The sequence below is a fragment of the Actinomadura sp. K4S16 genome (assembly GCF_008327685.1).
GTDB lineage: Bacteria > Actinomycetota > Actinomycetes > Streptosporangiales > Streptosporangiaceae > Spirillospora.
Genome location: NZ_BDDE01000015.1, coordinates 453,853 through 568,168 on the forward strand (window position 1 = coordinate 453,853; position 114,316 = coordinate 568,168).

Here is a 114,316-nt window from a genome sequence, read left to right on the forward strand (position 1 = left end):
TCGATGCCGTCGGTCTTGTAGATGCGCACCAGGTTGTCGCAGACGATGTGGGCGCCCTCGCCGTAGACGGGCCCGCGCTCGGCGGCGCGGCGCTCCAGTTCGGCGAGATCGGTCGTTTCGGTCATCACTCCACCGTTCTCAGGGCGTTGCCAGGGTCGGTGTCGAAGGCGCGGTCGACGGCGATGGCGGCGGCCGCGGCCAGCAGGAGCGCGCCGAGCAGCCCGAGCAGCGCCGGGATCCCCGGGACGTGCGCGGTGACGGCGAAGCCGCCGGTGTAGGGGCGCAGGTCCACGACCGGCCCGGTGATCTCCGGGAGCATCAGGCCGAGCACCCAGCCGGCGCCGACCGCGCACAGCAGGACGGGCGCGAGCTCCACGAGGGCGAGGCCCCGGCTCTGCCGGCGGCTCAGCCCGAGCGCGCGCAGGTGGGCGACCATCCGGCCGCGGGCCCGGGCGCCCACGATGAGCACGAGCAGGACGGCGAGCAGCCCGTACACGCCGCCCGCCAGGGCGCCTTCCAGGAAGGTGTCGTGGACGACCGACACCAGCGGCAGGCCCGTCATCTCCCGCAGCACCTGATGCCGCAGCACGATGTCGTCCCCCGGGGCCGCGGCCCGCAGCGCCTTGACGTCGATGTGGTCGCCTGTGACGAAGACGTGGGACGGGAAGCCCGTCGCATTGGCGACCGTCTTGTAAGGGACGATGACGAAGGCGCTGTTCTTCTCCTGCCCGGGGAAGCGCTCGATCTGGCGGGACGGCTTGACGGTCACCGGGTCCATGCCCGCGCGGCTGAGCGTCACGGTGCCCGAGCCGAGGGTGCGGGCGGCCAGGGGCGACACCAGCGCGCCCGTGCCGGTGTCCGGGATGCCGGGCACCTCTGGGGCGAGCCTCCGGTAGGCGTCGAGGTCCACGCCGACCACGGTCACCGGCGCCGGGTCGGTGGCGGACGAGGCCCGGGTGATGACCCGGACCCGGACGGCGCCGGTGACGCCGCGCACCGCGCGGATGCGGCGGAGCCCGGCCTCGTCCAGGGACGCCGCCTCGACCCGCGCCTCGGCGCCGACCTCGGCCCAGGAGGCGCGCTCCTGCCCGATCCGCAGTGCGGTGTCCACGGTGGAGGTGAAGCCGGCGATGGTCGCGGCCAGCAGCAGGACGGCCAGCGGCAGCGCCCCGACGAGCTTCTGCCGGGAGGCGCGGGCGACGCCGATGAACGCGACGGCCCCGGTCCGCCGCCGCAGCAGCGGCCCGGCCGCCCGCAGCAGGTACGGGTAGGCGCGCAGCACGAGCACGCCGAGCGCCGCGCCGAGCAGGGCGGGGACGGCGGCGACCAGCGGGTCGGTGCCGGCGGACGCGCCGCGCTCGCGCAGCAGCACGACGCCGATCACCGCGAGCACCACCAGCAGGCCGTCCATGACGAGCCGCCGCCGGGACAGCCGCGCCGCGACGAGGTCGTCGCGGCGTTCGGCGACCGAGCCGAGCCCGCCGCCGCGTTCCCGCAGGACCATGACCGCCGAGACGCCGAGCACGGCCAGGACGAGCAGTCCGATCGCGACCAGCGAGGACGGCTGCGGCGGACCGGCGTCCAGCAGCCGTCCCGCCGCGTACCCGAGCAGGGCGGCCGGGACGGCGGCGAGCGCGGTCAGCCCGCAGGCGGGCGCGGCGAGCTGGCGCAGCGACGCGCCGCGGGCCCGCATCACGCCGAGGATCGGGCGGAGCCGCTCGCCGAGCAGCCCGGCGGCGAGCAGCAGCAGCCCGGCGGCCACGGCGACGAGACCGCCGAAGGCGAGTCCGACGACGGACTGGGCGGTGTGGAGCCGGGCGATGAACTCCTTCAGCCGGTTGTCCAGGGCGGTGGAGACCTCGCAGGGGAAGAGGTCGGCGCGCCCTTCGACGGCGGAGCGGAAGGCGTCGAGGTCGCGGACCATGACCCGGGTCTGCTCCGCGCTGACCGCGCCGGTGCGGACCGGGAAGCGCCAGTCGTAGGTCAGCTTCAGGCGCGGGTCGCGCGTGAGGCGCGAGTACGCGAAGGCGTCGATCAGCGCCGTGCCCGCGTCGGCCTCGATGGTGCTGTTGGGCAGGTACTCGATGGTCGGGTGCAGGATCCGGGCGCGCGGCCGCCAGAACTGGTCGGTGGCGTCCGCCGGCTCGTACAGACCGACGATGCGGACGCTCATGCCGCCGAGATCGATCCGGTCGCCGAGCTTGTAGCCGAGCTGGTCGGCGTACTTCTTGGCGACCGCCACGCTCATGTCGCCGCCGGTCTGCCCGGGCTTGTTGAAGGGGTAGCGGCCGGAGACGAAGCGGATGCGCCGCCAGGCGCCCGGCTCGAAGCCGAGGTAGAGGATCCTCGGGCGGCGGAAGTCGCCTTCGACGCGGTCGCCCGGGGAGGTGACCGACGACTCGGGCTCGCCGGTGACCTCGGCGAGGGAGCGGGGCAGCCGGTCCCGCCAGGCGAGGGCGTTGGAGCTCAGGGCCGCCTCGCCGGGGACGGCGGCGAAGGCGCCGGCGCCGCCCGCCTCCCCCTTCACGTGGACGTCGGCGCCGGTGTCGGCGCCGACGGCGGCGGCCGCGGCGCGGTCGTACCCGGCGGTCGTCCGGGACGGGACGGCGACGGCGAGCAGCGCCGACACCAGCATCAGCACGGCCAGCGCGGTGATCGGCGCCCACTGCGCGCGGACGAGCCGCATCCCGGCACTCCTCATCGGTCCTCCCCCACGCGCAGCCCGGCACCGAGGTTCCGGCGCCGCAGCGTCCGGATGACCGGCGCGAGCACGAGCCCGAGCGCCACCGCCACCCCGCCGGCCACGGCCAGCACGACGGGCCACTGGACGACCAGCGCGGCGGGCGGGTACGGCTCGGCGGCCTGCACGCTGAGCACGACGTGCGGGACGACGAGCCGCGCCACGACCAGGCCGAGGACCGTCCCGCCGAGCAGGCCGAGCCCGACCAGGTACGCCTGCTCGATCGCGAGCATCCCGGCGACCTGCCTGGGCGGCACCCCGAGCGCCCGCAGCACCGCGAACTCCCGGTAGCGCTCGCCGGCGGTCACCGCCGCGTTCACCACGAACGCGATGACGGCGAACGCCAGCGCCGCGGCGAAGCCGAGGACGAGCGCGCCCTGGAGCGCCGCGCCCAGCGGGGCGTCGCGGAGCCGGGAGCGCGTCTCGACGCGGTCGGCCGCGACCTCGCCCCAGGCGGGATGGCGGGCCAGTTCCCGGACGGCCGGGGCGGTGCGGCCGCCGCGCGCCGACGCCCACCACTCCCGCGGTGTGATGGTCTCGCCGCCCGAACCGTCCACGGCGAGCCGCGCCTGGGTGAGGGTCGGCAGGTCGACCAGGACGCCCGGCCTGCCGGGCGGCACGCTCGGCAGCGCGGGCGCGATGCCCGCGACCTTGACGGGCTGGTCGCCGTCGATGGTGTTCACGGTGACGGTGCCGCCGACGCCGACCTTGGCGCGGCTCGCCATCTCCTTGGTGACGACGCCCGGCACGACCGGCAGCAGGTCGGTGTTCTTGATGTCGTGCGAGGGCGGGGCGCCCGTGCCGAGCATCGCGTGGACGGCCGTTCCGGTCGCGTAGCCGTAGAAGCCCTGGCGGTCGAGGGTGGGCGACGAGGGGATCGTGAGGGTCGCCAGCGCGTCCTCGGTCTCCTTGGCGGTCGTCCTGATCGGATGCTCCAGGTCCTGCGGTCCGGCGAACGCGTCCCAGCGGGCCCCTGCGGGGAGGGTCGCCCGGCCGGTGCCCTCGCCGGCGATGCTCCGCAGCTCCAGGTCGAGCCTGCCCGAGATCTTGTTGTCGTCGTAGTTGAAGTGGACGCCGCGGACCGACAGGGGGAAGGACGGCACCCCGTCCTGCCCCGCGAGCTGGGCGGTGTCCAGGGCGACGGTGTGCTCGTCGCCGTCCGCGTCGATGCCGGGCAGGGTCACCTGCCGGGTGAGCCCGTTGGCGTCGACGATGCTCACCACGAACTTGTAGCCCTTCCAGAGCGGCGGCACGTAGTCGGGGGGCACTTCGGGCTCCGGGCCGGAGCGGCTGAGGCGCAGGTCGAACAGCAGCCGCTTCGGCGTGCCGGGGACGGTCAGCGCCGGGACGGCGGGACGCGCCCGCGCCAGCTCGTCCAGCCGCAGGTCGTCCCGCAGCCCGGGGCCGACGCGCAGCAGCGGGCCGAGCTTCCTCGCGTCGACGCCGAGCAGCGTGGCGGGTTCGGTGCCGAGGTCGGCGTCCATGCGCAGGACCCCGCTCGCGGCCGAGACGCCCGGCAGCGCCGCGAACCGCCCGGCCTGCCCGAGCGGTTCCGGGGCCGCCTCCCGGGGCGAGACGGCCAGCCGCAGGTCGGCGCCGCTCTGGAAGTCGGCCTGGTCGGTCTGCGACCGCCGCCAGGTCGCCATCGTCGTGACCGACAGCACACCGACGGCCATCGCCATCACCAGCAGGAGGACCGGGCCGGTGTAGCGGAGCTGGCGCCGCCCGACCTGCCGGGTGCCGAGGACGGCCACGAGCCCGCGGCTGCGGGTCGTGGCCCGTTCGGCCACCCGGGTGACCGCGGGCACGAGGCGCAGCAGCAGCACCCCTCCGGCGAGCAGGGCCAGGGCGGGGCCGGAGACGATGAACGGGTCGATGCCGCCCGTGCCGTCCCCTCCGCCGGCGCCGTCCGCGCCGTACCGGGTGAGCTGCCAGATCGCGAGCCCGGCGACGAGCAGCAGGGCGATGTCGGTGCCCGAGCCGCGCAGGCCGCCGCGGCCCTGCCGCCCGATGCCGGCCTGGGCCTCCACGAACGTCCGGTTCGCGCCCCGCAGCGTCGGGACGGTCAGCACGACGGCGCAGGCCAGCGCCGTGAGCACCGAGACGGTCCACAGCGGCACGAGCGGCCCGGCGTCCAGCCGCAGCCCCGAGTCCCGCACCGCCGGGGCGTGCCCGGCCAGGCGCAGCAGCGGCCCGGCCAGCAGCGGGCCGAACAGCGCGGCGGGCAGCACGATCAGCAGGCCCTCGACGAGGCCGAGCCGGGCGAGCTGGCGCATGCCGAGGCCGCGGGTGCGCAGCAGCGCGACCTCGCCGCGCCGGTGGTCGGCGAGCAGCCGCGCCACCAGCAGCCATGCGCAGCCCGCCAGCAGGACGAGCTGGATCACCGGGATGAGCATCGTGGACCGCGCCACCTGGAGCGCGGTGCGCAGCTGCGCGGTCAGGTCGGGCAGGTCGGTCGCGACGCTGAACTGCGCGCCCTCGCCCGCCTTCTTGAACGCGTCGCCGCTCGCGGCCACCCGGTCGCCGAGGGGCCCGAGCTCGCCGGCCTCGACGCCGCGCAGGTCGGGCATGACGGTGAAGCGGGCCTCGGAGCCGGTGCCGGTGAAGCGGGCGGCGAACACCTGCGGCGGTACCACGAACGGCCCGTAGGTCGTGTAGTCGAGCCGTTCGACGCCGGTCGTGACGAGCTTGTCCTCCTGCCAGAAGTAGTCCTGCGGGTCGGGGACCTCGAACACCCCGACGACGCGCACCTTCACGACCGACTTCTTGTCGACGCGCCCGTGCAGCGTGAGGACGTCGTCCACGCCGGCGTGCATCGCGCGGGCGGCCGCGCCGGGCAGGGCCGCCTCGACCTCCCCCGAGCCGGAGCCCGAGGCCGCGCCGGGCCAGCGCCCCTCGGTGAGCCGCGCGTGCTTCTCGATCCCGGTGTAAGTCTCGAACGCGGTCAGGTCGGGATGGTCGCTCTTCTCCTGGCCCGGGAGCGTGTAGGAGTCGCTGCGGAGGCTCATCGAGACCGTCAGCGGGACGTCCCGGTAGATCTGCTTGAGCGCCCGGTCGACCTGGCCCTGGACCTTGGGGAGGCCGTTCGCCGGGACGTGCGTGCCGAGCGTCGTCCCGACGGACTCGAACGTCGCGTCGGCCAGCGTGCGGCGCAGGCCCTCGCGGGTCACCGACCCGGTGTAGCCGACCAGGGCGGCGAGCACGGTCGTGGCGAACAGCGCGGTCGCGCAGGCGGCCAGCACCAGCGTCCGATCGCCGATGATCCGGCTGAGCACCAACCCCCGTCGTCCCACGAAGGGTCATGATCATTGGGTGTGAGGGGCGCCACAAGGGGCCGTGACACTTCCGCGACCTTTCGCAACCCTCTTGCAATAAGTGGCGGTCGCTTGCGCCTCCCCTTCCCCTGGAGGCACTGCCGCGCCTCCCCCGGCCTACCGCTCCGCCCACACGGAGGGGCCCTCGGGCGGGACGGCCTCCGCGCGGCGCATGATCTCCACCGGGTCGAGGTCCGCGCCGGCGGCGAACGCGTCCGGCCCGGCCGCGTCCCCGATCCGCGCGGCGGCCCGGTCGACGTCGTCCTGCTCGACGGGTCCGGGCGGCAGGCCGGCCGCCTCCCGGACGGCCGCCGCCTTCCCGAGGGCCCGCGCCGCGTCCGCGTGCCGTCCGGCGAGGGTCAGCGCCCCGGCCAGCCCCTCCAGGGCGCCCGCCAGGTCGCGCGGCGCCGCCAGCCTGATCGCGACGGCCAGCGCGTCCCGCTGGTACCGCATGGCCGAGACCGCGTCGCCGCGCGCCTCCGCCACCCGCCCCAGCCCCGTCTGGACCAGCGTCAGGTACAGCGGCGGGACCTCCTCCGGCGGGGCCGCCGCCAACAGGCGCCGCAGCCGGTCCTCGGCGTCGTCGAGCCGCCCCTCGCGCTGCGCCACCAGCCCGAGGCCGATGTCGGCGAACGTGACCGCGGGCGCGAACCCCTGCTCCACGGCGACCCGGTGCGCCCGCCCGAACAGCCTCCGCGCGGCATCGTGGTCGCGGCGCAGGTAGGCGATCCAGCCGCGCCACGCCATCCGGACGGCGACGTCCGGCCACATCCGCAGCTCCTCGGCCATCCGCTGCCCGTCGAGCTGGAGGCGCTCGGCACGGTCGTAGTCCCCGGTCAGCTCCGCCAGACCGGCGAGCCACTGCATCGCCTGGAGGCGGCCCCAGCGGTCGCCGGCCTCGCCGAACAGCACGGCGGCCCGTTCGGCGTCGCGTTCCAGCGCGGCGGGGTCGCCGCGGGCGTGGTCGTGCATGGCGCGCTGGACCAGCGCCGCCGCCTCGCCCCACCGGTCGCCGGTCGCGCGGAACCCCGCCAGCGCCTCCTCCAGCATCGCGGCGCCCGCGCCGGCGTCGTCCAGCTCGGCCCACACGAACGTCAGGAACCAGCGCGCCCACGCCTTCAGGCCGTCGTCGTCCGTGTCGTCCACGAGTTCAAGGGCCTCGTCGCGGCGGGCCTTCCAGTCGCCGGGGACGCCCTTGAGCACGGCCATCCCCGCCCGCCACGTCAGCGCCCGGGCCCGGACGGCGGGCGAGCCGCCGTCCCGCGCGAGGGCCGCCTCCAGCGACCGCAGCGCCTCGGTCAGCCTGCCGCGCAGGAACCAGTACCAGGCGAGCGCGTTGACCAGCCGCAGCGCCTCGTCGGCCGTCCCGGCGGCGTCCAGCGCGGCGCGCAGGTTCGCCGACTCGGTGTCGAGCGCCGCCAGCCAGCGCGACTGCTCCGGCCCGGTCAGCCGGGCCGCGGCGCGTTCGGCGAAGTCGAGGTAGTGACGGCCGTGCGCGTCCCGGGTGGGCCGCGCCTCCCCCGCCTCCGCGAGCCGCTCGGCCGCGTACGCGGCGACGGACTCCAGCAGCCGGTACCGGAGGCCCTCGCCCGGACGCTCCGTCATCACGACCAGCGAGCGGTCGACCAGACGGACCAGCAGGTCGAGGACCTCCGCCTCCGGGACGTCCCCGCCCGCGCACACCGCCTCGGCCGAGTCGGCGGTGCAGCCGTCGGCGTGCACCGACAGGCGGCGCAGCACGGCCCGCTCGGGGCCGGTCAGCAGGTCCCAGCTCCAGTCGATCACGGCGGTGAGCGTGCGCTGCCGGGCCGGGGCGCCGCGGTGCCCCGACGACAGCAGCCGGAACCGGTCGTCGATCCGTTCGACGAGGCCCTCGACCCCGAGCGCCCGCACCCTGGTCGCGGCCAGTTCGAGGGCGAGCGGGATGCCGTCCAGCCTGCGGCACAGCTCCCCGACCCGCCCGGCCGTGTCCGCGTCCAGCTTGAACCCCCGCGAGGCCGCCCCGGCCCGCGCCGCGAACAGCCGGACCGCGCTGGAGGCGGCCGGGTCGTCACCGCGGCCTGGGACGTCCAGCGGCGGGACGGCCCACACGACCTCGCCGGGCAGGCCGAGCGGCTCCCGGCTCGTCGCCAGCACGCGCACCCCGGGAACCCTGCGCAGCAGCCGGTCGGCCAGCTCGGCCGCCTGCTCGACCACGTGCTCGCAGTTGTCCAGGACGAGCAGCAGCCGGCGGGCGCCGAGCGCCGCCGCCAGCCGGTCGAGCGCCGCGGCCGGCGCGCCCGGCGCGTCCCGGATGTCGAGGATCGCCGTCACGACCTCCGCGAGGTCGGGCACGGTCGAGCGCTCCAGGCCCGCCAGCTCCGCCATCCACACGCCGTCGCCGAACTCGTCCGCGAGCCCGGCCGCCGTCTCGATCGCCAGGCGCGTCTTGCCAACCCCGCCCGGGCCGGTCAGCGTGACCAGCCGGTCGGTGCCGATCCTCGTCCGGATCTCCCGGACGGCGCCGTCGCGCCCGATCAGCTCGGTGGGCGGGACGGGCAGGTTCGAGCGCGGACCGGCCGGCGGCGGGGCGACGGGCGCGTCGAGCCCGGGATCCTGCCGCAGGATCGCGCGCTGGAGGTCGGCCAGCTCGGAGCCGGGGTCGAGGCCCAGCTCGTCGGCGAGCAGGACCCGGTACCGCTCGTAGGCCTCCAGCGCCTCGTTCTGCCGTCCGGCCCGGTAGAGGGCCCGCATGTGCGCGGCCCGCAGCCGCTCGCGCAGCGGATGCTCCTCGACCGCGCCGCCGAGCTCGCCCGCCAGCGCCCCGTGCTCCCCGAGCGCCAGCCGCACCTCGGCGTGCTCCTCCAGCGCGGTCAGCCGGAGCTCCTCGAGCCTGGCCGCCGCCGCCCGGGTGAACTCCTCGTCGCGGAAGTCGGCGAGCGCGGGGCCCCGCCACCGCCCGAGCGCGTCGGCCAGCAGCGCCGCCTTCTCCTTCGGCTCCGCCGCCGCGCGCGCCCGCTCGACCAGCGCCTGGAAGCACCGGGCGTCCACCCGCTCGCCGGCCGCGCCCAGCAGGTATCCGGCCGGCCGCGACTCCACCAGCGCCCGCGCGCCGGGCTCGGCGTCCTCCAGGACCCGGCGCAGCTGCGACACCTTCGCCGACAGCGCGCCCATCGGGTTCCCGGGCGGCGCGTCGCCCCACAGATCGTCGATCAGCCGGTCGGCGGGCACCGGACGGCCCTCGTGCACGAGCAGGTCCGCCAGCAGCGCCCGCACCTTCAGACCCGGCACGGGGACGAGCCCGCCGTCGTCGGTCCAGACCGCGAGCGGTCCGAGCACCCCGAAACGCATCTTCCGACCCTAATGTGAATCCGTGAGCGGAGGGCACGCCCATGACGTCGTCGAGAACGGCCGACGACCCCGCCCTGCTCGAACGCGTCCGGAAGTCCGCCGGAAAGGCGTCGTAAGGATCCGGTAAACGGTCTGCCGCATCGTGGTCCCACCGCGCCGGAAGGCGAACGATCGGACCGACGGAGGAGACCATGCGAAAGATCATCAACTCGACGTACGTGTCGCTCGACGGCGTCATCGAGAACCCGCAGAACTGGACCTCGGCCTACTTCCAGGACGAGGCCGCCGCCTACGCCAGGGAGCTGCTGTTCTCCTGCGGCGCCTTGCTGATGGGCCGCAAGACGTTCGACGGCTTCTCGCAGGCCTGGCCGGCCATGGAGGAGGCCACCGGCGACTTCGGCGTCCGGATGAACACGCTGCCCCACTACGTCGTGTCCGACTCCCTGCGCAAACCGGGCTGGGGCGACACGACGGCGATCCCGCGGGCGGCGGCGGTCTCCGAGATCACCAAGCTGAAGGAGCAGGACGGCCAGGACATCCTGCAGTACGGCTTCGGCCCGGTCGCTCGGACGCTCGTCGAGAACGGCCTGCTGGACGAGCTGCGCCTGTGGATCCACCCGGTGCTCGTCGGGCCGGGGAGCACCGACGAGCTGCTCAACGCCGCCGACTTCTCGGCCACGTTCGAGCTGTCCGACACCAAGGTCTTCAAGACCGGCGTCATCGTCGCCACCTACGTCCCCACCGCGCAGTAGGGCGGTAGTGCCGCAGGGCGGGGCAGGTCGCCGGAGGGCCCGGCGAGGCCGGTGCTAGCCGAGCCGGGCCAGGGCGGCCCGGAGGAGCGCGGGGGTGCAGGACGGGGGCTCGGCCTGGACGCTGACGCGGTTCAGGACGTCGCGGTACCGGGCGATGTCGGACGCACGGTCCGGGTAGAGGGCGCAGGTGAGGTGCTCCAGGTACACCACGTCGGGCAGCTCGGGCTCGGCGAACCGCAGGAGCGTCATCGGGCCGCCCTCGGCAGCGTGCCCGCCCGAGGCGAACGGGAGGATCTGCACGGTGATGTTCGGCAGGTCAGCCATCTCGATCAGGTGCCTCAGCTGGGCGCGCATCGTGGCGGGGCCGCCGGCCGTGCGGAGCAGCACCGCCTCGTCCAGCACCGCCCACAGCCGCAGCGGGTCCGGGCGCTCGAACACGCGGCGGCGGCGCATCCGCAGCTCGACCCGCCGTTCGATCTCCTCGGGCCCCGCCTCCGGGTGGCGGGCCGCGAGGACGGCGCGGGCGTAGTCGCCGGTCTGCAGGAGCTCCGGGACGTCCTGGGCCTCGTACACACGCAGGAGCACGGCGCCCTGCTCCAGGCCCAGGTAGGGCTCGAACCAGGACGGGACCACGTCGCCGAACCCCTGCCACCAGCCCGGCACCCCGGCCTGCTCGGCCAGTTCCAGCAGCGGCTCGCGCAGCGACGGGTCGGTCACGCCGTAGAGGGTCAGCAGGTCGGCGACGTCGCGCTCCTTGAAGCCGACCCGGCCGTGCTCCATCCGGCTGATCTTGGAGTGCGAGCCGCGGATCTCGTACCCGGCGGCCTCGGTGGAGATGCCGGCGGCCTCCCGGTAGCGGCGCAGCTGCGCGCCGACCAGTATCCGCAGCACCGTCGGGCCCACCGCCCGGTGCTCCTGGGCGACGCGGGCCCGGTCGGCGGGCGGCTCAGTGGCGCTCATGACGCCTCGCACCTCGCCCCCGGTCGGACGGCCCGCCGGTCACCGGCGACGGAACTCCCGTGGGACGCCCTCCTCGACGCGCAAGAAGCTTTCCACCGGATGAAGCTACTCGTTGGAGACTCACTTGCCCACTGGTCCGGAATGTCCTACTTGATGGACATCTCGGGCAAGTCGCGAGATCTTCCCGACCGTAGCGCTGTGACCTGGCACGATACGGGGCAGAAAAAAAACTGAAGATTCCTGGCCCGGGATGTCGATCCGGTCACACCTTCTTCGACGCGTTCGTGACAGGCCGGGAGGGACCGGCCGGTGAGCAGAGGAGACGAAGATGCGGTTCCTGATGATGACGACGGACGACGGCTCCGCGAACGCCGCGCCGCCGGACGAGAAGATGCAGACGGAGATGGGCAAGTTCATCGAGGAGATGGCCCGGGCCGGAGTGCTGCTCGCGACGGGCGGCCTGGAGCCCGGCGGCACCCGCATCAAGTCGTCCGGCGGCAAGGTCACCGTCCTCGACGGCCCGTTCGCCGAGGCGAAGGAGACGGTCGTCGGTTTCGCGCTCATCGAGGCGAGCAGCCGCGAGGAGGCGATCGAGCTGTCCAAGCGGTTCTGGCAGATCGTCGGCGACGGCGAGGGCGTCATCCAGCAGGTGTTCGGACCGGAGGACCTCCCCAGCGCGTGAGCCCGTCGCGTCCGGCGGGCGTCCGGTCAGGCCGGTCAGCGCCCGCCGAGCTTGCGCGGCGGCCCGAGCGGGTGCTCTCATCGGCAGCGTGACGGCATCGGACGAGCCCGGGGCGCGGGAGGCGCCCGCGCGCGGCACCGGCGTGCACGCGACCATCGACGCGGTGTGGCGGCTGGAGGCCGCGCGGATCATCGCCGGTCTCGCCCGCATGGTGCACGACATCGGGCTCGCCGAGGAACTCGCGCAGGACGCGCTGGTCGCCGCGCTCGAACAGTGGCCGGAGTCAGGCGTCCCGGACAACCCGGGCGCCTGGCTCATGGCCGTGGGCAAGCGCCGCGCCATCGACCGGATCCGGCGGCTGCGGCGCCTCGAGGACAAGATCGAGGAGCTGGGCCGCGACCTGGGGTCCCACGGGCCGGCCGAGGAGTTCGACGTCCCGGACGACGACCGCATCGAGGACGACGTCCTCCGGCTGGTCTTCACCGCCTGCCACCCGGTGCTGTCCGCGCAGGCGCGGGTCGCGCTGACGCTGCGCATGCTCGGCGGCCTCACCACCGAGGAGATCGCGCACGCCTTCCTCGTCCCCGAGGCGACCATGGCGCAGCGGATCGTCCGGGCGAAGCGGACGCTGTCGGAGGCGGGCGTCCCGTTCGAGGTCCCCGAGGGGCCCGACCGCGCCGCCCGGCTGGCGTCCGTGCTGGAGGTCGTCTACCTCGTCTTCAACGAGGGGTACGCCGCCAGCGCCGGCGACGCGTGGGTGCGGACGGACCTGTGCCGCGAGGCGCTGCGCCTCGGCCGGATCCTCGCGGAGCTGGCCCCCGGCGAGCCCGAGGTGCACGGGCTCGCCGCGCTCATGGAGATCCAGGCGTCCCGGACCCGGGCGCGCACCGGACCGTCCGGGGAGCCCGTCCCGCTGCTGGAGCAGGACCGCGCCCGGTGGGACCGGCTCCTCATCCACCGCGGGTTCGCGGCGCTGCTGCGCGCGAAGAAGATCTGCGAACCGCCCGGCCCCTACGTCCTGCAGGCCGCGATCGCCGCCTGCCACGCGCAGGCCCTCACCGCCGAGGAGACGGACTGGGCGCAGATCGCTTCCCTCTACGAGATCCTCTCCCGCGTCGCCCCGTCCCCCGTCGTGGAGCTGAACCGGGCCGTGGCGGTCGGCATGGCGCACGGCCCCGAGAAGGGCCTGGAGCTCGCCGACGCGCTCGTGGACGAGCCCGCCCTGCGCGGCTACCACCTGCTGCCGAGCGTCCGCGGCGACCTGCTCGCCCGCCTCGGCCGGCTGGAGGAGGCGCGGGTCCAGTTCGAGCGCGCCGCGGAGCTGACCCGCAACGCGCCCGAACGCAGGGTCCTGCTGGACCGCGCCGCCTCGCTCAGTAGTCCCGCACGGTGAACGAGCCGACGATCTCGCCGAAGTCCTGGAAGTCGATCGCCTCGGTTCCGGCACCCGCCCCGGCGCCGGTCTCGGCGTTCCGCTGCGCCTCCACCCGCGCCTTGTTGGTCAGCGCCAGCTCCTGGTTGGCGGCGACGTAGCCGCGCAGCTCCTTCTCGTAGCCCGCGAACGCGGCGCGGTGGTCGCCGCCCGCCGCCTTCAGCTCCCCGGCCAGGACGTACGCGCCGACCATGGCCATGCTGGTGCCCTGCCCCGACAGCGGCGACCCGCAGTAGCCCGCGTCCCCGAGCAGGACGACCCGCCCCTTCGACCAGGAGTCCATGCGGATCTGCGCCATCGAGTCGAAGTGGAAGTCCGGGGCGTCCCACATCGCCTCCAGCAGCTCGGGCAGCACCCAGCCGCCGCCGGCCAGCGCGTCCGCCATGATCTTCTTCTGCGCGGCGCTGTCGCGGTGGTCGTACTCGATCGGCCGTTCGGACTCGAACCCCAGGTAGACGCGGACCTCCTCGTTGCCGCGGACGCTCATCACGCCGCCGCCCCAGCTGCTGCCCGGCATCTGGTGGAACACCTGCCAGCGGTCGAGGCCGAGGAAGTTCGGGGCGGTCCACACCGCCAGGTAGGTGCCGAGGTGGGTGAGGTAGTCCCGCTCCGGGCCGAAGACGAGCCGCCGCGTGGTGGAGTGCGCGCCGTCCGCGCCGACGACCAGGTCGAACGTGCGGATCGTCCCGCTCTGGAAGATCACCCGGACGCCGCCGTCCTCCTGCTCCAGCCCGGCGATCGAGTCGCCGTACAGGTACTCGACGCCGTCGCCGGCCGCGTCCACCAGGATCCGGGACAGGTCGTCGCGCAGGATCTCCACGTCGGGGCTGCCCAGGTCGCCGCCGGTGATCGTGTGCTCCTCGCTGCGGTACAGCTCCTCGCCGTCCCCGTCCACCATGGACATGCCGCGCATCTCGACGCGCCGCTCGCGGATCCGGTCGAGGACGCCCATGCGCTCGGCGACCTCCAGGGCCGGTCCGCGCACGTCGACCGCCTGCCCGCCAGGACGCGGTCCGGGCGCCACCTCCACGACCGTCACGCCGAACCCGTACCGCCTCAGCCAGTACGCCAGCGCAGGGCCGGCGATGCTCGCACCCGAGATGAGGACGTTCTTCATGGGGACCTCCCTGTCCGGCGGGACGTGTTTCCCGCGCCGGTGAAGAGGCTCGCCGCGAGCGCTGACCAACCCCGCACCGGAGGCTGACCGGCGTGCGGCACGCCCGTCAGGGGCCCTCGCCGGGATGATGGTCGGAGGCCCGGCTGGTCTGATCGCTTGTCATGTCCCAAACTTGTGTTGGCTGCTGATGCCTCGGAGAGGAAACCCGGTGATCGATCACTCAGACGTCCAGGCCGCGGCGAGGCGTGTCGCGGGCCGCGTCCGCCGCACGCCGATGATCGAGGTCGAGCCGGACCCGCTCGCGCCCGCCGGGCGGATGTGGCTGAAGCTCGAACTGACCCAGCACACCGGGTCGTTCAAGGCGCGCGGCGCGTTCAACCACATCCTGGCCGCGCGCGAGGAGGGGCGGCTGCCGGAGACCGGCGTCGTCGCGGCCTCCGGCGGCAACGCGGGGCTCGCCTTCGCGTACGCGGCGGCGCGGGCGGGCGTCCCGGCCGAGGTGTACGTGCCGGAGACGGCGCCCGCGGTGAAGGTCGCGCGGCTGCGGGCCCTCGGCGCCGCGGTCGTCCAGGTCGGCACCCGGTACGCCGAGGCGCAGGAGGCCGCGACCAAGCGCGCCGCCGACACCGGCGCGCTGTTCTGCCACGCCTACGACCTGCCGGAGGTGTGCGCGGGCCAGGGCACGCTCGGCGCGGAGGTGCTGGAGCAGACCGGCGGCGAGGTCGACACCGTCCTGCTCGCGATCGGCGGCGGAGGGCTCATGGCGGGCGTCGCCACCGCCCTCGAGGGCAGGGCGCGCGTCGTCGGCGTCGAGCCCGTGACGATCCCGACCCTGGAGCGCGCCCTGCACGCGGGACGCCCCGTCGACGTGGAGGTGTCGGGGATCGCAGCCGACTCCCTCGGCGCGACCCGGCTCGGTGAGATCGCGTTCGCGGTCGCGTCCCGCACCGGGGTGCGTCCCGTCCTCGTGACCGACGAGGCGATCATCGAGGCGCGCCGGTTCGTCTGGGAGGAGTACCGGCTGGTCGTCGAGCACGGCACGGCGACCGCCGTGGCCGCGCTCCGGAGCGGCGCCTACCGCCCGGCGCCCGGGGAGCGCGTCGTCGTCGTCCTGTGCGGCGCGAACACCGACCCGTCCGACCTCGCCTGACCTCCCCCGGGGGCCGCCCTCACCCGGCGGCGCGGAGGGCCTGGAGCGGCAGCAGCCGCACCTCCGCCGCGGGCCCGGCCGCGGCGGTCGCGGGGCGGCTGCCGCACAGGGCCTCCACCACGTGCGCGGCCAGCGCGTTGTCGATCGGGTGCGGGACAGGCGCGCCGCCGGCGCTGAGCTGCTGGTACTTCATGAGGTTGATGGCGACCGAGATCTGCCGCTCGCCGCCGGCGGACGTCAGCGACTGGGTCCCGGCGCCGAAGACCGCGCCGTCGTGGCCCCAGAACGTCCCGCACGGGAGGTCGAGCGAGTAGAGCCCGAGGCCGTAGTTCATCAGGACGTTGCCGTCCGCGTCCTTCACCGGGACGGTCCGCCGCATCTGCGCCAGGGCGCCGGGCCCGATGAGGCCGCCGGTGAGGAGCCGGCGGTAGAAGCGGTTGAGGTCGTCCATGGTGGAGACCAGCGCCCCCGCCGTCCCGGCCCAGCTCATGTCGTAGGTGCTGTAGTCGCGCGGCGGCGTCACATGCTGGTACAGCGACTCGTACATCCGCGAGTGCGGCCCCGCGATCCAGGGCGTGGACGGGAAGTAGGTGTGCTTCAGCCCAGCCTTCCGGATGACGTTGCGGGTGATGTACTCCTCCGCCTTGGCGCCGGTCACCTTCTCCAGGAGCTCCCCGGCGATGACGTAGTTGGTGTTGGAGTACGACCAGCGCTCGCCGGGCTCGCCCGTGCGCGGCGCCTTCAGCCCCCATGCGATGAGCTGCGCGGGCCTGACGCGGCGGAACCTTCCGTCGTCCAGGCTGTCGGGCGACAGGTCACGCAGGGAGGGGAACGCCGCGGGGACGTGGTCGCCGATCCCGCTGGTGTGGCCGAGCAGCATCCGCACCGTGGTCTGGTCGCCGAGGCGCCCCGGGACGACGCCGGGCAGGTAGCGGGCGATCGGGGCGTCGAGGTCGACGCGGCCCCGCTCGACCTGCTGGAGGATCGCGGTGGCGACGAACGACTTGGTGACGCTGCCGACCCGGTGCCGCATGTCCGGAGTGACCGGGCGCTCCGTGCGGACGTCCGCGACGCCGGCCGCGCCCTTCCACTCCGTGCGGCCGTCGCGGGCCTCGGAGAACAGCCCGTACATGCCGGCGTCGCGCGTGGCGTCCAGGGTGGCCCGCAACTTGGCGGGATCGAACGGCACGGTGGACGGCGGCGCCGCGACGACCGCCGCCGGGCCCGCGTCCGGTCCGGCCGCCGTCGCCGCGACCTGGGCCGTCGTCAACATCAGGACGAGTGCCGCGCCCGCGGCCGCGCCCCGTGCGACGCCGCGTCCCGCCAGCCGTCCCAGCCCTCTGGCCATCGTCCCCGTCTCTCCGCGCCGCCGCGCCCCCGCAGGGGCCCCTTCTAGATCATCCACTCTCTCATCCCGACGGTGGAAACCAGGGCCAGAGCCACCAAAACGGGTCGGTCCCGCCACCTCCTCCTGCCCCCCGTCCGACCGCCCGCGCAAGGAGGCGCGCGGCGGTCGCCGGACCACCGTCTTGACACCGGCTTCCAAGTTACCTATATCTGGAGTTGCAGATTTCCTCTTGTACGAGGAACAGGTAATCGGCGCGCAGCCAGGCGCCGAGGGTCTTCGGAGGTGATGGTCAATGTTGCTGACGTCGATCGACCCGTTCGTGCAGGAGTTCGAGCGCCAGTTCGACCGGGCGGTCCGCCAGGCCGCCGGCCAGGGCGGCGCCGGCATGCCGATGGACGGCATCCGCCGCGCCGACGACGTCGTTCTGCGCTTCGACCTGCCGGGGGTCGACCCCGGCTCCATCGAGGTCACGGTCGACCGCGGCGTGCTCTCGGTGACCGCGCGCCGCGAGGAGGAGTTCGGCGAGGACGAGCGCGTCTTCGTCCGCGAGCGCACCATGGGCTCCTTCACGCGCCGGGTCTACCTGTCGGAGCACCTGGACGCGGAGGCGATCGAGGCCGCGTACGACAACGGCGTCCTCGCCGTCCGCATCCCGGTTCTGGAGCGGGCGCGGCCGCGCAAGGTCGCCGTCCAGCAGTCCGGCGACGGCCAGAAGGCGATCAGGAGCTGACCCGCGGCATCCGGACGGCCCCGGTCCGCGCGGCCATCGAGGCGCCGCGCGGGCCGGGGCCGTCCGTCCTGCCCGGCCGTCCGCCGGGACGGCATCGGCGACAAGGAGGCCCCCCATGAACCTGCCGATCGACGACGAGCACGCCGCGCTGTTCACGGTGGGACAGGTCGCGCAGATGCTGGACGTGCAGCAGGCGTTCCTGCGCCGCATCGACGACCACAGGGTCGTCTCCCCCCGGCGCTCCGCCGGCGGCCAGCGCCGCTACAGCCGCCACGAGATCGGCCGCATCCAGGAGGTCGTGTCGATGATGGGCGAGGGCATGACGCTGCCCGCAATCCGGCGCATCTTCGAACTCCAGCACGAGGTGGCCGAGCTGACCCGGGAGCGCGACGAACTCGCCCGGCGGCTGGCCGGAGGCTCGGGACCCGCGACCTGACGCCCGCGGGCGGGCACGCCGGAGGAGGGCCGCGGCCCTCCTCCGGCGGAGCCGGCGCCTCCGTGAGAGCGCCGGCGGTCAGCTCAGCAGGTCGGCGAGGGTCTCGCGGCGGGACGGGTGGCGCAGCTTGTGCATGCCCTTGGACTCGATCTGCCGGATGCGCTCGCGCGTCACCCCGTAGACCTTGCCGACCTCCTCCAGGGTCTTGGGCTCGCCGCCCGACAGTCCGAACCGCAGCGAGATGACCCCGGCCTCGCGCTCGGTGAGCGTCTCCAGGACGGCGTCGAGCCGCCCGCGCAGCATCGAGGACGCGACGACGTCGGCGGGGTCGCCGCCCTCGGGGTCCTCGATGACGTCGGCGAGCTCGCCGTCGCCGTCCTCGCCGAGCGGGGTGTGCAGGGACAGCGGCTCGCGGGCCTGGCGCCGCAGCCACTCGACCTTCTCGGGGGTCACGTCCAGCTCGACGGCCAGCTCGCGCGAGGTCGGCTCGCGGCCGAGGTCCTGCATCATCCGCCGCCGGACCCGCGTCATCCGGTTGAGCACCTCGACGACGTGCACGGGGATGCGGATGGTGCGGCTCTGGTCGGCCAGCGCGCGGCTGATCGCCTGCTTGATCCACCAGACGGCGTAGGTGGAGAACTTCAGGCCACGGCGGTACTCGAACTTCTCCACGGCGCGGATCAGCCCGAGGTTGCCCTCCTGCACGAGGTCGTTCAGCGGGAGGCCGTGGCCCATGTAGCGCTTGGCGAGCGACACGACGAGGCGCAGGTTCGCCTCGACCATGTGCTCCTTGGCGCGGGCCCCGTCGGCGGCGATCCACTCCAGGTCCTGCTTGTCCTGGAGGCTCAGCTCGTCGCCCAGGGTCCTGAGGCGCTCTCGTGCGAACAGGCCGGCCTCGATGCGCTTGGCCAGGTCGACCTCCTGCTCGGCGGTGAGCAGCGCGGTGCGCCCGATGCGGGACAGGTAGTCCTTCATCGGGTCGACGAGGTTCACGGTGGAGCGGGGGGATGCGCTCGGCGCGTGGCTGGCGTTCAGGGCTGTGTCCTTTACGTCCGGCGGCCGGGAGGGAACGGTCACCCGGTCTCGGTACCCGTCCGGCCCGTCGGCCAAACTTAGAGACGACCTAAATATATATCTAGCACGAACTTAGGTCGGACTATGAAAGGATGGCCGCATGGGACTGCGGGAGATGAAGAAGCAGCAGACGCGCCAGAACATCTCGAACCAGGCGACCCGGCTGTTCCTGCGGCACGGCTTCGACCGGGTGACGATCGCCGACGTGGCGGCGGCGGCGCAGGTGGCGAAGATGACGGTCACCAACTACTTCCCCCGCAAGGAGGACCTGGCCCTCGACCTGCACGAGGTGTTCGTGGGCCTGCCCGCGCGCACGGTCGCCGAGCGGGCCCCCGGCGAGTCGGCGCTGGCCGCGCTGCGCCGCGCCTTCCTGGCGGCCGTCGAGCGGCACGACGCCGTGATCGGCTTCTCCGGCCCCGACTTCGCCCGCATGATCACCGAGAGCCCGGCGCTGGTGGCGCGGCTCCGCGAGTTCCACGAGGAGCGCGAGGACGCCCTCGCCGCCGTCCTCGCCGAGGAGACCGGCGCGGCCCCGGACGACGTCCTCCCGCGCCTCGCCGCCGCGCAGTTCATCGGCGTCCACCGCGTGCTGTTCCAGGAGGTCCTGCGCCGCAGCGTCGCGGGCGAGACCCACGAAGAGATCGAGGCGGCCCTCGCGGAGTCCGCGAGGACCGCCTTCGACCTGCTGGAACCGTCCCTGGGCGCCTACGCGACCCGCCCGGGGCGAGCGGAGCCTTAGGCGCCGTCCTGGATGACCAGGAGGAGGTCGCCGGCCTGGACGGGCGTCGCCTCCGGGACGGCCAGGCGGGCGACCGTGCCCGCGACCGGGGCGGTGATCGCGGCCTCCATCTTCATGGCCTCGATCGTGGCGACCACGTCTCCCGCGGCGACCTCGTCCCCCTTGGCCACCCGCAGCGTCACCGAGCCGTCGAACGGGGCGGCGACGTGGCCGGGCTCGCCGGGGTCGGCGCGCTCGACCGGCGGCGCGTCCGACTTGACGGACTTGTCGCGGACGGAGAGCGTCCGGAGCTGGCCGTTCACCGTGCAGATGACCTGCCGGACGCCCGCCTCGTCGACGTCGCCGACGGCCTCCAGGCCGGCCAGGACGCGGACGCCGGGTTCGAGGTCGAACGCCACCTCGTGCCCCGCGCGGAGCCCGTAGAGGAACGGGCCGGTCGGCAGGACCGAGAGGTCGCCGTAGGCGGCGCGGGCTTCGCGGTAGTCCTTCGCCGGGCCGGGGAAGAGCAGGCGGTCGAGCGTGTCGCGGACCTCTGGGCCCGCCAGTGCCTTCTCTTCGGCGCCGTCCAGCTCGGCCCGTGCGGGCGTGTACTGGCGTCCTGCGAGGGCCTTGGTGCGGAAGGGCTCGGGCCAGCCGCCGGGCGGGTCGCCCAGTTCGCCGTTCAGGAACCCGATGACGCTGTCGGGGATGTCGTAGCGGTCCGGGTTCTCGGCGAAGTCGTCCGGGTCGGCGCCCGCCGCGACGAGGTGCAGGGCCAGGTCGCCCACGACCTTGCTGGACGGGGTGACCTTCACGAGCCGTCCGAGGATGGCGTCCGCGGCCGCGTAGAGGCGCTCGATCTCCTCGAAGCGGTCGCCGAGGCCGAGGGCGACGGCCTGCTGCCGCAGGTTGGACAGCTGCCCGCCCGGGATCTCGTGCCGGTAGACGCGCCCGGTCGGCGACGGCAGCCCCATCTCGAACGGCGCGTAGAGCTTCCGGACGGCCTCCCAGTACGGCTCCATGACGGTCAGCGCGTCCAGGTCGATCCCGGTGGCGTGCTCGGTGAAGTCGGTCGCGGCCACGATCGCCTGGAGCGGCGGCTGGCTCGTGGTGCCCGACAGCGGCGCGGCGGCGCCGTCCACGGCGTCGACGCCCGCTTCGATGGCGGCGATGTAGGTGCCGATCTGCCCGCCGGCGGTGTCGTGGGTGTGCAGGTGGACCGGCAGGTCGAACCGCTCGCGGAGCGCCTTGACGAGCGTGCGCGCGGCGGGCGCCCGGAGCAGGCCGGCCATGTCCTTGATGCAGAGGATGTGGACCCCCGCCTGGACGAGTTCCTCCGCCAGGCGCAGGTAGTAGTCGAGTGTGTAGAGCCGCTCGTCCGGGGAGGACAGGTCGCCGGTGTAGCAGAGGGTGCCCTCCACAAGCGCGTGGGTCTGGAGGGCGGCGTCGATGGCCGGGCGCATACGCTCGACGTCGTTCAGGGCGTCGAACACGCGGAAGATGTCGACTCCCGTACTGGCCGCCTCCTTGACGAAGGCCCGAGCCACCGAGTCGGGGTACGGCGTGTAGCCGACCGTGTTGCGGCCGCGCAGGAGCATCTGGATGCACAGGTTGGGCGCGGCCTCGCGGATCGCGGCCAGCCTGTCCCAGGGCGACTCGCCCAAGAACCGGAGCGCGACGTCGTACGTGGCCCCGCCCCATGCCTCGATGGAGAGGAGCTGCGGCGTCATCCGGGCCAGGTAGGGCGCGGCCGCCAGCAGGTCATAGGTGCGTACTCGCGTGGCGAGCAGCGACTGGTGCGCGTCGCGGAACGTCGTGTCGGTGACGGCCAGGGCGTTCTGGTTGCGGAGTTGCTCGGCGAACGCGCGCGCGCCGAGCGCCAGCAGCCGGTCGCGCGAACCCTCCGGGAACGGGCCGTCGAGGTCCGGCGGCGGCAGCTTCGTCGCCGGGTCGAGGTCGGTGGGCGCGTCGCCGTGCGGCCTGTTGACCGTGACGTCCGCCAGGTACCGGACGAGCCGCGTCGCGCGGTCGCCGCTGGAGCGGGCCGTGAGCAGCTCGGGGTGGTCGGCGATGTAGGACGTGGTGACGCCGCCCGCGCGGAAGTCGGGCTCGTCCAGCAGCGCCTGGAGGAACGGGATGTTGGACGCGACGCCCCGGATGCGGAACTCGGCGACGGCCCGGCGCGCCCGGCGCACCGCGTCCTCGAACGTCCGGCCGCGGCACGTCAGCTTCACCAGCAGCGAGTCGAAGTGCGGGGACACGATCGCGCCGCCGTAGGCCGTCCCGGTGTCGAGCCGCACCCCGGCGCCGCCCGGCGACCGGTACGCCGAGATCTTGCCGGTGTCGGGGCGGAAGCCGTTCGCCGGGTCCTCGGTGGTGATGCGGCACTGCACGGCGAACCCGCTCACGCTGACCTCGTCCTGCGCGATGCCGAGGTCGGCGAGCGTCTCGCCGCCCGCGATGCGCAGCTGGCTCTGCACCAGGTCGACGCCCGTGACCTCCTCGGTGACGGTGTGCTCCACCTGGATGCGGGGGTTCATCTCGATGAAGACGTGCTCGCCGCGGGCGTCCACGAGGAACTCGACCGTTCCCGCGTTCTCGTAGCCGATCTCTTGGGCGAACTTCACGGCGTCCTCGCAGAGCCGCTGCGTCACCTCTGGGTCCAGCCTGGGCGCGGGCGCGATCTCGACGACCTTCTGGTGGCGGCGCTGCACCGAGCAGTCGCGCTCGCGCAGGTGGACGATGTGCCCGGCGCCGTCCGCGAGGACCTGCACCTCGATGTGGCGGGGCCGGTCCACCGCCTGCTCCAGGAACACCGTGGGGTCGCCGAACGCGCTCTCGGCCTCGCGGCGCGCCGTGTCCACGGCGGCCTCCAGCTCCTCGCGGTGGTCGACGCGGCGCAGCCCGCGCCCGCCGCCGCCCGCCGCGGCCTTCACGAACAGGGGGAACCCGACCTCGTCGGCCGCCTCCAGCTCCCGGCCCGGCTCGGGCGTCGCCGAGCGCAGCACCGGCAGGCCCGCGCGCCGCGCCGCCGCGACCGCCTCGATCTTGTTGCCCGCCAGGCTCAGCACCCGGGACGGCGGGCCGACGAACTTGATCCCGTTGCGCTCGCAGGCCGCCGCGAGCTCGGGGCTCTCCGACAGGAACCCGTAGCCGGGGTAGACGGCGTCGGCGCCCACCCGCAGCGCCGTCTCCACGATCCCGTCCACGTCCAGGTAGGCGCGGACGGGGTGCCCGTGCTCCCCGATCTCGTACGCCTCGTCCGCCTTCTGCCGGTGCAGGGACAGGCGGTCCTCGTGCGCGTACACGGCGACGCTGGCGATGCCGAGTTCGTAGGCCGCGCGGAAGGCGCGGACGGCGATCTCGCCACGATTGGCGACGAGCAGCTTTCTGATCACGTGTGTCTCCCAGGAGAGGCTCGGGGCGCGTCCGGCCGCGCCCGGCGGTCTCCTGGACTCCACGCTGAGCCGCTCATGGCGGGGGCGACCCGCGGGCGAGCCGAATCCTGGGATACCTACCCAGTTGAGCGGTTCGGATGGCCGCCTCGGGAGAACAAAGTGACGGATGATGCGCTTCGTGAAAAGGGAGGAAAGTTTCGCCCACCGGGGCGCGTGCACCCCGTCGCGGGCCTTCCTCAGGAGGCGCGACGGCGGCGGTCGAGCCAGACGCGGGCCGCGACCAGGGCCATGACGATCAGTGCGCCGACGAGGAAGCCGGTGAGGAAGCCGGTGTGCGAGTCGTCCGGGGCGAGGACGATCCAGGCGACGCAGACGGCGGCCAGGAAGGCGCCGTAGCAGGCGATGAAGACATAGAAGCGCCTGCTCCAGAAGTTGCGGCCGGACGGCGTCACCGGGACCTCGCGGAGTTCCGCCTCCGGGCCGAGAATGGCCGCCTTGGGCCGCTTGAAGTACTCGAAGCAGATCCAGGTGCCGCAGGGCTCCCAGCCGTCAGGCGCGAGACGGTCGACGACGGCCTTGCGGCGCCCCGGCAGAACGGTCTCGCGGTGGTACTCCCAGCGCTGCGGGTCGTCCGGGGCGCGGTGGCTCACGAAGCGGCCCGTGCTGTCGACCCTTTCCACCTCCCAGCCCTCGTCGCCGTAGCGGTTGAGGACCTCACGCTCATGGAAGGCGTCGGCCCTCCACTTCCACGTTTCGCCCTCGTCCGGCGGGACGGGGCCGCCGCGGACGTCGACCGGCGCCTCGTCCGGGGCGACCTGGGGGGCGAACTCTTCGGGCGTGCCGAACTCCTGCACCGGGTCGGTGCCGGCCTCGGCCACGAACGCGGCGAGGTCGTCGACGGTGCGGGAGACCTCATCCTCGGGGAGGCCGCGGGCGCGCAGCCGTTCCGCCAGTTCGTCGAAGTAGGGGTTGTTCATCGGCCGGCTCCCTGGGTGAGCATCTTCCGCACGGACTCGTCGAACTCGAGCCACAGGCCGCTCTGCTCGGCGAGCGTCGCGCGGCCTTCGTCTGTGAGGTGGTAGTAGCGGCGGCCGGGGCCGCGGTCGGCGGCGCGGAACTCCGCGGACACCAGCCCGGCCTCTTCCAGGCGGTTGAGGACCGGGTACAGAGTGCCGCCCTTGATCTGCCCGAGGCCCGCGCCGGCGAGCGTCTTGGCGATCTCGTAGCCGTAGCTCTCGCCGCCGGTGAGGCTCGCGAGGACCAGCAGGTCGAGGACGCCCTTGAGCCAGCTCGCGCGGCGATCGGCGGGCACGCCGGTCACCCTCCGGAGCGGGCGGGCGGGCGGCCGTGCCGAGCCGCGGCGGACGGGATCTCCAAGGTCGTCTCCCCTGACTGGTTTGTACTGTGAGCTAAACCGTATGGCAATCTAGTTAGTAATACAACCTAGGTAGGTGACACGAGTCCGGTGTGCCGGGGCCGCATCCGGACACCGCTAAACGGAACGATCACTCGGAATAGCCGGAAGGATCTTGCGGTTGCAACTACCGTGCGAGATCCCGCCAGCCGGGTAGCACCCATGTCCACGACCCATGGAGGTGAACCGTGCCGAGCAGCATTCCCCGCACCCGTTCCACCGGTGAACGCAAACACGTGAAGACGACGTCTCTGCGCGCCCTCGCGGTCGCAGCGCAACTCGAACGCAACCACGCCCCGGAGGGCCCACCGGGCAAGGCGGAAGGCCGGGTGGACTCCCGCCGCCGGCGGACGCCCGACCCGGCCTGACACACCCGAACGCCCGGCCGCACCTCCGGTCCGGCATGAGAAGGCCCCCGCACCCGCGGGGGCCTTCGCGTTCTCCGGGCCGGCTTTCTCCGGCCCGACCGCTAGGTGCGGGCCATGTCGAAGAACTTGTGGACGGTGGCGCGGGTGCGCTCCGTCCCCACGCTCTCCACCATCGCGGTCAGGTGCTCCGCGCCGAGGACGGCCAGCAGCGCGTGCGCGGCGGCCTCGCCGTCCGGGACGGCGTCACCGCACTGGTCGAGCAGGATCGTCAGGTGGCGGTGCCAGAAGCCGTAGGCGCCGATCCGGTACCTGGCCCCCGGCGAAGCGGTCTCGGACATGCGCACCAGCGCCAGATGGTCGAGCGCGTAGTCCAGGTAGGCGTCGGCGAAGGCGTGCAGACGCTCGGACGGCGCTACGGCCGTGCCGCCCTCACCCGGCCCCAGAGGAGCGGGACCGGACAGGATCGCGTCCTGGAGCTCGCGCTCGCGTTCGTTCAGGAGCGCCACGGCGAGGCCCGCCTTGTCGCCGAATCTGCGGAAGAGCGTGCCCTTGCCGACGCCCGCCTCGGCGGCGACGGCGTCCATCGAGACCGCCTCGACACCGTGCCGGGCGAAGAGCGCCGCGGCGGCGTCCAGCACCTTCGCGCGGTTGCGCGCGGCGTCGGCGCGCTCCTTGGGCGGCGGCGTCCGCATCAGTTCCAGGTCGACGCGCCTCGCACCGGCCGGGCGACGGTCCATCATCGCCTCCTCCCCCGTGGATACAACCGGACTATAGTCCAATTATACGGTCGCGGCCACCGGCGCTAGATCATCCGCTTTGCCGACCGCATACCATCGTTGGGCCCTAGTCTTGCGGAACGGTCCTGGGGCGCGGTGTGACAACGGGGAGCGAGTGGTGTGACGGACAGGACGATGCCGGATGCCCATCCACTGCGGTCGGGAGACCCGGTCGAGCTGGGCGGATACGAGATCGTGGGCCGCCTCGGCGAGGGCGGGCAGGGCGCGGTCTTCCTGGGGCGTCCGCGGGGCGGGGAGGGCGCGCCCCGCGCCGCCGACCACGTCGCGATCAAGCTGCTGCACGGCGGGCTCGCCGGGGACGAGTCCGCCCGCGCGCGCTTCGTCCGCGAGCTGGAGGTCGCCAAGCGCGTCGCGCGCTTCTGCACCGCGCAGGTCCTGGACGCCGACGTCGCGGGCGACCAGCCCTACATCGTCAGCGAGTACGTGCCCGGCCTGTCGCTGCACCACGTCGTGCGGACGGAGGGCCCGCGGACGGGCGGCGCCCTGGAGCGGCTCGCGGTGAGCACCCTGACCGCGCTCACGGCGATCCACCAGGCCGGCATCGTGCACCGCGACTTCAAGCCGCACAACGTCATGATGGGCCCGGACGGGCCCCGCGTCATCGACTTCGGCGTGGCGCGCGCGCTGGGCGCCGCGGGCGAGACGCAGAACGTCGGCACTCCCGCCTACATGGCCCCTGAGCACTTCACCGGCGGCGAGGTGGGCCCCGCGGCCGACATGTTCGCCTGGGGAACGACGATGGCGTTCGCCGCCACGGGACGTCCCGCGTTCGGCAACGACGAGATGGCCACGGTCATGCACCGGATCCTCACCGGCGAGCCGGATCTGGGCGACCTGCCGAGCCCGATGCGCGAACTCGTCCTCGCGTGCCTGGCCAAGGAGCCCGCGCAGCGGCCGACCGCCCGCGAGGCCCAGGAGCGGCTGGTCGGCGCGGCCAGCGGCACGTCCTCGGCCGGGTCCGCCGTGCCGCCGCTGCCGGCCTTCCCCGGGCTTCCCGCCGAGATCCCCAGCCCGCAGTACGCGTCCGCGCCGCCCAACTCGACGGACCCGCACGCCGCCCCGTCCGTCATGGCCGGTGCGCTGCTGCCGCCCGACCACGTCACGGACCCCTCCGGTGTCCGGCACAGGACGGCTCCGCAGCCGCATCCCTTCGGCGAGGCGACACCGCCGCCGAACGGCCACGGCGCTCCCGGAACGCCGCCGCCGGTTCCGCCCGGCCCGCCCGGCGGCCCCGGGTCGAACGGCAGGGGGCGCGGACGGCTCCTCGTGCCGATCGCCGCGGCGGTGGCGGTCGCGGCGGTCATCGCGGGCGGCGCCGCATGGGCCACGACAAGGCCCGACGGCGACAAGGGGCAGTCCGTATCGGCGTCCGACCGGAACCAGGGCGCACAGGGCGACTCCGGGTCCGCGAACGGTGCCGGTGGTGACGCCCAGAGACCGACGAAGACGAAACCCGGGCAGCCGAAGCCCGGCCAGAGCGGCGACCCTGCGAACCCGAACGCGTCCACGAAACCGGGTTCGCCGAGGCAGCCCGGTGGCGCGACCCCCACGAGGGGCACCGGCGGTGGCGGCTCGACGCCCACCAAGGAGCCGCCGAACAAGTACACCCCGCAGGCCGCGTGCAACAGCGGCGGCAAGGGAAGCGGGTACTACGTGCTGCGCTCCATGAGCGTGTCCGGCGGCGTCGCCTACCTGCTGTACAGCAACTCGTCCACCTACAACTGCGCCGTCACCATCAAGTCGACGCACGTCGGCACCAAGTCGCCGGTGTCCGCCTGGATCCAGAAGAAGGGCGGCGGCGTCATCGCCGACAGCGGCTCCTTCGCCTGGTACGCGGGACCGGTGTACGTGAAGGCGCCCGGGACCTGCGTCCGCTTCGGTGGGAACGGCCGTACCGCTCCCTACGGCAACTGCGGCTGACGTTCAGGCCCGCAGGGTCCCCTCGCCTCGGAGATGAACAAGGCCACCCTCGCGCCTGGGTGGCCTCTGTAGCGTGCGGGCGGTCGGGTCGACGGTCGGCTGCGCCGGTGCCGACCCGGCCACTCTCGGTTCAGTTGTGGGAGGCGATGAGATGGTCGAAGTCGCCGTCCTTGGCACCAAGGATCAACGCTTCTATCTCGGGGCGGGTGTAGATGAGGGCCGGGCCCTCGGGATGGCGGGAGTTGCGCATCGCGACCTGCCCACCGGGCAGTTCGGCGATTTCCACACAGTTCCCCTGGGAGTTGCTTCGCCGGGACTTGAGCCATCGCGCTCCGAGGAGCTCGGCGGCCGGCATCCCGTTGTCGTAATCGGTCTGGAGCATCATGTCTCTCTGAGAAGATCACCGAGAAGCTCGACGGTGCGCTCCGGGGTCGCACTGTCGACACACAGGCGTTCCATCGCCTGGAGATAGGTGTCGACATCGTCGCGCTTGTCCAGGTACATCGCGCCGGTGAGGTTCTCGACGTAAACCACGTCCGGCAGATCCTGCTCGGGAAAGCGCAGGATCGTGAAGGCGCCCCCCTCGGCCGCGTGGCCTCCGAACCTGAACGGCATGATCTGGATGGTGACGTTGGGCAGTTTCGACATCTCGATGAGGTGCTCGAACTGGCCCCGCATCACCTCAGGTCCGCCGATGGGGCGCCGCAGCGCCCCCTCGTCCACCACGGCCCACAGGCGCGGCGCGTCCGGGCCCGTGAGGCGCTCCTGACGTTGCAGGCGCAGTTCCACTCGCTGGTCGATCTCGTGTTCGGCGGCCCCGGCGTTGCCCAGGCGGATCACCGCACGCGCGTACCCCTCCGACTGCAGCAGTCCCGGGACGAACTGCAGTTCATACGTGCGGATCAGCGCCGCCGACTCCTCCAGGCCCACATAGGTCTGGAACCAGCCGGGCAACACGTCGTTGTACCGGTGCCACCAACCGGGGGTGTTGGCCTCCCGCGCAAGCTGTAGCAGCGCCTCGCGTTCCGTCTTGTCGCTGACGCCGTACAACGTGAGCAGGTCGTCCACGTCTCGCTCTTTGAAGCTGACCCTGCCGAGCTCGAGGCGGCTGATCTTCGACTCCGACGCACGGATGACGTAGCCGGCGTCCTGACGGGTCACGCCCCTTCTGCTCGCGCAGACGGCGAAGCTGCGACCCGAGCAGGATCCGACGGACCGTCGACCCGCTTCCCGGCGTCTCTGGAGTCACGCCCAACCTCCCGGCTATTCGGCGGACAGCGAACCTAGTGTGCCACTGGCCTCAGCGTCCTGCGGTTACCTCCGATCTTCCGCGCGCATCCGCGTCGCCCCGCACCCTCACAACGCGGATGCACGTGCATTGGGCCTTGCATTCGCACGCTACGATGCGCAGGATAACGCACGAGACTTCCGAGCCACGGCTGCACAACGAGATCACTCTGCGGGGTCCGGTGGAATGACGTCACGCCACGCGCACGACGACACGCGGTGGGAGCTCGGCCCTCTCGCGGGGCCGGACGACCCACAGGCCCACGCTGGGCGCTCGACGGAGGTCCCGGAGTCCTTCGACCTGCCGCCCCGCCTGGACAAGGCCGTCACGGCGCTGACGGAACTGCGGGGGTCCACGGTCTCGTTCACCGTGCAGCCTGATCCGGAATCGGTCACCGAGGCCCGGCACTTCGCCATCTCCAGGCTGGCCGAGTGGAGCCTGTCCGAGCTCTCCGACGACGTCGGCCTCGTCGTCTCCGAACTCGTCACGAACGCGCTGCGGCACAGCGGCGGGACGGCCGGCGGGTGGCCGGGCGACGACGTGCACCGCGAGGGCGTGTACGACGACCCGGCCGACCCGCTCGGCTCCGCGCCGTCCGCCATCCGGCTGCGGCTCGGGCACGAGGCGCCGTGGCTGCTCTGCGGGATCATGGACGCGAGCCGGTCGGCCCCCCGCCGCAAGGAACCCGACTACATCGCCGAGACCGGCCGCGGCCTGCATCTCGTCGAGTCGTTCAGCGTCCGGTGGGGGTGGCGGGCCCTCCCCCATGGGAAGGTCGTTTGGGCCCTCTTCCGGTCCCCTTGACGAGCGCGACCGGATCGGCGGGCGTAACGGCGCGCGACCGGGGTAACAATTGAGTTCCCCCTGCGAGGGCCTAGAACTTCTCTAGGGCTTGACAAGACGCGGGACAGAGAGGAGCACCGGTGGACTTCGCCGTCGAGCATCGCGTCGAGAAGGGCCTCACGGTCGTGAAGATCAGCGGTGAGATCGACGTCTTCACCAGCCCCCGGCTGCGCGAGGCCCTGCTCGACATCATCGACAACGGCGGCGCGCACCTGGTCATCGACCTCGGCGAGGTGACCTTCCTGGACTCCACGGGGCTCGGTGTGCTCGTCGGCATCTACCACCGGCTCCGCGCGCGGGACGGCTCGATGTCGTTCATGGGCGTCAACGACCGGGTGCGGCGGGTCTTCCACGTCACCCAGCTCACCAAGATCTTCGTCCTGCACCGCTCCCTGGAGGACGCCATCGCGGCCCACGAGGCCGCCGCGTCCTCCTGAAGCTCCGCACGGTTGTCCACAGTTTCCGTCGGCGCGCCCCGCGTCGGGCGCACCCGGTACGGTGAGACCGAGATCAAGCCCGCCGCCTGGGGTCCCCCCGACGCGCGGTGCTGTCCGGCCCATCGAACGGACGGGAGCCCTCCGTGGCAGAACAGCCGCTGCATGAGCACACGCTCGGCAATGGCCTGCGCGTGGTGGTCTGCGAAGACCACGTCGTACCTCTGGCCGCCGTGAACATCTGGTACGGGGTGGGCTCGCGGCACGAGCGGGCCGGCCGCACCGGGCTCGCCCACCTCTTCGAGCACCTGATGTTCCAGGGCTCGGCGAACGTGGCCGAGGGCGAGCACGCCGCACTGCTGGAGAGCGCCGGCGCCGCGTTCAACGCCAGCACGTCCTTCGAGCGCACGAACTACTACGAGACGGTGCCGGTCAGCCACCTGGAGCTCGCGCTCTGGCTGGAGGCCGACCGCATGGGCACGCTCCCCGCCGCGCTGACCCAGGCCAACCTCGACAACCAGCGCGACGTGGTGAAGAACGAGCGGCGCCAGCGCTACGACAACCAGCCCTACGGAACGGCCTTCGAGCGGCTGTGCGCGCTGACGTTCCCGGAGAGCCACCCCTACGCGCACACCCCGATCGGCTCCATGGAGGACCTGGACGCCACCACCCTCGACGACTGCACCGACTTCTTCGCCACCTGGTACGCGCCGGGCAACGCCGTCCTGTCCGTCGTGGGCGACGTCGACCCCGCGAAGACCCTGGAGGCCGTCGAGCGCTACTTCGGCGGCATCCCGGCCGGTCCGGCCAGGCCCGCCGCGCGCCCCGGCGAGCTCGGGCCGCTGAGCGGCGTCCGCGGCGAGTCGCTCGACGAGGAGGTCCCCTCCCCCGCCTACTTCGCGATGTTCACGCTGCCCACCGACGGCGGCGACGACATCGAGGCCGCCGAGCTCGCGGTCGAGATCCTCGGCGGCGGCTCCGGCTCCCGCCTCTACGACCGGATGGTGCGGCGCGACCAGATCGCCACCGAGGTGTGGGCCGGGGTCACGCGGCTCGCGTCCGGCCCGTCCCTGGCGATCGTGGACGCCGTCGGCCCCGAGCCCGAGAAGATCGCCGCCGTGCTGGACGAGGAGCTCGAACGCTTCGCCGCGCAGGGCCCCGACGACGACGAGACCGCCCGCGCCACCGCCCAGGCCGAGCGCGGCTTCCTGGAGCAGACCGAGACGGTGACGGGCCTCGCCAACGCGCTGTCGCAGAACGCGACGCAGTTCGGCGACCCGGCCCGGGTCTTCACCGCCCCCGGCCGCGCCGCCGCGGTCACCGGAGACGCGATCAAGGAGATGGCCGGCCGCTGGCTGGCCCCGGGCGCCCGCACCGCCCTGACCTACGGAGGCACCTCGTGAGCAGCGGCCTTGCACTGCAGCCCCGTCCCGTCCCCGGGCCCGTCCCGGCCTGGACGTTCCCGGCCGGCACGGCGGGCCGCGTCCCGGCCGGCCCGGCCACGCTCCGCTGCGACCTGCCCGGCCGCCGGCTCGCCGCGGTCCGCCTCGTCCTGCACGCGGGAGCGGGCCGCGAGCCGGCCGGCCTGGACGGCGTCGCCACGCTGGCCTCCCGCGCCCTGCTGGAGGGCACCGAGCCCGGCGGCGGCACCGCGCTGACCGCCGCGTTCGAGCGGCTCGGCGCCAGCCTCTACGCGCACGCCGACCTGACCGCGCTCCGCGTCGCCCTCGACGTCCCGACCTCCCGCCTCGGCGATGCCCTGGAGCTGTTCTCCTCGGTGGTGCGGCGCCCGGCGCTCGACGACGCCGACGTGCGCCGCCTCGTCCGCGAGCGCCTGGAAGAGATCGCCCAGGACGACGCCGACCCCGGCACCCGCGCCATGCGCGAACTGCGCTCGGTCATCTTCCCGGCGCAGGCCAGGGCCTCCCGCCCGACGGGCGGCGGCCGCGAGTCGGTAGGCGCGCTGCAGGGCTCGCACGTCCGCGACTTCTACGGTTCCGTGGTCCCCGCGGAGGCGACCGCGGTCGTCGCCGGCGACCTGTCCGGCACCGACGCCGAAGGCGCCCTCACCGCCGCCCTGGAGGGCTGGGCGGGGACGGGCGGGCCGCTCCCGACCGCCGACCGGATCATGCCCGAGTCCGCGGCCCGGATCGTCGTCGTCGACCGGCCCGGCTCCGTGCAGACCTACCTCAGCTTCGGGCACGGCGTCCCCGACCGCTCCCACCACGACTGGCCGTCCCTGATGGTCGCCTCGCACGTCCTCGGCGGCGGGCTCACGTCCCGCCTCAACGCGGTCCTGCGCGAGGAGAAGGGCTACACCTACGGCATGCGCGCCGGCCTGCTCCGGATGCGGCACTGCGGCCTGTTCATCGCCCAGGGCGCCGTCCACACCGAGGTCACCGCCGACGCCGTCGCCGACGCGCTGACGGAGCTGCGCGGCGTCGTGTCCCGCGGCATCGACGCCGAGGAGCACGGCTCGTCCGTCCGCGCCCTCGCCGACCGCGCCCCGGCCGAGTACGAGACGGCCCGCGCCGTGGCCGCCGAGCTGGCCGACGTGTCCGCCAACGGCCTGGGCGCCGACTACCCGAGCGCCTACCTGGCCGCGGTGCGCGCCTCCACCCCCGACGGGGTGGCCCGCGCCTACCGCAAGCACATCGACCCCGAGGCCCTCACAGTCATCGCCGTAGGCGACGCCGCCCAGATCCGCGAACCCCTGGAGAAGCTCGGCTACGCCACTGTGACCGTCACCCCCAAGGAGGACTGACCCCACGCGCGCGCCGATGGGGTGTCGGCGCGGGCGGTGAGGTAGCGGTCGAGGACGACTTTGCCGAGATGGCCGGTGGAGCCGGTGATGGAGGTTCCTGGCGGCGTAGTCGTCCAGGAGGAACCGGACGTCGGCGACGGAGAGGTACTGGAGGTCGTAGGCACCCCAGGCTTTCTGCTCGCCCGGCACGTGGTGAGGGCGGCCACGACGGCCGCGCTGGGTGCCTGCCCCTGCGCGCCCGGGCCGGGGCCGCGAAGGGCGAGGACGTGCGCGGCGACCTCACCGGAGACGCCGGGCGCACCGCTCGGGGCCGATGGGCGGTTGGGACGGGAAAATCCGGGTTGGCGCCGGAGCGGGTGAACCGGTGGCATGGTTGAGGGTGTCTAAGGTGCTGTGCGCGCGGTCCGGGCCGCGCGTGCGGTGTGCGCGGGGCATGTCGCCTCGCGGGCGGGAGAGGGGAACGGCCGGTGTCCTACGGGCAGATGGCGGGCGGCGGGCCGTCCGTCGACACGATCCTGGCTGAGCCGAACTGCAAGCCCGGCGGGGTCGTGGCGGGCAAGGTGCATCTGCGCGGCGGGGCCGGACCCGCGGAGATCCGGCAGGTGACGCTGGCGCTGATGCCGCGCATGCAGCACCACGGGGGCGAGACGGCGGGGCCCGAGGTCTACCGGGGCGCCCTCACCAGGGGGTTCCGGCTGGACGCGGGCGGGCAGCGCGACCTGGCGTTCTCCATCCCGCTGCCGTACGAGCTGCCGTTCACGACCGTCCTCGGCCACGAGCTTCCCGGCTTCACCATCGGGATGTGCACCGAGATCGACGTCGCGGGGCAGCCCGACCCCGGCGACATCGACCCGATCTCGGTGGAGCCGCTGGAGTCCCAGCAGTGGGTGCTCGCCTCGATCGCCCGGCTCGGCTTCCAGATCACGAACGTGACGTTCGAGTCGTCCAAGCTGCGGGGCGTCTCCCAGCAGCTGCCGTTCCACCAGGAGATCCACCTCAACCCGCCGCAGTCCTTCCAGGGACGGATCGACAAGGTCGGGCTGAGCTTCGTCGCCAGCCCGCGCGCCATGGCCTTCGTGCTGCGCGCCGAGGACCGCGACACCCCGCAGGACGAGTCGTTCGGGGTCTTCCAGGTGGCGCACGGCGAGGCGGCCGAGACCGACTGGAACGCCAAGATCAGCCAGTGGCTGGAGGCCGCGGCCGCGCTGCCGCGGTCGTCCCGGCCAGGCTCGTCGGCCCAGGGCGGCGCCATGCAGCAGGCGCCGCTGCCGCCGCCCGGCGGCCCCTCGACGTTCCCGCCGCCCCCGCCGTCCCCGGCACAGCCCGCGGCGTCCTACGGCGGGCCAGGCGAATACGGATCGCACGGCAACGCCCAGTTCCCGCCTCCGGCACCGGCGCCCGGGCAGCAACCGGCACCGATGGCCGGTTCCGGTTACGCACCGAGCCCGTCTGCCATGCCCCCGGCACCCGGACACGGCTTCCCCCCGCCCGCGCATTCCCCAATGCCCGGCCACGGAATGCCATCCCACGCCGCACCTCCGGTCCCCCATGGCGCACCGCCCCCCGGAGCTCCGCCGCACGGCGCACCGGCACACGGGGCACCGCCGCACGGGGCGCCGCCGCCTCCCGCGCCACCACACGGAATGCCGTCACAGGGGGCGCCGCCGCACGGAATGCCTTCCCACGGGACGCCGTCCCATGGGGCGCCGCCTCCGGCACCGCCGGGGCCCGCGCCGTACCCGCCGCCGGCGCACGGCGGGCCGCCGCCGCCCGCGCCGCCCGGGCCCGCGCCGTACCCGGCCCACGGGCAGCCGCCGCCGGTGCACGTCCATCACGCTCCGCCCGGCTACCACGGGCATCGCCACCTCGGTCACGGCGCCGCCGCGGCCGGCCTGGTCGGCGGCGCCGCCGCGGCCGGGATCGCCGGCGGCATGGCCTTCGGCGCCGTGGACGCGGCCGGCTACGCGCAGAACGTCGCGGGCTACGTCGCCGGCGCCCCCGTGGACGCCTTCGGCAACGCCCTCGCCGGGTACGCGGGCAACGTCGCCGGCAACATGATCGCGGACGCGGCCGGCGGCGTGGCCGGAGACATCGCGGGCGACGTGGCAGGCGAACTGGCCGGCGGCGCCGCCGAGATCCTAGGCGGCCTCCTAGGCGGCCTCTTCGGCTGACCGCGAGCAATTCCGACGCGGCGGTGTGGGCTGGTCCCGCGTGATGGGGGCCAGGGGCGGGTCTCCAAAACTCGCCATGGTCCGGGTGTCGAGAATGTGGTGTCGGCTCCGTCCCAGGTACACCAGCGGCCAGGATTGGCCGCGCGACGGTGAAGGAGAACCACTATGGCGATTCAGCGGATGGACAACGTCGGCATCGTCGTCGATGACCTGGAGGCCGCCATCGCGTTCTTCGTGGAACTCGGCATGGAAGTGGAGGTCAAGGCGCCGATCGAAGGCCTTTGGGCGGACCGCACCGTCGGGCTCGACGGGCTCCGCAGCGAGATCGCGATGATGCGGATCCCGGACGGCCACGGCAAGCTGGAACTGACGAAGTACCACGCCCCCGCGCCGGTCGGCGGCGGGGCGCAGAACCCGCCGCCCAACACGCTGGGCCTGCACCGTGTCATGTTCGCCGTCGACGACATCGACGACACCATCGCCCGGCTGCGCACCCACGGCGCCGAACTCCTCGGCGAAGTGGCACGGTTCGAGGACAGTTACCGGCTCTGCTACCTCCGCGGCCCCGAAGGAATCATCGTCGCCTTGGCCGAGCAACTCGGCTGACCCCCGCCCAACCCGGCGGACCCGATGGACCCAGCGGACCCGGCGGACCCGGCGGCATGACCCGGCCGCCGCTCGCCATACCGGGCCCCGCGTGCGGCGACCGCCGGCCTGCTTGAGCGTGAGGCAGCGCCAGGTCGTGCGCGGCGGACCCCGGCAGACCAGGCGGGCGCAGCGAACTCGGCCGACCCCGGTCGGCTCGGCGGACCCGGCGGAGCAGGCCCGGCCGACGCGGTGGACGCGGCTGCATCACCCGGCCGTCGCTCGCCGTGCCGGGTCCCGCGTTCGGGGACGGTCGGGCGGGTTGGGGGTGAGGGGGTGTCGGGGCGTGGGCGGGGGTGGCCTCCGGCGGGGGCGCGACCGGGCTTCTTGGATGGCTTCCCGCCGCTGGCGGCCCGTGGGTACGCGTGAGGAAAGGTGGGGTGGCGGCTTTTGCTAGGGGGCGGCCGGGATTTTGGTTCTGGGCGTTGTTCGGGTGATCTTGGGGGGTAGCCGGGGGGACGGTGGGGTAAAGGAAAAAGGGGCGTTTCGGACGGGATCCGCTGCGCACTCGGCCAATCCGGCCGGGGGTGGTTATCGTCGTGAGCGCGCAGCCTGCTTCCCGAGGAGTCACATGACCACCGTGATCCTGGTTCTGCTCTGCCTCGCGATCGCCGGGCGCGAGCTCTACCTGGCGTCCGACAAGCGGTTGCCGCAAGCCCAGGCGGAATTGCGGAACCTGCGGAAACAGCTGACCGAGCTCGCGCGGGACCACGACGTGCTCAAACGGGTGGTCGACGAGGCGACCGAGCCGGTCGGCATTCCGATCCCGCCGCCGCAGGCCGAGGCGCCCTCCGACATCGAGGAACGGCTGGAGTCCGTCAACGGGCGGGTGGAGCGGCTGGAGAAGCAGTTCGGCGACCTGTCCGACGAGCTGGCGGGCGTCGACCTCGACCGCGACTCGCACCGCGCGCTGGCGCGGACGCTCGACGCGGTGGAGCAGGACGTCCAGGAGCTGCACCGCGAGATGCTCGACCGGCTCGACCGGGAAGAGGGCGTGGTCACCGGGGTGCTGCTGAGCGAGGAGGGCGAGAGCGAGGCGCTGCTCGCGGAGGCCTACGAGCAGTGCGCCGCCGAGTGCGGGCTGCGCATCCGGGTGCGCGACCAGCGGTCGGCGCAGGCCACCGGCACCTACTGGGGCACCGTCTACCGGATGTCCGGGCGGCGTCCCGACGTCCTGGCCGAGGACCTGTTCTCCTACGTGCGCGGCCTGTTCGACCCGAAGGACGGCGCCGCGGTGACGGTGCTGCTCACCGAGCTGGCCTCGCTGCGCGGCGGCGGCGTCGCGCGGTTCGGGTCGTTCGCCGTGGTCAGCACGCAGAGCGCGGTGCTCTGCGGCGTGCTGCCGGACGAGGGCGAGCCGCCGACCGAGCCGTGGCGGCTCGTCGAGCACATCCGCGAGCTGCCCGCCGACCGGCAGCGCGACCTCACCTGGCTGCGTTCGGACGAGTGATCAGGGGCGGACGAACCGGGGCGCCCCGTCCGTCCGGTCCACCCTGAACGCCAGCAGGCACCGCGGGACCCGCGCCGCGTCGATCTGGAGGCACAGCCCCAGCCCGAGGTCCGGGTCGACGACGACCACGCGCCGCAGGGCCCGCAGCGCGCGCCGCGCCCGGATCCGCGTCTCGGGGCGGCCCGCCTCGCGCACCGTGCCCGTGACGACCCGCCCCGCGTAGCGCCAGAGCGCCACCGAGTCGAGCACGCGCACGCCCGCCGACGTCAGGTTCGCGACGATCACAACGCCGCTGTCGTCGTCCTCGGACGGGGACGGGGACGGCAGCGCGCCCTCCCCCGGCAGGTCGCGCGGCGCCCGCGGGCCGCCGACCGCGCGGTGGTAGCGCAGCGGGTCCAGCGTGTCGATCACGAACGCCCCCGCGTACGGCCTGGAGGCGCGCGGCGGGCGCGTCAGCCCGGGCGCCGGGGGCCACACCGCCCGCACGCCCAGGCGGGCGCTGAGGTCGAGCACGATGCCGGCGTCGTCCAACCACGCCGGAACACCGAGCTTGGCCGCGGCCGTCCGGTCGAGGGCGTCCATGGTCTGCCACAGCTCGTCGGTGCGGCGGGAGAGCGTCGACGCCATCCCGAGGCCGGGGAACGCGCTCTCCAGCACGGCCAGCGTCGCCCGCCACGTGGGGCTGCCCGCGAACTCCGCCACGAACGCGTCCGCCAGGGCCCTGCGCCGCTCGGGGTCGGCCATGGGCCCGGGCCGCTGCGGCGGTTCCCACTGCTGGACGGGGATGTCCGGCGCGGTCACCGAGGGCGGCTCGGCGGAGAGCCCCTTCCCCGGCAGGAACGGCTCGTCGTCACTTCGCGCGTGCCGCCCCGTGGGGGCGGGCCCGGGCTCCTGGGGCGTCCAGGACTCGCCCGGCGAGGTCTCACCCAGGCCGAAACCGGGAGGCGTGTCGCGCGGTGTCCACAGCGGGTCGTCATGGGGCGCCGGTGTCTCGGCGGGCGGCGGGGCCGGGGGCGGCACCGCCGGCGCGTGGGGGGTCCAGGGCTCGTTCGCGGGTTCCGGCGGCGGCTGGACGGGGACCCAGTCGGACGGCGGCTCCGCCGGCTCCTCCGGGGCCGGGTCCGGGGCGGGCTCCGGGGCGATCCGCTTGCCCGCCACGTGGACGTCTTCGGGGTAGGGGCCTGGACGGGGTGCGGGCTCGGGGCCGGCCTCCTCGGGTCCGGGGTCTTCGGGCTGAGGGGTGCGACGGTCGCGCGGGCCGAATCTCACGATGTCGATCCTGCGCCGAGATCAAGATCATCGGCAAGCTCATCCGGGACCGAACAGCGCGGTGCACAGGGATCGGAGGCGGTCCGGGCCGTCCTCGGCGGGCAGCACGGTGAGGACGGGGTCCGGGGACGGGTCGTGGCGCAGCCGCACCTCCACCTCGCGCCGCGCGGGCTCGTCGGCGCCCTGAGCGGCGGCGATGTCCCGCAGGCCCACGGAGACGACCTCGGGGACCTCGACGACGAGGGGCTGCTCGCCGGCGGGGAGCTCGTCCAGCCAGAGGTCGAGCACGTGGTGGGCGAGACCGTTCAGCAGGCGGCCCCAGGGTTCGAGGAGGCTCGGCGGGACGTCCTCGGTCTGGAGCTCGGGGAGGCCGAACCTGGCGAGCCCCTTGGTGGTGATGTACGCGCCGTCACGGCCGGTGGTGTGCGGGAGGAGCATCCAGTCGGTGAGCCGGACGGCGCCGTCCGGCCCCGGAAGGGAGCGGAACAGCCGGTCCCGCGTGAGGACCTGCGGCGTGAAGACGTCGACCACCGGGGCGGACGCGGCGGCGCCGACCGCGCCCGCGACGGCGCGGGCGGCCCACTCGTGCGCGGGCGGGTGCCCCGGCCGGTACGCGGCGCGGACGGCGAGGACGTGCGCCGCAGCGGCGACGGTATCCACCTCGGACGGCGCGCCGCCGTACGCGGCGAGCAAGTCGGCGGGCAGCGGCGGGAAGTCTTCCGCCGGGCGCTGGTCGAGGGTGAGCATGGGGCTGCCGAGCATGCCGAGGACGAGGTCGCGCAGGGGCGGCGAGGTGCGCCGCGCCACCTCCTCCAGGGCGAGCGCCGCCGGGTCGCGGATCGGCTCGGCGAGCGCCACGGCATAGGTGCCGTAGAGCGTCTCGGGTACCGGCAGCGTCAGCTTCTCACCCAAATCGTCCCCCGGTGGGCCTCGACGAACGGCGACACCTTCGATCAGAACGAAGCGGACGTTGGAAAGTATCTGGCGCGAACGGGACACTTACCTCCCAAACCCGCGACCCGCTCCCTTGGGGTGGCGGCTTCAGCGGGGTGGGACTCGTTGTTCGAACCAGACGACCTTGCCGCCCTCGGTGCGGTGGGTGCCCCAGCGGGTGGAGAGGTGGCCGACGAGTTGGAGGCCGCGGCCGGACTCGTCGGTGGCGTCGGTGTGGCGCAGGTGGGGCATGTCGGCGCCGTCGTCGTGGACCTCGCAGAGCAGCGTGCGTCCCTTGATCAGCCGGAGGCCGACCGACCCGGCGCCGTGGACGAGGGCGTTGGTGACGAGTTCGCTGACGAGCAGGCGGGCGGTGTCGGCGAGGTCGTCCAGGCCCCAGCCGGCGAGCCGGACGCCGACCTGCGCGCGGATCCACGGGACGCTGCCGGGCACGGGTTCGAGCTCCCAGGTGACGACGTCGTCGAGGGGGATGCCGTCGAACCCGACCGCGACGATGGCGATGTCGTCGGCGGGGGTGGGGGCGGCGAGGCCGTCGAGCAGGTCGTCGCAGGTGCGGTCGAGGTCGCCGGACGCCTCGGCCAGCCGGGCGCGCAGCTCCTCCAGGCCCGCGTCGATGTCGCGGTCGCGGCGTTCCAGGAGGCCGTCGGTGCACAGCACGAGCTGGGACCCGTCCTCGACCTTGAACTCCGTCGTCTCGAACGGCTCGCCGCCGACGCCGACGGGCACGCCGGGCGGGACGGGCAGCACGCGGCTCTCCCCGTCCGCCGCGACGAGGACGGGCGGGACGTGCCCGGCGTTGGCGACCGTGCACCGCCGCTCGACCGGGTCGTAGACGGCGAACAGGCAGGTGGCGAGGTAGTCCTCGCCGAGGCGGCGGGCGAGGCCGTCGAGCTGGCGCAGCACCCGGTCGGGCCGCATGTCCTCGGCGGCGAGGGTGCGGACGGCGGTGCGCAGCTGGCCCATGATCGCGGCGGAGGTGAGGCCGTGCCCCATCACGTCGCCGACGACGAGGCCGAGCCGGCAGCCGGGCAGCGGGATGGCGTCGAACCAGTCGCCGCCGACCTGCGCGGCCTGCCCGGCGGGCCGGTAGCGGTAGCGGACGCGCGCCCCGGCGACGTCGGGCGGGTCGTCGGGGAGCATGCTGCGCTGCAGCTCCTCGGCGACCTGGACCTCGCGCCGGTACAGCCGCCCGTTGTCGACGCAGAGCGCGGCGCGCCGGGCGAGCTCGTCGACCATGGCGAGGTCGAGCTGGTCGAACGCGTGCCGGTCCTTCTTGCGGAGCAGCATGAACGTGCCGAGCACCCGGCCCCGCGCGATCAGCGGGACGACCAGCAGCGCGCGCCCGGCGAACAGTGGCCGCGGGTCGCCGGCGCCGAACGCTGCGGCGAGCCGGGCGGCCTGCCCCTCGTCGACGCGCGGGATGTGCACGGGCCGCCCGGTGCGCATGGCCTGGACGAACGGGGTGCAGGACGGCAGGGAGAGCGGCTCGTCCTCGGGGACGGCGTCGTCCCAGCGGCCGGGCTCGTCGTTGTGCGCGACGGCGACGCGGCGCATGGGCGTGGTCTCGTCGACCTCGTCCGCGGGCGGCGCGGAGTCGGCGACGACGCTTTCGAGCAGTTCGACGGCGGCGAAGTCGGCGAGCCGCGGCACGAGGACCTCGGCGAGCGTCCGGGCTGCCTGCAGGTGGTCGAGCGAGCTGCCGATCTGCTCGCCGGCCGCGCCGAGGAAGGCGAGCGGCTCCATCGCGTGGGGGAAGCCCCGCCGGGCGCGCGGCGGGAGGGCCGCCGGCGTGCGCGGCGCCGGCCGGGGCAGCGGGACGGTCGGCGCGGCGGCCGGGGCGGTCCTGGTCTGCGGGACGAGGGGCAGCCGGAGGGTCAGGCCCAGCGACACCGCCGGGCAGCCGAGGGCGAGCACCTGCGAGGCAATCGTCCCGAACTCGGCCGGGTCGAGCGCGGGCAGCAGTTCGGCGAGGCGGTCGGCGAACGGGGCCGCGAACGGGTCGGGCCCGTCAGGGGACGGGCCGGCGAGCGTCGGCTCGACCCGCAGCAGCCGGACGGTGGCCGGGCGGCGGGCGGCGCCGTCGGACGGGCCGGGCCCGGCGGGCGGGGCGAGCAGCAGGTCGCCGACGGTGATGCCGATCCCGTCGCGGCGCAGGCTGCGCAGGTCGGCGGCGAGCGCGAGGACCCTGACGCCGTGGTCGCCCGGGGCCCCGTCGATGGGGTAGACCCACCAGCCGATCTCGGCCGGCTCCCCGTTGTCGGCGCGGGGCAGGGTGCAGGCGCCGCACCAGACGTGCCCGAAGGCCTCCGGCTCGAAGGCGCCGCGGTGCTCGCGGGGCAGCCGGAGGAGATCGCCGGGCGGGCGGCCGAGGGCCTGCGGCCGCGCGGCGCCGAACAGGTCGGCGGCGATATCGTCCCAGTGGCTGATGCGGCCGCGGTCGTTCACCATCACGGCCGTCATCCTCGTGACGCCCAGCAGATCCGCGATCACCATGCGGCCCCCCTCCCCCGAGCGGACGCCGCTCGAAGCTGCCCGGCAACACGCGGTAAGGGCGAAGCTACATGGTGTGAGGGCGGTTCGCTCGGGAACGGCGGAAAACCTCCGGGTGAGCACTCACTCATTCGGTGCCGGCGTGCTAACGTCCACCGGGAAGGCGAGGTGGGACGCGGTTGGCGGCACGGACGGAGCCGATGCGGGAGCGGATCCTGGCGGCGGCGGTCACGGTGATCCAGGCGCGCGGCATCACGGCCGCGACGACCAAGGAGATCGCGCGGACCGCGGGCGTGTCCGAGGGCAGCCTCTACAACCACTTCGCGAACAAGACGGCGCTGTTCGCGGCGGCCCTGGCCGAGGTGACCGGGACGGCGCGCGCCGCGATGGCGGGGCTGCTCGGGTCCGTCGGGCAGGACACGGTGGAGGAGAACCTCACCCGCCTGGCGACCGAGATGGTCCGCTTCTACGGCGAGCTGCTGCCGATGACCGGGCCCGTCCTGGCCGATCCGGAGCTGATCGCCTGGCTGCGGGACAACGGCCCCGTGAAGGCGCAGCAGGAGGCCGCCGCCAAGGCGCGGGCCCGGACCAGGGCCCCCCGGAACGGCGAGCCGCCGCCTCCCGGAGCGCCCGGCGGTCCTCCGGCGGGGCCGCCCGGCGGGCCGACGGCGGGTCCGGTGATGGGCCACGCCGCCCTCATCGGGTACCTGGAGGCCGAGCGGAAGGCCGGGCGGCTGGCGGATGGCGCGCCTCTCCCGTTCATCGCCGCGGCGCTGCTGGGAGGCTGCCAGCAGCACGCCTTCCTGACCCGGCTGGCGGGCCCGGAGACGGTCGCGGCGGGCGCCGGGCTCCCGGCCGCTCCGGAGGAGTTCGCCGCCGCGCTGGTCGAGGCCGTCCTGGCGGGCCACCTCGCCGCCTCCTGACCGGAAGCAGGCATGACGAACCATCGCCCTAGAGGCCGCTTTTACCCAGCGGACGGCTGCGCGCCCCGCGCGGTGCGCCCAGGACCGACGGGTCCGGCTCTATACCGGGTGATCAGACCGCTTCGTCCAACTCGCCGCCCGGTGTGATGGACGCCACGTCAGACATGGCAACCTTTTGGCCCGTTCCATGCGTCTTACATGGCAGGAAGACCCACCGGCGGATGGGAAGCGCCCGAAGGGCACGCCCGCGACGTCCCGGGAACGGGGTCGCTCTGGCATCGCCGAAGCGCGCCGAACCCTCGGTCCACCCTCCATGCGAGGCCGAGGCATCACCGAACCCGCCGGGAACGGTGGCACGTACCACTTGACGGGGGGCGGTCAGTCCGCCCGGTCCGCGCGTGCCCCCGACCACGCGCCATGCAACCGGCCCTTCACCGGGGCACTACCACGGGGAGCGACGATGACCGCTGTCACCACGCCCGTCCACCGCAACGCCAAGGGCGACAACGGCCGCGACGCCGACGGCACCGCCACTGAGCGCCGCTACGAGCGCGACGTCCTGCCGCTTGCCGACCCGCTCTACATGAGCGCCGTCCGCATGACCCGCAACAGCGCCGACGCCGAGGACCTCGTCCAGGAGACCCTGGCCAAGGCCTACGTGAACTTCCACCAGTTCCAGGAAGGCACGAACCTCAAGGCGTGGCTGCACCGCATCCTCACCAACAACTTCATCAACACCTACCGCAAGAAGCAGCGCGAGCCCCAGCGCGCCGGCTCCGAGGAGCTGGAGGAGTGGCAGCTCGCGCAGGCCGAGGCGCACGCGTCCGGCTTCCGGTCCGCCGAGTCCGAGGCCCTCGACCGCATCCCCGACTCCGAGGTGGTCGCCGCCCTGCGCGCCCTCCCCAAGGACTTCCGGGACGCCGTCTACCTCGCTGACGTCGAGGGCTACCCCTACAAGGAGATCGCCGACATGATGGGCACCCCCATCGGCACCGTCATGTCCCGCCTCCACCGCGGCCGCAAGCAGCTCCGCGCCTCCCTCTCAGAGCACGTCCTCGCCGCGTAGTAGGCGCCTTTCTCCTCCTTCGGGCCTGGCGGCCCTTGCTGTGCTTATTGCAGTGCTCTCCTCCTTCGGGCCTGGCGGCCCTCCATCGTCGGGCACTGCGGGCGATCGCTGGCATCGCTCCGGCTCGCCTTGGCGGCTCGCTGCGCGATCAGGTTCTCGCACGCTCGAACCTGCCTTCGGACGCGATCGCAGCCCTTGAGGTAGTTGCGGGGTTGGGCGTGACTGAGGTCCGTGCCCTTGAAGGCGGTGCAGGTGGCGCCACAGACACAGGTTGTTCGCTTTTCATGCACGTTCTGTCGTTGGACAGATACCGTGTGCGACGTCCCTTGGAATGTCGGGAGTCGCGTATGTCGAACCTTGTCACCGGGGTCGTCCTCGGGGCGGTGATCGCCTTGATGCCCGCCGCGCATTCCGAGCCCGCCGCGTTCGCCGAGCCCGGGACGTCGCTGCGGCTTTCCGTCACGCATCCGGGTGAGGCCACGTCGGGAACGAGGGCCGTCACGCTCCGTTGCGACCCGCCCGGGGGCGGGCATCCCGAGGCGGCGCGGGCCTGCCTGGAGCTGGACGGGTCCGGCGGGAAGTTCGAGCACCGGCCGGACGGCCGGATGTGCACCGCCGTCCACTCGCCCGTCGTCGTCCGCGCCGAGGGGCGGTGGAAGGGCAGACCCGCACGCTTCCGGGCCGAGTACGGCAACGACTGCGTCATGTGGTCGCGCACGGGTACCGTCTTCGCGTTCTGATCGGCGCAGGTGGGCGGCCGTTTCGCGAACCGCCCGAATAGGGTTGCCGACCTTGGGTAAGGCGCGCACACACGGCCACGCGAGCCGTTGGCGAATCGGGAGGATGTGCGTGCCATGCCATCAAGGGTCAGCGACGTGATGACTGCGGCTCCGCAGTCGTTGCCGCTCGACGCGACGCTCTATGAGGCGGCTCGCATCATGCGCGACGAGGGGATCGGCGACGTGCTGGTCACGTACGCGGGACGGCTCTGCGGCCTGGTGACCGACCGTGACATCGTGATCCGCGCGGTGGCGGAGAGCCGCGACACCTCGCTCACCCCGCTCGGCGACGTGTGCACGGCGGAGCTGACCACCGTCCATCCCGAGGACGACACCGACACGGTCGCGCGGCTGATGAGCGAGCACGCCGTCCGGCGCCTCCCTGTCGTGGACGCCGAGCAGCACCCCGTCGGCATCGTGTGCATGGGAGACCTCGCCCTGGCGAACGGAGACGGCGGTCCGCTCCCCGAGATCAGCAAGGCGCCGCCGAACAACTAGGACTCCCCCCGTGAAACACCAGGGTCATGCGGCCGTGCAGGCCCCGCCTGCGCATCCCTCTGGGCAGGCTAATCTCGGAGGGGTGACGGCCACCGAACCGGTCCTGACCGACCAGCTCGCGCTGGAGATCGCTCGCCTGGGCATGGTCGGGGAGTCCTCCGACGTGGGCACCCTGCACCGGGTGACCGAGCTCGCGTCGCGCGCCGTGCCCGGGTGCGCGGGCGCCGCGAGCGTGCGCTGGGCGCTCCCGAGCACCCGCGGCGACGCGGGCTCCGCCACGCCCGGCCCGCCCGACGCGCCGGAGGAGAGCCGGCCCGAGCCGCTGGCCGCCGCGGCCAGCCATCCCGACCTCGCCGAGGTGACCGACCGGCAGCTGACCCGCGGCCGCGGGCCGCTCTTCGACGTGGTGGCCGGCCGGCGGCCGCTCAGCTCCGACGACATCCTCGCCGAGACCCGCTGGCCCGACGCCATGTCGGACATGCTGCGCCGCGGGGTGCGCTGCTTCGCCACGACCCCGCACCTGAGCCCGCGGGTCCTGGTCACGCTCACGCTTTACGGGGTGACGCCGAAGGCCCTCGGGCACGGGCGGCACGCGATCGCGTCGCTGCTGGTCGCCCAGGGCACCGCGGCGGTCTCGAACAGCCAGCAGTACGACGACGTGCACCGCACCGCCGTCCAGCTCCAGGCCGCCGTCGAGGCCCGCGCCGTGGTCGACCAGGCGAAGGGGATCCTCATGCACGCGCTCGGCTGCGACGCCGACGAGGCGTTCGCCGAGATGCGCCGGATCTCGCAGACCCGCCACGTTAAGCTCACCGCTCTCGCGCAGCGTATCGTCGGTCACCAGGGCCTGCCCTAGGTGCGCGGGCGGAGCATAGGCTGCGCAGAGCGGCCCCGTAGATCGGCGTCCGGCCCGGCAAGGGCGGGAGCCGCCCTGGTTCCACCGTGGTGACGCGGACGAAAGGAGACCAGATGCACGATCAGCCCGACCAGCTCGAGCCCGAGTCCCTGCTGCGGGAGATCTCGGACCTCGAAGGGCGCATCGGCGAGCTGCGCCAGGCCGCCGGCGTGCCCGAGCCCGACCTGCGCGCCACGCTGGACGCCGCGCTGGTCGAGCTGGAGCTGGCGCTGACCGTGCTGCGCACGATGGGCGGCGAGCAGACCGGCGAGCAGGGCGGGTCGGCCGCCGCCGAGAACGAGCGCAGGGTGCTGCGCACGGTCTTCCAGGACGCCCCCGTCCCGCTGTTCCTGCTCGACCGGACGACGAACGTCCGCCGCGTCAACCGGCAGGCGGCCGCGCTGCTCGGCACCTCGTCGGGATACGTGTCGGGCAAGCAGTTCACGGCGTTCTGCGACATGGCGACCCGGGCGGCCGTCCGGTCGCAGCTCGCGGCGGCGATCCGGACGGGACGGCGCCGACGGGTCGGCGTCCGGTTCCTCGGCCGCGACCACCCGATCGACGCCGTGCTGACCTTCGCGCGGGTGTGGATCCGCGGCGAGCCCGACCCGATGATCGTGGTGGCCGCCGGGCCGACGACCACGCCCGCCGACGACGGCGCGACCGAGCCGTCCAAGGGCCAGGCCGCGGGCGCCCCGCGGGCGCGGGCCGCCGAGGGTGGGCCGGGCGACGACGAGGCCGTGGCCACGATCGTGCACCGGATGGACGTCCTCGCCACCGCCAGCGAGCTGCTGCTCGACGAGCCGGTCTTCAACGAGACGGTGGCCGTGCGGAGGTGCGCCCGGCTGCTGGCCGCCGAACTGGCGGACTGGGCGTTCATCGACCTGACCGCCCCGGCCAACGGCAACCCGTCCGCGGCCGCGCAGGGCGGCGCGGCGCCGGCGCTGCGCCGGCAGGTCGTCATGGGGCCGGAGGACGAGCGGTCCGTCGAGGCCGCGCGGATGCTCGAAGAGGTCGACCCCACCGAGGACACCCTCCCCCACAACGTGTTCGTCACCCGGCAGAGCGCGCTCCGCCCGCACGTCGAGAACCTCGACGTGCTCGGCATGTGCCCCGACGGGCTGCCCGTCTGCGGCAAGATCGGGGTCACCTCGGTCCTCAGCGTCCCCATCGAGGACGGCGACCGCGCCATCGGCGCGATCACGCTGGCGGCCAGCGGCGAGTACGGCCCGTTCGACCTCATGGACCTCGGCGTCGTGCAGCGGCTCGGCCGCTACCTGGCCCTGGTGATCCGGGCCGCGCGGCTCTACCGGCGCCGCGCGGAGGTGGCGGACACGCTGCAGGCGGGGCTGCTGCCGAAGTCGCTCCCGTCCATCCCCGGGGTGAGCGTCGCCGCGCGGTACCTGACGTCCACGCACGGCTCGGAGGTAGGCGGCGACTTCTACGACGTCTTCCGCACCGAGAACGGGTGGGGGCTGGTCCTCGGCGACGTGTGCGGCAAGGGCGAGGACGCGGCGGCAGTGACGGCGACGGCCCGGCACTGCGTCCGGCTCGCGTCGCGGTGGAAGGCGCGGCCTGCCGACGTCCTCGGGATCGTCAACGAGGCCCTGCTGGACGAGGACCGGTTCGTCACCGCCGTGATGGCGAGCCTGACGCTGGAGACCGAGCGGATCATCGTGTCGCTCGGCACCGCGGGCCATCCGCCGGCGATCGTGGTCCGCGCCGACGGGGTGATCAGGTCGGCGTCGCGCGGCGGCGTCCCGCTCGGCCTGTTCGAGGACTTCGAGGCCGGGCTCGACACGATCGACCTGTCCGTCGGAGACACGCTGATCCTGCATTCGGACGGGGTCCTCGAGGCGTGCGACATGGCGCGGCAGGAGTTCGGGCAGGAGCGCCTGCTCGAGGCGCTCGCCGGGCACGCGGGCAAGCCCCCGGAGGAGATGCTCGCGGGTGTGGAGCGGGCTCTGCTCGACTACTGCGACAGCGACCTGCGCGACGACGTGTCCATGCTCGCCCTGCGCGTCGAACCGCCCACGCTCGACTAGAACGTTTCAAGGCGCGCGACTGATGGGCGTTTTGCCGGGGTAAACGGCCTCCATGAGCGTGGACCCCTCAGACAAGCCCCGCAACGAGACCGAGCACGAGCGGCTGGACCGGCAGCTGATGGAGCTCCTCCAGGGCTTCCGGGTGGCGACCACCGGCGTGCAGGTGCTGTTCGCGTTCCTGCTGACCGTCCCGTTCTCCGCGACCTTCGACACGAAGGTCGGCGACCTGGGGAAGGCGCTGTTCTACGTCGCGCTGTTCGGGGCGGGGGTCGCGTCGGTCTGCTTCATCGCCCCTGTCTTCCAGCATCGGATCCTGTTCCAACTGGGGCAGAAGGCGCTGCTGATCCGGCGCGCCAACCGGTTCGGGATCGCCGGCGCCTTCGCGCTCGGCGTCTCGATGACCGCGGCGACCACGCTCGTCGTCCAGGCCCTGTCGGACAAGGCGGCCGCCACCGCCGCCACGGTCGCGGTCGCCGTGATCTTGTGCGGGTGGGCGTGGTTCGTCCAGCCGTACCTGACCCGGCGGCGCGCGGAGCGCCGCGCATCGCAGGACGCCTGACCCACCGCGGGCGGGCCCGTCCACGACGGACCCGCCCGGGTGCGGCCGCGGTGGGCGCGGCCGGATGCGTCCTCAGTAGGCGCGGCCGAAGATGACGCGCTTGCCGTAGGCGGACGGGCGGCCGCACTTCACGCAGACGCCGGCCTCCTCGGGCGCGTCGGCCGGGATCACGCGCGGCGTCGCGGCGGTCTCGGCCTTGATGTCGTCCTCGCAGGCGGTCTCGCCGCAGTGGAAGGCGCGGGCCCAGCCGGTGGCGACCTGCGCGGCGAACGCGTCCCAGTCGTCCACCACGGCGGTGTTGTCCTCGCGGAACGCCTCGGCCCTGGCGAGCAGGAACGCCTGGAAGTCGGCGAGCATCCCGGGCAGCACCTCGGGCACCTTTTCCAGCGGGATCTGCTCCTTGCCCTGCCCCTCGACGGTCGGGAGCCGCCGGACGACGGTGGCGACGCCGCCCTCGATGTCGCGCTTGCCCAGCTCGATGCGGATCGGGACGCCGCGCATCTCCCACTCGTTGAACTTGAAGCCGGGCGACAGCTGCGGCCGGTTGTCGTCGACGTGCACCCGGATGCCCATCGACTTGATCGCCGTACCCAGCCGGCGGGCCTCGGCGGCGGCCTGCTCGCCCTGCTCCTTGCGCCCGATCGGCACGATGACGACCTGGTAGGGCGCGAGCCGCGGCGGCAGCACGAGGCCCTTGTCGTCGCCGTGCGTCATGATCACGCCGCCGATCATGCGGGTGCTCATCCCCCAGGACGTGGTGTGGGCGAGGGTGAGCTTGCCCTCCTCGTCCTGGTACTGGATCTCGAACGCCTTGGCGAAGTTGGTGCCGAGGTAGTGGGACGTGCCGGCCTGCAGGGCCCGGCCGTCGCGCATCATGGCCTCGATCGTGTAGGTGCGGACGGCGCCGGCGAACCGCTCGCCGGGCGTCTTCTCCCCCGCCACGACCGGGATCGCCGCGAGTTCGCGCGCCACGCTCGCGTAGGCGTCGAGCGCCCACATCGTCTCGCGCATCGCGTCGTCCTCGTCGATGTGCGCGGTGTGGCCCTCCTGCCAGAGGAACTCGGTGGTCCGCAGGAACATCCGGGGGCGCATCTCCCAGCGGACGACGTTCGCCCACTGGTTGAGCAGCAGCGGCAGGTCGCGGTGCGAGTCGATCCACTTGGCCATGTACTCGCCGATGACCGTCTCGGAGGTCGGCCGCATGATCAGCGGCTCCTCCAGCTCCTTGCCGCCGGCGTGCGTGACGACGGCCAGCTCCGGGGAGAAGCCCTCGACGTGCTCGGCCTCGCGCTTGAGGTAGGACTCCGGGATGAGCATCGGGAAGCAGGCGTTGTCGTGCCCGGCCTCCTTGATGCGCCGGTCCAGGTCGGCCTGGAGCAGCTCCCACACCCGGTAACCGTACGGGCGGATGACCATCGTGCCGCGAACCGGTCCGCGGTCGACGAGCTGGGCCTGCACCACCAGCTCGTTGTACCAGGCGGAGAAATCCTCGCTCTGCGGCGTCACACCTTCTCGACTCACGGCCCCAAGGGTACTGACCATCCGCGTTGGTCAGGGCACCTTAACCACGCTCGCGCGATCCGCCCGTCCCAGATCGCCTTTCTTACCGCTCGGCTATCGCCTTGGAGGCCGCCAGCACGAATGTTATTCTAGACCTACACAGGTAGTACAGTCGCTACATGCCAGGTAAGCACACACGGGCCGCTATCAAGGAGTTAAAGGAAGCCGGGTGGCAGGTCACCTACACCAGCGGACGGGCTCACGCGTATGCGAGGGCATCCTGCCCTGGCGGCCCCGGCTGCTGCACTCCTCCCTTCTCGATCAACGGAACTCCCGACGTCGACGAACACGAGGCACAGAAGATCCGGAGGCGGATGCGGCAGCACGACGCCAAGGCGGCCGCACGGCAGGAAGAGAAGGACTGATGAGCACCTACTGGTTCGAGCTCGAGGTCGGGCCGATCAGCGACCTTGAAGAGGCCGCGGAGCGGCTGTACTCGCGCTGCGGCGACGGCCAGCTCTCCGGCGACGAGCAGAGCGGCGCCGTCCTGTTCTCGCGCGAGGCGCGCAACGCCATCGAGGCGGTCCTCTCCGCCATCGACGACAGCGAGCGCAGTGGACTGTCGGTGACCGGCGTCACGGAGGACCTGGTCACCATCGACGACATAGCCGAAAAGACCGGCAGGTCGGCCCCGGCCGTCGGGCACTGGACGACCGGTGAACGCGGCCCAGGAGGCTTCCCCGCTCCGGTCGTCCATCGCGGCAGCCGCGTCAAGCTGTACTCCTGGGCCCAGGTGTCGCGCTGGCTTGCCGATGCCGGACTCGGGAGGATCGACTACGTCGCCGCGGAGGTCGCCGCCGCCACCGCCGACGTGGACGCGCTCCTACGTGCTCGACGGGTGCTGCGCGAAGCCCCGTCAGGCAAGCGGGAAGCCCTTGTGAAGCTGGTAGAGGCGTGACCGACGCCGAAGCGGCGCAGGCTCCGGGCCCGAGGGCCTGCCACGGCCGTTGACAGGGGGCTTGTTAATCGTGTCGGCCTGGCCAGGCCTTTTCGTTACGCTCGCGGGATGCGCTGGTCCCAGATGTTCGCGCCGACCCTTCGCGAGGACCCCGCCGAGGCCGAGGCGGCGAGCCACCGGCTGCTGCTGCGCGCGGGGTTCGTCCGGCAGCTGACGGCGGGCCACTACTGCCTGCTGCCGCTGGCCGTCCGCGTGCGAGCGAAGATCATCCAGATCGTCCGCGAGGAGATGGCGGCGGTCGGCGCGCAGGAGATGCTGCTGCCGGCGATGCACCCGGCCGAGCCGTGGAAGCGGTCGGGCCGCTGGGATCTCATAGGCCAGGAGCTGTTCCGGCTGCGCGACCGGCGCGGCGCCGAGCACGCCCTCGGCCTCACGCACGAGGAGATCTTCGCGACGGTGGCTCGCGAGCTGAGCTCCTACCGGCAGCTGCCGCAGCAGTGGTACCAGTTCCAGACGAAGTTCCGGGACGAGCCGCGCCCCAAGGGCGGCCTGCTGCGGACCCGCGAGTTCACGATGAAGGACGCCTACAGCTTCGACGCCGACCAGGCCGGGCTGGACGCCTCGTTCGAGGCCTACCTCGGCGCCTACACGCGGATCTTCGAGCGGCTCGGCCTGCCGGCGCTGGCGTGCGAGGCGTCCAACGGCACCATGGGCGGCTCGGACTCCACCGAGTTCATGTGCCCGGCCGACGTCGGCGAGGACCTCGTCGTCCGCTGCCCGGCCTGCGGCTACGCGGCGAACATCGAGCGGGCGACGTCGGCGCTGCCCACCGCGCAGGACGGGCCGGGACCGGACGCGCCGGAGCGCTTCGACACCCCCGGCGTCCGCACGATCGAGGACCTCCTGACCTACGGCGCGCCCGCCGACCGGCAGATCAAGACGCTCGTATACGTCCTGGACGGCGCGCTGACGCTCGTCCTGCTGCGCGGCGACCACCCGCTCAACGAGCAGAAGCTCGTGGATGCGACGGGCGCCACGGAGATCCGCGCCGCCGAGCCCGGCGAGATCCAGGAGGCCCTCGGCGCGCTGCCCGGCAGCCTCGGCGCGGTCGGCGCGACGCTCCCGGTGATCGCGGACGAGGCGCTGCGGGGCCGCCGCGACATGTTCACCGGCGCCAACACCGACGACGTCCACCTGCGCGGCGTCGACGTCGGCCGCGACATCGAGGTCGGCGCCTGGGCGGACCTGCGCGAGGTCGCGGAGGGCGAGGCCTGCGTCCGCTGCGGCGGGGCGCTGGAGGTCCTGCGGGCGATCGAGGTCGGGCACATCTTCAAGCTGGGCGACCGCTACTCCCGCGCGCTCGGCGTCGAGGTGCTGGACGCCGGGGGCCGGTCCGTCCCGGTGGTCATGGGCAGCTACGGCATCGGGATCGAGCGCGCGATGGCCGCGATCGTCGAGACGCACAACGACGAGCGCGGCATCGTCTGGCCGGCGGCGGTGGCGCCGTTCCAGGCCGCCGTCGTGATCGCGCAGTCCGACGACGCCGACGTGGCCGCGGCGGCGGAGGAGGTCTACGCGGGCCTGTCCGCGGCGGGCGTCGAGGCGGTGATCGACGACCGTGCCGAGCGGGCAGGCGTGAAGTTCCGCGACGCCGAGCTGACCGGCATCCCCTTCCGCGTGACCGTGGGCCGCCGCGGCCTCGCCGAGGGCGTCGCCGAGGTCACCACCCGCGCCACCGGCGACACGTCCAAGATCGCCCTGGCCTCCGTCGTGGAGCACGTCCGTTCGCTGCTCACCGGTTGAACCGACAGCTGCGGAGCCGGGCGAGATGGCGGATCGGCCTTGCGCCACGCGGAAGCCCAGGCAGACTTGAGGTGTGATCAAAACGCTGCGCCCCAAGGACTACAACGAGGTTCTCCACGTCGGGCACTTCTTCCGCAAGGGTGACCCTGTGCTCATGGATCTCACCCAGCTGACCGACGACATGGCCAGGCAGCTGGTGGACTTCTGCGCTGGGCTCATCTGCGGGCGAGGAGGGGAGATGGAGCGACTGGACAAGAAGCTCTTCCTCCTCCAGCCGCCCGCCCGCCCCCGGATCGCCCCCGCGCACATCCCCGACCTCGCCCACGTCGCCGACTAGCGGTGTCCACGAACGTCGGCAGGGTCGGCGGCGAAGTCTGACGCCGCAACGGGGAGCCCCTGCGCCATGTTGCGATCAGCGATCGTGGCTTATGCGCTGAGCACGAGCGGTCCGCCTGGTGGGCGGTCTCAGATGTCCAGCTCGCCGCACTTCGCGCGCTGGACGAGTTGAGCGAAGCTTTCGGCGGAGAGCGTTAGATACCCTGCGTCTGGGGCCTTGCTGTCACGAAAGGCGACGTACGTCGCGTCTCGGGACACCTCAACACAGTTGCCGTTCTGGCCACTTCGTGAACTCCTGCGCCATGCGGCACGAGGACTGTCGTATAGGCCCGCTCTGACCGCGCGGGCGAATGCAGCCCACTCTGCAGGGCGAAAGGACAGCACGGGGCCTTCCGCATCCTTGGAGTCTCGGACGGCGGTACCGCTACCGTGCTGGGCGGCAAGCTCCACGCAGTTTCCAGTCCCGCCACTGTGGCTGCTCTTCCGCCAGTCCAGCGGCGGAGGGTTTGCTCGCATATGTGCTCCTTTCCGCGGGCTAGATCGTATCTGCCGCGATGGAGCGGATGAGGTCTCGGGAATCCCTGGGTGACAGGGCCATCGCGCGGATGCGGTCGAAGGCATCGCCGTAAGTCTCCAAGTCGTGCGCCTGCTCCAAGATCAGAGCACCGTTCATCGTCTCGATGTAGGCCACTCCGGTCTCTCCCTCGGCAGGGAAGCTGTAGAGGGAGAAGGATCCGACCATGGCCGGGTGCTCCCCGGCGGCGAAAGGGAGGACCTGCACGACTACGTTCAGCCTGTCGCGCTCCTCCGTGAGGCTTTCCAGTTGCGCCTTCATGATCCCTGGGCTTCCGACGATCTGGCGGACCACTCCCTCGTTGATCACAGCCCAGAGTTGCGGTCCATGCTGCTCGTTGAGCAGCGCCTGACGGGCGATGCGGACCTCGACCCGCTGCTGGATGATCTCCTGCGAGTCCCCAGGCCGAGCAGCGCGGATCACTGCGCGGGCGTAGTCCGGCGTCTGCAGGAGGCCCGGCACGAGCGCCTGTTCGTAGGTGGAGATGAGTGAGGCCTCGGTCTCGATACCGATCATGGTCCGCGTCTCGGTGGGGAGCGTCGCGCCGTAGGACTCCCACCAACCCCGCTCTTTCGCCTTGCGTGCGATGTCGAGAAGTCCGGCTACCTGCTGCGGGTCGTCAACGCCGTACAGATCCAACAGCTTGCGAACGTCGGTCGTGCTCACGCCGATCTGCCGGGTTTCGATCCGGGACAGCTTGGACTGTTGCCAACCGAGCCGCGCCGCAGCGTCGGTGATCGACATCTTTCCAACCTCGGTTCGCAAGCGTCGCAGCTCAGATGCAAGGCGGCGCCGTCGCATGGTCGGAGATCCCGGCATGATCCGCTCCCAGAAAGCAAATTGTTTGTCGCGAGCATATTGCACGAGACGCGGAAGAGGTGCATCCTGACGGACACAGGCTGTCACCTCTCAAGTACGTAGTGCAGCCGAAACGCGAACGGCCCCGGGCCGGTGGTCGCGCACCGGCTCCGGGGCCTTGATCCGACGTAGGAGGTCGGACCCGATGGACGATCGTAGGGTCAATCAGACAGCTCGGCCGGGGCCGGCGGCCCTTCCACTGGACACGCGGGTGTTGGCGGCTCCGGTCTCGGCAGGCGTGGTGCGGACGCTGTTGCGGTCACGGCTGGCGGACTGGGGTCTGTCGCATCGGGCCGATGACGTGGACCTGATCGCCGGTGAGTTGCTCGCCAACGCCGCGCAGTACGCGGCCTACCGGGAGATGCGGGTGCGGTTCACGTTGCAGCCGTACGGGATGTGGCTCGGAGTGTGGGACTGCTCGGACGAACTGCCCACGGTGCGGCCGCTGGAGCCGGTGGACGTCTCGCCGGACGCCGAGGCGCTGAACCCTGGTCACGACGACGGCACAGGAGGGTGGGGCCTGCCGATAGTCCAAGCGTTATCGCTGCGATGCGGGGTCGACCGGACGCCTCCGAAGGGCAAGTGGGTGTGGTCGGTGATCGCGTGCTGAAAGCGCGCGGGAAGTCGGAGGGCTGGGACGGAGTCGCACGGATGACGATGAAGAGCGCGGGTCTGGCGCGGGTCTGGGCGTGGGGGCGGACCCTACGGGGATGCGACACGGCGGTGTGGCATCTGGACCGGCTGGCGGTGGCGGCGGAGTGCCGGGGGTATCGGGGCCTGAAGCTGTACCAGGACCAGTCTTCGGCCCTGTCGGTGCCCATGCTGCTGTTCTTCGTCCGTGGTCGGCGGGAGAACGTGTGGATGCCGGCGACGGCGCGAGCCGTACCCGGCGGCGAGTGGGCGTACTTCGACGTCTCCCGCGACCCATGGCTCTGGTTCGCCTGGTGCCGCGACGCGGTGACGGCGGCCGATCAGGTGGCCGCGCTGATGGACCACCTGATGTTTCCGGACACCTTCCCGGACGTGCGCGAGGAACGGCGCGCTCAGGTGTAGGCATAGGGCGCGTCCAGTAAGGGGCACGGCGGTGAGGATGGCGAAGTTCGGGGGTGTGGGGGCGGTGAGGGATCTGGTCCCGGCCGGGTCGGCTGCGGCATCGCGGACGTTCTCCTGGAGCGGTGGGGGCGGCGGGGTGCTTCGGCTGGGCACGCGGACGTCTCCGCTGGCGATGATGCAGGCGCGCGGCGTCGCGGCCCGGTTGGAAGGGCTGGTCGATGTGCGGGTAGAAGTGGTGGGCATCCAGACGGCCGGGGACCGGCATCGGGGGAACCTGGGTGAGCTGGGCGGCAAGGGCGCGTTCATGCGCGAGATCGACCGGGCGCTGCTGACGGGGGCGGTCGATGTCGCGGTGCACTGCCTCAAGGACGTTCCGGGGGACGTGCCGCGCCCTGAGGGGCTGGTCTTCGCCGCCTACGTCGAGCGTGACGACACCGCCGATGTGATGCTGTTCCCGATGGCGGGCGAGGTTCAGTGCCTGGCGGACCTGGGACCGGGGGCTCGGGTGGGAACCTCCGCCGTACGACGGCGTGCGCAGCTCGGCAAGATCCGTCCTGATCTGCGGGTGGAGTACCTGCGCGGCAACGTCAACTCCCGGCTCGGACGGTTGGACGCCGGGGAGGACTTCGACGCCATCGTGCTGGCTCGGGCGGGCCTGGCACGGCTGGGGATCGAGCGGCCTGGTGAGGAACTGGACATCCTTCCGGCGATCGGCGCGGGGGTGCTGGCGGTCGACTGCCGCCGCGCTGACTCCGACGTGGTGGAACTGGTGCGGCTGCTGGACGACAAGGTGACGCGGCAGTGTGTGAGCGCGGAACGCGCGATGCTTCACGGGTTGCAGGGGCACTGCAACAGCCCGATCGCGGGGCACGCGAGGTTGGAGCGAGACGGGCAACTGAGTCTGCGCGGGATGGTCTTCACCCGGGACGGGTCGAAGTTCGTCCACGCGCAGGAGTGGTCGGCACCGGGCAAAGGTGAAGATCTGGGCGCGTACGTGGCGGGCGACCTACTCCGTAAGGGCGCCCGTGACCTGATCTCCGGTATCCCGCACTGATAATCGATTGACGGTGCGGCGGGGGATTCTCGACACTCGGCGGCATGGGACACGTCGAGGTGGGCCACGTCGGCCATGTGCTGCCGGACGGGCGGATGCTGCTCGACGACGTCTCCTTCCGGGTCGGCGACGGCGTCACGGCCGCCCTCGTGGGCCCGAACGGCGCGGGGAAGACGACGCTTGTGCGGCTGATCGCGGGCGATCTGGCGCCGCAGTCCGGAACGGTCGCGCACAGCGGCGGAGTCGGCGTCATGCGCCAGTTCATCGGCAGCGTGCGGGACGACTCGAACGTGCACGACCTCCTGCTGTCGCTGGCCCCGCCCCGGGTGCGGGAGGCGGCGGCCGCGGTGGAGGCGGCCGAGCTGGCGATGATGGAGCGCGACGACGAGCCCACCCAGCTCCGCTACGCCACGGCCCTCGCGGGCTGGGGCGACGCCGGCGGCTACGAGGCCGAGGTGCTCTGGGACGCGTGCTGCGTCGCGGCGCTCGGCGTCCCCTACGACTCGTGCCGGTGGCGCGAGGTGCGCACCCTGTCGGGCGGTGAGCAGAAGCGGCTCGCGCTGGAGGCCCTGCTCCGCGGCCCCGACGAGGTCCTCCTGCTGGACGAGCCCGACAACTACCTGGACGTCCCGGGCAAGCGGTGGCTGGAGGAGCGGCTTCGGGAGACGCCGAAGACCGTCCTGCTGGTGTCGCACGACCGCGAGCTGCTCGACCGCTCGGCCGACCGGATCGTCACCGTGGAGGCGTCCCGCGTGTGGATCCACGGCGGCCGCTTCGCCACCTACGCCGCCGCCCGCCGCGACCGCAACGAGCGCCTGGAGGAGCTGCGCCGCCGCTGGGACGAGGAGCACGCCAAGCTCAAGGAGCTGGTCAACAACCTGCGGGTGAAGGCCACGGTGAACGACGGCTTCGCCTCCCGCTACCGCGCGGCGCAGACCCGGCTGCGCAAGTTCGAGGAGGCCGGGCCGCCCGAGATCCCGCCCCGCGACCAGAACCTGAAGATGCGGCTGCGCGGCGGCAGGACCGGCAAGCGCGCGGTGGTCTGCGAGAACCTCGAACTGACCGGCCTGATGAAGCCGTTCGACACCGAGGTCTGGTACGGCGAGCGCGTCGCCGTCCTGGGCTCGAACGGCTCCGGGAAGTCGCACTTCCTGCGCCTCCTGGCGGCCGTCGCCGAGACGCTGCCGCGCGGCGCGACGCCGGTGCGGCCCGTCGCGCACACCGGCGTGGCCCGGCTGGGCGCGCGCGTGGTCCCGGGGCTGTTCGCGCAGACCCACGCCCGTCCGGATCTGGCCGGGCGCACCCCGTGCGAGATCGTCATGACCGAGCACGCGCGGCTGCGCAACGACGCGATGAGCGCGCTCACCCGCTACGAGCTCAACGTGTGCGCCGAGCAGCCCTTCGAGACGCTCTCCGGGGGCCAGCAGGCCCGGCTCCAGATCCTGCTCCTGGAGCTCGGCGGCGCCACGCTGCTCCTGCTGGACGAGCCGACCGACAACCTCGACCTGGCCAGCGCCGAGGCCCTCCAGGAGGGCCTGGAGTCCTACGAGGGGACGGTCGTCTCGGTGACCCACGACCGCTGGTTCGCCCGCGCCTTCGACCGCCACCTGGTCTTCGGGGCCGACGGCACGGTCTACGAGTCCGCGGAACCGGTCTGGGACGAGTCGCGGGTGGCCCGGCCCCGCTGAGCGGGCCGGGAGGTGTTTCGAAGTCCCGGCCCACTTCGCTCGCCTGGCGGGTCGCTACGTGACCGGGCCTGGGCGAACGCGGCATCGCTTCGCGATCTGCCCGGCGCCGCTCGCCTCCGGCTTCGCCGAACCGGGCAGGTCGCGCGTTCGCGCGCGTGGCCGAGGCCACTTCGAGACCAGGCCCTACCAGGCTCCTCCGGCCGGGCCGGGCCGGGCCGGAGGGTGAGGGGGCTGGGGGCCGCGCGCGGTCCCCAGCCCCCGCCCGACTAGCAGTGGCGGACGCGGCCCTTGATGACCCTCACGTAGGCGCCGGAGACGTAGTTCTTGGGGCTGCTGTAGCCCAGCCGGTACCAGACCCGGGTGTGCCGGACCCGCTGGCCGCGCGTCCAGCACTTGATCTTGAACCGCTGCCCCGGCCTCAGGAAGCCGACCCGCTTGGAGCGCATGGTCGGCCTCGTCCGGATCGCCAGCCGGTGGCGGCTGATCACCACGCCGGTGGCGTACTGGTAGATGGCGACCTGCTGGGCGGCGGGCGCGGCGGGCGCCGACGCGACCGTCGGCTCCGGCGGAACCGCCGCCATCGCGGCGCCTTCGCCGGCGAGGCCCGTGCCGACAACGGCCGCGAGCGCCACGGTTGCGAACCTGTGGGACTGTTTCACGAAGTCTCCCCCCAAAGCCTTCCGAACTGAACAACACCCTCATGCCCCTCTGCAATCAATTGATAACTCTAAGTAGTGACAAGAGAGGCTCGGGGTTGTTCCATCGGCCATGCCGTTCGGTCGCGCCCCGCGGCTCCGCCCGAACCCGGGATGTCCCGGCGGTAAGTCCCGTGTGAGCAGGGACGAGAGCCCTGTCCCGGTTCGGGGCCTGCCGGATAGGGTGCCCGGGTGCGAGTGGTGGTCACTGGTGCGGCGGGGTTCATCGGGAGCCATGCCGTCGACGCGTTCTCGGGGGCGGGGCACGAGGTGCTGGCCGTCGACGCGCCCGAGCGTTCCCTGAGCCCGGCGGTCGCGCGGCGGACGTGGGCGAAGGTCGCGGCCGGGCCGGGGGTGGTCGCCGCCGAACTCGACCTGGCGGTGGACGATCTCGACGGCGTCGCGGCCGCGGACGTCGTCGTGCATCTGGCGGGACGTCCCGGGGTGCGCGACTCGTGGGGGCCTGGCAAGGCGGTCGTCGATCGGGACAACGTCACGGCGACGCGCCGGCTTCTCGCGGCCTGCGCGCGGCGGCCCCCGCGGCTGCGGCCGAAGGTGGTCGTCGCGTCCAGTTCGTCGGTGTACGGGTCGGCGGGCCGGCGGCCGAACCGGGAGGACGATCCGCTGCGGCCGGCCAGCCCGTACGCGGTCAGCAAGGCGGAGGTCGAGCGGCTCGCCCGGCTGGCCGCCCGGAGCGGGCTGCGGACGGTCCTGCTCAGGTACTTCTCGGTCTACGGGCCCCGGCAGCGGCCCGACATGGCGTTCCACCGGTTCGTCGAGGCCGCGCTCGACGGGCGCCCGCTGCCGGTGTTCGGGGACGGGCGCAGCTCCCGGAGCTTCACGCACGTGCGGGACGTGGTCGCGGCCACGCTGGCGGCGGCGGCCGAGGACCTGCCGCCCGGGATCGCCGTCAACGTGGGGCACACCGAGCACGTGGCGGTCCACGACGCGATCGCGATGCTCACCGGCGCGCTGGGCGTCCCGGCGGAGATCCGGCGCGAGACGCCCGTGGCCGGGGACGCCGCGCGCACCTGGGCCGACACGTCCCGCGCCCGGGAGCTGCTCGGCTGGACGGCCGCGACCGGCCTGGCCGACGGGCTCGCCGACCAGATCGCCTGGCACCGCGGGCTGCGGGCCGTGCCGGAGGAGGCCGCGGTCGGATGAGCGACGGCCCGACGAGGCACGCTCCTGCAGAGCACGCACCAGTTGAGCACGCACCAGTTGAGCACGCACCTGTTGAGCACGCACCTGTTGAGCACGCACCTGTTGAGCACGGGCCGATGAGGCACCGCGCGGCGTATGTCGCGTTCGACCGCTTCCCGTCCAGCAAAGGATCGGCGGTGCACATCGCGCAGATGGCCGACGAGCTGTTCGCGCGGTTCGGAGGCGGGCTGCTCGCCGCGATCGGCGGCGGCGACCTGCCGCGCTACCAGCGGGAGGGGACGCGGGAGGTCGCGCGGTTCGACGCGGCGGTCCCGAACCTGATCGACCGGGCCGAGGCGTTCTCCGGCTGGGTCGCGGCGCACCTGCGGCCGCACTGGGAGACGCTGGAGGTCTGCCACGTGCGCGATCCGTGGAGCGCGCTGCCCGCGGTCGCGGACGGTCGGCGCCACAAGGTCGTGTACGAGGTCAACGGGCTGCCGTCGATCGAGATGAGCCACACCTGGCCCTGGGCCGCACCCGCCACGCTCGGCAAGATCCGCGAGCTGGAGCGGTACTGCCTGGAGCGCAGCGACGCGGTCGTGGTGCCGTCGCGGGTGATCGGCGACGCCGTCCGGGGCCTGGGGGTGCCGGAGGAGCGGATCCACCTCGTCCCAAACGGCGCCGACGTCGTGGACAGGCCGGAACGTCCCGCCGACGCGCCCGAGCGGTATCTCGTCTACGTCGGCGCGCTCCAGCCCTGGCAGGGCCTGGACGTGCTGATGCGCGCCTTCGCGCGGCTCGCCGACCTGCCGGGCCTGCGGCTGGTGGTCTGCGCGTCCGTCCCGGAGCGGCGGGCGAAGCCGGTGCGGCGGCTGGCCGAGCGCCTGGGCGTCGCCGAGCGGGTCGACTGGCGGTTCGCGCTGCCGCACCACGAGGTCGCCGCGTGGCTGGCGCACGCCGAGGTGTCGGTGGCGCCGCTGACCGGCTGCGCCCGCAACCTCGACCAGGGCTGCGCGCCGCTGAAGGTGATCGAGTCGATGGCGGCGGGCGTCCCGGTGGTCGCCTCGGACCTGCCCGCCGTCCGCGAGCTGATGGCGGACGGGCGGCACGGGCGGCTGGTGCCGGCGGACCGCCCGGCCGAACTGGCCCGGGCCGTCCGGATCCTGCTGGAGTACCCGGAGGAGGCCGCCGCGATGGGGCGGAGGGGCCGGACGCACATCGAGGAGGGCCTGACCTGGACGCGCTCGCGCGCCCGGCTGGCCGAGGTCTACCGCACGCTCACACCGGGCCGATAGGTGGTTCGTCATGTTCTACCGTAAGCAGAAGGCCGCCATCAGGCGGTTCCATCCGCTTCACCAGACGCTGACCTTGGAGCAGGTCTGCACCGTCTCGCTGCGGCGGGACGACTGGGAGCCGGTGATCCAGAGCCTCGCGCAGCACGGCGCGCACGTGCGGCGGAACAAGTGGCGGCTGCACGAGCGGGTCGCCGGCGTGCTCGTGCCGCTGCTGCGGGTGCTGGCGGCCGACATGCCGCCCGACGGGGTGCTGTCGGTGGCCGCGGACATGCGCGGGTCGCGGGTCCCGGAGAAGAACGGCCCCAAGCAGGACCTGCCCTCGCGGCCCCCGATCTCGATGCTCAAGCAGTGGTACGCGCTCGACCCGTGGCTGCGGATGCGGGCCGAGCTGCGCGACGGCAGCGTCGTCGAGGTGACGGTCACCGACCGGGTGCGCAACCGCAGCTACAACAAGCGGAACGTGCGTGGGAAGATCAAGATGAAGCACAAGACGAAGACGGTGCAGTTCGTGCGCGTCACCCGGCGGCTGGCGAAGGACGCGGTCGTCCAGCAGCCGCCCTCCCCGCCGCCCGGCTGGGTGAAGGTGCAGGTCAAGCAGGGCAAGCGGCCGGTGATCCGCGCGAGCGCGAAGTTCCCCGGGCAGACGAACACGGGCCTCGTGGACCGGATCCTGCAGGTGTCGACCGAGCCGTTCCGGTGGACGCCCCCCGGCACGGCCGCGAGGAGGACCAAGTGAACCGCTGCACCGTGACCACCGGCTTCTTCGTGCTCGGGCGCTGCGGCCAGGCGGCGGTGGCGGCCTGCCCGCGGTGCGGCAGGCCCGTCTGCGGCGCGCACGCCGGGCCGAACGCGCTGTGCCCCGAGTGCGCGGCGGCGCAGGGGTACGGGACGCAGGACCCGCACGACCCGGCCTGGGCGGGCGGGTACCGGCGCCAGTACTACCGGAGCAGCTCGCAGGCCTACAACGACGGCTACTGGTACTCCTCGTTCGACGAGTACGACCGGGGCGCGTTCAACCCCGGCGACGACTACTCCTACGGCGGCGACTGGGGGCCGGACGAGGACACCGGGTTCGTGGACAGCTGATGCCGCGCGTCCTGTGGATCACCGAGCACTACCCGCCGAGCCAGGGCGGCATGGCGCAGTCGTGCGACCGGATCGTGCGGGGACTGCGCGGCGCCGGGGCCGAGGTCGACGTCGCCCACCTGACCCGGCGGTCGCGGCCGTGGGGCGTGGCGCGCGAGAACGGCGGGCGGCTCATCACCGCGCCGCTCGGGGACGACTCCGAGCACGCGCTGCGCCGCCTGTGGACGACCGTCACCGCCGAGAACCTCACCGGCTACACCCATGTGGTGGCGTTCGGCGGCGTGCACGCGATGCTCGCCGCGCCCGTGCTGTCCGCGCTGCTCGGCGCGCCGCTCGTGACGCTGCTGCGCGGCAACGACATCGACGTCGGCGTCTTCTCGATGCGGCGGCGCGGCGTGCTGGCCGACGCGCTGCGCGCCTCGGCCCGCGTGTGCGTCGTCGCCCGCTCGCACGCGCCGCTGGTGCGGGCGCTCGTCCCGGACGCGGCGGTCGCGTTCGTCGCCAACAGCGTCGACACCGCGCAGTGGCGGGTGCTGCCGTCCGAACGCGAGCGCGGCAGGGCGTGGCGGGAGGAGAACGTCGCCCCCGGCCGCCGGACGATCGGTCTCATCGGCCAGCTCAAGGTGAAGAAGGGCGTCGGCTTCTTCCTGGAGGCGCTGGCGGCGTCGCGCCGCGCCGACGACTTCCATCTGCTGCTCGTCGGCGAGGTCGAGGAGTCCGTGCGGGAGCGGCTCGCGGACGGCGACGTCCCGCACTCGTTCCTGCCTTTCCTGGAGCGCTACGACCTTCCGGCCGTCTACGCGAGCTGCGACCTGGTCGCGCTCCCCTCGTTCTACGACGGGATGCCGAACGTGGCGCTGGAGGCGGCGGCGCTCGGCGTGCCGCTGCTCGCGTCGGACGCGGGCGGGCTGGCGGACGTGGCCGACGACGAGATCGGGTTCGCCTTCCCCGCGGGCGACCCGCACGCGTGCCGGGCGGCGATCGACCGGGCCGCGCGGGCGGGCGCCGAGGAGCTGGCCAAGCTCGGCGCGGCGGGCGCGGAGCGGATCCGCCGCGACTTCACCCCGGCCGCCGAGACCGCCGGCTACCTGGCCGTCCTCGACGAGACCCGGTGATCGTCTGCTACGCGGCCGGTGACGGGCTGGGGCATCTGACGCGGCTCCGGGCCGTCCTGCACACCCTGCGCCGGGAAGGGCCGGTCACCGTCGTGACCGGGTCGCCGTTCGCGGCCGACCCGCGCGTGGCGGGCGGCTGGCGCGTCGTGGAGACCGCCGACCTCACGGCCCTGCGGCCCGACGAGGTGATCGTGGACGCGTTCCCGGCCGGGCTGAGGGGCGAGCTGGCCCGCCTCCCGCCCGGGGTCCCCACGACGCATCTGGCGCGGCTCCTGCTCTGGGACGCCTACCGGCCCCTGCTCCCCGCCGACCCGGTCCGCTTCGACCGCACGTACGTCCTGGAGGAACTCGACCCCGCTCACGACGCCTACCTGCGCACGGTCTCGGACGAGTTCGCTCCCCTGGCGCTCACCGATCCCCCGTCGGAGCCGGTCGACGTCGCCGGTTGGCTCATCGTGCACAGCGGGCCCGACGCGGAGACGCTCCAGCTCGTCGCCTACGCGGAGGACATGGCGTCCGCCGAACGGGTCCGTCCGCCGATGACCCTGGTGTCGCCCGCGCGGCCGGACGGCCTGCCGCCGCACATCGCCCATCTGGACGTGTATCCCGCCGGCGTCCCGGGCCCGGACGTCGAGCGGATCATCACCGCGGCGGGCTTCAACGCCGTCCGCCAGTTCGCGCCCTGGCGGGACCGGCACCGGATGATGCCGTTCCCGCGCAGCCTGGACGACCAGTACACCCGCGCGGCCCGTGCCAGAAGCCGGGTGCCGCGCTAGAAAGCGGCTAGAAGTAGGAGGAGGTCAGGTCGCCGGCCGGCCACGTCTTCACCGCGTTCGCGGCCTTGTGCAGCAGCGAGTCGATGTCGCCGTAGTTCGCCGCGTCGCCCTCCTGCCGCTGGTCGAACAGAACCGCCCACGTCAGGCCGTCGTACCGCCGGACCAGGAGCGTGTACGTCCCGGGCAGGCTCCCGTTGTGCCAGGTGTTGCGGCCGCCGGTCACCGGGCGCACCTGCCAGCCGCAGCCGTAGTACCAGCCGTCGGCGTTGACGCCCGTCTCCGGCTTGGCGAACGCCCGGCTGATCGACGCCGAGGTCAGCACGGACGTCCCGCCGTCGTAGACGCCCGCGAAGCGGGTGAGGTCCATCGCGGTGGCCAGCCAGCCGCCGTGCGCGTCCATGTTCTCCAGGTTGAACGCGCCGTACGGGTAGGCCACCTTCGTGCCGCTGTTGTCGAAGACGGTGGTCCCGGTGTAGCCCGAGTGGTAAGGGACCTCGCCGGTGGCCTTGGTGAGCGTCCTGCCCAGGCGCATCCGCGTGATCTTGCGCGGCGCGAGCACGGTCTGCCGGACGTAGTCCTCGTACTTCTTGCCGGTGGCCTTCTCGATGATCCGGCCGAGCAGCAGGTAGCCGTAGTTGGAGTAGGCGTACCGCGCGCCGGGCGTGTGGTCGAGCCCGCGCGCCGACGCGTACTTCATGATGTTCGCCTTCGACACCGGCAGCGCGACGCCGAGCGCCTTGGCGATGGCCGCGTCCTGGAACATCGGGTCGGGCGTGATGTCGCGGTCCCAGCCGCCGAGGTGCTGCAGCAGCCGCAGGACGGTGACGTCCTTGAGGCGGGGATCGGCCGTCGTGGAGAGCCCCAGCAGGGTCGCCGCACGGTCGGTGAGCTTGACCTTCCCGTCCTGGACGAGCCTGAGCACCGCCGTCGCCGTGACGGGCTTGGAGATGCTGGCGATGCGGAACGGCGAGGTCGGCTGCGTCGTGAACGCGCCGTCCTCTGCGTAGGTGTAACCGCGAGACAGGACGAGCTTGCCCTTGCGGACGACGGCGAGCTGCCCGCAGGGGATCTCCCGCTCCTGCATGAAGCTCTTGAGCGTCGAGTCGAACCCGCCGAGGCCGGTGAGCGCCTTGCCGGTCACCCGCCAGGTGCGGGCCGCCGCTGCCGCCCGCGCCGTCCTGGCCGACCCGGAGGAGCCGGCCGAGCAGCCGGCGAGCAGCGCCGGCGCGGCCACCAGGCCCGCCGCCTTTCCGAGGTCCCTCCTGCTCAGCTCCGCCACCGCGGCCCCCTGAAGATCGACTGACCGGAATGCGATGATCATGCACCCTAGTGCAATTTGATCTTCAGGGACCGGGAAACGCGGGCGCGGGCGCCCGCGCCAGGGCAGGGCTTACCGGGGCTACCGGGGCTACCGGGGCTACCGGGGCCTAACGGGGAAGGCGGACGTCGAACTCGACCTCGACCTCGTCGGCGAGCCGGAGCGCGCCGAAGAACGCCGAGTACGGCTTGATGCCCCAGCGGGTCTGGTCGACGGTGACGCCGCCGCGCACCCGGTCGCCGTCCCGGGACGCCGTGAGCCGCACCGGCTTGACCCGTCCCATGATCGTGAGGTCGCCCTCGACGGCGTCCTCGCCGATCGCGGTGGAGGCGAACCTGATCTCCGGGTACCGGTGGACGTCCAGCACCTTGCGCAGGTTCTTCACGATCTCCGCGCGGTCCTGGTCGGTGAGCGGCTTCACGCCGCCGGTGCCCTCCCGCACCTCCAGCCCGTCCACCCCGACGGTCACCTCGACCGACGACGCCTCCAGGGGCTCGCGCGCCTCGACCGCCGCCGACCACCGCGTGGCCTCGATGACCAGGTCGTGCCCGGCGCGCCGGCCGAGCCCGCTGCGCCCCGTCCGGACGAGCAGCCGCCCGTCCTCGGGTCCGAGCTCGAACGTTCCGTCCATGTCCTCCACCCTGCCACTCGGGTCCGGGGGCGCTCCACCTCGGGCCGGGGGCGGCACTCGGCGCGGGCCCCCGGCGCGCCGGACGCCGTCAGCGGGCGCGGGCGCCCTCGCGCAGCCGCTCGGGATCGATCTCCCGGCCGGGACGGCGGCGCAGGTACTCGGCCTCCAGCTCGTTCATGCGGCGCGTGTGCTCGCCGTAGGCCTGGTCGGCGGCGTGCCGCAGCGCGTCCAGCCTCGTCTCGTACAGGTGGCCGAGTTCACGGAACAGGTCGTCGTCACCGAGGTCGCCGGGCGCGACTCCCAGATCACGGCTCGTCATGGTGTGATCCCTCCTTCGCGGGCGTCCCCTGCTCTACCCGGGCGCCGGGGCCTGAACCGTGAACACCCGCAGGGCGCGGGGGTGCTTGCCGAACCGCACCGCGGGCGGCAGCGACGCCACCTCGCCGTCCCGCGCCAGCCGCAGCTCCCCGGCCGGCGAGATCAGCTCCATGCCGGTCGTCCGCCACGAGCCGTACCCGGGGGTGACGTGCAGGTGCCCGGCGAGGACCGCGGCGACCGCGCGGACGCGGGGCACGCGTCCGCGGGTGGTGACCATCCGGACGTCGAGCCGCCCGTCGTCGAGGCGCTCGCGCCAGGTGGGCGCGGCGCCCCGCGAGCCGTAGACGCAGTTGCCGACGAACGCGAGCCAGACGCGGCGGCGCCTGCCGTCCACCATCAGCTCGACGGGCTCGGAGCGCCGCAGCGTGCGGACGGCGGCGACGGCCAGCGCGGGCCACTTCCCGATCCGGCGCTCCAGCCGGACGCGGCGGTCGACCATCTCGGTGTAGGCGCCGAAGCTCGCGGTGTTGAGGAAGACCTGCTCCGCGTCGTCCCCCGCCTCGGCGGCCATCGGGGCGACGTAGGAGACGTCGGCGCGGCCGATCCTGCCCTCCCGGTAGGCCTTGATCGCCTGGGCGGCGGTCTCCACCCCGAGCGCGCGGGAGAAGTGGTCGAACGTCCCGCCGGGGACGACGAGCAGCGGGACATCGTGCTCCAGCGCGGCCCGCGCGGCGGCGTTCACGGTGCCGTCGCCGCCGACCACGGCCAGCACGTCGGCCCTGTCGGCGGCCTCGGCGCAGGCCTTGTCGAGGTCCGCGTCCGGCTCCAGCCGGACGACCTCCGCGGCGGGCAGCTCGCCCTCCAGCATCGCGACCGCGATCTCCGCGCGTTTCGGAAGGATGCCCGCCTCCGCCTCGCCGACGGGGCCCGCGCCGAGGTTGACGACGGCCACCACGCCGCGCCCGTCCGGGGCGATCCGGACGGGCGCGTCCCCGGGCTCGGCCGGGGCCACGCGGGCCACCGGGGGGCGGGCGGGCCACACCAGCCGGGTGCCGAGCCCGGCGAGGGCGCCGATCCCGAGGCCCGCCAGCACGTCGCCCGGATAGTGGGCGCCGGTGTAGACGCGGGAGAACGCGACCGCCGCGGCGGTCGCCGCGACCGGCACGGCCACCGCCCGCGGGGCCTCCAGCGCGACGCCGGCCGCGAACGCGGCCGCCGAGGCCGAGTGCCCGGAGGGGAAGGCGTGCGAGGTCGGCAGCTTCCACCGGACCCGGATCGGGGGGACGAGGTCCACGACGGGCCGCCTGCGGCGGAACGCCTGCTTGCCGGCGATGTTCACGGCGGGGCTCGCCACGGCGATCGCGATGGCCCCGCGCAGCGCGGCGCGCCGCAGCCGGGGCCGTCCGGCGATCCCCATCGCCCCGGCCGTCGTGAACCACAGCACACCGTGGTCGGCGAACCGCGAGAGGCGCGGCAGGACGTACTCCAGTCCGGGCAGCCGGGCCGCGGCCACCTGGTCGAAGGCCCACCGGTCCATCCGGCCGAGCTTGCGCAGGAGGGCGACCCGGTTCGGCCAGGGGCGATGCTCCTGGACCTGCCGCGACCGGCGTCGGGTGACGGACCGTGACGGCACGGAAGTGCGCCGTGAGTGGTTGACGCGCATGACCGGGGTATCCCCAGGGAGGCCGACATGATTCCGTAAAGATCTCAAATCGGGGGTCACATGCGGGCGAACGTCACTGTGGACTCAGCGACTGCAATAGGCTTCGCGACATGAGTCACCCGGAACGGCTCGGAAGCCCGGGTGGCGAGTCGGTCGGGACGATCGCGGAGCCTCCTCACGTGAACGGGACCCTGGCCGACTACGCCGCACGATACGGGCTGAGGCAGAGCGCTGCGCGCCCCCCGCTTCGCAAGTACATCCAGGATGTGTGGGCTCGCCGGAACTTCATCTGGGCGTTCGCCTCCGCCAAGAACATCTCGCTGTACTCCGACTCCCGGCTGGGCCAGGTATGGCAGCTGCTGACGCCGCTCCTCAACGCCGGGGTCTACTACCTGATCTTCGGTCTGCTGCTGGGCACCGGCCGCGGGGTACCCGACTTCATCCCCTTCCTGGTGACGGGTGTCTTCCTGTTCGGGTTCACGCAGCGCTCGGTCACGTCGGGCGCCAAGTCCGTCGGCGACAACCTGTCGCTGATCAGGGCCCTGCACTTCCCGCGCGCCACGCTGCCCTTCGCGATCGCGATCGTGGAGGTGCAGCAGCTGCTGCTCGCGCTGGTGGTGCTGTTCGCGATCGTGTTCGCGTTCGGCGAGCCGATCAGCTTCCAGATGCTGCTGCTCGTACCGCTGCTCGGGCTCCAGCTCATGTTCAACGTGGGCATCAGCATGGTCATGGCCCGGCTCGGGGCGTTCAACCGCGACATCACCCAGTTGCTGCCGTTCGTCATGCGGGTCTGGATGTACGCGTCCGGCGTGATCTTCTGCCTGCCGGCGATGATGAAGCCGGGCGGCAGGCTGGCCGACTACCCGTGGCTGGCCGAGCTGATGCAGTTCAATCCGGCGTACGTGTTCGTGGAGCTGAGCCGGTACGTGCTGCTAGGCCAGTACCGGGGCTTCGTCGGGAGCATCCAGCACGCCGCTTCGGCGGGGCAGTTGTGGCTCTACGCGGTCGCGTGGGCCGGGGTGATGCTGACGGGCGGGTTCCTGTACTTCTACCGTGCCGAGGAGCGATACGGCCGTGGCTGACACGAAGGTCCGCAGGACCGCCGAAATCGACCCGAACCGGGAGCCGATCGTCGTCGTGGACGACCTCCACATCGTCTACCGGGTGTACGGCGCGGGCGGCAAGGGCAACGCCGCGAGCGCGTTCTCCCGCATCCTGCGCCGCAAGCACCGCCCGTCGATGACCGAAGTCCACGCGATCAAGGGCCTGTCGTTCGTCGCGTACCGGGGCGAGGCGGTCGGCATCATCGGCACCAACGGCTCCGGCAAGTCGACGCTGCTGAAGGCGATCGCGGGGCTGCTGCCCCCGCACCGGGGCGCCGTCTACACCGACGGCCAGCCCTCCCTGCTGGGGGTGAACGCGGCCCTGATGAAGGACCTCACCGGCGAGCGCAACATCGTTCTCGGCTGCCTCGCCATGGGCATGACCCCGGCGGAGACGAAGGCCAAGTACCAGGAGGTCGTCGACTTCGCCGGACTGAAGGAAGGCTTCATCCAGTACCCCATGCGGACGTACTCGTCCGGCATGGGCGCCCGCCTCCGGTTCGCGATCGCCGCGGCCAAGACCCACGACGTGCTGCTGATCGACGAGGCGCTCGCCACCGGCGACGCCAAGTTCCGGACCAAGAGCAAGCGCCGCATCGACGAGCTGCGCAAGGACGCCGGCGCGGTCTTCCTGGTCGCGCACCAGCTCGACACGGTCAAGGAGATGTGCGACCGCGTCATCTGGATCGACGAGGGCCGCATGCACATGGACGGCGACCCCGATGAGGTCATCGAGGCCTACACCGAGGCGACCGGCAAGTAGCGCGACCGGCAAGTAGCGCGACCGGCAGGTGGCGCCGCCGGGCAAGTGGCGCCGCCGGGCGAACAGCACATGGTGCCGGTGAGCACATTGTGACGGACGTCACCACAGTGACGCGGAGTTACCTGATCGTCGCTGGATGAGACGGGCTCTCCGATCTACCGTCGAGGGGAGACCCCCTCAGCGGCGAGGAGAGCCCCCATGTCCGAGCGGCTCAGCAGACGCGGCTTCCTGTCCTCCACGGTCCTCGCTGCGGGCGCGTCAGGTCTCCTGGCGGGATGCGCCAGCGAGACCAGCGGCCCGCAGGCGAAGGACTCCGGGAAAGCGCCGAAGGAGGTGTTCACCTCCCCCGCGAAGAAGCTGGGCGGCTCGCTCAGCATCCTGATGTGGAGCCACTTCGTCCCCCGGCACGACAAGTGGTTCGACGCGTTCCTCGCCGACTGGGGCAGGAAGGTCGGCGTGGACGTCCGGGTCGACCACATCAACACCGTGGACGTCCCCCGCCGCGCCGCGTCGGAGATCCAGGCGGGCCGCGGCCACGACCTGATCCAGCACATCGCGCCGTTCTCGCAGTACGAGCCGTCCGTCCTGGACATGACCGACCTCGTCCAGGAGGCCAGCCGGCGGTGGGGGAAGCAACTCGAACTGTGCCGCAAGTCGAGCTACAACCCGAACACCCGGCGCTTCTACGCCTACTGCCCCGGCTGGTCGCCCGACCCCGGCGACTACCGCAAGTCGATGTGGCAGCAGGCGGGGATGCCGAACGGGCCCGGGAGCTGGGACGACCTGGTGCGGGGCGCGGCGGAGATCAAGCGGCGGACCGGGGTGCCGTGCGGCATCGGCCTGTCCCCCGAGACCGACTCGAACATGGCGGCGCGGGCGCTGCTGTGGTCGTTCGGCGGGTCCGTCCAGGACCAGCACGAGAAGGTCGTCCTGGAATCGGACGCGACCGTCGCGGCCGTCGAGTACATGGCGCGGCTGTTCCGGGAGGCGGAGACCAGCGAGGTCTTCTCCTGGACGCCCGCGTCCAACAACCAGGCGCTCATCGCCGGCAAGTCGTCCTACATCGTGAACTCGATCTCGGCGTGGCGGACGGCGATGGGCACCAACCGCAGGATCGGCGACGACATCTTCTTCGTCCCCGCGCTGCGCGGCCCGAAGGCGGCGCTGGCGGCGCAGCACGTGATCCAGCAGTGGATCGTCCCGAAGCACGCGGGGAACCCCGACGCGGCCAAGGAGTTCCTGCTGCACTACACCGCGAACTTCCCCTCGGTGTCGTACCACTCCGAGCTGTACGACCTGCCGGGTTGGCCGGCGATCGTCCCGCAGCTGAACGGCTGGCTGGACGACGACCCGTGGGGCGCGAAGCCCGCGGACAAGCTGGCGCTGCTCAAGACGGCGACGTCGTGGAGCGCGAACATCGGCTACCCGGGCCCGTCCAACCCGGCGATCGGCGAGGTCTTCAACACCAACGTGCTGCCGACGATGTTCGGCCGCGCCGCCCGCGGCCAGGCGTCCCCGCGGCAGGCCGTCGCGGAGGCGGCTGACCGCGTCGACGCGATCTTCAAGAACTGGCGCGCCCGCGGCCTGGTGGGCGGCTGACCGCCGTGCACGCCGTGGAGGTGAAGGGGCTGGTCAAGACCTTCGACGGGCAGCTGCGGGCCCGCCGGGGCCGGTCGCGCGGCGCGGTGGTGCGGGCCCTGGACGGGGTCGACCTGGCCGCGGAGCCCGGCGAGTACCTGGTGCTGCTCGGACCGTCCGGCTGCGGGAAGACGACCCTGCTGCGCACGATCGCGGGCCTGGAGCAGCCCACCGAGGGCGAGGTGCTGATCGGCGGCGACGTGGTCAACGGGCTCCCGCCGCGGGTCCGGCAGATCGCGATGGTGTTCCAGTCGTACGCGCTCTACCCACACAAGACGGTGATGGACAACATCGTCTTCCCGCTCCGCGCGGAGGGCATGGCCCGCGACGAGCGGGAGCGCAAGGCGAGATGGGCCGCCGACCTGCTGGACATCGAGCCGCTGCTGCGCCGCAAGCCCCGCCAGCTGTCCGGCGGTGAGCGGCAGCGGGTGGCGCTGGCGCGCGCGCTGGTCCGCGACCCGGCGGTGTTCCTGCTGGACGAGCCGCTGTCCAACCTCGACGCGAAGATGCGCGCGACGGCGCGGGACGAACTGAAGCGCTTCCAGGAGCGGGTCGGGACGACCACCGTCTACGTCACCCACGACCAGGCGGAGGCGATGGGGCTCGGCGACCGGATCGCGGTGCTGGAGCGCGGCCGCGTCCGCCAGGTCGGGACGCCGCAGGAGGTGTACGACGACCCGGCCGACACGTTCGTCGCGACGTTCATCGGGTCGCCGCCGATGAACCTCGTCAGGCGCGACGGGGTGCTCGTGGGGTTCCGTCCCGAGCACCTGCTGCCCGCCGAGGACGTCGCGTCCGGGCCACGGCTGGTGATGCCGCTGGCGGTCGAGCGGATGGAGTACCTGTCCGGGGACCGCCACGTGTACGGGACGGTCACCGGGATCGGCGAGGAGACCCGCATGATCGCCCGGCTCCCCGCCACCGTGGCGACGCCCCTGGCCGCCGGGGAGGTCCGCGAGTTCGCGGTGCCGGCGGACCGGCTGCGGTTCTTCGACGCCGCCGGCGGGACCCGCACGGCGCCCGTGCCGGTCGGGGAGACGCCGTGACCGGGGCGCGGACGGACCCGGAAACCCGGACCGAGGCGCCCGCGAGGCCGCCGGCCAGGGCGGGCCTCGCCGACCGCGAGGGGTTCCTCGCCTGGGTGATGCTGCTGCCCTCGGTGGTCTACATCGTCGCGCTGGTCGGCGTCCCGTTCCTGCTGGCGGTCGCGTTCGCCTTCTCGGACGTGACGACCGGCGACCCCTCGTTCGACCTCGTCGGGACCCGCAACTTCCAGGAGGTCTTCGCGGACGGCGTGTTCTGGCGGGCGCTGCGCAACACGCTGGTCTTCACGCTGGTCAGCATGGTGCTGATCGTGGTGTTCGGGAAGATCCTCGCCAACGTGCTGGTGGCCGACTTCCACGGCAAGTGGTTCGTCCGGTTCCTGGTGCTGCTGCCGTGGACGACGCCGGTCGCGCTGTCGACGATCTCGTGGCTGTGGTTCCTCGACTCGATCTACTCGCCGGTCGACTGGGTGCTGCGCCATCTCGGGCTGATCGACGCGAACGTGGTGTGGCTGGGCCGTCCCGGCACCGCGATGGCGTCGGTGATCGCGGTCCAGACGTGGCGGCTGACGCCGCTGGCCGCGGTCATCGTGATGGCGGGGCTGGTCGCGATCCCCCGCGACATCGACGAGGCCGCGCGGATCGACGGCGCCGGGTTCTGGCGGCGCATGTTCGAGGTGACGATCCCGCTGACGCTGCCGGTGATCGCGGTCGCCGGCCTGTTCGGCGCGATCATGACGTTCACCGACATGACCGTCCCGTACGTGCTGACGCGGGGCGGCCCGACGCACTCGACCGACGTGCTGGCGTCGTGGGCGTACTTCCGCGGCATCGAGGGCGGGGACGTCGGCCAGGGCGCGGCCATCGCCCTGTTCCTGTTCCCGCTGCTGCTCGCGGGCGCCGTCGCGATCCTGCGGGCGGTACGGCGGTTGGAGGCCGGATGACGGAACGTAGCGAGCGCAGCGAGCGTAGTGCCGTCATCCGGCGGCTCTTGCCGGGGGGTGTGGGGGGTCGCCCCCCACAAGGAACACGGATGACGGAACGTAGCGAGCGCAGCGAGCGTAGTGCCGTCATCCGGCGGCTCTTGCCGGGGGGTGTGGGGGGTCGCCCCCCACAAGGTGAACAGCTGAGCGAGGGCGGCCGGGGAGGCCTGGCCGCGGACGTGGGGGTTCTGCGGCGGCGGTATGCGCGGCGGCATGTGGCGGCGCGGGCGGGGGTCTACGCGGCGGCGGTGCTGGCGGCGCTGGTGTGCGCGCTGCCGTTCCTGTGGAGCGTGGTGAGCGCGTTCAAGCAGAACCAGGACCTGTACGACCCGGAGAGCAATCCGTTCTTCTTCAACAAGCCGGCGACGCCCGACCATGTGACCTTCCTGTTCACCGACACGCCGTTCCTGACGTTCGTGGTGAACACGCTGGTCGTGGGGGCGGTCGTCGTGGCGGTCACGCTGGTGCTCGCGCTGCCGGCGGCGTACTCGCTCGCGCGGCTCGACCGCCCGTGGGGCACGCCGATGGGCATCGCGATCTTCCTGGTGTACCTGGTGCCGCCGTCGCTGCTGTTCCTGTCGCTGACTCGCGTCGTGGTGGCGCTGCACCTGGAGGACACCCTCTGGTCGATGATCGTCGTCTATCCGACGATCACGGTTCCGGTGTCGGTGTGGCTGCTGATCGGGTTCCTGAAGGCCGTCCCGAAGGACGTGGAGGAGCAGGCCATGGTGGACGGCCACAGCCGGCTCGGCGCGTTCCTGCGGGTCGTGCTGCCGCTGGTCTTCCCCGGGATCGTCGCGGTGGTGGTGTTCAGCTTCACGCTGACGTCCAGCGAGTTCGTGTACGCGCTGGCGTTCGTGTCGGCGAGCCCGGAGATGGTGGTCAGCACCGGCGTGCCGACGCAGCTCGTCCGGGGGGACGTGTTCTTCTGGCAGTCGCTCCAGGCGTCGACCGTCATCACGGCGGTCCCGATCGCGTTCCTGTTCAACCTCTTCCTCGACCGCTTCGTCACCGGGTTCACGATGGGAGCCGTGAAAACGTGACGACCCCTGGTAGAGATGGGGTGTCACGATGATCCTGATGGAGGAGGTCGCCATGGCCGGCAAGCCCCCGCTCCCGCACGAGCACCTGCCCGAGGTCCCCTCGTTCACCGTCGCCAGCGACGACGTCGCCGAGGGCGAGCGGCTCGCGGACCGGCACGTGTTCGACGACTGGGGCTTCAGCGGCGGCAACGAGTCCCCGCACCTGCGCTGGTCCGGTTTCCCGGCGGAGACGAAGAGCTTCGCGGTGACCTGCTACGACCCGGACGCGCCGACCGGCAGCGGCTTCTGGCACTGGTCGCTGTTCGACATCCCCGCGAGCGTCACGGAGCTGCCCACGGGCGCCGGCACCGAGGACGCCAAGGTCGGCGTGCACGCCCGCAACGACTACGGGACCAAGGCGTTCGGCGGCGCGGCCCCGCCGCCCGGCGACCCGCACCGGTACGTCTTCACCGTGCACGCGCTGGACGTGGAGTCGCTCGGCCTCGGCTCGGACACCTCCCCCGCCGTCGTGGGCTTCAACATCACCGCCCACACCCTGGCGCGCGCCACGATCGTCGCCGAGTACGGCGTCTGACGCCGCCCGCCCTTCGAGGCCGCCCCGGATCCCGGGGCGGCCTCGCGCGTCTCACTCCGCTCGCCGCCCCGGCCTGAGGCGCCGGAAGCCGGGGTGGACGCCCTTGCCGAGCCCCTGCTGCTCGGCGACGCGCTCCAAGAGCGCCTGCACCTGCCTGTGCTCGTCCTCCGACAGCGCCTGGCACATCTCCTTCTCGTGCGCGGCGCCCGCCTCCGCGAGCCTGCCCAACAGGGCGAACCCCTCCTCGGTGAGGTAGAGCGCGTAGAGGCGCCGGTCCTCGGGGTTCCGGCGGCGCTCGATGATGCCCCGCTCCTCCAGCTCGTCCGCGAACGGGACGAAGCGGCTCGGCGGCATGCCGAGCCGGTCGGCGAGTTCCCGCTGGCTGCGCCCGGGGGCGCCGGCCAGCATGCGCAGCAGTCCGGCCTGCGGCGGCGTCAGATCGAGCTCCGCGACCCGCTCGGCGAACCGGCCGGCCGCGTGCGCGCCCAGCTGGGCCAGCAGGAACGCCACGCCCACCGGGACCTCGGGACGGTCCTCCCCACCATTCATACCCATGTGTACATGATAGCGGCTTGACAATCGTTCCACTTTATAATCATTATCGAGTGTATAGCGATGAACCGACCGAGGAGAGATCATGACCACCGCATCCGCTCCGGAGCGTTCCGCGCCGCCCCGCCGCCGCCCGCAGTCCGGGCCGCCGCTGCTCGTTCCCGTCCTGTCCTTCGCCGCGCTGACCGCCGGCTACGTGATCGCCAACCGCGCCACGCCGCATCCGGACGCCACGGGCGCCGAGGTGCTGCGGTACGCCCAGGAGCACGGCACCGCGATCAGGGCGGGCTCCTGGCTGCTGCTGGCCTCGGCGATCCCGCTGGCGCTGCTGGCCGCCGTCCTCTACCGCAGGCTGCGCGCGCTCGGCATCACCGCGCCGGGCTCGGCGATCACCCTGGCCGGCGGGCTGCTGGCCTCCGTCGCGCTGGCGCTGAGCGCGATGGCCGCCTGGACGGGCGGGCGGCTCCCCGACGACGCGAGCCCCGCCCTCGCCCGCGCGCTGGCCGACCTGTCGTTCCTGGCCGGCGGCCCCTTCTACGGCGCGGGCTTCGCGATGCTCGTGGCCGGGGTCTCGGTGACCGGGCTGCTCGCCGGGCTGCTGCCCCGCCCGCTCACCTGGATCGGGCTGGCCCTGGCCGCCGCCGGGATGCTGTCCACGCTGGCCCTGCTGGCCGACGGGTTCGCGCCGCTGCTGCCGGCCATCCGGTTCGGCGGGCTCCTGTGGCTGGTGGCCGCGGCCGCGCTGCTGCCCCGCACCAGGCGGAAGCGTGCCTGACCGCCCGCGCCGCAGGCGCTCCTTCGAGGCCGTCCCGGAACCTCCGGGGCGGCCTCAGTCCGTTCCGGCGAGGACGTCCCCCACGGCCGTGCGGCGGTAGAGGACGGAGCGGCCGCTGCGCTCGCGCGTGACCAGCCCGCACCCGCGCAGCACCGCGAGGTGGTCGCCGATCCCCCCGACGCTCATCCGGAGCCTGGCGCTCAGCCACGTGGTGGTGGCGGGCTCGGCGAGCAGGCGCAGCAGATCGGCCCGCGTGCGGCCCACCAGCTTGGCGAGGGCGTCCTCGTCGCGCGGCTCCCGGCTCTCCCAGAGCGCCGCCACTCCCCGGGCCCGGTACATGAGCGTGTTCGGCCAGTCCTGTTCGAGCGCCGCGCCGAGTTCGGAGAAGACGACGGGCACGAACGTCAGCCCGGCGCCGCCGAGGCGGTAGGTGGCGTCGGCGTGGATGTCGGCCTCGATGACGCCGTCCCGCCAGCGCACCTGGCGGGACAGGCCGTCCAGCGCCGCCGCCCAGCCGTAGGCGGCCAGGCGTCCCGCGCGGTGGACGATGTCGCGCTCCAGGATCGAGCGCAGCACGGCCCAGTCCGGTTCCAGGAGGGCCCGCCAGGCCCGCTCCAGACCGGCGGCGAGCCGCTCGACGACGTCGGGCGCGTCCAGCACCTCCCGCACGGCCGCCTCCGGCTCGGGCAGCCCCTCCAGGTTGCGGGCGATCTCGCGGCGGGCCTGGTCGAGCGGCGTCGACCGCACGGTCACCAGCTGGTCGGCGACCGTCAGGTTCGGGCGGGCGGGCGGCGGGACGACGAAGTCGGCCATGTACCCGTGCGGGCGGCGCAGGAAGGCCAGCGCGCGCAGGGCCGGGTCCCCGGCGACCTCCCGGTACGCCGGGCGGACGCGCTCCACCCAGGGTCCGAGCGGCCCGACCGGCATCCGCCCGGCGACCACGCCGAGCGCGCTGTGCACCTCGATCAGGGGCGCGATCCCGAACCGGCTGGCCGCGAGGTCCCCGGGCCCCACCACGATGCGATACATGTTTCGCTCCTCCCCGAAACATTGTCCAGGACGGGACCGCCGGCCGCAGAGTCTCCGCCATGACCGCTCCAACCATGACCTCCCCTTCCGCGGCCCCCGCGCGGTACCGCGACGTCTTCGGGGTCCCCGAGTTCCGGACGCTGTTCTCGCTGCAGACGCTTCAGGTGGGCGGCGACTCGGTCCGGACGATCGCACTCTCGGTGCAGACGTTCGAGCGGACGGGCTCCCCCGTCGCGGCGGCGCTCGTCTTCGCCGCCGGGATGCTCCCGTACGTGGTCGGCGGCGCCCTGCTGCTCTCGCTCGCCGACCGCGTCCCGCCGCGGCGGCTGCTCACCGGCTACCACCTGCTGCGCCTCGCGGTCACGGCCGTCCTCGCGGTGGGCGGGCTCCCACTCCCGATGGTCATGGCGCTGCTCGTCGTGGTGGGGCTGTTCGCCCCGGTCGGCGGCGCGAGCGTCCAGGCCCGGCTCCCCGCCCTGCTCCCCGGGGACGGCTACGTGCTCGGGCGGTCGCTGTTCACGATGACCAGCGCGGGCGCGCAGATCGCCGGCCAGGCCGCGGGCGGGCTGCTGCTGTCGGTGCTCACCCCGGGCGGGACGCTCTGGCTCTCCGCCGCCGGCGCGGCCCTGGCCGCGGGCCTCGCCCGCTTCCGGCTTCCGGACACGCCCGCGGCGGTCCGGGCCTCGTCCACGGGGGCGGCGCGGGCGACGTGGCGGACCAACCGGCTCCTGCTGGGCCGCCGCACGACCCGCGGGCTGCTCCTGGCCGGCTGGCTGCCGATCTCCCTCTCGGTGGGGGCGGAGGGGGTCGCGGTCCCGTACGCCGGAGGGCTGGGACGCCCCGACGCGGCCGGGCTGCTGCTGTCGGCCGCGGCGGCCGGGATGCTCGCGGGCAATCTCGTGGCGGGCCGCTGGATCCGTCCGGACCTGCGGGAGCGGCTCGCGCTGCCGCTGGCCGCGCTGACCGGTGCGCCGCTGCTGCTGTTCGCCTTCGAGCCGGGCCTGGCGGCGGCGTGCGGGCTGATGGCGGCGGGGACGTTCGGGCTCGGCTACGAGCTGGTCGTCCAGCGCCGGCTCGTGGACGCGGTGCCGGAGGAGATCCGGGGGCAGACGATCGGCCTGTACGGCAGCGGGCTCATGACCGGCCAGGCCGTCGGGATCGGCATGGCGGGGGCCCTGGGCGAGGTCCTGGCGCCCGGCCACGTCATGGCGCTGTGCGGCGCGGCGACGCTGCTCGCCTGCCTGTGCCTCGTCCGGCCCCTGCGCTGAAGGGTGTGGCGTGTTCGCCCGAGGCGGGCGAACACGCCACCGGGCGTGCTACTCCTGCCAGGGGAATCGGTCGGCGAAGGCGGGTTTGAGTTCGTCCAGCCAGATCGCCTCAGGGTCGTACTGCGCGAAGAAGGGCTTGCCGACGAGGTCGGCGTCGCGGCACTGGATGAAGTGCAGCGCGAAGACCTTCTGGCCCGCCAGCTCGACGACCCCGTCCACGCAGACCTTGCCGGGCGTGGCCGACATGGACGGGCCGCGGACGGTCCGGGACAGCCCGGAGACGTTCTTGTAGGCGTCGCGGAAGATCTCGTACGCCCGCGCGAGGGGGACGGCGAAGTAGTCCCGCGGCCCCGTGTCGCGCTCGACGAACATGTAGTAGGGGACCAGGCCCATCCGGGTCTGGGTCCGCCACATGGTCTCCCAGACGGCGGCGTCGTCGTTGATCCCGCGGATCAGCGGCGCCTGGGTGCGGATGACCGCGCCGGTGTCGCGGATGCGGCGGCACGCCTCGGTGACCATGAGGGGTTCCAGCTCGCGCGGGTGGGAGAAGTGCGCCATGAAGGCCAGGTTCTTGCCCGACTCCACGACCTGCTCGAACAGCCCCAGCATGGCGTCGGCGTCGGGGTCGGTGACGAACTTCTGCGGCCAGTACGCCAGCGACTTGGTCCCGATCCGGATGGACTCGAGCTGGTCGAGGTCGAGCAGCGGCTCGACGTAGCGGCGCAGCACCGGTTCACCCATGATCATGGCGTCGCCGCCGGTGAACAGGACGCTCGTCACCTCGGGGTGCGCGAGGAGGTAGTCGCGGAGCGCGGTGGGCTCGTCCCCGGCCATCTTGAGGTCGGCCTCGCCGACGAACTGGGCCCAGCGGAAGCAGTAGGTGCAGTACGCATGGCAGGTCTGCCCCTGCTTGGGGAAGTACAGCACCGTCTCGTCGTACTTGTGCTGCATGCCGGGGATCTTGCCGTCGCCGAAGCTCGGGATGTTCAGCTCCATCTGGCCCGCCGGATGCGGGTTCAGCCGCATCCGCACGCCGTGGGCGGCGGCCTCGATCTCGGCCTTGGGCGCCTCGCGGCGGAGCAGGTCCGACAGGTGCGCGACGTCCTCGGCGGGGAGCATGTCCTCCTGCGGGAAGACGAGACGGTAGATCGGATCGTCGGGCGCGGCCGACCAGTCGATGAGCTCGTCGATGACGTACGCGTTCGTCCGGAACGGCAGCACCGTCGCAACCGCCCGGGTCGCGAGCCGCTGCGCGGGCGTGAGCCCCGCGCGAGCGGTGAGCTCGTCGAGGTGCTTCGCCGTGAAGGCGCGGAACTTGCGACCGGTGGATCGCACTGCGGGAGCCGCGTCGTTCACCAGTGTCACGTGTTGGTACTCCTTGCTGTCAGCGGGGGAAGCGCACCCCGGGCGCCGTCACGGAACGTGATCAGAAGTGCTCGGGACACCCCCATTCAACCCTTTGGGGCGTGTTCATGCCGAATTGATACCCCCTGCGCGTCACCGACAAAGACGAGGTCAGGACGATCCCGACAAATCGCCTCGTCATCATCGTGGACGCCCCATGACTTGTACAACGACTACGGGACGTCAACTTCTCCCCTAGGTTCCGTTAAGGCTTCGGCCAGCGGATACTCGGCTAACACCCACCCAGGTCACGCGCACCCGGCCGGTTCGGAAATACTGGGGCCGGGTAGGACCGATCGGCGCACGGGGACCGTGCGGGCGTGAGGGGGCCGGGTGGACTCTGACCAGCGGGGCGGGCCGGGTCTCGTCCCCATGCGCTTGATCGTCCTGGCGGGGCTCGCGTCGATCACCTACGCCAGCTTCGTGCTGGAGAACGTCCTCAGCCCCAAGCTGGACTTCTTCAACGGCTACGTGAGCGAGCTCTCGGCGTCCGACCAGCCGTTCCACCTCGTCTACAGCGGCGGCGACCTCATCACCGGCGTGCTGTCGATCCTCGTGGCCGCCGGGACGCTGCGCAGGCTCACCCGCAAGCCCCTCGCCACGGCCGGCTGGGTGTTCCTCGGCCTGTTCGGCGTGTGCGCCATCGGCGACGCGTCCTTCCCCCTCGACTGCGCGCCGAGCCTGGAGACCTGGTGCGCCCTCCGGGAACGCTCCGAGCACGTGTCGTTCTCCCACGAGTTCCACTCGGTGACCAGCAGCGCCGTGATCGTCTGCGGGGTGGCCGCGCTGCTGCTGCTGTCGCTCGCCGCCCGCCGGTACGGCTGGTGGCCCGCCCTGGCCCGCTGGGGCTGGCTCCTGGCGCTCGCCGAGTCGGTGGCCGCGCTCGGCACCCTGGTGGCGATGTACGTGGGGCAGTGGCTCGGGATCGTCCAGCGCGTCCAGATCGGCATCCTGTGCCTGGGGCTGCTGACGATCGCGTGGGCGCTGTACGCCGACCGGCGGGACGCGGCGCGCAAGGCGCGGGAGGCGTCGGCGGCGCCAGAGGGGGCGTACCTGTGAGCAGCGCGAAGGGCGGCGCGGGAGCCGGTCCGGGCGAGATCGTGAACATCGGCCGCGAGCAGGTGCACGTCGTCGAGTCGGGTCCGGCGGACGGGCCGCCGCTGCTGCTCGCCTCCGGGCTCGGCGGCGCCTGGTTCGACTGGGAGCCGTCAGTCGCGCTGCTCCGGGAGGGCCACCGGGTGACCGTCTTCGACCGCCCCGGCCTCGGGCTCAGCCCGGCCGCGGTCGCGCCGCCGTCGCTGCGCCGCGACACCGCGATCATGGAGGCGCTGGCGCGGCGGGCGGGCCGGCCGGTGACCGTCCTCGCGCACTCGATGGCCGCGTTCGCCGCCGAGGCGCTCGCCAGGACGCGGCCCGCGCTCGTGCGGGGCCTGGTGCTGCTCGATCCGAGCTGCGAGCCCGAGGCGTGGGTGCCCGTGCGGCTGGCCGCCGCGCTGACCCCGCTCGCCACGGCGGCGGGCGCGGTGCTCGGCGCGACCCGGCTGGCCGGCGTCGCGGGGCCGTTCGGCCGCCGGATGATCCTGAAGCACACCAGCCGCCGCGACGAGGCCGTCCCGGAGGAGGTCGTGCGGTCGGTGTACGGGCGCGGCACGGTGGTCGGCACCGTCTTCGCGGAGGAGCTGGCCTACCGGGAGATGGCCGCCGACCTGGCCGGGCTGCGCGAGCGGCGGCCCTTCCCGCCCGTCCCGCTGGCCGTCGTGACCGCGCTGGGTGACCTGGCCGGCGCCGACCGGAAGCGCGAATGGGCCGAGGCGCACGCGCGGCTCGCCGCCATGACCCCGCACGGCACGCGGATCGAGCTGCCGGACGCCCTGCACATGGTCCCGCTCGACCGTCCCGACGCGGTGGCCGACGCGGTCGCCGCCCTCGACCGGATGGAGGGGGCGGCATGAGGCGCCTTCCCGCCGTCGCGCTCGCCGTCCTCCTCGCCGCGACGATGTCCGGCTGCAAGGTCATGCAGCGGATCTCCGACGGGGCGTACCTCAACGCCGTCACCGACGGGGTCGTGGACGAGCTGGCCGCGCGGGGCATCGACCTGCAGGAGCGCCCCGAGTGCGAGTCCCCGGGGCGCGAGACCGACTCCGTGGTGCGCGTCGCCTGCACGGCCGTCACCGCGACCGGGGAGCCGGTGGTCGTGGAGGGCGTCGCCCGCGACGCCGACACGGACCGTCCGCGCGAGTCCTACGTCGTCACCGTCGGCGGCCGCGAGGTGCTCCGCAAGGACTGCCTGGGCCTCGGCTGCGAGCAGCCGAACCGCTGACCGGGCGATCCGGCCGGGCCGATCCGGCCGGGCCCATCCGACCGGGCAAGGAATCCGCATACCGAACGGAAAAAACCACCACCCAGCGCATATGTGCCCGTACTGTCGGTGACGTAGCGGGTGTGAAGATTCCCAGCGTGAAGATGCCGAACCTGAAGATCGGCCGCAGGAAGGCCATGATCCTGGCGTCCGCAGCGCTCTTCGTGATCGCCGCGGTGGGCGGCGGCGCGTTCCTGCTGCTGTCCGGGGGCCAGGAGATCCAGTACAAGACGCAGAGCGCGCTGCGCAAGGCGCTTCCCGTGACCGCCGCCGCCGAGCTCCACAAGCACGGCGTGCGGCTGGGGGCGCCGCTGCGGTGCGCGGACCTGCCCGGCTGGACGAAGAAGAGGATGCGGGTGGCCTGCACCGGCATGACCGCGGACCGGAAGCCGGTCCAGGTCATCGGCACCGGCGAGCAGGAGAAGCGCAGGAACTACTACACGATCCTCGTGGACGGCCGGCCGGTCGTGGAGAACGCGTCGTGCCTCGGCGCCGACTGCGTGAAGAAGGACGACTAGCTCCCGGCGTGAGGATCGCCACTCCGGGCGTGGGGCGCCAAGGCAGGCGAAAGGACGCCATACGATGCGATGAGCTGCGTTCTTGCGGCCCACCGTGTTTCCTTTCGTCCTCCTGGAGCGGCCATGACCGGCACTGGCGAGTCGTCGCGTCCCGTGCCGCCCCGGCCGGCGGAGCCCGGACAGCCGGCGCCGCGCACCGCGCCGCCGCGTAGCGCGCCACCGCGCCCGGCCCCGGCGCCGCCGCGCACGGCGCCGCCCCGGAACCCGTCGCCCCGCCCGGCGCCGCGCCGCCCGGCGACGGTGCGCCCGCTGCCGATCGCGGTCGACACGATGGGCGGCGACCACGCCCCCGAGGAGATCATCGAGGGGGCGGTGACCGCGGTCCGCGAGCACGGCGTCCGGCTGGTGCTGGTCGGGCGGGCGCCGCGGATCCGGCGGGAGCTGGACCTGCACGGCGTCCTCGGCACGATCCCCATCGTGCACGCCGACGAGGCCCTGGACATGGGCGAGGGCGCGCTCGCGAGCTGGCGCAAGCCCCGCTCGTCGATCGCGATCGCCTGCCATCTGATCAAGCAGGGCCGGGCGTCGGCGCTGGTCTCGGCGGGCAGCACCGCCGGGGTGGTGGCGACCTCGCGGCTGCGGCTCAAGGGCCAGCAGGGCGTGATGCGGCCGGCGATCGCGGTGGCGCTGCCGACGCGTCCGCGCCCCACGATCCTGCTGGACGCGGGCGCCACCGCCGACGTGAAGCCCGAGGGCCTCGTCCAGTTCGCCGCGCTCGGCACCGCGTACGCGCAGATCCTGCTCGGGCTCGACCGCCCGACCGTGGGCCTGCTCAACATCGGCGCCGAGGCCGGCAAGGGCAACAAGCTCACCAAGCGGGCGCACGAGCTGCTCGCGAGCGGCAGCCACGGCATCGAGTTCGCCGGGAACGTGGAGGGCCACGACCTGCTGAGCGGGCGCGTGGACGTCATCGTCGCCGACGGGTTCACCGGCAACGTCGCGCTCAAGACCGTGGAGGGCACGGTCGCCACCGCGTTCGCGGAGATCCGCGAGGCGATGACGTCCACCGCGGCCGCGCGGATGGGCGCGCTGCTCCAGCGGCGCCGCCTCCAGGAGCTGCGCGACCGCCTCGACCCCGACACCTACGGCGGCGGCGTCCTGCTCGGCCTGAACGGGACGGTCGTGATCGCGCACGGCGCCTCCCGCGCCCGCGCGATCACCTCGGCCTGCGACCTCGCGCACCGGCTGGCCGCCGGACGGATCGTGGAGCGGATCCGCGAGCAGGTCGCGGCGACCCGCACGTCCCGGTTCGGGCGCTGGACGCACGGCGAGCGCGACGCCGACAGGCCCCCGGAAACGCCGTCGGCCAAGCCGTCCGAGAGGCCGTCCGAGAGGCCCGCAGAGAAGGTCCCGGAGGTGCCCTCCCCCGCCGCGGACACCGTCCCCGACCGCAAAGAGCCGCCCGCCGCGCCGTAGCCTCGCGCGAAACCGTTTCCGGGCGCCGGTACGTCGCCGATAACCTTGGAACATGCCCGATCCGCAACTCGTACTCGCCGCCCGGGTCCAGGCCGCGCTGAGCGCCGCCTTCGGACCGTCGTACGCGGACACCGACCCGGTCATCCGGCCGTCGCAGTTCGCCGACCTTCAGGCCAACGTGGCACTGCCGCTGGCCAAGAAGCTGGGCCGCAAGCCGCGAGACGTGGCCGACGAGATCACGGCGAACCTCGACACCGCCGGTGTCGTGTCGGACGTGCAGGTCAGCGGCCCCGGATTCATCAACCTGACGCTCAGCGACGCCTGGATCGCCGGCGAGGCGCAGCGGGCCCTGGAGGACGAGCGGCTCGCCGTCCCCCTCGCCGACAAGCCGCAGAAGGTCGTCGTCGAGTACTCCTCCCCGAACGTGGCGAAGGAGATGCACGTCGGGCACCTGCGGACCACGATCGTCGGCGACGCGATCGCGCGGATCCTGGCGTTCCTCGGGCACGAGGTCGTCCGGGACAACCACGTCGGCGACTGGGGCACCCCGTTCGGCATGCTGATCGAGCACCTGCTCGACATCGGCGAGGACGCCGCCGCCCGTGACGACTCCTCCGTCAGCGACCTGACCGCGTTCTACCAGGCCGCGCGGGAGAAGTTCGACGGCGACGAGGCGTTCGCCGACCGGTCCCGGCGGCGGGTCGTCGCCCTCCAGGCGGGCGACGCCGAGACGCTGCGGCTCTGGAACGTCCTCGTCGAGGTGTCGAAGCGGTACTTCAACGCCGTCTACGGGCGGCTGGGCGTCACCCTCACCGACGACGACATCAAGGGCGAGAGCTACTACAACGACCTGCTGGCCCCGACCGCCCAGGAGTTGGAGGAGAAGGGCATCGCGGTCATCAGCGACGGCGCGCTGTGCGCGTTCCCGCCCGGGTTCACCGGCCGCGAGGGCGAACCCCTCCCCGTGATCATCCGGAAGAGCGACGGCGGCTACAACTACTCCACCACCGACCTCGCCACGATCCGGTACCGGGTCGACACCGAGCACGTCGACCGGATGGTCTACGTGGTGGGCGCGCCGCAGTCACTGCACTTCCAGATGGTGTTCGCCGTCGCGCGGATGGCGGGCTGGCTGAACGACGAGGTGAAGGCCGAGCACGCGCAGATCGGCAACGTCCTCGGCACCGACGGCAAGATCCTGCGGACCCGGGCCGGCGGCACCGTCAAGCTCTCGGAACTGCTGGACGAGGCGGTCGAGCGGGCCGGCGCCGTGTACGACGAGATCCAGCATGACGCATCGTTCGACGAGGCGACCCGGGCCGAGATCGTTCAGGCTGTCGGCATGGGCGCGGTCAAGTACGCCGACCTGTCGGTGGCGCGCGACAGCGAGTACGTCTTCGACTTCGACCGGATGATCTCGTTCAACGGCAAGACCGGCCCGTACCTGCAGTACGCGGTGGCGCGGATCCGGTCGATCTTCCGGAAGGGCGGCCTCGCCCCCGAGGAGGCGACCGGCCCGATCGTGCTCACCCACCCGGCCGAGCGGGCGCTGGCGCTGGAGCTGCTCGGGTTCGGCGCCGTGCTCAAGCAGGCGGGCGAGACCGCCGAGCCGCACCGGCTGGCGAGCTACGTCTACTCGGTCGCGGACGTCTACACGACGTTCCACGAGAACTGCCCGGTGCTGAAGGCCCCCGACGAGGAGACGAAGGCGTCGCGGCTCGCGCTCTGCGCGGCGACCCTCCGCACGCTCGTCACCGGTCTCGGCCTCCTCGGCGTCCCGGCCCCGGAGCGCATGTAAGGGAGCGGGCCCCGGGCGGCGACCCGCGGGCCCGCGTCCGACCGGTCCGCCTGTCCCCGGCCCGGCACGTCGCCGGCCCGTGCGTCACGGCACGCGCGTGCCGTGCGGTGAGGGCTGGCCGGCTCGTGCCGGGGCCTGCGGGGCGGCCTCTCCCTGGGCGGACGCGGCCCGTTCGCGGGCGACCTGCTCCCGGACGGCCGGAACGATCTCCAGGGCGAACACCGGAAGCTGCTCGGGGCCGCCGCCGTACAGGAACGAGTCGACGCCGTGGCCGACGGCCAGCTCGGTCAGCTCGTACACCCACTGGCGCGGCGGGCCGTGCAGGAAGCCCCGCGACTCCCGCTCGTCGAGGCTCCCTTCGAGGACGTAGACGCGGCGGATCTCGGCGGGCCGGCGCCCCGCCCGCCGCGCGGCGTCGTCGAGGCGGCGCTGCCCGTCGGCGAGCCGCTTCGGCGGGACGAGCGAGGACGGCGCGATCCAGCCGTCGGCGACCCGTCCGGCGAGGTCGATGCCGCGCGGACCGGTGACGCCGAGCCAGATGCCGATCTGGTGCGCGGGCGCCGGGCCCGCCTGCGCCGCCGCGAACCGGTAGTGCTCGCCCGCGAACCGCAGCCCGTTCTGGTCGCTCCAGTGCAGCCGGATGAGCTGCACGGCCTCCTCCAGTGCCCTGCGCGACGCCTTCCCGTCCAGGCGCGGGCCCCCGTACGCCTCGATGCCGTTCGGCGACATCCCCGTGCCGAGTCCGAGCTCGGCGCGGCCGCCGCTGAGCCGGTCCATCGTGGCGATCGCCTTCGCCAGCGCGGCGGGCGACCGCAGCGGCAGGCACGCCACCGCCGGCAGGACCCGGATCCGGGACGTGCCGGCCAGCACGGCCGCCATCAGCGTGAGCGCGTCGGCGGTGTCGCGCCGGTACGGCTCGTCGCGGACGCCGAGCAGGTCGAGCCCGTACCGGTCCGCCTCCTGCGCGGTGCGGACCAGCGGGGCGGCGGAGTCCGGGGCGAGGGACAGGCCGAACCGCAGCGGCCGCCTCGATCGAGGCGGCGTCACTGCAGGTAGCCTTCGACCTCGTCCGGCGGCCGGACCTCGGCGCCGCCGGGGTCCTCGCCGGCCTCCAGCCGGGCCCGGCGGCGGCGCAGCAGGTCCCAGCACTGGTCGAGCGCGACCTCCAGCCGCTCCAGCCGCCGGTGCTCCTCCTCCCGGTCCAGTTCGCCCCGCTGGTACCGTTCGCGGAGCCGCCGCTCCTCCCCCACGTACTGGTCGACGCGGGCCAGGATGTCCTTCTCGTCCACGGTTCTCAGCGCTCGCGGCCGTAGTCGGTGAGCCCGCTCAGGAAGCCGCCGTCCGTCCGCGTCGAGTGCTGGAGCGGATCGGTCTTCGGCTCCACGACGGGCGCCGCAGGCGGTGTGGTCCGTGCGGCGCTCGACCGCGCGGGAGTCTTGCGGGCGGCCGGGGACTTGGAGGTCCTCGATTTGGCCGCCCCCTTCGCGGTGCCCGACCTGGTGCTCGCGGTCGTCCGCGACGACGTCGACTTGCGCGCGGCGCTCGTCCGGGACTTGGGCGCGGCGCTCGTCCGGGACTTGGGCGCGGCCGTCTTCTTCGCCGTCGCCGATGTCTTCGACGCTCCCGAGGTCTTCGCCGCGCTCGCCGTCTTGGACGTGCCCGCCGTCCGGGACGTGGCCGCCTTCGACGTGGACTTGCGCGCCGTGGACGTCTTCGTCCCCGTACGGGCGGACGCCGTCGTCCTGGAGCGGCCGGACGCCGCCGAGGTGGACTTGCGGGCCGTGGTCCGGCCGGCGCCGTTCTTGCTCGCCGCGGTCTTCCGCGCCGTCGTGGCGCGGGTCCCGGTCGACTTGGCGGTGGTGGTGATGACCTTGGCCGCGGCGTCCATCGCCTTGGCGGCGTCGGACATGGCCTTGGTGGCGCTGGTCATCGCCTTGGTCATCGCCGTCATCGCCTTGGCCGACGAGGAGGCCTTGGTCGCCACCGACTTCATCTGCGTCGCGGCGGTCTTGGCCTGGCTCGCGGCCTTGGTGACGCGGGTCGCGGCGGCCGACGACGACGCCGACGACCGGGTGGACGCGGCCGGCTTCCTCGCCGTGCTGCTCCTGGTCGCGGCCGTGCGGCTCGTCGTGCGGCCGGTCGTGGACCTCGACGGCGACTTCGCCGCCGAGGTCCGCTTGGCCGCCGGTTTCTTGGCGGCGGTGGACTTGGTCGCTGATGTGCTCTTCGTACGCGCGGCCGTCCCTCGGCTCGCCGTACGCGATGCGGTCTTGGTAGGCACTGATCTCCCCCCACTGTGATCAGTTACGGGGAGATCTATTCCACACTTCGTGACCCTCTACACACGCAGCGTCATTTCAGCTCAGACGCCCACCGGATGCCAGACCGTCTTGGTCTCCAGGAAAGCGGTCATCCGCGCGGTTCCCGGCTCGCCCGTCCAGTCCTCGTCCGCGGGGCGCAGGACCCTCTTGAGGTTCTCGGCCGCCTTCTCTTCCAGTTCCTGGACGTGCTCGGGCGGCGCGCCGGCCAGGTCTATGGCGTTGACGTCCATGTGGGTCGCCAGCCAGGGCGCGATCTCGGTGCGCCGGCCCGTGAGGAGGTTGACGACACCGCCCGGCAGGTCGGAGGTGGCCAGCACCTCCGCCAGGGTGATCGACGGCAGCGGCGCCGGCTCGGAGGCGACCACCACGGCCGTGTTGCCGGACACGATGACCGGGGCCAGGACGGAGACCAGGCCCAGCAGCGGCGAGTCGGGCGCGACGACGGCGACGACGCCGGTGGGCTCGGGCGTGGAGAAGTTGAAGAACGGCCCCGACACGGGGTTGGCGGCCCCGGCGACGGCGCTCAGCTTGTCGGCCCAGCCCGCGTACCAGACCCACCGGTCGACGGCGGCGTCCACCTCGGTCCCGGCGGCGCCCTTGGACGCGCCGGCCTGGCGCAGCTCGTCCACGAACTGGTCGCGGCGGCCCTCCAGCATCTCGGCGATCCGGTAGAGGATCTGGCCGCGGTTGTAGGCGGTCCGCCCGGACCAGCCGGGGAAGGCCTTGCGGGCGGCGACCACGGCGTCGCGGGCGTCCTTGCGGGACGCCTGGGAGGCGTTGGCGAGGAAGCGGCCCTTGGAGTCGGTCACGGGGTAGGACCTGCCGGATTCGGACCGGGGGAACGCGCCCCCGATGTACAGCTTGTAGGTCTTGCGGACGGCGAGACGGTCAGGCATTGAGGTAGGCCTCCAGTCCGTGGCGTCCGCCCTCGCGGCCGAACCCCGATTCCTTGTAGCCGCCGAACGGGGAGGCCGGGTCGAACTTGTTGAAGGTGTTGGCCCACACGACCCCGGCGCGGAGCCGCTGCGCCGTCCACAGGATCTGCGACCCCTTCTCGGTCCAGATGCCCGCCGACAGCCCGTACGGGGTGTTGTTGGCCTTGGTGACGGCCTCCTCCGGCGTGCGGAACGTCAGCACGGAAAGGACGGGCCCGAAGATCTCCTCGCGGGCGATCCGGTGCGACTGCGCCACCCCGGTGAACAGGGTGGGGGCGAACCAGAACCCCTGGGACGGCAGCTCGCAGGGCGGCGACCAGCGCTCGGCGCCCTCGGCCTCGCCGGCGTCCGACAGCTCCCGGATCCGCGCCAGCTGCGCGGCGGAGTTGATCGCGCCGATGTCGGTGTTCTTGTCGAGGGGGTCGCCGACCCGCAGCGTCGCCATCCGCGCCTTGAGCCGCTCCAGGACCTCCTCGGCGACCGACTCCTGCACCAGCAGCCGCGACCCGGCGCAGCACACGTGGCCCTGGTTGAAGAAGATGCCGTTGACGATGCCCTCGACGGCCTGGTCGAGCGCGGCGTCCTCGTAGACGATGTTGGCGGCCTTGCCGCCGAGCTCCAGCGTCAGCCTCCTGCCGGTTCCGGCGAGGGTGCGGGCGATCTGGCGGCCGACGTCGGTGGAGCCGGTGAAGGCGACCTTGTCGATGCCCGGGTGCGACACCAGGGCCGCGCCGGTCTCGCCGGCGCCGGTGACGATGTTGACGACGCCGGGCGGCAGCTCGGCCTGGCGGCAGATGTCGGCGAACAGCAGCGCCGTCAGCGGCGTGGTCTCGGCCGGCTTGAGGACGACGGTGTTGCCGCACGCCAGCGCGGGGGCGACCTTCCAGGCCAGCATCAGCAGCGGGAAGTTCCACGGGATGACCTGCCCGGCCACCCCGAGGGGGCGGGGGTCGGGCCCGAAGCCGGCGTGGCGCAGCTTGTCGGCCCAGCCCGCGTAGTAGAAGAACCACGCCGCGACCAGCGGGACGTCCACGTCCCGCGACTCGCGGATCGGCTTGCCGTTGTCGATCGACTCCAGGACGGCCAGTTCCCGCGCCCGCTCCTGAATGATTCGCGCGATCCGGTACAGGTACTTGGCCCGCTCGGTCCCGGGCATCGGGCCCCAGACCTTGTCGTAGGCGGTGCGGGCGGCCCGCACGGCGCGGTCGACGTCCGCCTCGTCCGCGCACGCGATGTCGGCCAGGACGCTCTCGTCGGCCGGGTTGATCGACTTGAACGGCTCGCCGTGCCCGTCGGTGAACTCGCCGTTGACGAACAGCCCGTAGGAGCCGCGGATGTCGACGACGGACCGGGACTCGGGTGCCGGCGCGTACTCGAAAACCATGATCAGTCCAGCGTGAAGTAGTCGGGACCGGAGTACACCCCGGTGGCGAGCTTGCGGCGCTGCATCAGCAGGTCGTTCAACACCGAGGAGGCCCCCAGCCGGAACCACTCGGGCGTCAGCCAGTCGGGGCCGGCGGTCTCGTTCACCAGCACCAGGTACTTGATCGCGTCCTTGGTGGTGCGGATCCCGCCCGCGGGCTTGACCCCGACCTGCCGCCCGGTGGCGGCCCGGTAGTCGCGGACGGCCTCCAGCATGACCAGGGTGACCGGCAGCGTCGCCGCGGGCGACACCTTCCCGGTCGAGGTCTTGATGAAGTCGGCCCCGGCGCGCATCGCGAGCCAGGAGGCCCGCCGCACGTTGTCGTAGGTGGCGAGCTCGCCGGTCTCCAGGATCACCTTCAGGTGCGCGGGCCCGCACGCGTCCTTGACCGCGACGATCTCGTCGGACACCTTGGTGTAGTCGCCGGACAGGAACGCGCCCCGGTCGATCACCATGTCGATCTCGGCCGCCCCCGCCGCCACCGCGGCCCGGGTGTCGGCGAGCTTGGCCTCCATCGGCGCCCGCCCGGACGGGAAGGCCGTCGCCACGCTGGCGACGCCGATCCCCGTCCCGTCGAGGGCCCGGACCGCGGTCTCGACCATGTCGGGGTACACGCAGACGGCGGCCACCTTCGGCGCCGAGGCGTCCGCCGGGTCGGGGTGCGCGGCCTTGGCGCACAGCGCCCGCACCTTCCCCGCCGTGTCCGCGCCTTCCAGCGTGGTCAGGTCCACCATCGAGATCGCCAGGTCGATCGCCGCGGCCTTCGCCGACGTCTTGATCGACCGGGTGGCGAGCCGCGCCGCCCGCTCCTCGGCGCCGACCCGGTCCACGCCGGGGAGGCCGTGCAGGAAGGCGCGCAGCTCGGCGGCGCTGTTCAGAGTCTCCGTTGACACTCCCCAAGCATCGCCGAACTACGCCCCAGGCACAAAACGGACCTCAGCGGAGCGGCTCCGTCGTCCACCGCGCGGGGTCGGTGCCGAGCGGCGTCGTCCGTCGGTAGAGGCCCGTCACGCCGCCTCCGGCCTGGAGGCGGCGCAGCGGCTCCCCGGTCGCGTTGATCTCGATGTCGAAGCCGCGCACTCCGTAGACCCTGAGGATCTGCGACTTCGCCGGGGGCACCAGGCCGACATTCGGCCCGGGGTTCGGCCCGGTGTGCGGCAGCCGCGTGTCGAACGCCGGATGCCCGTCGACGGTGGTGTTGGGCTGGAACACCCCGCCCCTCCGCGCAGCGGCCGGCTGCAGCGAGATGAGCAGGTCGCCGTCCCGTCCGGGGACGGCGAGCGAGATCATGACCTCCGCGGGGGCGGCGACCCAGGTCCTCGTGGCCCTGAGCCCGTCCGGGAGCCCGGTGACGCGCACGGGGAACGCCGCCGGGCGGTCGCCGCCGAACCTCACCCCCGCCGCGATGCGCTGGACGGTCACCGGGTCGGCGACGGCGCGGTCGTTGACCGTCAGCACGGCCCAGCTCTTCGGCCGGTACTCCCACCGGAACTCGGCCGGCACCTGGTCCGACCCCGGCCCGCCGGGCTTGATCGACCAGTAGGCGGGCCGCCCGCCGACCGGCGCGGCCTTCGTCAGGTGCCCCTTCCCGCCTCCCGGCAGCAGCGGCACGCCCGGCGAGACCCCGGGCGGGCCCACGCTCACCTCGATGGCCGTGCTGCCCGGCCCGCGCCCGGCCGACACCGTGAACACCGTCCCCCGCTGGGCGTCCTGCGCCACCCGCGTCCGCGCGTAGCCGGGGGGCAGCCACCCGAACGCGGCCTTCTCGATCAGCGGGCTCGGAAACCTGGCCGGCCCGGCCACCGCGCTCGGACGCTCCGCCGAGGACGAGGGGAGCACCGTGATCCCGGCGACGCCCGCCGCGACCCCCGCGGCGACGGCCGCGACGGCGGCCCGCCTCGTCCGCCGGATCCGCCGCGCCCGCGCCACCGCCGCCGCGACGTCCACGGCCGAGACGGGGGCGGGGGCGTCGGCGAGGCGCTCCAGCCTCTCCTTGAGGTCGTTCATGCCAGCTTCTCCCCTTCCGCGAGATCCCGTGCCGGCTCCAGCGCGCGCCGCAGCGCGTCCAGCCCCCGCGCGGTCTGGCTCTTCACCGTCCCGGCCGAGCAGTCCAGGACGTCGGCGGCCTGCTCGATCGACAGGTCGCAGTAGAACCGCAGCACCACGGCGGCCCGCTGCCTCGGCGGCAGGGCCGCCAGCGCCGCCCGCAGGTCGATCCGGCCCGCGTGGTCGGCGGACTCGGCGGCCTCCTCCGGCATCCGCTCGACGATCCGGACCCGCTGCCGCCACCCGCCCCGCTGCTCGGCGAGGAACACCCTGACCAGCACCGTCCGCGCGTACCCGTCGACGTTCTCGGCCGCCGACGCCTTCCGCCAGTGCAGGTACAGCCGCGTGATCGCGGACTGGACGAGGTCGTCCGCCCGGTGCCAGTCCTGGCACAGCAGGTACGCGACCCGCCGTAACCACGTCATCCGCGCCGTCACGTAGGCGGTGAACTCCTCGTCACGGCTCGCCGTCCGCGCGCTGCTCGACTGCTCCACATCCTCCTGATGCGCCGTCCCCCACAAAAGGTTGCATCTCCGACCGAATCACCTCTAATTGCCTCCCCGTCGCGGGCGGGGGCGGGTTTCCCACCCCGGTCACGGGAAATCCCGACCCCATGAGCCAGCGAACCCAAGAGCACGTCGACGAGCGGACGGCCCGCAAGGTGGCCGAGGAGGCACGCGAGACCGAATGGCGGCTGCCGAGCTTCGGCAGGCAGCTGTTCCTCGGCGGCCTCCGCCTCGATCTGATCCACCCGCATCCGCGCCCGTCCGGGGACCAGCGGGCGAAGGGCGAGGAGTTCCTCGCCCGGCTCGCGGAGTTCTGCGCCGCCGAGGTCGACCCGGCGCGGATCGAGCGGGAGGCGCGCATCCCGGACGAGGTCGTGCGGGGCCTGCGCGACCTCGGCGCGCTCGGCATGAAGATCCCGGAGAAGTACGGCGGGCTGGGGCTCAGCCAGCTCTACTACGGCCGCGCGCTGATGCTCGTCGGGTCGGTCAGCCCGGCGCTCGGCGCGCTGCTGTCGGCGCACCAGTCGATCGGCGTCCCGCAGCCGGTCAAGATGTTCGGCACGCGGGAGCAGAAGGACGCGTGGCTGCCGCGCTGCGCCAGGGAGGTCAGCGCGTTCCTGCTCACCGAGCCCGACGTCGGGTCCGACCCGGCGCGGCTGCGCGCCACCGCCGTGCCGGACGGGGACGACTACGTCCTCAACGGCGTCAAGCTGTGGACGACCAACGGCGTCGTGGCCGACCTCGTCGTGGTGATGGCGCGCGTCCCGAAGTCGGAGGGGCACCGCGGCGGCATCTCGGCGTTCATCGTGGACATGTCCGCCCCCGGCATCACCGTCGAGAACCGCAACGCGTTCATGGGGCTGCGCGGCATCGAGAACGGCGTCACCCGGTTCCACGACGTGCGGGTCCCGAAGGCGAACCTGATCGGCACGGAGGGCGCCGGCCTGAAGGTCGCGCTGACCACGCTCAACACCGGCCGGCTGTCGCTGCCCGCGATCTGCGCGGCGAGCGGCAAGTGGGCCGCCGGTATCGCCCGGCAGTGGTCGAAGGAGCGGGTGCAGTGGGGCCGGCCGGTCGGCGAGCACGAGGCCGTCGCCACCAAGATCGCGTTCATCGCGGCGACCGCCTACGCGATGGAGGCGGTGCTCGACCTGTCCGGCCAGCTCGCCGACGACGAGCGCAACGACATCCGGATCGAGGCGGCCCTCGCCAAGCTGTGGTCGTCGGAGATGGCGTGCCGCGTGGCCGACGAGCTGGTGCAGCTGCGGGGCGGCCGCGGCTACGAGACGGCCGAGTCGCTCGCGGCGCGCGGCGAGCGCGGGGTGCCCGCCGAGCAGCTGCTCCGCGACCTGCGCATCAACCGGATCTTCGAGGGCTCCAGCGAGATCATGCATCTGCTGATCGCCCGCGAGGCCGTCGACGCGCACCTGTCGGTGGCCGGGGACATCATCGACCCGGACGCCTCCACCGGGGCGAAGGCGCGGGCCGCGGCGAAGGCGGGCGGGTTCTACGCGCGCTGGCTGCCGACGCTCGTCACCGGCGCCGGGCACCGCCCGAACGCCTACGCGGAGTTCGGCCCGCTGGCCCGGCACCTGCGGTACGTGGAGCGGGCGTCCCGCAAGCTGGCCCGCTCGATCTTCTACGCGGCCGGGCGCTGGCAGGGCGGCCTGGAGTACCGGCAGGGGTTCCTCGGCCGGATGGTCGACATCGGCGCCGAGCTGTTCGCCATGAGCGCCGTCTGCGTCCGCGCCCACGCCGACGCTTCCGAGGAAGGGCCGCTCGCCAGTACGGGCGCGAACGGCGCGGGGGCCGCGACGGCGCCCGGGAAGTCCGCCCTGCTGCTCGCCGACGCGTTCTGCCGGCAGTCGCGCGTCCGCGTCGAGGAGCTGTTCGACGGGCTGTGGCGCAACACCGACGCGATGGACGTGAAGCTGGCGCGGGCCGTCCTCGCCGGCCACTTCGCCTGGGTGGAGGAAGGCGTCCTCGACCCGTCCATCCCGGGGCCGTGGATCGCGCCGTCCGAGCCCGGCCCGAGCGGTGAGGAGGACGTGCACCGGACCATCGGCTGACCCGGCGGGCGGGTCGCGGGAGGGCGTCCCGCCGTCGCGGGGGCGTCCGGCATCGGGGCGGGGATAGACTGACCCGACCTTCGCGCCAGAGATCGAACCGTCCCGGGAGGACAGGGGAACGGTCCCGCGAACGAGAAGCCGAACGCCAACGCACCCAGCGAGCGGGAAGTAATGCAGCCATCCGGTCAGAAGAAGTCCATCGCAGGCACCCTCCTCAACCTCGTCGGCAGCGGCCCGAAGAAGGCCGGGCCGGCCGCCGGGCCCGCCCCTGACGGGGACGTCGTCCAGCCCGCCGCCGGTGAGGGCGCGCTGGAGAACCATCTGGGCGGGGACGAGGCCCGCAACTACCGCCAGTACGAGTACGAGACCGTCGCCCCGCACGTCGGCCGCTCCATGCTGGAGGTCGGCTCCGGCCTCGGGCACTTCTCCGAGCAGTTCGCCGGGCGCCTCGACTACCTCGTCGTCAGCGACAACGACCCCTACTGCGTCGGCGAGCTGCGCAAGCGCCACGAGGGCAACGACGACGTCGAGGTCATCGACCTGGCGCTGCCCGCCGACATCAAGATCCGGCGCAAGGTCGACACCGTCGTGATGATGAACGTCCTGGAGCACATCAAGGACGACGTCCAGGCGCTGCGCGACCTCGCCGCCGTGACCGAGCCCGGCGGCCGCATCGTCATCTGGGTGCCCGGCTACATGCAGCTCTACGGCGACTTCGACCGCAAGGTCGGGCACGTCACCCGGTACACGCCGGCGACGCTGGAGGCGTCGGTCCGCGAGGCCGGGCTGGTCCCCGAGGTGCTCAAGCCGATCAACTTCCTGGGCGGGATCGCCTGGTGGTTCGCGGTCCGCCGCGGCGGCGCCGGCTACCCCGACCCGAAGCTCGTCAAGATCTACGACCGGACGGTCGTACCGCTCACCCGCACGATCGAGCGCTTCGTCAAGCCTCCGTTCGGGCAGACGGTCTTCTGCGTCGCGCGGGTCCCGCGCTAGCGCTCCGCGCCTCGCGCGCACGGGGACGGGGACGGGGACGGGGACGGCTCACGAAAGCCGACCCGTCCCCGTCGTTATTTTCCTGGCGCGGACACGGTATGTCTCACTCCCCCTCCAGGCCCTGGACCGCAAGACTGTGCAGTGGCCGGACGGGGTCCCGGTCCGCCTCTCCGGGCGGAGAAGCACCGCCTGCTTCCGCGGGCCGCGGCCCCGAAGGGCCAGCCACGAAATTCCCGTGTGGTCCGACGGTTCGCGGTGGGGAATCCGGGAGGGGAGGTTCCCCACCGTGAATCAGCCGAGCGCGCGGCTCAGGCGCCGACCTTCGGGGTGGCGAACAGGGCCAGCCGATGCGCGGTCGCGGCGGCCTCGCCGCGGCTCGCCACCTCCAGCTTGCCGAGGATGTTCGACACGTGGACGCTGGCCGTCTTCACCGAGATGAACAGCTCCTCGGCGATGTCGCGGTTGCTGCGGCCCTCGGCGACCAGGCGCAGCACCTCGAACTCGCGGGGCGTCAGCCCGAGCGGCGCCGAGGCGTCGCCGCGGCGCGGCATCCGGGTGCGGCGCCGCAGGTCGGCGATCCCCTCCGCGAGCGGCCGGGCGCCCAGCCCGTCCGCGAGTTCGGCGGCGGTCTGCAGCGCCGCCGTGGCGGCCTCGTGGTCGCCGGCCGCGAGCGCGGCCTCCGCCGCGCGGGACAGGGCCCGCGCCCGGTAGTACGGGTTGGCGAGCGCCTCCCACGCCGCGGCGGCCTCCTCCCAGGCGGCCCGGTCGAGGATGCCCCGCGCCCGGGCCAGCTCGGCGGCGAACGTGCGGCAGTGCGCGTGCTGGAGCGGACCGCTCGCCCCGAGGCCGGCGGCGCGCTTCTCGAGCCGGCGCAGGCGGTCCTCGGCGGCGTCGCCGAGTTCGCCGCAGGCCGCCGCCCCGACGACGAGCGCCGGCCACGCGTAGCGGGCGTCGTCGGGCAGGCCGACGAGTTCGAGGACGGGATCCAGCGTGTCCAGCGCGGCCTCGGCGCGCCCCTCGGCGAGCGCGATGCTCGCGTCCAGCCAGAGGGTGCTGAAGTAGTCCTGCGTCTTGCGCCACTTCAGCCTGAGCTTCATGATCTCGCGCGACTGCGCGAGCCGCTCCTTGGCCGTCGCGAGGTCGCCGCGCACCAGTGCCACCCAGCCGGACAGGACGAGCAGCGAGGTGCGCGTCGTGATGGCCGGGTCCTGCTCCATGGCGTGGTTCATGACGGCCATGGCCTCGTCCCACCGGCCGAGTGAGACCAGCGGCTCCGCCTGGTTGATGGACAGGAACGTTCCCTGGGTGCGGGCCACGCCGTGCTCGCGGGCCAGTTCCGTGCCGCGCCCGGCGATGGCGGCGGCCTCCTCGTGCCGTCCGACGCCCTCCAGGAAGTGCGACTGGATCACGTAGTAGCGGAGCAGCACCTGGAAGTCGCCGCTGCGCTCGGCGGTCTCCCTGATCACGGTGAGGCGCCCCTCGTCCTCGTAGTCGGTGTGGGCGCAGAACAGCGTGATCAGCGCCTCGCTCTCCGCGACGGGGTCGCCGAGGGCGCGCGCGATGGCCAGCGACTCCAGTGCAGATTCGCGGGCCTCGTCCATGGAGGTGGTGATGCGCACGTAGTTGCCCAGCGTGGACAGCGCCCGGGCGCGCAGGATGCTCGGCGGTTCGACCGGCAGAGCCTCCACGGCGGCGCGCAGGTCTTCGACGAACCCCGGGCGCGCCACCTGGTACCGCATGCGGCCGCGCTGTTCGAGCAGCGCCGCCCAGCGGGCGGTGTCGCGCTCGCCGTCGGCGGCCTCGACCTCCTTCAGCGCGGCGGTGACGAGCTTGATGCCGCGGTCGTACTCCCCGGCGCGCTCGGCGGCGTTCGCCGCGCTCTCCAGGACCGTGATGTGGTCGGCGCCGATGCGCTCGGCCGCGTCGGGGACCTTGTCCCAGAGCTGCAGGACGCGTTCGAGCATCGCCAGGCACTCGGCGTAGGCGACCGCCTTGCGGGCCTCGCCCGCGGCGCGCCAGGACGCGACCAGCGCCCACGTGCTGTCGTGGGCCTGCGTCCAGTGGTAGCTCAGCTCGACCCAGAGCCGCCCGGCCGGGACGAGCCCGGGCTCCTTCTCCAGGGCCTCGGCGTAGCGGGTGTGGAGGCGCGTGTACTCGCCCGGCAGCAGGTCGTCGTGGACGGCCTCGCGGATCAGGGCGTGCCGGAACGCATAGCCGTCGCCGTCCACCACCAGGACGTTCGCGGCGACGGCGGGCCGCAGGACGCGGGTCAGCGCGGCGTCGTCGAGCCCGGACACGACGGCCAGGAGGGCGTGCTCGATGCGGGTGCTGCCGCCGCTGGCGTCGCGCAGCACCTCCTGCGTCTCCTCCGGGAGCCGCTGGACGCCGGCCAGCAGCAGGTCGCGCAGCGACTCCGGCAGCTCGCACGCCAGCGTGCCGTCGTCGTCGAGCAGCGCCTCGATGAACAGCGGGTTGCCCTCGCTGCGGGCCTCGATGCGCTCGACGAGGCCGGGCGGCGGCGTCTGGCCGAGCAGCTCGGTGACGAGCGCGGCGACGTCGGGGCGGGCCAGCCGGCCGAGCTCCACCCGGCGGACGCGTTCGAGGCGCTCCAGCCCGGCGAGCAGCGTGCGCAGCGGATGGGTGCGGTGCAGCTCGTCCGACCGGTACGTCATGACGATCAGCAGCGGCGCCGTGCCGAGGTTGCGGATCAGGAAGGCCAGCAGGTCGCGGGTGGAGCGGTCGGCCCAGTGGGCGTCCTCGATGACCAGCACGACGGGGCCGCGCTCGGCGAGCCGCTCCAGCAGCGCCAGCACGACCTCGAACAGCCGGGCGCGCTCCTCGCCGGACGCGGAGTCGCTCTCCGGCTCGCCGAACTCGGGCAGCAGCCGGGCGAGCGCGCCGGTGTCGCCGCGCGGGACGAGCCCGGCGACGCCGTCGATGCCGATGTCGCGGACGAGCCCGCGCAGAACGGTGGTGAACGGTGCGAAGGGCAGGCCGTCGGAGCCGAGCTCCAGGCAGCCGCCGACCAGCGTCCTGGCGTCGGCCTCCCGGGCGAACTCCCTGATCAGGCGGGTCTTGCCGAGCCCGGCGTCACCGCCGAGGAGCACGGCGCCCGGCGCGGCGGACAGGGCGTCCCGCAGCCGCCGCAGCTCGGCCGATCTGCCGATCAGGACGGAACTCATCGCGCGCGCGTTCACGTACCAAGCATGCCAAACAGATCGGACAATCCCACCTGTATATCACTCCGTGAGACGCCACATCTGGCCCCGGTGCTCGTCCAGCTCCGGGGCCGCTCCCCCCGCCAGGGGCGGATGGACGGCCGTCCGCACCGGCCCCTCGTCCTGGACCCCGCGCGACCGGAAGTGATCGAGTTCGAGCATCTCGGCGCGGGACAGCAACGGCGCCACCGGAGCCCCCGCCTCCGTGAGGCGCTCGATGGCCTCCGCCCGGGTGAGCCCCGCGACCGCGGCGGCGACCGCGCCGTCCAGCTCGCCGATCCGCTGGAGCCGCTCGGCGAACGGGACGCCGGCGTGCTCGCCGATGCCGAGCGCGCGGCAGGTCGCGGCCCAGAGCCGCTCCTCCGACACGACCCCCAGGGTGATCTTCTGGCCGTCCTTCGTGGGGTAGACGCCGTACCCGGGCACCGGCCCGACCCCCGATCGCCGCGTCGCGGCCGGGACGGTGCCCACCCAGTGCGCGAGGACGTCCGCCATCCCGAGGTCGATGCGGTCGCCGACCCCGGTGGCGCGGGCCTTGAGGCAGGCGGCGGTGATCGCGAACGCGGCCATCGTCGCGGCGGCCATGTCCGCGAGGGGCAGCTCGTCGGCCTCCGGGGAGACCGCGTCGGGCGGCAGCGCCGCCGCGTAGGCGCGGTAGTTGACGTCGTGCCCGGGGACGTCCGCGAGCGGCCCCTCGGCCCCGTACCCGGAGATCGAGCAGTAGACGAGCCGCGGGTTGAGCTCCCTCAGCGTCCCGTGGCCCACGCCGAGCCGCTCGGCCACGCCGGGACGGAACCCCTCGACGAAGACCTCGGCGTCACCGGCCAGCTCCTTGAGCGCGGCGAGCCCGTCCGCGGACTTCAGGTCGAGCACGATGCCGCGCTTGTGCCGGTTGAGGACGTCGAAGTGGTCGCGGAACATCCGCATCGGCTCCCCGCCGGGCGGCTCCACCTTGATCACGTCCGCGCCGAGCTGGGCGAGCAGCTGCGTGGCGTAGGGACCGGGCCGCCACATCGTCAGGTCGAGGACGCGCAGTCCGTCCAACGGCGCCATGGGGGGCTCCTCTCGGGTCGCCCGCCTCACGGTGCCCGCCCGCCCCCGCGCCGTCAACGGGAGTCTCGGAGGGTGGCCGTGGTCCCCCGATGTCCACGGCCACCGGACAGTCAGACGTCCGGCACCCCGTCGGAGTTCGCGCTCCGCCGAGAAAATTCGATCAAGGTGTCCCGGCCCGCTACTTCGCGGACGGGCGGCCCGCGATGAGGTCGCTCAGCCAGTCCCCGAAGCGCTGGACGGGCAGCCGGTACCGGCGTTCCCGGATCCGCGCCCGCCGCTCCTTTCGGGACCCCTCGGCGTAGCGGCGCCGGGCCCACGGCGAGTCCGGCCGGGCCAGCCGGACGGCCCCGATGATCGCGACCAGGCCGATGAACAGGCCGATGACGCCCGTCCAGACCTTGCCCTTGAGCAGCGCGATCAGCGCGACGCACAGGTTGAACAGCAGGACGCCCACGATCCCCCACACCCCGTCCCCGGCGGCGTCGTTCGCGCCCAGGGGCCGCAGGCCCAGCAGCATCAAGCCGCACAGCGCGACCGTGATGAAGACGACCTCGACCGACAGCCGGCCCTGCTCGCTCCAGTAGACGTCCTGGAGGTGCAGCACCAGCGCGAACTCGTCCAGGACGAGCGCCGTGCCCGCCCCGAACACGCCCGCGGCGGCCGCCGCCAGTCCGGACGTGCCGTCCTGCACCGCCAGCCCGCCCACGCCGCCGACGCACATGAACACGAGCCCGAACACGACGTGGTGGATGTGCTGCCCGCCGGGCGTCACGTTCCCGGGCCACCACCGCACCTGCCGCCGGATCATCCGCACGCTGAACCGGATGAACAGGAAGGCCAGGATGAACGCCACGAGGAAGCAGAACAGCCGGAGCCGCCCGGCGTCCGCGATCTCGCGCGTGAACCATGCCCCCACACCGCCCCTTTTCCCCGAGGCGGGTAAAGCCCACCCCAACCCCGCCGAGACCCACCGCAATCGGACCCGCGCAGCCCGGGTGCGCCGTCCTCGACCACCACCCGCCGCGAGGCCGGGAGCCCGCCCGGCGAGGGGCGCGACGCGCGCCGTTCGGACGGGTTTCCTTGATCAAAAAGCCGGGGTACGCTTCCGGCGATGCCGACATACGCACCTACTCGCGGTGCTCTGCTGCTCGGCCTCCTCGCCGCGAGCCAGGTGATGCTGCTGCTCGACCTGACGATCGTCAACGTCGCCCTGCCCAGCATCCAGCGGGACCTGGACACGTCCGCGGCCCAGCTCTCCTGGGTGGTCAACGCGTACACGCTGGTGTTCAGCGGCCTCCTGCTGCTCGGCGGACGAGCGGGCGACATCCTCGGGCACCGGCGGGTCTTCACCGCGGGGGCCGCGCTGTTCACCGCCGCCTCGCTCCTCGGCGGGCTGGCCGTCAACCCCGAACTGCTCCTCCTCGCGCGGGCCGGGCAGGGAGCAGGGGCCGCACTCGCCGGGCCCGCCTCCCTGGCGCTGATCTCGACGGGGTTCCCCGACGACCGCGCCAGGAACCGGGCCTACGCCGTCACCACGAGCGCCGGCAGCGTCGGCATGCTGCTCGGCCTGGTCGCCGGCGGGCTGCTGATCGAGTGGGGGACGTGGCGGTGGACGTTCCTCGTCAACGTCCCCGTCGGGGCCGCCGTGGTGGCGCTCTCCCGATGGTGCCTCCACGAGTCCCCGCGGATCAGGGGCCGCTTCGACGCGGCCGGGGCGCTCACCGCCACCGCCGGGATGACGCTCCTCGTCTACGGGGTCGTGCGCGCGGCCGAGTCCGGCTGGAGTGACGGCCCGGTCGCCGCCGCGCTCACCGCGGCGGCGGTCCTCCTGGCCCTGTTCGTCGCCGTGGAGGCGCGGGCCCCGCAGCCGATCATGTCGCTGGGGCTGCTGCGCGACCGGAACCGCGCGGGGGCCTGCGTCATGCGGCTGCTCCTCACCGCCGCGATGAGCGGCATGATGTTCTTCCTCACCCTCTACGTCCAGGGGGTCCTCGGGTACGGCCCGCTGGAGACCGGGCTGGCCTTCCTCCCCACCACGCTCACCGTGATCGCCGCGAACAGGGCCGTGCCGTCGCTGCTGGCGCGCGTCGGCCCGATGAAGGTCATGGCTGCCGGGTCCGTGCTCACCGTCATCGGGATGGCGTGGCTGACGCAGATCTCGGCGGCCAGCACCTACGTGTCCACGATCCTCGGGCCGGTGCTGCTCTTCGGCGCGGGCCACGGGCTGGTGTCGGTGGCGGCGACGGCGATCGCCATGACCGGCCTGCCCGCCGGCGAGCACGGCGGCGCGTCCGGCCTCATCCAGACCACGCAGGTCGGCGGGCCGCTCGGGATCGCCGTCCTCGTCGCCGTCTACGAGGAGGTGGACGGGAGCCGCGTCCAGTCGCTCGCCGGGGCCTTCACCGGCGCCCTGGTCCTTTCGCTGCTCATGCTCGTCACGGCCCTGACCGTCTTCCGCCGGGCGGCCGTCCGAGCACCCGCGTCCGCGGGAACGAGCTGATCACGCGCCATTCGGAGGAGACCCCGTGCACATCACCCACATCGTCCACCGGGCCCTGCAACTCGCTCCGGACGAGCCGGTCACTGCCTACGGCGACCGGTTCCGCACGGCGCGCGAGCAGGCCGACCGGGTGGCCCGCCTCGCCGGGGCCCTGCGGGAGCGCGGCGCGGGCGGCGGCGAACCCGTGGGGATGCTGGCCCTCGGCTCGGACCGCTACCTCGAGTTCTTCCTGGCCGTGGCGTGGGCGGACGGGGTGTTCCACCCGGTCAACCCCGCCTGGAGCACGCAGGAGATGATCTACGCGCTGGCCGAGTCGCGGACCCGGATCCTCTTCGTCGACGACGCGTTCCTGGACCGCCTGGGCGAGATCAGGGACGCCTGCCCCGAGCTGCGCGAGGTCGTCCACGTCGGCGACGGGCCGGCACCGGACGGCATGCCCGGGTTCGAGGAGCTGATCTCGCGCACGGAGCCGGTCGAGGACGCCCGCCGGGGCGGCGACGCGCCCGCCGGCATCGTCTACACCAGCGGGACGTCCGGACGCGCCAAGGGCGTCGTGGTCGCCCACGGCCGCCTGGTCCACTCGGCGATGACCATGCCGGCGCGGGTCCCGTGCCACGGCCTCCCCGGCGGGCACATGCTGATCACGTCGAACTTCTCCTCCATCTCCATGCTGGTGACCTGGCTGGTCCAGGGGATGTGGGGCGGGCTCACCGTCGTCCCGCGCACGACCGACGTCGACGGGCTCCTCGACGCGATCGAACGCCACAGGGTCACGCACGCGCCGTTCGCCCCCGGCACCCTGCAGCAGATCGTCGACCACCCCGGCATCGCCGCGCGCGACCTGTCCAGCATGCTGAGCATCGCCTACGGCGCGGCGCCCATCACCGAGGCCCTCCTGGGGAGGGTGATGGAGGCGTTCCCGAACGCCGCCTTCCACCAGTGGTACGGAATGAACGAGTTCGGCCTCGCCACGCTGCTGCCGCCGGAGGACCACGTCGCGGGCCGCAAGCTGCGCTCGGCGGGGCGGCCCGCGATCGGCGCCGAGGTGCGGATCGTCGACGACGCGGGCGCGGACCTGCCGCAGGGCGCGGTCGGGGAGATCATCGTCCGCACCGGCGCCCTGATGCTCGGCTACCTGAACAAGCCCGAGGAGACGGCGCGGACGCTCCGGGACGGCTGGATCCACACCGGCGACGGCGGATACCTGGACGAGGACGGCTACCTCCACATCGTCGACCGGATCAAGGACGTGATCAACGTCGACGGCTGGAACGTCTACTCCACCGAGGTGGAGCAGGCGGTCGCGTCCCATCCGGCGGTGGCCGCGGTCGCGGTGATCGGCATCCCGGACGACAAGCCGGGCGAGAAGGTGCACGCGGTCGTCGTCCTCAAGCACGGCCGCACGGCGAGCGAGGACGAGCTCCGGCGGCACTGCGAGCCGCTGATCGCCTGGAAGACGCCCACCAGCTACGAGTTCGTCGACGCCCTCCCCCTGTCGACCACCGGGAAGGTCCTCAAGCGCGAGCTGCGCAAGCCGTACTGGGCCGGAATGGACCGCCAGGTCCACTGACCGGCCGGGTCCCGCTGACGTGCGGTTGCGCCGGTGATCGGGCCCGGTTTCGTAGGCCGCCCGCGGGTCAGTCGGAGTCGGTGGCGGCTAGGACCGCCACCGTCCGGCGGTCGGGACGCAGGACGGCGATGCCGACGTCCAGCGGTTCGGCGACCCGCATGTGCCAGTCCGAGCCGTAGAAGAGCCAGGCGCACCGGTCGGCGGCCCGCTCGACCGCCGTGAAGTCGTCCCCGGGAAAGCCGACCAGGCCCGCCAGCGATTCCCACGACGCTCTGCGCGCGTCGCCCGCGCGCATGCGGGGCCCGTACGCGCCGCCGGACCCGGCCCCGTAGAAGAGCTCCCGCAGGACGTCGGGAGTCGTCACCCGCCGCACTCCGGTGACACCGGAGCGGGTGCTGAGGGCCGGAAGGGCGCGGACCAGTGAGGCGCCCAGGTCGGCGGGAGCCAGTGGACGGTCCAACTGGAACAGACCGGCCTCCAGGCATTCTTCGCCCGTCGGCCAGTTGCGGTAGGCACCCAGCGCCCGCCGGGCTTCGGGCCAGTCGACCGCCGTCACCCCGATGTCGAGGCCGGAGGGCCCCGGCGCGGCCTCACCGGGCGGACGCCAGCCCGCCGGGAGCCTACCCGGGTACCGGGGCAGCCCGTGGCGCCGCTCGGCCTCGGCCGGCCGCAGGGGCAGCTCCGCGAGCGGGTGCCCGGCGGCCCGCAGCCGCTCGGCGAACCCCTCGGCGGACGTCGCGTCGTAGCGCAGGGCCGTCTCCTGGAGCAGGCAGGCCGCGAGCTCGTCCGACGCCTCGGCATCGTCGAAGACCGCGAGGAGATGCTCGGGAGGTTGGGCGCAGGCCAGCCATTCGGCGACCTCGGGCAGGTCGTAGCGGAGGTCGCCGCACCACGCACGCCCCTTGGCCGCGAGGGCGCGGACGCTCGCGACACGGCCCGCGTCCCCGGGCGCGCCCGCCAGCCGCCGCAACGCGGCCTCGAAGCCGTAGCGCATCGGGTAGGTCGGCTTCTCCACCTCCAGCAGCGCGGCGAGCAGCCCTTCCAGCCACTCGGGCTCCGCCTTCTGGACGGTGTCGTCGGTCACCTTGACGGCCCTGCTCCAGTGCCGGTCCCTGTAGGTGTCCGCCAGCCCCATCCGCCGGACGGCCTCCCCGATCTCCATGGCCCGAAGTGTCACACACCCGGACCGGCCGGGCGGTTCAGCGGCCCTGGAAGTCCGGGGGGCGGTTCTCCAGGAAGGCGGTGATGCCCTCCTTGGCGTCCTCGGTGGCGGTCAGCTCGACCAGCTCGGACAACAGGTGGGCGACCTGGTCCTCCAGCGGGCGGCCCTCGATGGCGAAGAACGCGTCGCGGCCGCGGCGCAGGCCGACCGGGCTCTTGGACGCGATCACGCGGGCCAGCTCGTCCACCCGGGCGTCCAGCTCGGCGCGCGGGACGACCTCGGTGACCAGGCCGATGTCGCGGCCCTCGGCGGCGGTGACGCGGGCGCCGGTGTAGTAGAGCTTGAAGGCGTGCTTCGGGGCGACGTTCCGGTTGATGATCGCCATGATCATCATGGGCCAGAGGCCGACGTTGACCTCGGGGGTGGCGAGCTTGACGTCGTCGGCCGCGATCACCAGGTCGCAGGCGGCGGCGAGGCCGAGGCCGCCCGCGACGGCGTGCCCGGCCAGCCGCGCGATGATCGGTTTGCCGAGCTTGGGGAAGGCCGTGAAGAGGCGGAAGGGGGCGCTCTCGCGGATGGCGGCGGCGTCGGCCACCGAGCGGCCGTCCGCCTGCGCCTCGCCGAGGCCGCCGAGGTCGGCGCCCGCGCAGAACGCCCGGTCGCCGGCGCCCGTCAGGACGATCACCCGGACGTCGGGGTCGGCCTTGGCCCGGTCGAACGCGTCGAGCAGCTCGCCGATCATCCGGTCGCTGAGCGCGTTGCGGGCGTCGGGGCGGTTCAGCGTGATCCGCGCGATCCGCTCGTCCGCCGAATACAGGATCGTCTCGTACATGTCGCCGCCCATCCCCGAACGGTACCGCCCCCTGGAGCGGGCTCCAGGGGGCGGTCCGGTGGACTCAGATGCGCTCGATGATGGTGGCGTTGGCCTGGCCGCCGCCCTCGCACATCGTCTGGAGGCCGTAGCGGCCACCGGTGCGCTCCAGCTCGTGCAGCAGCTTGGTCATCAGGATGCCGCCGGTGGCGCCGAGCGGGTGCCCGAGGGCGATCGCGCCGCCGTTGGGGTTGGTCTTCTCCAGCGAGGCGCCGGTGTCGTGCGCCCACCCCATCGGGACCGGGGCGAACGCCTCGTTGACCTCGAAGACGTCGATGTCGTCGATCTTCAGCCCGCCGCGGTCCAGGGCCTTCTCGGTGGCGGGGATCGGGCCGGTCAGCATGTAGACCGGGTCGGAGCCGCACACGGCGAGGGTGTGGATGCGGGCGCGCGGGGTGAGGTTGTACCGCTTGACGGCCTCCTCGGAGGCGACCAGCACGGCGGAGGCGCCGATGGAGATCTGCGAGGCGACGGCGGCGGTCATCCGGCCGCCCTCGCGCAGGGTCTTCAGGCCCGCCATCTTCTCCAGCGTGGTGTCGGGGCGGGGGCCCTCGTCCTTGGACAGCCCGGCGATGGGGGCGATCTCGCGGTCGAAGTAGCCGGCCTCGATGGCCTTGGCGGCGCGCTGGTGGCTCTCCAGCGCGAACTTCTCCATGTCCTCGCGGCTGAGGCCCCACTTCTCCGCCATCAGCTCCGCGCCGCGGAACTGGGAGATCTCCTGCATGCCGTAGCGCTCGGCCCAGCCCTCGCCGTACGGGAAGGGCATGCCCTTCTCCATGGCCATGGCCACGGAGGAGCCCATCGGGACGATCGCCATCTGCTCGACGCCGGAGGCGACGACGAGGTCCTGGGTGCCCGACAGCACGCCCTGGGCGGCGAAGTGGATCGCCTGCTGGGACGATCCGCACTGCCGGTCGATGGTCACGCCGGGCACGCTCTCCGGCAGCCCGGCCGACAGCCACGCGGTGCGCGCGATGTCGAGGGACTGCGGGCCGACCTGCATGACACAGCCCATGATCACGTCTTCGACCGCGGAGGGGTCGACCCCGGTGCGGTTGACGAGCTCCTTGAGCACGTGGGCCCCGAGGTCGGCGGGGTGGACGTCCTTGAGGGCGCCCTTCTTGGTACCGACGGGGGTACGGACCGCGCCGACGATGTACGCCTCGGCCACTACGCCTCCAAAAATTGGGGTTCCGTCCCGAAACCGAGTGTGATTCGGTTAGTCAGTATGAGATTACATCGCTCACGGCGCAACGCTATGTGAGCTGGGTCTCGGGGGAGCCTACGCTCCCCGCTCCGCGGGCCGCGTTCCGGGACCCAGGACCTCGCCGTCCGCCTCGTCGCCGAGGGACTCCTCCGCCAGCCGCGAGAGGACGTCCGCGAGTTCAGGATGCTCCTCGGGGGCCCAGCCGTCCAGATGCCGGGCGAGCCCCTCCCGCCTGGCGGCGAACAGGCGCTCGGCGGCGTCCCGCCCCGACGGTGTGACGGTAAGAGTGCCCTCCCGCCGCAGGACGTAACCGGCGTCGACGAGCCGGTCGACGTACGGGCGGCCCTGCTCGGCCCGGACGCCCGCGCGCTCGGCGAGCTCCCGGCCGGTGACCGTCCCGTCCCTGGCGATCCGGCACAGCGCCCACACGCTGCCCGCGGGCAGCGAGACGCCCGAGTGCGCGGCGAGGCGGTCGTACATCTCGAAGGCCCTGGCGTCCTTGCGCATCAGCTCGCTCAGGGCCCGCTCCATCTCGTGCCTGGACGAGCGGACGGTCGGCGCCGCGCCGAAGCCCTCCCCGTAGTCGGGCGTCCGCGAGGTCGCCCGCAGCGGGACCTCGCGCAGGAACCAGGTCAGGACGAACGCGACCGCCGCCACCGGCACCGCCCAGAAGAACACCGAGTCGATCGACTCCGCGTAGGCGTGCAGGACGGCGTTCTTGACCGCGGCCGGGTACCGGTCCAGCAGCCCCGGGTTCCCCTGGACGGCCGCCGGATCGAAGCCCGGCGGCAGGACCCGCGCCAGATCCGCCACATGCCCGGCGAGCTGGTTGCTGAAGACCGAGCCGGACACCGCGACGCCGAACGACCCGCCGATCTGCCGGAAGAAGGTGACGCCGGACGTCGCCGAGCCCAGGTCCTCGTACGCCACCGCGTTCTGGACGGCGATGACCAGCACCTGCATGACCAGGCCGAGACCGAAGCCGAGCAGCGCGAACCGCAGGCTCATGCTCAGGGTGGTGGAGTTCTCGTCCAGCGCCGAGCACAGGTACAGCGCCAGCGCGATGATCGGCGTGCCGACCATCGGATAGATCTTGTAGCGGCCGAACCGGGTGATCAGCTGCCCGGAGCCGATCGAGCTGAGCAGCATGCCGAGCATCATCGGCAGCAGGTAGACGCCGGACAGCGTGGGCGAGACGCCGTGCACCACCTGGAGGAAGATCGGCAGGAAGGTCAGCGCGCCGAACATCGCGAAGCCGACCGCGAAGCTGATCGCGCCGCCGAGCGCGAAGACCGGATGGCGCAGCAGCGCCGGCGGCATGACCGGCTCGGCGGCGCGCCGCTCCACCAGCAGCCACAGCGCGATCAGCACCACCGAGCCGGCGGCGAGGCCGATGACCGGCGCGGACAGCCAGGGGTAGCGCGTCCCGCCCCAGGTCGTCATCAGCACGAGCCCGACGGCCCAGCCGACGATCAGCAGCGTGCCGAGGTAGTCGATGCGGTGGCGCTCCCGCTCGCCCGCCGCGTGCAGGACGGCGGCGATCACCGCCAGCGCCACCACCCCGATGGGCAGGTTGATGTAGAACACCCAGCGCCACGTCAGGTTGTCGACGAACCAGCCGCCGAGCAGCGGACCGCACACGCTGGCCACGCCGAAGACCGCGCCGAACAGCCCCTGGTAGCGGCCGCGCTCGCGGGGCGGCACCACGTCCCCGACGATGGCGACGGCGAGCACCATCAGCCCGCCGCCGCCGAGGCCCTGCAGGGCGCGGAACACGATCAGGCCCGCCATGTTCTGCGACAGCCCGCACAGCGCGGAGCCGATCAGGAAGATGACGATCGACGCCTGGAACAGCCGCTTGCGGCCGTACTGGTCGCCGAGCTTGCCCCACAGCGGCGTCGACGCGGTGGCGGAGAGCAGGTACGCCGTGACGACCCACGACAGGTGGTTGAGCCCGCCGAGCTCACTGACGATCGTCGGCAGCGCGGTGGACACGATCGTCTGGTCCAGCGCCGCCAGCAGCATGGCGAGCATGAGGGCACCGAGGACGACGTAGAGCTCCCTGCCCTTCGGCATGGCCCGCTCGTCCCGCGCCGCCGTCGCCGTCATGCCCGTCTTCCCCCTGCCGCCGTCCCCTGCCGCCGTCCCTGTGCCGGATGCGTGCGGGGATGCCTACCCACGAGCCGGACGGGATCACGCGGCCCGTGCGGGCGGCCGGGGAGTCGGTCAGCTCACCAGGTCGCGGCCGACCTTCGCGGCGCCGATCGCGGCCGCGCCGCCGGCCACCCCCGCCGTTCCCGCGGTCACCCACAGCGGCAGGCCCTTGCGGGTCTTCAGCCCGCTCACCAGGTCGATCGAGTCGACGGCGAGGCCGATCCGCGCCCACAGCCGGCGCCCCGAGTCGTCGCCGCTGAGCAGGTAGCCCGCGCCGAGCGCGATCTCCCGGGCGGCGAACATCCGCACCATGAGGTCGCGGCCGGGGTCGGCGCCGCCGCCGAGCCCCATCAGCTTCACGGTCAGCCTCGGCACCGCGAGCGCCGCGAGCCCGAGCGCGACACGGCCGCGCGCCAGGTTGGCCGCCATCTCGTCGACCCTGTCCCGGCCGTCTGTTTCCTTAGCATCTGCCACAAAGGTGAGAGTATCGGCCGACCGTCACCCCCCGACCGGCGGGTAACCCCCTCCTTACCCGTCTATGGTTCAAAGAGGCGGCAATCCCCCCGGAACGAAGGCGGCCATGGACGAAGGCATCCTCGCTCTCATCGTCGTGTCACTCCTCGCCGCGTTCTGCGTGCGCTGGGCCGCGATGCGGCTCCGGCTTCCCATGCCGGGCCGGATGGCGGTCATCATCGTCTTCGTCATCGTCGTCCTGACGCTGTACGGCGAGCACCTGCGGAACTGAAGGGCGCGGGCCGGACGGCGGACGGATTTTTCGCGGCCGTTCCGAACCTCCCGGCCCGACCGGGAGTCATAACTGGCGAAACCGGCTTCACGCCCGTTCGACGTCCCGCCGACGCCGACGCGCCCACCTCTGGCGGGTGGGCTCCCCCGGCCCGCGCCTGCGCGGCGGACGCGAACGGAACCCCGTACGGCGAAGCCGGCCGAGCCGAGGGAGAGCACCCGTGCCGCATCCGGCGACCGCCGTCCAGGAGACCGGGGGCACGATCGCCCCGCATCTGAGGCGCCTGCTGGAGTTCGTCGAACCCTGTCCCGATGACGTGTGCCTGGACGTCGCGCGCGGGCGCGGCCCGATGCCCGCCGCGCTCGGGCCGCAGGTCCGCCACATGACCGCGGTGGACGCGACGCCCGTGACGGCGGCGTCCACGTCGGCCAGGTCGGCCCGCATGGAGACGGTGGAGTTCGGGACGGGCCCGGTCCGCATCACCGGCGGGACCCGCGACCCGGACGGCGCCCGCGACGGCCAGGACGGCGGCGACGGCGCCCGCCGCCCCCCGGCCGCCGTGACGCGCGAGGATCCGCGGCCGCGCCCGGCGGGTCCGGCGCGGCGCGACCCCGTCAAGGCGGACGCCACCGCCCTGCCGTACAGGGACAACACGTTCTCGCTGGTCACGGCCCGCTTCTCGCTCTACACCCTGGGCGATCCCGACGACGTGCTGCGGGAGTTGCTGCGGGTGTGCCGGCCGAGCGGGCGGGTGGTCATCGCCGACCTCGTCCGCGGCAACCTCTCCGGACCCGAGCGCGACCGGATCGAGCGGCTCCGCGACCCCGACCACCCCGGCACCCCGTCCATCGCCCGGCTCACCGAGATGATCACCTCGGCGGGCGGGAGCATCCGGCGGCTGGACGTGTTCACCGTGGAGCGTCCCGTGGAGCCGTGGCTCGCCGGGGCCCGCGACGACGCCGCGGCCGACCGCATCCGCGAGGCCATGCTCGACGAGGTGGACGGCGGTCCCCGCACCGGCGCCAAGCCGCGCGTCATCGGCGGCGAACTCTGGTTCACCCAGTCCTGGGCCCACGTCGCCGCGGAACCCATCTAGCAACGCGAAGGCCCGCGCCGGGGAGCACGGCGCGGGCCCGTTCGCCGGTGTCAAGCCGTCACTTCTTGCGGATGCCCATCGTCGGGTACATCTCGGAGTACCCCTTGCCGCCGAAGTACGAGATCAGCTCCGCGTGGTTCTTGCCGGACGCGGACGGCAGGCCGCCGCGCAGGTCGGCGATCGGCGCGGCGAACCCGCACCCGGTGGTCTTCGGCACGGCGAACGTGTCGTCGGTGGCCCTGATCCTGACCCAGAACGTGCCGTCCGGCCCCGAGGCTCCAGTGATGTCCGGAAGGTCCAGGTTGAGAGTGATCGGCGCCGCGTTCGACCCGACGTAGCACGTGTCTCCGAGCAGCTGGTTGATGAGCTTCAGCTTCAGGTCCAGCCGGGTCTTGCGGTTGGGGATGTCGATGTCGATCTTCCCGGCGTACTGGGGCTTCACCTTCAGCGCGAGCAGCGGGATGCTCTCGCTCCCGGGGACGCCGAGGGCGCCGCCGGCCACGCTCATCGCCGTGCTCCGCATCTTCACGAACTTGGAGATCTCGGCGCCGGTCTTCGGGTCGTAGCCGGCCAGCAGCGTGATCCGCATCGGCGCGGTGATCTGCTGGTCGATGTTGCCGATCTTCATGCTGCCGCCGTTGGTCACCAGCACGTTGCAGTACCAGTTCGCGGGGTCCGCGCCGACCGGCAGGACGTCGGGACAGTCCGACAGGTCCAGCGTCGCGGGCGGGGCGTCAGCGGTCGTCTGGGCGCTCGGAGCCGGGGTCGGCTCCGCGGACGCCGCGGGGGCGGTGGCCAGGGCGGTGCCGGCGAGGCCCGCCGACAGGGACAGTGCGGCCAGCCGCTTGATGATTGACGACACGGGGGTCCTCTCGCAGGAGTGAAACGCGGCGGGGGGCCTCCCGAGTCGGCCTGACCGAAGTAGGCTACTCGCGAGTATGGAGCGATCCAACGGCATGCGAGACGCGGTGTCAATAGGGCTCGCCCCGCCGGCGAATGCCAGGTGAGAGGTGCCGCTCGCGAAGGATGCGGAGGGTCAGGGGACCAACACGGCCGCGCCGGTGAAGCGGTCTCCGGCGAGGTCGGCCAAGGCGCGGTCCGCGTCGTCCAGGCCGTAGGCGTGCGTCGTGACGGCGACGCCGAGGCGCGCGGCCAGCGTCAGGAACTCCTCGCCGTCCGCCCGCGTGTTCGCCGTCACCGAGCGGACCTGGCGCTCCTGGAACAGGTGCCGCTGGTAGTCCAGGGGCGGGACGTCGCTCAGGTGGATGCCCGCGACGGCGCAGGTTCCGCCGCGGTCGAGCCGTTCGAGCGCGGCGTTCACGAGTTCGCCCGCCGGCGCGAAGATGATCGCCGAGTCGAGCGGGGCGGGGGCGGCGTCGAAGGAGTCGCCCGCCCAGGACGCGCCGAGCTCGCGGGCCAGCTCGCGGGCGGCCGGGCTGCGGGTGAACACGTGCACGTCGGCGCCCTCGGCGAGCGCGATCTGCGCGGCCAGGTGCGCCGAGCC

At 73.2% G+C, this 114,316-nt stretch carries 100 protein-coding genes and 3 pseudogenes (2 of these 103 running past the window's edge); 58 read left to right on the plus strand and 45 right to left on the minus strand.

From position 1 onward, the window contains the following. The 4 genes from K4S16_RS23300 to K4S16_RS23315 form a co-directional block, all read right to left on the minus strand. A protein-coding gene (locus K4S16_RS23300; RefSeq protein ID WP_149261107.1) for an ABC transporter ATP-binding protein crosses the window boundary here: on the minus strand, positions 1–125 show its 5' portion. The gene continues 802 nt to the left of window position 1, outside the view; 125 of the gene's 927 nt are visible here — the first part of the coding sequence; the start codon lies at positions 123–125; the stop codon falls past the left edge of the window. Beyond that, entirely contained in the window at positions 125–2,701 is a 2,577-nt protein-coding gene (cas5, locus tag K4S16_RS23305) for a CRISPR-associated protein Cas5 (RefSeq protein WP_149261108.1), read from the minus strand. Before cas5 ends, K4S16_RS23300 begins: the two co-directional genes overlap by 1 nt. Next, positions 2,698–6,033 (minus strand): FtsX-like permease family protein, encoded by a 3,336-nt coding sequence (locus tag K4S16_RS23310; protein ID WP_149261109.1) that lies wholly within the window; start codon positions 6,031–6,033, stop codon positions 2,698–2,700. The genes cas5 and K4S16_RS23310 overlap by 4 nt, the downstream gene beginning before the upstream one ends. A 138-nt stretch (positions 6,034–6,171) precedes the next feature. Continuing rightward, complete coding sequence (locus K4S16_RS23315) at positions 6,172–9,384, minus strand: BTAD domain-containing putative transcriptional regulator (RefSeq protein ID WP_149261110.1); 3,213 nt, start codon at positions 9,382–9,384, stop codon at positions 6,172–6,174. A 191-nt stretch (positions 9,385–9,575) separates the two neighbouring features. Between K4S16_RS23315 and K4S16_RS23320 the strand changes: the two genes are divergently transcribed. Then, the gene (locus tag K4S16_RS23320; protein ID WP_149261111.1) at positions 9,576–10,136 is read left to right on the plus strand and encodes a dihydrofolate reductase family protein; all 561 of its coding nucleotides are present in this window, start codon (positions 9,576–9,578) and stop codon (positions 10,134–10,136) included. Between the two features lie 54 nt (positions 10,137–10,190). Here the strand turns inward: K4S16_RS23320 and K4S16_RS23325 are convergent, their stop codons facing one another. Then, positions 10,191–11,096: a helix-turn-helix transcriptional regulator gene (locus tag K4S16_RS23325; RefSeq protein WP_149261112.1), complete on the minus strand. Its 906-nt coding sequence runs from the start codon at positions 11,094–11,096 to the stop codon at positions 10,191–10,193. A 328-nt stretch (positions 11,097–11,424) separates the two neighbouring features. Between K4S16_RS23325 and K4S16_RS23330 the strand changes: the two genes are divergently transcribed. Next, on the plus strand, positions 11,425–11,778 hold the full coding sequence (locus tag K4S16_RS23330; protein ID WP_149261113.1) for a YciI family protein: 354 nt from the start codon (positions 11,425–11,427) through the stop codon (positions 11,776–11,778). A gap of 88 nt (positions 11,779–11,866) precedes the next feature. Continuing rightward, entirely contained in the window at positions 11,867–13,171 is a 1,305-nt protein-coding gene (locus K4S16_RS23335; RefSeq protein WP_375708341.1) for an RNA polymerase sigma factor, read from the plus strand. On the opposite strand, the gene K4S16_RS23340 is transcribed toward K4S16_RS23335, so the two are convergent. Continuing rightward, positions 13,152–14,327 carry an FAD-dependent monooxygenase gene (locus tag K4S16_RS23340; protein WP_149261114.1) on the minus strand — a complete coding sequence of 392 codons (1,176 nt, stop codon included), beginning with the start codon at positions 14,325–14,327 and terminating at the stop codon, positions 13,152–13,154. The two genes, K4S16_RS23335 and K4S16_RS23340, sit on opposite strands and share 20 nt — an antisense overlap. Positions 14,328–14,535: 208 nt before the next feature. On the opposite strand from K4S16_RS23340, the gene K4S16_RS23345 reads away from it, so the two are divergent. Continuing rightward, entirely contained in the window at positions 14,536–15,477 is a 942-nt protein-coding gene (locus K4S16_RS23345) for a threonine/serine dehydratase (protein WP_149261115.1), read from the plus strand. A gap of 19 nt (positions 15,478–15,496) precedes the next feature. On the opposite strand, the gene K4S16_RS23350 is transcribed toward K4S16_RS23345, so the two are convergent. Then, the gene (locus K4S16_RS23350; protein ID WP_149261116.1) at positions 15,497–16,825 is read right to left on the minus strand and encodes a serine hydrolase; all 1,329 of its coding nucleotides are present in this window, start codon (positions 16,823–16,825) and stop codon (positions 15,497–15,499) included. 292 nt (positions 16,826–17,117) lie between these two features. Between K4S16_RS23350 and K4S16_RS23355 the strand changes: the two genes are divergently transcribed. Together K4S16_RS23355 and K4S16_RS23360 are read left to right on the plus strand one after the other, a co-directional pair. Further along, entirely contained in the window at positions 17,118–17,555 is a 438-nt protein-coding gene (locus K4S16_RS23355) for an Hsp20/alpha crystallin family protein (protein WP_149261117.1), read from the plus strand. A gap of 115 nt (positions 17,556–17,670) precedes the next feature. Further along, positions 17,671–17,991 (plus strand): MerR family transcriptional regulator, encoded by a 321-nt coding sequence (locus tag K4S16_RS23360; protein ID WP_149261118.1) that lies wholly within the window; start codon positions 17,671–17,673, stop codon positions 17,989–17,991. Between the two features lie 78 nt (positions 17,992–18,069). On the opposite strand, the pseudogene K4S16_RS23365 reads toward K4S16_RS23360, so the two are convergent. Continuing rightward, positions 18,070–19,011 (minus strand): annotated as a pseudogene (locus K4S16_RS23365) (RNA polymerase sigma factor); the annotation flags it as partial. 154 nt (positions 19,012–19,165) lie between these two features. Here K4S16_RS23365 and K4S16_RS23370 point away from each other — a divergent pair. Then, positions 19,166–19,804, plus strand: a complete 639-nt coding sequence (locus K4S16_RS23370) for a TetR/AcrR family transcriptional regulator (protein ID WP_149261119.1) — start codon at positions 19,166–19,168, stop codon at positions 19,802–19,804. On the opposite strand, the gene K4S16_RS23375 is transcribed toward K4S16_RS23370, so the two are convergent. From K4S16_RS23375 to K4S16_RS23385, 3 genes are all read right to left on the minus strand, one after another. Continuing rightward, positions 19,801–23,181 carry a pyruvate carboxylase gene (locus K4S16_RS23375; protein ID WP_149261120.1) on the minus strand — a complete coding sequence of 1,127 codons (3,381 nt, stop codon included), beginning with the start codon at positions 23,179–23,181 and terminating at the stop codon, positions 19,801–19,803. The genes K4S16_RS23370 and K4S16_RS23375 overlap by 4 nt on opposite strands. A gap of 236 nt (positions 23,182–23,417) precedes the next feature. Next, entirely contained in the window at positions 23,418–24,158 is a 741-nt protein-coding gene (locus K4S16_RS23380; protein ID WP_200842045.1) for a DUF2812 domain-containing protein, read from the minus strand. Further along, positions 24,155–24,493: a PadR family transcriptional regulator gene (locus K4S16_RS23385; protein ID WP_149261121.1), complete on the minus strand. Its 339-nt coding sequence runs from the start codon at positions 24,491–24,493 to the stop codon at positions 24,155–24,157. The genes K4S16_RS23380 and K4S16_RS23385 overlap by 4 nt, the downstream gene beginning before the upstream one ends. A 338-nt stretch (positions 24,494–24,831) precedes the next feature. Between K4S16_RS23385 and K4S16_RS46505 the strand changes: the two genes are divergently transcribed. After that, the gene (locus K4S16_RS46505; protein WP_268843268.1) at positions 24,832–24,963 is read left to right on the plus strand and encodes a hypothetical protein; all 132 of its coding nucleotides are present in this window, start codon (positions 24,832–24,834) and stop codon (positions 24,961–24,963) included. Between the two features lie 101 nt (positions 24,964–25,064). Here K4S16_RS46505 and K4S16_RS23390 read toward each other — a convergent pair whose 3' ends face one another. Continuing rightward, entirely contained in the window at positions 25,065–25,703 is a 639-nt protein-coding gene (locus K4S16_RS23390) for a TetR/AcrR family transcriptional regulator (RefSeq protein WP_235037001.1), read from the minus strand. Between the two features lie 156 nt (positions 25,704–25,859). Between K4S16_RS23390 and K4S16_RS45150 the strand changes: the two genes are divergently transcribed. Further along, complete coding sequence (locus tag K4S16_RS45150; RefSeq protein ID WP_235037002.1) at positions 25,860–27,680, plus strand: serine/threonine-protein kinase; 1,821 nt, start codon at positions 25,860–25,862, stop codon at positions 27,678–27,680. A gap of 130 nt (positions 27,681–27,810) precedes the next feature. On the opposite strand, the gene K4S16_RS23400 is transcribed toward K4S16_RS45150, so the two are convergent. Beyond that, positions 27,811–28,065, minus strand: a complete 255-nt coding sequence (locus tag K4S16_RS23400; protein ID WP_375708342.1) for a DUF397 domain-containing protein — start codon at positions 28,063–28,065, stop codon at positions 27,811–27,813. Next, positions 28,062–28,929, minus strand: a pseudogene (locus tag K4S16_RS23405) (helix-turn-helix domain-containing protein). The gene K4S16_RS23400 and the pseudogene K4S16_RS23405 overlap by 4 nt, the downstream one beginning before the upstream one ends. A gap of 225 nt (positions 28,930–29,154) precedes the next feature. On the opposite strand from K4S16_RS23405, the gene K4S16_RS23410 reads away from it, so the two are divergent. From K4S16_RS23410 to K4S16_RS23440, 7 genes are all read left to right on the plus strand, one after another. Further along, positions 29,155–29,772, plus strand: coding sequence for an ATP-binding protein (locus K4S16_RS23410; protein WP_235037003.1), 618 nt, complete (start codon positions 29,155–29,157; stop codon positions 29,770–29,772). Positions 29,773–29,891: 119 nt separating this feature from the next. Continuing rightward, a complete protein-coding gene (locus tag K4S16_RS23415) occupies positions 29,892–30,248 on the plus strand; it encodes an STAS domain-containing protein (protein WP_149261123.1) in 357 nt (118 codons plus the stop codon). A gap of 143 nt (positions 30,249–30,391) precedes the next feature. After that, the gene (locus K4S16_RS23420; protein ID WP_149261124.1) at positions 30,392–31,648 is read left to right on the plus strand and encodes a pitrilysin family protein; all 1,257 of its coding nucleotides are present in this window, start codon (positions 30,392–30,394) and stop codon (positions 31,646–31,648) included. Further along, positions 31,645–33,009 carry a pitrilysin family protein gene (locus K4S16_RS23425; protein ID WP_149261125.1) on the plus strand — a complete coding sequence of 455 codons (1,365 nt, stop codon included), beginning with the start codon at positions 31,645–31,647 and terminating at the stop codon, positions 33,007–33,009. The genes K4S16_RS23420 and K4S16_RS23425 overlap by 4 nt, the downstream gene beginning before the upstream one ends. A gap of 467 nt (positions 33,010–33,476) precedes the next feature. Continuing rightward, a complete protein-coding gene (locus K4S16_RS23430; RefSeq protein WP_149261126.1) occupies positions 33,477–35,180 on the plus strand; it encodes a sporulation protein in 1,704 nt (567 codons plus the stop codon). 180 nt (positions 35,181–35,360) lie between these two features. After that, complete coding sequence (locus K4S16_RS23435; RefSeq protein ID WP_200842068.1) at positions 35,361–35,786, plus strand: VOC family protein; 426 nt, start codon at positions 35,361–35,363, stop codon at positions 35,784–35,786. 610 nt (positions 35,787–36,396) lie between these two features. Then, positions 36,397–37,275: a hypothetical protein gene (locus K4S16_RS23440; protein ID WP_149261128.1), complete on the plus strand. Its 879-nt coding sequence runs from the start codon at positions 36,397–36,399 to the stop codon at positions 37,273–37,275. On the opposite strand, the gene K4S16_RS46510 is transcribed toward K4S16_RS23440, so the two are convergent. The 3 genes from K4S16_RS46510 to K4S16_RS23460 form a co-directional block, all read right to left on the minus strand. Beyond that, entirely contained in the window at positions 37,276–38,544 is a 1,269-nt protein-coding gene (locus K4S16_RS46510; RefSeq protein WP_160161005.1) for a hypothetical protein, read from the minus strand. Positions 38,545–38,583: 39 nt separating this feature from the next. Further along, complete coding sequence (locus K4S16_RS23455; RefSeq protein WP_149261131.1) at positions 38,584–39,456, minus strand: hypothetical protein; 873 nt, start codon at positions 39,454–39,456, stop codon at positions 38,584–38,586. Positions 39,457–39,585: 129 nt separating this feature from the next. After that, positions 39,586–41,991: a SpoIIE family protein phosphatase gene (locus K4S16_RS23460; protein ID WP_149261132.1), complete on the minus strand. Its 2,406-nt coding sequence runs from the start codon at positions 41,989–41,991 to the stop codon at positions 39,586–39,588. A 176-nt stretch (positions 41,992–42,167) separates the two neighbouring features. Here K4S16_RS23460 and K4S16_RS45860 point away from each other — a divergent pair, with 176 nt between their 5' ends. The 7 genes from K4S16_RS45860 to K4S16_RS23500 all read left to right on the plus strand — a co-directional run bounded on the left by K4S16_RS45860 (position 42,168) and on the right by K4S16_RS23500 (position 48,753). Continuing rightward, positions 42,168–42,911: a TetR/AcrR family transcriptional regulator gene (locus K4S16_RS45860; protein ID WP_235037004.1), complete on the plus strand. Its 744-nt coding sequence runs from the start codon at positions 42,168–42,170 to the stop codon at positions 42,909–42,911. A gap of 460 nt (positions 42,912–43,371) precedes the next feature. Beyond that, entirely contained in the window at positions 43,372–43,977 is a 606-nt protein-coding gene (locus K4S16_RS23475) for a sigma-70 family RNA polymerase sigma factor (RefSeq protein WP_149261133.1), read from the plus strand. Between the two features lie 347 nt (positions 43,978–44,324). Continuing rightward, the gene (locus K4S16_RS23480) at positions 44,325–44,717 is read left to right on the plus strand and encodes an SSI family serine proteinase inhibitor (protein WP_160161006.1); all 393 of its coding nucleotides are present in this window, start codon (positions 44,325–44,327) and stop codon (positions 44,715–44,717) included. Between the two features lie 138 nt (positions 44,718–44,855). Beyond that, positions 44,856–45,254 (plus strand): CBS domain-containing protein, encoded by a 399-nt coding sequence (locus K4S16_RS23485; RefSeq protein ID WP_235037034.1) that lies wholly within the window; start codon positions 44,856–44,858, stop codon positions 45,252–45,254. Positions 45,255–45,336: 82 nt separating this feature from the next. After that, positions 45,337–46,110: an ANTAR domain-containing response regulator gene (locus K4S16_RS23490; protein WP_235037005.1), complete on the plus strand. Its 774-nt coding sequence runs from the start codon at positions 45,337–45,339 to the stop codon at positions 46,108–46,110. A 113-nt stretch (positions 46,111–46,223) separates the two neighbouring features. Beyond that, the gene (locus tag K4S16_RS23495) at positions 46,224–48,194 is read left to right on the plus strand and encodes a SpoIIE family protein phosphatase (protein WP_149261136.1); all 1,971 of its coding nucleotides are present in this window, start codon (positions 46,224–46,226) and stop codon (positions 48,192–48,194) included. A 52-nt stretch (positions 48,195–48,246) separates the two neighbouring features. Next, on the plus strand, positions 48,247–48,753 hold the full coding sequence (locus K4S16_RS23500) for a DUF6328 family protein (RefSeq protein ID WP_149261137.1): 507 nt from the start codon (positions 48,247–48,249) through the stop codon (positions 48,751–48,753). A gap of 72 nt (positions 48,754–48,825) precedes the next feature. On the opposite strand, the gene proS is transcribed toward K4S16_RS23500, so the two are convergent. Continuing rightward, complete coding sequence (gene proS, locus K4S16_RS23505; RefSeq protein ID WP_235037006.1) at positions 48,826–50,274, minus strand: proline--tRNA ligase; 1,449 nt, start codon at positions 50,272–50,274, stop codon at positions 48,826–48,828. A gap of 403 nt (positions 50,275–50,677) precedes the next feature. Here proS and K4S16_RS23515 point away from each other — a divergent pair, with 403 nt between their 5' ends. From K4S16_RS23515 to sepF, 3 genes are all read left to right on the plus strand, one after another. Continuing rightward, positions 50,678–51,211, plus strand: a complete 534-nt coding sequence (locus K4S16_RS23515; RefSeq protein WP_149261139.1) for a hypothetical protein — start codon at positions 50,678–50,680, stop codon at positions 51,209–51,211. Positions 51,212–51,319: 108 nt separating this feature from the next. After that, positions 51,320–53,014, plus strand: coding sequence for a proline--tRNA ligase (locus K4S16_RS23520; RefSeq protein ID WP_149261140.1), 1,695 nt, complete (start codon positions 51,320–51,322; stop codon positions 53,012–53,014). Between the two features lie 73 nt (positions 53,015–53,087). Then, complete coding sequence (gene sepF / locus K4S16_RS23525; protein ID WP_149261141.1) at positions 53,088–53,351, plus strand: cell division protein SepF; 264 nt, start codon at positions 53,088–53,090, stop codon at positions 53,349–53,351. Between the two features lie 128 nt (positions 53,352–53,479). On the opposite strand, the gene K4S16_RS46815 is transcribed toward sepF, so the two are convergent. Next, the gene (locus K4S16_RS46815; RefSeq protein ID WP_308800809.1) at positions 53,480–53,971 is read right to left on the minus strand and encodes a DUF397 domain-containing protein; all 492 of its coding nucleotides are present in this window, start codon (positions 53,969–53,971) and stop codon (positions 53,480–53,482) included. After that, a complete protein-coding gene (locus tag K4S16_RS23535; protein WP_149261143.1) occupies positions 53,886–54,743 on the minus strand; it encodes a helix-turn-helix transcriptional regulator in 858 nt (285 codons plus the stop codon). Before K4S16_RS23535 ends, K4S16_RS46815 begins: the two co-directional genes overlap by 86 nt. 184 nt (positions 54,744–54,927) lie before the next feature. Here K4S16_RS23535 and K4S16_RS23540 point away from each other — a divergent pair, with 184 nt between their 5' ends. The 4 genes from K4S16_RS23540 to K4S16_RS23555 are packed head-to-tail and all read left to right on the plus strand — an operon-like array spanning position 54,928 to position 58,577. Further along, positions 54,928–55,392, plus strand: coding sequence for an ATP-binding protein (locus K4S16_RS23540; RefSeq protein WP_149261144.1), 465 nt, complete (start codon positions 54,928–54,930; stop codon positions 55,390–55,392). A gap of 41 nt (positions 55,393–55,433) precedes the next feature. Further along, complete coding sequence (locus tag K4S16_RS23545; RefSeq protein WP_149261145.1) at positions 55,434–55,835, plus strand: hypothetical protein; 402 nt, start codon at positions 55,434–55,436, stop codon at positions 55,833–55,835. A gap of 37 nt (positions 55,836–55,872) precedes the next feature. Next, positions 55,873–56,889, plus strand: a complete 1,017-nt coding sequence (gene hemC, locus K4S16_RS23550) for a hydroxymethylbilane synthase (RefSeq protein WP_149261270.1) — start codon at positions 55,873–55,875, stop codon at positions 56,887–56,889. A 44-nt stretch (positions 56,890–56,933) separates the two neighbouring features. Continuing rightward, the gene (locus tag K4S16_RS23555) at positions 56,934–58,577 is read left to right on the plus strand and encodes an ABC-F family ATP-binding cassette domain-containing protein (protein ID WP_149261146.1); all 1,644 of its coding nucleotides are present in this window, start codon (positions 56,934–56,936) and stop codon (positions 58,575–58,577) included. A gap of 266 nt (positions 58,578–58,843) precedes the next feature. Here K4S16_RS23555 and K4S16_RS23560 read toward each other — a convergent pair whose 3' ends face one another. After that, positions 58,844–59,236, minus strand: a complete 393-nt coding sequence (locus tag K4S16_RS23560; protein ID WP_149261147.1) for a hypothetical protein — start codon at positions 59,234–59,236, stop codon at positions 58,844–58,846. 228 nt (positions 59,237–59,464) lie between these two features. Between K4S16_RS23560 and K4S16_RS23565 the strand changes: the two genes are divergently transcribed. The 6 genes from K4S16_RS23565 (at position 59,465) to K4S16_RS23590 (ending at position 64,687) form a co-directional block, all read left to right on the plus strand. Beyond that, on the plus strand, positions 59,465–60,436 hold the full coding sequence (locus K4S16_RS23565; protein ID WP_235037008.1) for an NAD(P)-dependent oxidoreductase: 972 nt from the start codon (positions 59,465–59,467) through the stop codon (positions 60,434–60,436). Between the two features lie 116 nt (positions 60,437–60,552). Beyond that, positions 60,553–61,710, plus strand: coding sequence for a glycosyltransferase family 4 protein (locus K4S16_RS23570; protein WP_149261148.1), 1,158 nt, complete (start codon positions 60,553–60,555; stop codon positions 61,708–61,710). Positions 61,711–61,720: 10 nt separating this feature from the next. Then, positions 61,721–62,446, plus strand: coding sequence for a hypothetical protein (locus tag K4S16_RS23575; protein ID WP_149261149.1), 726 nt, complete (start codon positions 61,721–61,723; stop codon positions 62,444–62,446). Beyond that, positions 62,443–62,796 (plus strand): hypothetical protein, encoded by a 354-nt coding sequence (locus tag K4S16_RS23580; RefSeq protein ID WP_149261150.1) that lies wholly within the window; start codon positions 62,443–62,445, stop codon positions 62,794–62,796. Before K4S16_RS23575 ends, K4S16_RS23580 begins: the two co-directional genes overlap by 4 nt. After that, complete coding sequence (locus K4S16_RS23585; protein WP_149261151.1) at positions 62,796–63,911, plus strand: glycosyltransferase family 4 protein; 1,116 nt, start codon at positions 62,796–62,798, stop codon at positions 63,909–63,911. Before K4S16_RS23580 ends, K4S16_RS23585 begins: the two co-directional genes overlap by 1 nt. Further along, on the plus strand, positions 63,908–64,687 hold the full coding sequence (locus tag K4S16_RS23590) for a hypothetical protein (RefSeq protein ID WP_149261152.1): 780 nt from the start codon (positions 63,908–63,910) through the stop codon (positions 64,685–64,687). Before K4S16_RS23585 ends, K4S16_RS23590 begins: the two co-directional genes overlap by 4 nt. A 7-nt stretch (positions 64,688–64,694) precedes the next feature. On the opposite strand, the gene K4S16_RS23595 is transcribed toward K4S16_RS23590, so the two are convergent. The 4 genes from K4S16_RS23595 to K4S16_RS23610 form a co-directional block, all read right to left on the minus strand. After that, the gene (locus K4S16_RS23595) at positions 64,695–66,008 is read right to left on the minus strand and encodes a serine hydrolase (RefSeq protein ID WP_149261153.1); all 1,314 of its coding nucleotides are present in this window, start codon (positions 66,006–66,008) and stop codon (positions 64,695–64,697) included. 106 nt (positions 66,009–66,114) lie between these two features. Beyond that, complete coding sequence (locus K4S16_RS23600; RefSeq protein ID WP_149261154.1) at positions 66,115–66,636, minus strand: YceI family protein; 522 nt, start codon at positions 66,634–66,636, stop codon at positions 66,115–66,117. A gap of 88 nt (positions 66,637–66,724) precedes the next feature. Next, positions 66,725–66,955: a DUF6158 family protein gene (locus tag K4S16_RS23605; protein ID WP_149261155.1), complete on the minus strand. Its 231-nt coding sequence runs from the start codon at positions 66,953–66,955 to the stop codon at positions 66,725–66,727. A 33-nt stretch (positions 66,956–66,988) separates the two neighbouring features. Further along, the gene (locus tag K4S16_RS23610) at positions 66,989–68,587 is read right to left on the minus strand and encodes a bifunctional phosphatase PAP2/diacylglycerol kinase family protein (RefSeq protein WP_235037009.1); all 1,599 of its coding nucleotides are present in this window, start codon (positions 68,585–68,587) and stop codon (positions 66,989–66,991) included. Between the two features lie 140 nt (positions 68,588–68,727). On the opposite strand from K4S16_RS23610, the gene K4S16_RS23615 reads away from it, so the two are divergent. The 7 genes from K4S16_RS23615 to K4S16_RS23645 all read left to right on the plus strand — a co-directional run bounded on the left by K4S16_RS23615 (position 68,728) and on the right by K4S16_RS23645 (position 75,764). Beyond that, positions 68,728–69,699: an ABC transporter permease gene (locus K4S16_RS23615; protein WP_149261157.1), complete on the plus strand. Its 972-nt coding sequence runs from the start codon at positions 68,728–68,730 to the stop codon at positions 69,697–69,699. Next, complete coding sequence (locus tag K4S16_RS23620; RefSeq protein WP_235037010.1) at positions 69,692–70,483, plus strand: ABC transporter ATP-binding protein; 792 nt, start codon at positions 69,692–69,694, stop codon at positions 70,481–70,483. The genes K4S16_RS23615 and K4S16_RS23620 overlap by 8 nt, the downstream gene beginning before the upstream one ends. 198 nt (positions 70,484–70,681) lie before the next feature. Then, positions 70,682–72,082 carry an ABC transporter substrate-binding protein gene (locus K4S16_RS23625; RefSeq protein WP_149261158.1) on the plus strand — a complete coding sequence of 467 codons (1,401 nt, stop codon included), beginning with the start codon at positions 70,682–70,684 and terminating at the stop codon, positions 72,080–72,082. A 5-nt stretch (positions 72,083–72,087) separates the two neighbouring features. Further along, a complete protein-coding gene (locus K4S16_RS23630; protein WP_235037011.1) occupies positions 72,088–73,167 on the plus strand; it encodes an ABC transporter ATP-binding protein in 1,080 nt (359 codons plus the stop codon). Further along, complete coding sequence (locus K4S16_RS23635) at positions 73,164–74,108, plus strand: carbohydrate ABC transporter permease (protein ID WP_200842047.1); 945 nt, start codon at positions 73,164–73,166, stop codon at positions 74,106–74,108. Before K4S16_RS23630 ends, K4S16_RS23635 begins: the two co-directional genes overlap by 4 nt. Positions 74,109–74,326: 218 nt before the next feature. Continuing rightward, the gene (locus K4S16_RS23640; RefSeq protein ID WP_200842048.1) at positions 74,327–75,190 is read left to right on the plus strand and encodes a carbohydrate ABC transporter permease; all 864 of its coding nucleotides are present in this window, start codon (positions 74,327–74,329) and stop codon (positions 75,188–75,190) included. Between the two features lie 52 nt (positions 75,191–75,242). Beyond that, positions 75,243–75,764, plus strand: a complete 522-nt coding sequence (locus K4S16_RS23645; protein WP_149261275.1) for a YbhB/YbcL family Raf kinase inhibitor-like protein — start codon at positions 75,243–75,245, stop codon at positions 75,762–75,764. Between the two features lie 51 nt (positions 75,765–75,815). On the opposite strand, the gene K4S16_RS23650 is transcribed toward K4S16_RS23645, so the two are convergent. Continuing rightward, positions 75,816–76,319: a MarR family winged helix-turn-helix transcriptional regulator gene (locus K4S16_RS23650; protein WP_149261160.1), complete on the minus strand. Its 504-nt coding sequence runs from the start codon at positions 76,317–76,319 to the stop codon at positions 75,816–75,818. Between the two features lie 82 nt (positions 76,320–76,401). On the opposite strand from K4S16_RS23650, the gene K4S16_RS23655 reads away from it, so the two are divergent. Then, positions 76,402–77,091 carry a DUF4386 domain-containing protein gene (locus tag K4S16_RS23655; protein WP_149261161.1) on the plus strand — a complete coding sequence of 230 codons (690 nt, stop codon included), beginning with the start codon at positions 76,402–76,404 and terminating at the stop codon, positions 77,089–77,091. 54 nt (positions 77,092–77,145) lie between these two features. On the opposite strand, the gene K4S16_RS23660 is transcribed toward K4S16_RS23655, so the two are convergent. Then, positions 77,146–78,120: an ArsR family transcriptional regulator gene (locus K4S16_RS23660; protein ID WP_149261162.1), complete on the minus strand. Its 975-nt coding sequence runs from the start codon at positions 78,118–78,120 to the stop codon at positions 77,146–77,148. A 59-nt stretch (positions 78,121–78,179) separates the two neighbouring features. Here K4S16_RS23660 and K4S16_RS23665 point away from each other — a divergent pair, with 59 nt between their 5' ends. Then, complete coding sequence (locus K4S16_RS23665; RefSeq protein WP_235037013.1) at positions 78,180–79,388, plus strand: MFS transporter; 1,209 nt, start codon at positions 78,180–78,182, stop codon at positions 79,386–79,388. 48 nt (positions 79,389–79,436) lie between these two features. Here K4S16_RS23665 and K4S16_RS23670 read toward each other — a convergent pair whose 3' ends face one another. Further along, positions 79,437–80,753, minus strand: a complete 1,317-nt coding sequence (locus K4S16_RS23670; protein WP_149261163.1) for a KamA family radical SAM protein — start codon at positions 80,751–80,753, stop codon at positions 79,437–79,439. Positions 80,754–81,125: 372 nt separating this feature from the next. Between K4S16_RS23670 and K4S16_RS23675 the strand changes: the two genes are divergently transcribed. The 6 genes and pseudogenes from K4S16_RS23675 to argS all read left to right on the plus strand — a co-directional run bounded on the left by K4S16_RS23675 (position 81,126) and on the right by argS (position 86,943). Next, a complete protein-coding gene (locus K4S16_RS23675; protein ID WP_235037014.1) occupies positions 81,126–81,851 on the plus strand; it encodes a DUF998 domain-containing protein in 726 nt (241 codons plus the stop codon). Beyond that, complete coding sequence (locus K4S16_RS23680) at positions 81,848–82,744, plus strand: alpha/beta hydrolase (protein WP_235037015.1); 897 nt, start codon at positions 81,848–81,850, stop codon at positions 82,742–82,744. Before K4S16_RS23675 ends, K4S16_RS23680 begins: the two co-directional genes overlap by 4 nt. Beyond that, positions 82,741–83,112, plus strand: a complete 372-nt coding sequence (locus tag K4S16_RS23685) for a hypothetical protein (RefSeq protein ID WP_149261164.1) — start codon at positions 82,741–82,743, stop codon at positions 83,110–83,112. Before K4S16_RS23680 ends, K4S16_RS23685 begins: the two co-directional genes overlap by 4 nt. Before the next feature lie 143 nt (positions 83,113–83,255). Next, positions 83,256–83,669, plus strand: coding sequence for a hypothetical protein (locus K4S16_RS23690; RefSeq protein WP_149261279.1), 414 nt, complete (start codon positions 83,256–83,258; stop codon positions 83,667–83,669). Between the two features lie 330 nt (positions 83,670–83,999). Then, positions 84,000–84,995 (plus strand): annotated as a pseudogene (plsX, locus tag K4S16_RS23695) (phosphate acyltransferase PlsX); the annotation flags it as partial. 202 nt (positions 84,996–85,197) lie between these two features. Beyond that, positions 85,198–86,943 (plus strand): arginine--tRNA ligase, encoded by a 1,746-nt coding sequence (argS, locus tag K4S16_RS23700; RefSeq protein ID WP_149261166.1) that lies wholly within the window; start codon positions 85,198–85,200, stop codon positions 86,941–86,943. Positions 86,944–87,027: 84 nt separating this feature from the next. Here argS and K4S16_RS23705 read toward each other — a convergent pair whose 3' ends face one another. Together K4S16_RS23705 and K4S16_RS23710 are read right to left on the minus strand one after the other, a co-directional pair. Then, positions 87,028–87,990: an LLM class flavin-dependent oxidoreductase gene (locus tag K4S16_RS23705; protein ID WP_149261167.1), complete on the minus strand. Its 963-nt coding sequence runs from the start codon at positions 87,988–87,990 to the stop codon at positions 87,028–87,030. Continuing rightward, entirely contained in the window at positions 87,987–88,232 is a 246-nt protein-coding gene (locus tag K4S16_RS23710; protein ID WP_149261168.1) for a DUF2630 family protein, read from the minus strand. The genes K4S16_RS23705 and K4S16_RS23710 overlap by 4 nt, the downstream gene beginning before the upstream one ends. 114 nt (positions 88,233–88,346) lie before the next feature. On the opposite strand from K4S16_RS23710, the gene K4S16_RS23715 reads away from it, so the two are divergent. After that, a complete protein-coding gene (locus tag K4S16_RS23715) occupies positions 88,347–89,243 on the plus strand; it encodes a hypothetical protein (protein ID WP_149261169.1) in 897 nt (298 codons plus the stop codon). Positions 89,244–89,305: 62 nt separating this feature from the next. On the opposite strand, the gene K4S16_RS23720 is transcribed toward K4S16_RS23715, so the two are convergent. Genes K4S16_RS23720 through K4S16_RS23740 form a run of 5 tightly spaced genes read right to left on the minus strand, consistent with a single transcriptional unit; the run spans position 89,306 to position 94,162 of the window. Continuing rightward, entirely contained in the window at positions 89,306–90,160 is an 855-nt protein-coding gene (locus tag K4S16_RS23720; RefSeq protein WP_149261170.1) for an aldehyde dehydrogenase, read from the minus strand. Next, positions 90,153–91,583: an aldehyde dehydrogenase family protein gene (locus K4S16_RS23725; RefSeq protein ID WP_149261171.1), complete on the minus strand. Its 1,431-nt coding sequence runs from the start codon at positions 91,581–91,583 to the stop codon at positions 90,153–90,155. Before K4S16_RS23725 ends, K4S16_RS23720 begins: the two co-directional genes overlap by 8 nt. Positions 91,584–91,585: 2 nt before the next feature. After that, positions 91,586–92,515 (minus strand): deoxyribose-phosphate aldolase, encoded by a 930-nt coding sequence (gene deoC / locus K4S16_RS23730; RefSeq protein WP_149261172.1) that lies wholly within the window; start codon positions 92,513–92,515, stop codon positions 91,586–91,588. 43 nt (positions 92,516–92,558) lie between these two features. Further along, the gene (locus K4S16_RS23735) at positions 92,559–93,629 is read right to left on the minus strand and encodes a hypothetical protein (RefSeq protein ID WP_149261173.1); all 1,071 of its coding nucleotides are present in this window, start codon (positions 93,627–93,629) and stop codon (positions 92,559–92,561) included. After that, positions 93,626–94,162, minus strand: a complete 537-nt coding sequence (locus K4S16_RS23740) for a SigE family RNA polymerase sigma factor (RefSeq protein WP_235037016.1) — start codon at positions 94,160–94,162, stop codon at positions 93,626–93,628. The genes K4S16_RS23735 and K4S16_RS23740 overlap by 4 nt, the downstream gene beginning before the upstream one ends. A 119-nt stretch (positions 94,163–94,281) precedes the next feature. On the opposite strand from K4S16_RS23740, the gene K4S16_RS23745 reads away from it, so the two are divergent. Both K4S16_RS23745 and K4S16_RS23750 read left to right on the plus strand, forming a co-directional pair. Continuing rightward, on the plus strand, positions 94,282–96,243 hold the full coding sequence (locus K4S16_RS23745) for an acyl-CoA dehydrogenase family protein (protein WP_149261174.1): 1,962 nt from the start codon (positions 94,282–94,284) through the stop codon (positions 96,241–96,243). Positions 96,244–96,414: 171 nt separating this feature from the next. Further along, entirely contained in the window at positions 96,415–97,236 is an 822-nt protein-coding gene (locus K4S16_RS23750; protein ID WP_149261175.1) for a bifunctional 2-polyprenyl-6-hydroxyphenol methylase/3-demethylubiquinol 3-O-methyltransferase UbiG, read from the plus strand. Between the two features lie 308 nt (positions 97,237–97,544). Here K4S16_RS23750 and K4S16_RS46720 read toward each other — a convergent pair whose 3' ends face one another. The 3 genes from K4S16_RS46720 to K4S16_RS23765 all read right to left on the minus strand — a co-directional run bounded on the left by K4S16_RS46720 (position 97,545) and on the right by K4S16_RS23765 (position 102,423). After that, on the minus strand, positions 97,545–100,433 hold the full coding sequence (locus K4S16_RS46720) for a helix-turn-helix transcriptional regulator (RefSeq protein WP_305790873.1): 2,889 nt from the start codon (positions 100,431–100,433) through the stop codon (positions 97,545–97,547). A 42-nt stretch (positions 100,434–100,475) separates the two neighbouring features. Next, complete coding sequence (locus K4S16_RS23760; RefSeq protein ID WP_149261176.1) at positions 100,476–101,507, minus strand: CaiB/BaiF CoA-transferase family protein; 1,032 nt, start codon at positions 101,505–101,507, stop codon at positions 100,476–100,478. A 178-nt stretch (positions 101,508–101,685) separates the two neighbouring features. After that, entirely contained in the window at positions 101,686–102,423 is a 738-nt protein-coding gene (locus K4S16_RS23765) for a hypothetical protein (protein ID WP_149261177.1), read from the minus strand. Between the two features lie 195 nt (positions 102,424–102,618). Between K4S16_RS23765 and K4S16_RS23770 the strand changes: the two genes are divergently transcribed. Next, positions 102,619–104,007, plus strand: a complete 1,389-nt coding sequence (locus tag K4S16_RS23770) for an MFS transporter (RefSeq protein ID WP_149261178.1) — start codon at positions 102,619–102,621, stop codon at positions 104,005–104,007. 25 nt (positions 104,008–104,032) lie between these two features. Beyond that, complete coding sequence (locus K4S16_RS23775) at positions 104,033–105,577, plus strand: AMP-binding protein (RefSeq protein WP_149261179.1); 1,545 nt, start codon at positions 104,033–104,035, stop codon at positions 105,575–105,577. Positions 105,578–105,644: 67 nt separating this feature from the next. On the opposite strand, the gene K4S16_RS23780 is transcribed toward K4S16_RS23775, so the two are convergent. From K4S16_RS23780 to K4S16_RS23800, 5 genes are all read right to left on the minus strand, one after another. Continuing rightward, the gene (locus K4S16_RS23780) at positions 105,645–106,739 is read right to left on the minus strand and encodes a DUF6183 family protein (RefSeq protein ID WP_149261180.1); all 1,095 of its coding nucleotides are present in this window, start codon (positions 106,737–106,739) and stop codon (positions 105,645–105,647) included. A 37-nt stretch (positions 106,740–106,776) separates the two neighbouring features. Next, positions 106,777–107,583: an enoyl-CoA hydratase/isomerase family protein gene (locus K4S16_RS23785; protein ID WP_200842049.1), complete on the minus strand. Its 807-nt coding sequence runs from the start codon at positions 107,581–107,583 to the stop codon at positions 106,777–106,779. 52 nt (positions 107,584–107,635) lie between these two features. Then, positions 107,636–108,781 (minus strand): acetyl-CoA C-acetyltransferase, encoded by a 1,146-nt coding sequence (locus K4S16_RS23790; RefSeq protein WP_149261181.1) that lies wholly within the window; start codon positions 108,779–108,781, stop codon positions 107,636–107,638. 111 nt (positions 108,782–108,892) lie between these two features. Further along, positions 108,893–110,926, minus strand: a complete 2,034-nt coding sequence (locus K4S16_RS23795; RefSeq protein WP_149261182.1) for an MFS transporter — start codon at positions 110,924–110,926, stop codon at positions 108,893–108,895. Positions 110,927–111,043: 117 nt separating this feature from the next. Then, a complete protein-coding gene (locus K4S16_RS23800) occupies positions 111,044–111,445 on the minus strand; it encodes a hypothetical protein (protein WP_235037017.1) in 402 nt (133 codons plus the stop codon). A gap of 106 nt (positions 111,446–111,551) precedes the next feature. Here K4S16_RS23800 and K4S16_RS45155 point away from each other — a divergent pair, with 106 nt between their 5' ends. Together K4S16_RS45155 and K4S16_RS23805 are read left to right on the plus strand one after the other, a co-directional pair. Next, positions 111,552–111,716 (plus strand): hypothetical protein, encoded by a 165-nt coding sequence (locus K4S16_RS45155; RefSeq protein ID WP_200842050.1) that lies wholly within the window; start codon positions 111,552–111,554, stop codon positions 111,714–111,716. Positions 111,717–111,936: 220 nt separating this feature from the next. Then, the gene (locus K4S16_RS23805; protein ID WP_149261183.1) at positions 111,937–112,812 is read left to right on the plus strand and encodes a class I SAM-dependent methyltransferase; all 876 of its coding nucleotides are present in this window, start codon (positions 111,937–111,939) and stop codon (positions 112,810–112,812) included. Positions 112,813–112,870: 58 nt separating this feature from the next. Here the strand turns inward: K4S16_RS23805 and K4S16_RS23810 are convergent, their stop codons facing one another. Next, a complete protein-coding gene (locus K4S16_RS23810) occupies positions 112,871–113,674 on the minus strand; it encodes a hypothetical protein (protein WP_149261184.1) in 804 nt (267 codons plus the stop codon). A 174-nt stretch (positions 113,675–113,848) separates the two neighbouring features. Further along, on the minus strand, positions 113,849–114,316 hold the 3' end of the coding sequence (locus K4S16_RS23815; protein WP_149261185.1) for a zinc-dependent alcohol dehydrogenase family protein. 528 nt of this gene lie beyond the right edge of the window; 468 of the gene's 996 nt are visible here — the last part of the coding sequence; its start codon lies off the right edge, out of view — the gene reads right to left on this strand; its stop codon occupies positions 113,849–113,851.

What these genes read in the sequence shown, in the direction of transcription:
- cas5 (WP_149261108.1), bottom strand. Translation starts at nt 2,701, where the DNA reads ATGAGGAGTGCCGGGATGCGGCTCGTCCGCGCGCAGTGGGCGCCGATC.
- K4S16_RS23315 (WP_149261110.1), bottom strand. Translation starts at nt 9,384, where the DNA reads ATGCGTTTCGGGGTGCTCGGACCGCTCGCGGTCTGGACCGACGACGGC.
- K4S16_RS23320 (WP_149261111.1), top strand. Translation starts at nt 9,576, where the DNA reads ATGCGAAAGATCATCAACTCGACGTACGTGTCGCTCGACGGCGTCATC.
- K4S16_RS23325 (WP_149261112.1), bottom strand. Translation starts at nt 11,096, where the DNA reads ATGAGCGCCACTGAGCCGCCCGCCGACCGGGCCCGCGTCGCCCAGGAG.
- K4S16_RS23330 (WP_149261113.1), top strand. Translation starts at nt 11,425, where the DNA reads ATGCGGTTCCTGATGATGACGACGGACGACGGCTCCGCGAACGCCGCG.
- K4S16_RS23340 (WP_149261114.1), bottom strand. Translation starts at nt 14,327, where the DNA reads ATGAAGAACGTCCTCATCTCGGGTGCGAGCATCGCCGGCCCTGCGCTG.
- K4S16_RS23350 (WP_149261116.1), bottom strand. Translation starts at nt 16,825, where the DNA reads ATGGCCAGAGGGCTGGGACGGCTGGCGGGACGCGGCGTCGCACGGGGC.
- K4S16_RS23355 (WP_149261117.1), top strand. Translation starts at nt 17,118, where the DNA reads ATGTTGCTGACGTCGATCGACCCGTTCGTGCAGGAGTTCGAGCGCCAG.
- K4S16_RS23360 (WP_149261118.1), top strand. Translation starts at nt 17,671, where the DNA reads ATGAACCTGCCGATCGACGACGAGCACGCCGCGCTGTTCACGGTGGGA.
- K4S16_RS23370 (WP_149261119.1), top strand. Translation starts at nt 19,166, where the DNA reads ATGGGACTGCGGGAGATGAAGAAGCAGCAGACGCGCCAGAACATCTCG.
- K4S16_RS23380 (WP_200842045.1), bottom strand. Translation starts at nt 24,158, where the DNA reads ATGAACAACCCCTACTTCGACGAACTGGCGGAACGGCTGCGCGCCCGC.
- K4S16_RS23390 (WP_235037001.1), bottom strand. Translation starts at nt 25,703, where the DNA reads ATGATGGACCGTCGCCCGGCCGGTGCGAGGCGCGTCGACCTGGAACTG.
- K4S16_RS23400 (WP_375708342.1), bottom strand. Translation starts at nt 28,065, where the DNA reads ATGATGCTCCAGACCGATTACGACAACGGGATGCCGGCCGCCGAGCTC.
- K4S16_RS23410 (WP_235037003.1), top strand. Translation starts at nt 29,155, where the DNA reads ATGACGTCACGCCACGCGCACGACGACACGCGGTGGGAGCTCGGCCCT.
- K4S16_RS23435 (WP_200842068.1), top strand. Translation starts at nt 35,361, where the DNA reads ATGGACAACGTCGGCATCGTCGTCGATGACCTGGAGGCCGCCATCGCG.
- K4S16_RS23440 (WP_149261128.1), top strand. Translation starts at nt 36,397, where the DNA reads ATGACCACCGTGATCCTGGTTCTGCTCTGCCTCGCGATCGCCGGGCGC.
- K4S16_RS23460 (WP_149261132.1), bottom strand. Translation starts at nt 41,991, where the DNA reads ATGGTGATCGCGGATCTGCTGGGCGTCACGAGGATGACGGCCGTGATG.
- K4S16_RS23475 (WP_149261133.1), top strand. Translation starts at nt 43,372, where the DNA reads ATGACCGCTGTCACCACGCCCGTCCACCGCAACGCCAAGGGCGACAAC.
- K4S16_RS23480 (WP_160161006.1), top strand. Translation starts at nt 44,325, where the DNA reads ATGTCGAACCTTGTCACCGGGGTCGTCCTCGGGGCGGTGATCGCCTTG.
- K4S16_RS23485 (WP_235037034.1), top strand. Translation starts at nt 44,856, where the DNA reads ATGACTGCGGCTCCGCAGTCGTTGCCGCTCGACGCGACGCTCTATGAG.
- K4S16_RS23495 (WP_149261136.1), top strand. Translation starts at nt 46,224, where the DNA reads ATGCACGATCAGCCCGACCAGCTCGAGCCCGAGTCCCTGCTGCGGGAG.
- K4S16_RS23500 (WP_149261137.1), top strand. Translation starts at nt 48,247, where the DNA reads ATGAGCGTGGACCCCTCAGACAAGCCCCGCAACGAGACCGAGCACGAG.
- K4S16_RS23515 (WP_149261139.1), top strand. Translation starts at nt 50,678, where the DNA reads ATGAGCACCTACTGGTTCGAGCTCGAGGTCGGGCCGATCAGCGACCTT.
- K4S16_RS23520 (WP_149261140.1), top strand. Translation starts at nt 51,320, where the DNA reads ATGCGCTGGTCCCAGATGTTCGCGCCGACCCTTCGCGAGGACCCCGCC.
- K4S16_RS46815 (WP_308800809.1), bottom strand. Translation starts at nt 53,971, where the DNA reads ATGCCTTCGACCGCATCCGCGCGATGGCCCTGTCACCCAGGGATTCCC.
- K4S16_RS23535 (WP_149261143.1), bottom strand. Translation starts at nt 54,743, where the DNA reads ATGCCGGGATCTCCGACCATGCGACGGCGCCGCCTTGCATCTGAGCTG.
- K4S16_RS23540 (WP_149261144.1), top strand. Translation starts at nt 54,928, where the DNA reads ATGGACGATCGTAGGGTCAATCAGACAGCTCGGCCGGGGCCGGCGGCC.
- K4S16_RS23545 (WP_149261145.1), top strand. Translation starts at nt 55,434, where the DNA reads ATGACGATGAAGAGCGCGGGTCTGGCGCGGGTCTGGGCGTGGGGGCGG.
- hemC (WP_149261270.1), top strand. Translation starts at nt 55,873, where the DNA reads ATGGCGAAGTTCGGGGGTGTGGGGGCGGTGAGGGATCTGGTCCCGGCC.
- K4S16_RS23555 (WP_149261146.1), top strand. Translation starts at nt 56,934, where the DNA reads ATGGGACACGTCGAGGTGGGCCACGTCGGCCATGTGCTGCCGGACGGG.
- K4S16_RS23570 (WP_149261148.1), top strand. Translation starts at nt 60,553, where the DNA reads ATGAGGCACCGCGCGGCGTATGTCGCGTTCGACCGCTTCCCGTCCAGC.
- K4S16_RS23575 (WP_149261149.1), top strand. Translation starts at nt 61,721, where the DNA reads ATGTTCTACCGTAAGCAGAAGGCCGCCATCAGGCGGTTCCATCCGCTT.
- K4S16_RS23585 (WP_149261151.1), top strand. Translation starts at nt 62,796, where the DNA reads ATGCCGCGCGTCCTGTGGATCACCGAGCACTACCCGCCGAGCCAGGGC.
- K4S16_RS23595 (WP_149261153.1), bottom strand. Translation starts at nt 66,008, where the DNA reads ATGATCATCGCATTCCGGTCAGTCGATCTTCAGGGGGCCGCGGTGGCG.
- K4S16_RS23600 (WP_149261154.1), bottom strand. Translation starts at nt 66,636, where the DNA reads ATGGACGGAACGTTCGAGCTCGGACCCGAGGACGGGCGGCTGCTCGTC.
- K4S16_RS23605 (WP_149261155.1), bottom strand. Translation starts at nt 66,955, where the DNA reads ATGACGAGCCGTGATCTGGGAGTCGCGCCCGGCGACCTCGGTGACGAC.
- K4S16_RS23615 (WP_149261157.1), top strand. Translation starts at nt 68,728, where the DNA reads ATGAGTCACCCGGAACGGCTCGGAAGCCCGGGTGGCGAGTCGGTCGGG.
- K4S16_RS23625 (WP_149261158.1), top strand. Translation starts at nt 70,682, where the DNA reads ATGTCCGAGCGGCTCAGCAGACGCGGCTTCCTGTCCTCCACGGTCCTC.
- K4S16_RS23645 (WP_149261275.1), top strand. Translation starts at nt 75,243, where the DNA reads ATGGCCGGCAAGCCCCCGCTCCCGCACGAGCACCTGCCCGAGGTCCCC.
- K4S16_RS23650 (WP_149261160.1), bottom strand. Translation starts at nt 76,319, where the DNA reads ATGGGTATGAATGGTGGGGAGGACCGTCCCGAGGTCCCGGTGGGCGTG.
- K4S16_RS23655 (WP_149261161.1), top strand. Translation starts at nt 76,402, where the DNA reads ATGACCACCGCATCCGCTCCGGAGCGTTCCGCGCCGCCCCGCCGCCGC.
- K4S16_RS23660 (WP_149261162.1), bottom strand. Translation starts at nt 78,120, where the DNA reads ATGTATCGCATCGTGGTGGGGCCCGGGGACCTCGCGGCCAGCCGGTTC.
- K4S16_RS23665 (WP_235037013.1), top strand. Translation starts at nt 78,180, where the DNA reads ATGACCGCTCCAACCATGACCTCCCCTTCCGCGGCCCCCGCGCGGTAC.
- K4S16_RS23685 (WP_149261164.1), top strand. Translation starts at nt 82,741, where the DNA reads ATGAGGCGCCTTCCCGCCGTCGCGCTCGCCGTCCTCCTCGCCGCGACG.
- K4S16_RS23690 (WP_149261279.1), top strand. Translation starts at nt 83,256, where the DNA reads ATGCCGAACCTGAAGATCGGCCGCAGGAAGGCCATGATCCTGGCGTCC.
- argS (WP_149261166.1), top strand. Translation starts at nt 85,198, where the DNA reads ATGCCCGATCCGCAACTCGTACTCGCCGCCCGGGTCCAGGCCGCGCTG.
- K4S16_RS23720 (WP_149261170.1), bottom strand. Translation starts at nt 90,160, where the DNA reads ATGCCTGACCGTCTCGCCGTCCGCAAGACCTACAAGCTGTACATCGGG.
- K4S16_RS23725 (WP_149261171.1), bottom strand. Translation starts at nt 91,583, where the DNA reads ATGGTTTTCGAGTACGCGCCGGCACCCGAGTCCCGGTCCGTCGTCGAC.
- K4S16_RS23735 (WP_149261173.1), bottom strand. Translation starts at nt 93,629, where the DNA reads ATGAACGACCTCAAGGAGAGGCTGGAGCGCCTCGCCGACGCCCCCGCC.
- K4S16_RS23745 (WP_149261174.1), top strand. Translation starts at nt 94,282, where the DNA reads ATGAGCCAGCGAACCCAAGAGCACGTCGACGAGCGGACGGCCCGCAAG.
- K4S16_RS23750 (WP_149261175.1), top strand. Translation starts at nt 96,415, where the DNA reads ATGCAGCCATCCGGTCAGAAGAAGTCCATCGCAGGCACCCTCCTCAAC.
- K4S16_RS23760 (WP_149261176.1), bottom strand. Translation starts at nt 101,507, where the DNA reads ATGGCGCCGTTGGACGGACTGCGCGTCCTCGACCTGACGATGTGGCGG.
- K4S16_RS23770 (WP_149261178.1), top strand. Translation starts at nt 102,619, where the DNA reads ATGCCGACATACGCACCTACTCGCGGTGCTCTGCTGCTCGGCCTCCTC.
- K4S16_RS23780 (WP_149261180.1), bottom strand. Translation starts at nt 106,739, where the DNA reads ATGGAGATCGGGGAGGCCGTCCGGCGGATGGGGCTGGCGGACACCTAC.
- K4S16_RS23785 (WP_200842049.1), bottom strand. Translation starts at nt 107,583, where the DNA reads ATGGGCGGCGACATGTACGAGACGATCCTGTATTCGGCGGACGAGCGG.
- K4S16_RS23795 (WP_149261182.1), bottom strand. Translation starts at nt 110,926, where the DNA reads ATGACGGCGACGGCGGCGCGGGACGAGCGGGCCATGCCGAAGGGCAGG.
- K4S16_RS45155 (WP_200842050.1), top strand. Translation starts at nt 111,552, where the DNA reads ATGGACGAAGGCATCCTCGCTCTCATCGTCGTGTCACTCCTCGCCGCG.